We start from the raw sequence: 94024 nt of genomic DNA on the forward strand, positions 1-94024 counted from the left end.
GATGAGTACATACGCTGGTACAACCACGAGCGCATCAAACAGTCGCTTGGTTGGATGAGCCCGGTACAATACCGTCAAAGCCAAGGAATGGCTGCGTGATTATCTCCAAGAAAATGTCCGCAGCCCCAGGCCGCCAAGCTCGTCGCCTGGCTGACCGCCCCGGAGCAGCAGGTCGCCACCTTCAAGGCCGCCTCCAACTACCCGAGCTCCCCGACCGCCATGAAGGATCCGGCCGTGGCCGACAAGACCGATGAGTTCCTGAACAACGCCCCGATCGGCAAGATCTTCGCCGACCGTGCCGAGGCCGTCAAGGTCGTGCCCTACACCGGCGCCCAGTACTACGACATCGACTCCAAGCTCAGCGATGCCCTCGGTCGCGTGGACGTGACCCAGGAGCAGTCCGCCTCCCAGGCCTGGAAGCAGTACGTCGAGGACGTCAAGGCACTGTCCTGACATCGCATAAGTGATTGAAAGGGTGCCGGGTTGGCAGGTTTCCGGCCCGGCACCTTCTCTTTGGGGGATTTGTCAAAGGAGACAACATGGCAGCGAACAACGCACAGCCGAAGGCCTCGTGGCGGAGCAGGCTCGGCAATTTCGAATGGAAGGCTTCGCCGTACATCTACATCGCACCGTTCTTCATCCTGTTCCTGATCGTGGGTCTGTTCCCGCTGATCTACACCGTGGTCATCGCGACCCGCCAGTACAACACGCTGACCGGTGACGCCGGTCTGGCCGTGTGCGGCGCCACCTGCGACAGCACCACGCCGTCCTGGTACGGCAACTTCCAGTGGGTGCTTCACCAGCCCACCTTCTATGTGGCCCTGCGCAACTCGGTGAGCATCTTCCTGCTGAGCTCCGTGCCGCAGATCATCATCGCCCTGTGGCTCGCATGGATTCTTGACGCCAACCTCAAGGCCAAGACCTTCTGGCGTATGGGCGTGCTGCTGCCGTACGTGGTGGCCCCGTCCGCCGCAGGTATCATCTTCTCCCAGATCTTCTCCGACAAGATGGGCGCCATCAACGTGGTCCTGCAGGAGATCGGACTGCAGCCCATCATGTGGCACGGCAGCACGATCTGGTCGCATCTCGCCATCGCCACCATTGTCAACTGGCGTTGGATCGGTTACAACACGCTGATTCTGCTGGCCGCCATGCAGGCCATCCCGCGTGACGTGCTCGAAGCGGCCGTCGTGGACGGTGCCGGTAAGTGGCGTACCTTCCGTTCCATCACCCTGCCGATGCTGCGTCCCACCCTGCTGTTCGTCATCATCACCTCCACCATCGGCGGTCTGCAGATCTTCGATGAGCCTCAGCTCTTCCACAACGCGGCGAGCGCCGGCGGCGGTCCGAACAACCAGTACCTGACCGTGAGCCTCTACCTGTACAAGCTCGGCTTCGTGAACGTGACCCCCGGCCAGCCGAACCTGGGCCGCGCGGCCGCCGTGGCCTGGCTGCTGTTCCTCATCATCGTGGCGATCGCGCTGCTCAACTTCTACCTGACCCAGCGCATGGCCTCCGGCGGACGCGGCAAGGGCGACAAGAAGGCCCAGAAGCTGTCCGCGGAACGTAACGAAGCCGAACGTCAGCGCGCCATCCGTTCCGGTGTGAACGCACGCGCGGCTGCGGGAATCGAGTAAGAGGGAATCATCATGGGTAAAGAATCAACCAAGAACGAACTCGGCACCCCAGTTCTCGAGCAGGTCTACGGCAAGGGCGTGTCCCGGGCGGCGGCCCGTCAGCGCAAGGCCCGTCTGGGCATGACCTCCGAAGGCCGCAAACCCGGCTGGGGCAGCTATGCGGGACTGATCGTGACCCTGCTGCTCTTCGTGTTCCCGCTGTACTATGCGATCTCGATCGCCTCGCAGGACAGCCCGAGTAACCAGTACGGCGTGCAGGCCCTGATCCCCGGCGGATCCCTGTTCCGCAATCTCGGCCGTGCCTTCGGCGAACTCAAGTTCTGGCAGGCCCTGGGCGGCACGTTCACCGTGGCCACCGTGGTCTCCATCTCCACCGTGTTCTTCAGCACGCTGGCCGGCTACTCCTTCGCCAAGCTGCACTTCCGCGGCCGTAACGTGCTGCTGACCTGCGTGGTGGCCACCATGACCATCCCGCAGCAGCTGAGCGTGGTCCCGCTGTACATCATGGCCAACAAGGCCGGCCTGTACGGCAACCTGCTCGCCGTGATCATCCCCGGCCTGGTCAGCGCATTCGGCGTGTTCTGGATGACGCAGTACCTTTCCGACGCCCTGCCCTACGAACTCATCGAAGCGGCGCGCGTGGACGGCTGCTCCATGTTCCGTACGTTCCTTTCCGTCGGCCTGCCGGCCGCGCGTCCTGCGGCGGCCATGCTGTTCCTCTTCACCTTCATCGGCCAGTGGACCAACTACTTCTGGCCCATGCTGGTGCTGGGCGCCAACAAGAACAGCATGCTCACCACCGCCGCGGCTGCACTGAAGGGCGCGTACTTCACGGACTACACCATCGTGATGTCCGGCGTGCTGCTGACGACATTCCCGCTGGTCCTGCTCTTCTTCTTCGCAGGCAAGCAGCTGGTCTCCGGCATCATGGCCGGTGCCGTCAAGGGCTGATAGACTTCCCTGTCCCTCCTTTGACGGTTGCCGGTCTCCCGCGTTCACGGGAGACCGGCAACCGTTCCCTTTCTCCGTTCTATTCCTTACAGACGGGAATGCCGTCTTTCCACCAACCTCAAAGTCGAGGAGCATACCCACATGACCTTCACTTTCCCGCAAGATTTCACCTGGGGCACCGCCACCGCCTCCTACCAGGTCGAAGGCGCCATCCATGAGGACGGCCGCACCCCCTCCATCTGGGATACGTTCTGCGCCAAGCCCGGCACCATCGCCGACGGCACGTCCGGCGAGCGCGCGTGCGACCAGTACCACCGCTACATGGAGGACATCGACATCATGAAGCGGATGGGCGTGGGCGCCTACCGTTTCTCCGTGTCCTGGTCCCGCATCATTCCCGAGCCGAACGGCAAGGTGAACCAGGCCGGCGTCGATTACTACCTGCGTCTGCTGGACGCCCTGCGCGAGGCCGGCATCAAGCCCGCCTGCACCGTCTACCACTGGGACCTGCCCCAGTATCTCGAGGACCAGGGCGGCTGGCCGAACCGCGACACCGCGAAGCGTTACGCGGACTACGCGCAGGTGCTCGCCGAACGGTTCGGCGACCGCATCGACACCTGGATCACGCTCAACGAGCCGTGGTGTGCGGCGTACCTTGGCTACGGCAACGGCGTGCATGCGCCGGGCATCAAGGATTACGCGAAGTCCCTCGAGGCCGTGCACCACCTCAACCTCGCGCACGGCCTCGGCACCCAGGCCATCCGTTCCGTGCTCGGCGACAAGGCCCGCATCTCCGTGACGCTGAACCCGGCGGTCAACATCGCCGAGACGGACGCGCTGGAGGACATCGCGGCCAAGCACCGCGCCGACCTGATGAACAACGAGGTCTTCTACGGCCCGATGCTCGAAGGCCGCTACGATCCGGACATCCTGGCCGCCACCGCGGACATCACCGACTGGGCGTTCGTCAAGGACGGCGACCTGGAGACGATCCACCAGCCGCTGCAGGTGCTCGGCCTGAACTACTACTCCACCTCGCATGTGCGCGCCGCCGCTCCGGGCAACGTCAACGAGGGCGTGCCGGCCCCCGCGCAGGACATCGTAGAATTCCTGCCGCCGACCGGCGAGTTGACCGCGATGGGCTGGAACCAGGAGCCGCACGGCCTGACCACGCTGCTCACCGAGCTGAGCGCACGATTCCCCGACCTGCCGCTTATGGTCACCGAAAACGGTTCCGCCTGGGACGACGAGGTGACCGAGGACGCCGCGGCCCCCGGCGGCAAGATCGTCCATGACCCGCAGCGCGTCAACTACATGAACCACCACATCCGCGCGGTCGCCGACGCCATCGAGGCCGGCGCGAACGTCACCGGTTACTACGCATGGTCGCTACTGGACAACTTCGAATGGGCGCTCGGCCTGAGCAAGCGGTTCGGCATCATCCGCGTCGACTACGACACCGAGGAGCGCATCTGGAAGGATTCCGCCCTGCGCTACGGCGAGATTGTCAAGGCCAACGCCATCTGACGATTCCCCGACTTCCGGAACCATACGACGTGTGCCCACCGGGGAACAACCGGCGGGCACACGGCCCGTCAGCCGTCACCCACCAGCGGCCATACCCTCCAAAGGATCACGAATCAATGAGTCATGAGGAAGACGTCTCGTCCCGGATTGCCCTTCCCATGCCGACCATGATCCGTTTCCTCACGGGTTTCTTCCTCTGTGGCCTGCTGTGGATGACGGCTTTCAATTCCGCCAGCATGGTGCTGCTTCCGCAACGCCTCAAGGACGACGGGTTCGCCGACCCGAACGGCATGATCGCGCAGCTCAACGCGGCGGGCGCGATCGTGGCGCTATGCGCGAACATCGTGTTCGGCTCGCTCTCCGACCGGTCGCGCTCGCGGTTCGGACGTCGCACGCCGTTCATGATCGGCGGTGCCATCGCATCGGGAACCTGCCTGTTCCTGGTGGCGGTCGCGCAGCAGACGATCACCATCATCGCGGCCTGGTGCGGATTGCAGCTGTTCCTCAACGCATTGCTGTCGCCGACCCTCGCCACATTGTCGGACCGGATTCCCGGCAGCCTGCGCGTGCGCATGTCCGTGGCATACGGGCTCGGCACCACCACCGGCAATGCGCTCGGCACCATGCTCGGCGCGATGTTCCACGAACAGAAGACCGTCGGCTTCGCTGTCGCGGCCTGTCTGCTGGCGTTGGACGGCCTCATCGTCACGACCATATGGCCCAAGGAACCGTCCGCCGTGAACCTGCCAAAGGCCGGCGACGGCGTGGCCGCGATTCTGAAAAGCTTCAAACCACCCACCCGCGGGGCGTCGGACTTCTACAAGGCGCTGGTCGGCCGGTTCTGCCTGATGCTCGCCTACAACATGGTGTTCGCCTACCAGCTCTATATCCTCGAAAGCTATCTTGGGCAGAACGCCAAACAGGCCGCGGCCACCATCGCGGTGCTGTCGTCGTGCACCATGATTGCAAGCCTCACCGGCATGATCGTCAGCGGCGTCATCGCGGAGCGATGGGGGAGAAGGAAGCCGCTGCTCATCATCGCCGCGATACTGCTGGCTTGCGGATTCCTTACTCCCCGTCTGGTGCCTTCGGTGCCGGGATTCTATATATACGGCGTGCTGGCCGGGCTCGGATACGGCACCTACAACGCCAGCAATCAGGCGCTCAGCATCGATGTGCTACCGAACAAGGATGAGGCCGGCAAGGGGCTGGGCATCCTGAACCTCGCCAATACATCCGGCATGATCCTGGCCGCGGTCATCACCTCTTCGATGTATGCAGTGTGCGGAACCTACCGGCCGGTGTTCATCGGCGCGGCATTGATGGCGTTGATCAGTGTTCCGTGCATCGCGACCATCAAGTCCGCCCGGTAGTTCCCGTGACAACGAACAATGGGTGGAATCCCGGAAAGCCGAGGTTCCACCCATTGAAAACATGTCTGCGCAGTTACTGCCTGTTTTGGCCTTGATACCGGCAGTAACTGCGCGGGATACGAGAGATTGCTTACTTCACGACCTTGAAACCGCCGGTCCACGGGGTCTGCTCGGTCACGCCGAGGACGATCTGCAGGGCGCCGTAGCCCTCGAGGTACTGGGCGCGCTTGAGCGGGCCGGCGTCCACGGTCTTCAGGCCGGCTGCCTCGATGAAGGCGGCCACGGACTTCTTGGCGTCCTCGTCATCGGAGGCGAGCTGCACCACGGTCGGGGCGCCGTCGTTCTCACCGGTGGCGAGCGTGGCGGCGAAGGTGGTGTTGAAGCCCTTGACCACCTTGGATTCCGGCAGCTTGGCGGCCAGCCACTCGGCGGCGGACTTGGCGCCCTCCGGCAGGGCCAGGTCGAAGGTGGTGAAGTCGATGGGGTTGGCCACGTCCACCACGGTCTTGCCGGCCAGCTGATCGGCATACGCGGCGAGCACCTCGTCGTAGGCCGGGAACGGCAGGGCCAGGACCACGATGTCGCCGGTGACGGTGGCCTCGCCGAACTTCGCGCCGGTGACGCCGGTCGCGGCCGCTGCGGCCTTGTCCGGGTTGCGGTCGATGACTTGCACGTTCGCGCCGGCCTTGACGGCGATGCCCGCCACAGCGGAACCGATGTTGCCTGCGCCGAAGATGGTGATGTTGCTCATGATAAGTCCTTTCGATGGTTGCCGTTACCGGCACGTTTTCCACTGATTTGTTGCCTGCGACTGCTTGGTTGCCTCGGTCGGTATCCTTTGCGTTCGCGTTGATGCCAGTATGCACCTCAACAAGAGATATTTCAAACTGAGATATATCGAAAGGATTTATATCAAACTGAAAAACGTTGGAATTCCGGCCCTTGCGGCGTCGCGCCCGCCTTCGGCTTCCGGCGTGTCGTTCTGAGATATCTCGGCTTGAGATATCATGAACATATGATGAACACCGTAGAACTCATGACCTTGGGCTTCCTCTCGGAGGAGCCGTTGTGCGGCTATCGGCTGCGCAAGAAGATGGACCAGCTGCAGGGCTATATGCAGGCGGTCTCCGACGGCACCCTGCATTCCGTCACCAACAAATTCGTCAAGGCCGGCTACATCGGCGAGACCTTCAACGTGGTGAACGGCCGCCGGCTGCGCGAGTTCCATCTCGAACCGGCCGGGCGTGACGTACTCATCGAGGAGCTGAAGAACACAAGCGGCTATAACCTCACCAACATCACCAAATGGGCGGTCGTCATGTCGTTCCTCTCCGTCATCCCCGACGAAGCCGACCGCCGCGCGGTGCTGCGCAGGCGTCTCGAATCGCTGGGCTCCGACGTGCGCCGGCTGTACAGCGACGGCGAAGGCCCGATCGACAACGACAAGGTGGCCGACAAGTACCGCCGCGCCGTGCTCATGATTCATGACGCCGAGATCGACGCCGAACGCCAGTGGCTCAAACAGGAACTCGGCGTCGAGTGATTGCGGGAATCCCTTTGGTCTCATCAACGCACCGATGAGACCAAAACCGGATCATTCTCGAGCGGTCGCAAGATGCGAGCGCACCTTCACCACCACATACCAGACGAGCAACGCCACCACGATGGCGGCCACCGCGTACTGGAATTTGTCGAGGAATCCCAGGATCGAGCACCAGCCGGCACCGAGCACATAGCCGGCCATGATCAGAATCGTGTTCCATACCGCGGAACCCAGCGTGGTGAGTAGTGTGAACTTCATGAGATTCGTGCGGGCGATGCCGGCGGGAATCGAAATCAACGAACGCACGATCGGGATCACTCGGCCGATGAGCACGGAAGCCAGACCGTATTTCGCGAACCAGGCGTTGGCCTTGTCGATGTCGGAAGCGTCGGTGAGCGGCATGAGATCGAACAGTTTGCGCATGCGTGTGGCACCAATCGCATAGGCGATGGCATACAGCACCAGTGCTCCAATCACGGAGCCGATGGTCGCGCCGGCGATGGCCTCGATGAGGGTCATGCGGCCTTGCGCTGCGGTGAAGCCGGCCAATGGCAGGATGACCTCGCTGGGAATCGGCGGGAACAGGTTTTCAAGGAACACGGCGATGCCGGTGCCAAGCCAGCCCATCACGGACATGAGCCCAACGAGCCAGTTGGTAATAGCGCCGATGAATCCGCCCGTGGAAACCGGGCACTGCGTAATGGTTGCAATGTTCATGGCACTCACGCTATGGCATGGGCGCTTGCCTGGAACTAAGACACCGGGGCGTGCGGGCGTTCGCGGCAATCATGCATTTTGCGCATGGCGAATCATCACCCATACCTATTGGACGGATGCGGACGGCGGCGGTTCAATGGAGCTGAACATTGCGATGGAAGGAATCGACATGAGCAAGAAGATTCTGGTGACGTATTTCTCTGCGACCGGCACCACGAAGGCGGTGGCGGAACGTCTGGCGAAGGCGATCGGCGCGGACCTGACCGAGATCGAACCGGCCGAACCGTACACCGCGGCCGACGTGAACTGGCGCGACACCGCGAGCCGCTCGTCCGTGGAGCATACCCACCGCGACATGCGTCCGGCGTTGGCCAAGCCGATTGACGTGAAACCGTATGACGTGGTGTTCGTCGGCTACCCGCTGTGGTGGGAGACCGCGCCGCGCGTGGTCCGCACGTTCCTGGAAAGCGAGGATTGGGCGGGCAAAACCATCGTGACGTTCGCCACGTCCGGTTCCAGCACCCGTGGCGCCGATGGCGTGCAGCTGCACGATTCCGCGCCGGCCGCGCATTGGGTCGCCGGCCGTCGTCTGGCCGCCAACATCAAGGAATCCGAACTCGCCAAGTGGGTCGGCGGACTCGATCTGTAACGAAGGAAGGACATTCAGTCATGGAAAATCCGAGCGCATTCCCGATGGGCAAGCCGAACGACGCCTTCGCCCAGTATTTCGAAGGCCAAAGCTACCTGGCTCCGCTCGCCGGTGATGATCAGGTGAACGTGGCCAACGTGACCTTCGAGCCCGGTTGCACGAACCACTGGCATATTCACCACGGCATCTGCCAGATCCTGCTGGCCGTGGGCGGTCGCGGCTACTACCAGATCGAAGGGCAGGAGCCCGTGGAGCTGAAGCCGGGCGAGGTGGCCTACATCCCGCCGGACACCAAGCACTGGCATGGCGCCGCGCCGACCGAGGCGTTCGCCCATGTGGCCGTCATGCCCAAGAAGGAAGGCGCCTCCACCGAATGGCTGGAGCCGGTCGACGAGGAAGCCTACAGGAAGCTGGCGTGACGGCTCAATCACCCCTTGTTTACCCGTCGATGACGGGTAAACCTGTCTGAAGCCTCACTAAGTATGCGGCCGAACCAAGGCTCCGCATACATAGTGAGGCTTCGAGCCCTAAAACCCTCACTATGTATGCGGGTGCTTCGTTGAGCCGCATACATAGTGAGGGTTTCCGCGTATCTGGCCTCCGAAAGCGGCTCCTAACCGCCCGCTACCGCATTTCCGGCGGCTTGTACTGGTCGTCGGCGGTGAAACAGGTGCGGTAGACCATCGCCATGATGAGACTGTCGGCCACCAGGGTCAGTGCGGCGATGGCGGCGAACACCACGAACTGGTACTTGGCGGCCTCAAGCGGGTCGCCGCCGGCGATGACCTGACCGGCCATCATGCCGGGAATCGTCACGATGCCGCAGGATGCCAGCGTGGCCGTGGTGGGCAGCAGACCCAGCCGGATCGAGGAGACGATCGAAGGCCGGGCGGCCTCCCAAGCCGTGGAGCCCAGAGCCAGGAGCGTGTCGATTTCGTCGCGGCGTTCGTTCATGCTCTCGTAGAATCGGCTCAGTCCCACGGCCAATGCGGAGACCGTATTGCCGAGCAGCATGCCGGTCAGCGGCACCACGAGCTGCGGCGCATACCATGGGTGCGGGCGCACCACGAGCTCCGTGACCAGCGAGATCATGAGCAGCATCGTGATGGTCAGGCTCAGCAGCACCGGGCCGGCGAGGCCTTTCGGTATGCCCTTGGCACGCGAGAGCGTGATCTGCACGGCGGCCACCAGCATCACCGCGATCACCGCGAACACGAGGAACACGTTGTTCGCGCGGATCACATAGCCGATGATGAAGCCCATCGCGCACAATTGCAGCAACGCGCGGCATGCGGACCACAGCAGCGTCTTGCCGATGTTGATGCGCATGAGCTCGCTGATGCCGGCCGCGACGGCCACCATGGCCAAAGCGACCAACAGGCCCCAGATGTCAATGTCGTATGCGTTACCTGTCATGCCTGGTGTCTTCCTTCATATTCACGATTCGCTTCCCTCGGTCCGCTTTGCGGACGGTCCCCCTCAGAGAAGGGCGCCGGCAGCGGGGTCATACCTGCGCCCCGGTCTTCTCGGTCAGCGTTCCGTTGGCCAGGGTCACGATTCGGGAGGCGCGGCCATCCGGCGGGCGGTGACGGATGCGGATGATCGCCATGCCGCCGGCCGCCGCGGTGGCCATGATATCCGCCACCTTCTCGGCGTTCTCGTCATCCAGGCCGGCGTCCACCTCGTCCGCCAGCAGCACCTTCGGTTCGGTCAGGAGCGTGCGCGCCAGCGAGACACGCGCCGCCTGGCCGCCGGACAGGTCATGCGGCGGACGGGCGAGGTCGATATCCTCGCAACCCATCGCATCCAACGTCATGCGGATCTTCTGATCGGTGAGCAGTCTGCGCGCCTGCTGGTCGTTGTTGCGGAACAGCGCCACGAACCTACGGCCCAGACCGACGTTGCCGATGCGATGTGGCGAGGAGGTCGCGCCGGTGGTATTGACGGGCGCAGCATGAGGTGCGGTGCCGTCCGACGCAACGCCTGCCTCGACGGCGGCGCTTGCATTGCCGATCCCGCTGTCTCCCGCGCGAATCACCAGCGTGAACGGCAGACGAATCGCATCGGCCACCGTCTCGCCCGGCAGAATCGGTTTCTGCGGCAGATACGCCACCTCATGCCGCCACTGCTGCGGCGTGAACTCACCGGAATCATGCCCGTCCAGCGTAAACGAGCCGGTCGCATGCGGGTTCAGTCGCGCGAACGCTGTCAGCAGGCTGCTCTTGCCGGAGCCGGACGGCCCGACCAGATCCACGATCTTACCGGGGGCAATCGCAAATTCAAGATTCTCGAAAATCGTGCGGCGCTCGCCTTGCGCCGGCACGATGCATGTCACCCCATTCGCGGTGAATACGTTCTCCGTACTGCTCATATTGGGCACGTTACTTCGCCGGCGGCATTGCGCCAACGTCCGCGCGTTTCTTAGCGGACTCTTAGATGTTTGGCGGTCTGATATAACCGTAGGAAAAGGCTTATCGCCGAGCCGAATACGCGCTCCGGGCCGGTTCGCCTCGTGAAAGTTCCCTGCGGGGTCAGGGCTTTACGGAGGCTTCCACGGACGGGGTTGCGGTTGTTCGGGCTGGGCAATGCGAATGCGAAGGTATGCGGATGACGACGGCGAACGATTACGCGACCGATCCGGGACGACTGCTGCTGCCGGCCGTGCTGTTCATCGAGGATGATCCGAATCTGGGATCGATGACCTCGGAAATGCTCGGACTGGATTATCGCGTGGACTGGGTGCAAACGATCGCGGATGCGCGTGGCAGGCTTGCCGCGGACACATACGATGCGATGATCGTGGACCGTCGTCTGCCGGACGGTGACGGATTGGATCTGATCCGCGGCCTGCGCGCGGCCGGGGTCGCCACGCCCGCGCTGGTGCTGACCGCTCTCGCGGAAGTGGACGACATCGTGGACGGACTGGATGCCGGGGCCAACGACTACCTCACCAAACCGTTCCATGTGGTGGAGCTTGAGGCCCGGCTGCGCGCGCTGCTGCGCGGGTTCCACGCCCAGGCGGCGAGCATCATGATCGGCGACTGGCTGCTGAAACCCGGCTCCAACATCATCGAGGACCCGGATGGGCGGACGGTGCCGCTGACCGACGTGGAATCGAAGCTGCTCGCCACCCTTGCCGCGGCGCCGGACCATGTGTTCAGCCGCGAGGAACTGCTGAAGAATGCGTTCTCGACCGGCAGCGACATTGGTGCCGTGGACGTGTACGTGTCATACGTACGCGGCAAAACCACGCGCGGCATTATCTCCACCGTGCGTGGCAAGGGCTATCGAATCGGGCGGCCGCAGGATTAGACGGCGGCTTCGTTGGCGCTCCCCATCAGGGGGGGCGACGGTCCGGCCGCCTGCGGAACGGTTCGGCGGGGCCTGATTGGATGAGGAACGGCATGAGGAAGGACGAACAATGTCGAATGACTCGCATACGGACAAACATGCGGGCACACATACAGACAAGCATGCGGGCACACATCGGCCCGGCAGCGTTGCCGGCCTGATCAGCCTGCGCATGACCATCGCGATGACCATCATCACCGTGGTGGGCGGGCTCATATTCGTGGCGGGCGTGCTGCTCGGCTCGCGCCACGAGTTCACCGAGCGCGGGCTTGACCCGAATGCCATGTCCGTCACCGAACAGTTCGGCTCGGGCATGATGGTCATCGACACCAGAAAGGCCGTGGGATTCACCGTGCTGTTCGTGCTCGGCGTCATCGCGGCCGTGGCGTTGATCGGGCGATACTACTCGCGCAAGGAGGTCGCGCCGTTGGAGCACGCCTTCGAACTGCAGAAGGACTTCGTGGCGGATGCCAGCCACGAGCTCAAAACACCGTTGGCGGTCATCTCCACGCGCATCGACCTCATCGAATTCCGGCGGGCCCATGGCCAGCCGATCGACGGTGCCATCGACGACCTGCGCGGCGATGTGGACCGTATGAACGCCATCATCACCGATCTGCTGGTGGCCGCGCGCGGTGCCGTGGACGCCAGGCCGGTGGCGCTCGCCGAGGTGATGAGCCAGTCCATCGATTCGGTGAGGCCGCTGGCGGACAAGCGCGGCGTGGGCCTGCGTACCCATATCGATGGGGATCCAGCGCGGTTCGTGGTGCGTGGCAATGCCGTGGGTCTGTCGCGCTGTCTAGTGGCGGTGCTTGACAATGCCATCGCGCATTCCCCGGCGGATTCCGCGGTCACGATCTCGCTCGGCTACCATCATCACGGCGACGTGGCTATTCGCGTCGCCGATTGCGGCAGCGGCATCGGCTCGGATCCGGAGCGACTGTTCCGCAGGTTCGCGCGCGATGACGACGGCACCGAACATCAGGGCTACGGGCTGGGACTGGCGTTGGCCCGCGACGTGGCCAGCCGATACGACGGCACGCTGAGCGTGGAATCCACGTCGGATTCCGGCACCACGATGCTGATCACCCTGCCGTTGGCCGCATAGCACCGGTCAGACCGCCGTAAGCTCGCGGATGCGTTCGATGAACGCGGCGACGGCGGGGGAGGGGTCGCGCGGATACAGCAGGCCGTAGGACAGGCCCACCGGTTCGGGCCAATCCACCGGCACGTTCACCAGTTGCGGATGCACGTCCGCCCACATGGGCTTGGAGATGAGCGGGTCGCCGGCCTGCGCGCATTCGTTGAACGTGTCCAGTCCGTAGTGGTCGATGTCGACGAGCTCGATGCCGGCATGCCGGGAGAGCAGGTCGCGGGCGGTCTCGTCGCCGCCGTGATGCTGGGCGATGATGTGGACGCGCGTGCCCGCCAGGTCGTCCAGCGTGATGATCGGCAGACGGGCGAGCGGGTGCTCGCGCGGCACGGCAAGGCACAGCGGCTCGTAGTCGAGCACCAATGTGCCGCAATACCGGCTCCAATAGTCGGCATCGAACGCGGTGGACACCATGTCGATATCCTGACCCAGATGGGCGATGATGCTGTTGATGGTCGTGGTGTTGTCCGCGAGGGAGACCAGTTCCAGACGGATCTCGGGATGCTTGCCGGCGTCCTTTTGCCACAGGTCGAGGATGCGGCGGCCGGAGCGCAGCACGGAGACGCCGAGACGCACTGGTTCGACATCGGCGGCGGAGCGGCGCCGCGTGCGACTGATGAGCTCCTTGCATTGGTGCATGATGCCGCGCGCGTCGGCGACGAAATCGCGGCCCTGAGGGGTGAGCTCCACGCCGCTGCGGGAACGGACGAACAGGGTGAGGCCGTATTCCGTCTCGAACGTGTTGATCTGCTTGGCCAGGGCCGGAGTGGAGATGTGCAGTTCGCGCCCGGCCTTGGCGAAACTGCCGGTGTCCGCCGCCGCGATGATGGCGTCCAGTCGCTTGTCGTACATGATGAACCGGCCTGCCTTTCTTGGAATGTTCCCCCTGGTCGGCTATACCGACAGCTTCATCAGCGAGAAGCCCCAGTATGCTGATGTTTCGGCTTCCCTCGCTGAGGACATTGCCGTGGAGCAAACGGCAGAGCTGTTTGTAGGCAATGTGCGAGACGACAGTCGAGCCGGCACAACGCGAACGGAGTTCGTCATTAATTGCCGGACGTGCTGCCGGTCGGAGACCGACTGAGGGGAGTGGTTGTAAACCACTGGTTTACAACCCATAAACCATAATCATTCACAAACGCATATCTTCCAACACTTCCTAAGCGTACAGTATCTCACGCAATAACCAAAAGTATATGTATGAAGGATACCTGTGAGTTCCGTATCGAAGCATTCCGCAAACCTCACCACGGCCGCGGCGGCCATCGCCTCGTTCCTGGCCGGCATGGACGTGCTCATCGTCAACGTGGCGCTGCCCACCATCGCATCCGACCTCGGCGGCGATATGGCCGTACAACAGTGGGTGGTGGACGGCTACACGCTCCTGTTCGCGGCGCTGCTGCTCTTCGCCGGTAGTCTCGCGGACCAGTTCGGCGCCAAACGCATCTTCCTCATCGGCGCGGCGCTGTTCGGTGGCGCATCGCTGTTCTGCTCGTTCGCATGGTCGATGATGGCCCTGGTCGCCGGCCGCTGTGTGCTCGGCATCGCCTCGGCCCTGCTGCTGCCGGCGTCGATGTCGCTGATCAACGAGGCCAGCCCGAATCCGCGATATCGCGCGTGGGCATTGGCGCTCTGGGGTGCGGGCGGCGCTTCGGCCTCGGCGGTGGGGCCACTGCTCGGCGGATTGCTGACGCCGATCCACTGGAGCCTGGTGTTCGCCATCAACGTGCCGTTCTGCCTGGCCATTCTGGCGGTCGCCCCGCGCATCGCGCCCTCGCCGCAACGCCCCACCCGATTCGATTGGATCGGCCAGATCCTGGCGCTGACCGGATTGGGAGCGTTGGTCGCGGGCATCATCGAAGTCGGCTCCGCCGGTATCGCCGCTCCCGCGACGCTGCTGCCGCTCCTGGCCGGCGTGGCGGCGCTCGTGGCGTTCGCGTATTCGCAGACCAAGGTCGCCGCCCCGATGATGCCGCTCGGCCTCTTCCGCGTGCGCGGCATGCAGGTGGCGTTGCAGATCGGATTCATCATGATCTTCAACTGGTACGGCATGGTGTTCATCTGCACGATGTTTCTGCAGAACGAGTTGCACATGAACCCGTTCGCGGCCGGTCTGGTGTTCGTGCCGTCCGCGTTCGTGACCATTGTCGGCAACCTGACGGGCGGGCGCATCGTCACCGCACGCGGCTCGAAGTTCTCGATCACCCTGGGACTGGCCATCATGATCGCCGGGTTCATGTTCGAGTTTCTGACCCCTCGGCCGATTCCGGTGTGGGTGATCGCCACGGGGCTGAGCGTGGTCGGATTCGGTGCGGCCATCACCACGCCGGCGGCCGCGGGGGTGGTCCTGAAAAGCGTGAACGCCTCGCAGGCCGGCATCGCCTCCGCCATGTTCAACACCTTCCGCCAGGTCGGCGGTGCCATCGGTGTGGCGGTATTCGGCGTCATCGCCACATTCCTGCCTTCGCTGGACCTTGCCCTGCGCTGCGTGTTCCTGGCCTCCGCGCTGCTGCTCGCGTACGTGCTGGCATTCGAACTCCTGCGGTGGAAGGATGCCCCCGTGACTGCCGCGGCCGCCGAATCGGTGGCATAATCGGGAATTGCGAGGTCATCAACGTCGAGGATGAATGGAGATGGTGGCGGATGGCACAGGAGCGGGATGGCGCGGCGGCGTCGGACGTGAAAAACGTGAAGAATGCGAACGATATCAAGGTGATTGCCAACGTCGGCACGGGCACGATGGGCCATGCCATTGCGTTGCAGTTCGCGCTCGCCGGCTACCAAACGCGCCTGGTCGGCCGCAGCGAGGCCTCGCTCGACCGCGGCATGGCTCGCATTCGGGCGGACGCCGAGACGTTCGCCGATGCCGGGTTGCTGCATGAGGGCGAATCCGTGGACGATGTGCTCGCCCGCATCACGCCGGTCGTCGGCTATGAGGAAGGCGTGACGGATGCCGATTTCGTCATCGAATCGGTGGCGGAAAACCTGGAGGTCAAGCAGGATGTGTGGCGCGAGATCGAGCGGTTCGCGCCCGAGGACGCGATTTTCGCCACCAACACGTCGGGGCTCAGCCCGACCGCCATCCAGTCGGTGCTGAAGCATCCCGCGCGATTCGTGGTCGCCCACTTCTGGAACCCGGCGCAACTGATGCCGTTGGTGGAAGTGGTGCCTGGCGCCCACACCGACCCGCATGTGGTGGACGTGACCTTCGACCTCATGAATCTCATCGGCAAGAAGCCGGCGAAAATCAAGAAGGAATCGCTGGGATTCGTGGGCAACCGACTGCAGATGGCCGTGCTGCGCGAGGAATTCCACATCATCCAGGAGGGCATCGCCGACGCCGCCACCGTGGATGACGTGATGAAGTACAGCCTCGGCCGCCGATGGAACCTGGTCGGTCCGGTGGCCAGCATCGACCTTGGCGGCCTCGACGTGTTCTACAACATCAGCACCTACCTGTTCGACGACATGGACAACGGCACCGGCCCCTCGCCGCTGCTCGCCGAAAAGGTCAAGGAGGGCAACCTTGGCGCCAAAACCGGGCGTGGCTTCTTCTCCTGGCAGGGCGAGGACGGCAAGCGCGTCATCGAGCAACGCGACAAGGCCCTGCTGCGCGCACTCAAGGAGGATGCCGCCGCAGCCGGAAAGTAACCGGCCGAAAGCCGGGCTCCGCTACTCCCACACGTCGAGCTTGCGGTTCTTGCAGTAGTATTCCCGATCCTTCTCGCCAATCGGACGCACGGCCTTGCAGGGCACGCCGTAGGCCACGGTGTCCGCCGGGATGTCGTGGCTGACCACCGAGCCCGCGCCGATGACGCAGTTGTCGCCGATGGTGACGCCCGGCAGGATCGTTACGTTCGCGCCGACCCAGACGTTGCGGCCTATCGTGACCGGAATCGCGTACACGTAGTGATGTTCGCGCAGCACCGGCAGCACCGGGTGGCCGGCGGTAGCGATGACCACGTTCGGGCCGAACATGCACCAGTCGCCGATGGTGATGTCCGCGTCGTCCACGCAGGTGAAGTTCACGTTGCAGTAGACTCCTTTGCCCATATGGACGTGGTGGAAGCCCCAGTTGGCGTGCGCCGGCGTCTCCACATGGCATCCGTCGCCGATTTCGGCGAACATCTCCTTGAGGAGTCGTTGTTTGCCTTCCGCGTCGGTGGGGTGCGTCCGGTTGAACTCCCACAGCTTCTCCTGGTATTCGAGTTGGCCGCCCATGATGCTCGGATCGTCATAGTGATACGGCAGCTGCTCCTCGCGCCGCTTCGCGTTGTCCATTGATGGCCTCCTATAGTCGCGTGATTCCAACGATGTTTGCGTTATCATTATAGGTTGCCGCAGTGCGATGGGCTAGCGGGGCGTATAGCGGAGTCGCGATCCTCACTATGTATGCGGCTCAACGGAGCGCACGCATACTTAGTGAGGATTGGGACCCTTGAATCCTCACTATGTATGCGGTTCCTTGGTTCGGACGCATACTTAGTGAGTATTGCGGTGGCGTGAGATGTGCTGCCGTGGCGTGATGCGTGAGAAGGCCAATCTGCGGGGACGGGCCGGCGGCACCAGCGGCCTCTCGCATAACCGGTGTCGTGCACGTTGTGTTTCGTTGCCTACGTCGCCTGTCCATCGGCATCCGTTGCCCGCTCGAAGAACGGATTCATGGTGACCATAGGGACCCCGGCCTCGAACAACTTGCGGATCAGGGGCGTCCGCTGCACGGTCTCGTCGTAATTGGTCCGAATGATCGTCGACACGCCGGCTTTGCGCAAGCCTGCCTCCCGCTCCTGCTCGGCGTTCACCACCTGTTGGATGTTCCGGCGATTGGTCATCGTGGGATCCACATATTTGGCGGTGCCGTCAAACTCCAATACGATGATGCGCCCATCGGGCGTATGCCAGACGAAATCCACCCGATATTCCTTCCACGGGGCATCGGGATTGGTGAATGCATGCTGCAGATCGGGAACCACGAACCCGGCTTCGATGATGACGGCGCGACACAAGGATTCGCCGCCGTTCTCGCTGAGTGGATTCATGTAATGCGCAAGTCTTAACGCGCGACTGCAATCCGTTCGCGATTGATCGCAAACCTCGATGATTTGCTCGGTGGTAACGAGCTTTCTGCGTGCCGCGGAATCGAACATGGGCAAGGCATGCATGAATGAGAACTGCAATCCGCAGTCGACCAGGGTCTGCGCGGGGGAGGTTATCGGTACGATATTGGTGATCTCCGGTTTTCTTCCGCCAATCGTTATGTTGGCTATTCGCGGTGATTCAGGCGGTAACGCAAGGAACAACGTGCCGATTCCGCTGCCTGTGCGGTAATGCAGCATGGTCGTGACTGTCGTCGTTGAAGCGTGGATGCGCCGTATGCCTTGGTATGTGCGTGCGGACGTTCCCGTCTGTTGTGTGACGAATACGACGTTGTCGTGATGAAGGCTCCAGCTGTAGTCCAATTGCAGGATCGCCGCCGCGCTAAGGCCCGCAAACACCCGATTGGGGAATTGCCGGGAAAGCGTTCGAATGATATGGCGTGATTGCTCTGCTGGATTCAGCGACTTCCAGTAATCGGTGCGTGCGTATGCGTTGCGGAAGGTTCGTGTCACATAGCCATTGCGAATTCGTACGAGGACGGCTTGGCGCAAGGTGTTGGTCGGCGGATGGAAACAACGTAGGTTCTGCTCGGCGTCGTTGATGAGCCGGTCAAGGGCATGGTGCGTTCTCATGATGCCATGGTCAAATGCGAGGCGTTGGCTTGGCAAGCCGAAACGGGGTATGTGGTTTCAGCTTCGGTCGGCCGGTCTGGCGGCTGCGGATAATCCGATTGCGACTGTGCGATGGTGTGAAGCCGTGTTCGTTTGCTGGGGTATTGCGGGTCTGATGGAGCTGCGTGGGTGCTGAATGGTGTTGACTGTCCGTGATTCGACTTTGAGTCCTCACTATGTATGCGGCTGAACCAGGTACCCGCATACATAGTGAGGACTCGGAGGTCTCAACCCTCACTATGTATGCGGGCGCTTCGTTGGGGCGCATACATAGTGAGGGTTAAGTGCGCGCGAGGCGTACGGGTGGGTGGTTGGGTGGATGGGCGACTGGATAACGCCATCGGGTCAGCGACTCGTGGCCGTGGGCCCGCCAAGGCTGCCGCATGATGAGCATGCGCCTGACATGTGCGCGCCAGACCAATAGCGTCGGTATGCGCTCCGCGGCCTCAGCCGCCTTCTGCCGGGAACGGCGTCGACGTATCAGGCCGAAAGGAACGCCTGATACTGCTTGGCGGTTTCGGCCAACGCCTCGTCGGAAAGCTCCATCGCGCCGAAGACCACGAAGGGCTCGCGCCAGGCGGCGTGTACGTAACGGGCCATCATGCGGTAGGGCGACAGCACTTCGTGCATCGTGGCGCCGTTGTCTTCCGGCTGGTATTCGCTTTCCGGGCCGCCCGCGGTGGTGGCCACCGTGATTTCCTTGCTCTCGAGCGCCTTGCCGTCCGGCCCGTATGCCCAGCCGAACGCCAGCACCTGATCCTCCCATTCCTTGAGCAGGGCGGGGGAGGAGTACCAGTAGAGCGGGAACTGCAATACGATGCGGTCGTGCGATTCGATGAGCCGCTGTTCTGCGGCGACGTCGATCCTGCCGTCCGGGTACTGTGCGTATTCGTCGCGCACGGTGACCTTGTCTGCGGACAGTTCCTGCGCCGCGGCCATCAACGTCGCGTTGGCGCGGGACTTGCTCATGTCCGGGTGAAATACCAGTACCAAAGTCTTCATGGGGAACCTTTCTGCCTTGTGGGTCGCGAATGCCGATGATGAGGCGACATTGCCGCTCCTATCGTACTGCCATCGATATGCCGTTTCGCGCAGCCGTGCGCAACCGCGGCTGTTGACCATGCAGTCCGGCATGTGGTCAGCAATATGGACACCCCTGTGTCGCGGATTAGCGTAGGGCCCATGGTCGTATGGGATTCCGCGCAATACCTGCGCTTCAAGAACGAACGCACGCAACCCTCGCGTGATTTGGCGATGCAGCTGCCTCCCGATGACGGCAGTGTCAAGCGTGTGCTAGACATCGGCTGCGGGCCGGGCAACAGCACCGCGGTCCTGCGCGAACGCTACCCGCATGCGGAGATCCTCGGTATCGATAATTCTCCGGAGATGATCGATGCCGCACGCAAGGCCCATCCCGATATCGACTTCGCGCTATGCGACGTATCGCAGCCGGATGAGCTCGCCGCGCTGCCGAACGACTTCGATGTGGTGTTCTCCAACGCATGCATCCAATGGGTGCCCGACCATGAGCGACTGATCCCGGAACTGCTTGCGCGCCTGAAGCGTGGCGGCATGCTGGCCGTGCAGACGCCGATGAACTACGAGGAGCCGATCCACCGCATCATCGCCGAAATCGTGCACTCGCCGGACTATGCGGATCGACTGCCGCAGCAGCGGGAATTCTATAATCTGACACCTCCTGATTATTGGGAATTGCTGCGTGAACACGCGGCAAGTTTCCGCATGTGGAAGACCTCGTACATGCATACGTTGCCTTCGCATGAAGCGATTATGGATTGGTACCGCGGCACGGGGCTACGCCCATATCTGCAAGCGCTGCCGGATAATGAGTCGCGCGCGAACTTCGAGGCCAAGGTATTCGCCCAAGTGCGTGAAGCCTACCCAATACAGTCGGACGGCAGCATCATCTTCCCGTTCCCGCGATTCTTCTTCACCGCAGTGAAGTGATGCGGGTCGGGTTTCGGCAGCGGTTGCGGGTCGCGGGAAGGCTCGTGCAAGGAAAGGAAAGCTTGTGATTGCTTCGCATCACAATCGGGTGGTGATCGTCGGAACCGGCAGCGTGGGTTCGGCGGTGGCCAGCGCCATCGTGGAGCAAGGATTATGCAATGAGCTGGTGCTCATCAACCATAATCCGGATAAAGCAAAAGGCTTGGCTATGGATTTGGCCGACGGCTCCGAATTCCTCGGCCGATTCATCACCATTCGGGCAGGTGACTGGGATGATTGCGCCAGCGCCGATGTGGTGGTCATCACGGCCGGGCCGAAACCGAAGCCGGGCGAGACCCGTATGCAGGAGCTCGATGCGGCCATCGACATTGTGGATCCGATACTGAAGCACATCAGGGATTCGGGTTTCGATGGCATTTTGATCATGGTGTCGAATCCGGTTGACGTGTTGAGCTGGTTCGCGTGGCGGCGTACCGGTTTGCCGCGAGCGCAGGTGTTCGGTTCGGGTGCGGCGCTCGATACTTCCCGTATGAAAGCGATTATCGGCACAACCACGCATCTCGATCCGCGATTGGTATCGGGATATGTGATCGGCGAACATGGCGATTCGCAATTTGTGCCGTGGTCCACGGTTTCGTTCATCGGCAAATCGTTCGCGCAGTATTTGGAGGACAACCGCGACCGATATCCGGGAGTCACGCTTGCCGGCATCGAAGAGCAGACTCGCAGGCGAGGCCTCGACATCAAAGGATTGCGCGGCGGAACCAGCTACGGTATCGCCGCAACCGTTGCCGGGCTGATTCGGACAATCCTGTGGAACGAACGTGGCGTCGTATCCGTGTCCACATTGATAAGCGGCGAATACGAGTATAGGGAACGGGATGTATTCCTTTCGCTCCCGGTTGCGCTCGATGGCAGTGGCGTGGGCGACTTCGTCGACCTTCATCTCAACGAGGATGAACTAGCAAAATTCCATGCTTCCGCGGCCGTGGTACGGGAACATTGCACGCTGATTGCCGACCGTTTGTGATGTGAGGCTCTCTGGTCATGCCGCTTGGCAGCCGGTATGGTAGCGTTCGGCGGTGGCGACGCCATGAAGCATCAGATCGGTCATGATGCCGGCCAGCACCTCGTCAGGCGCATCCATGTCGTTGAGCACCCACTGGTCGATGACTTCGCACAGTGCACCCGCCCAATAGCAGGCGGCATAGCGTGGGCCGATCTGGCAGCGGACGGCGCTGCGATTCATGCTCGCGCGCATCCGCTCGCGAATGCGGTTTCCTTGGCCTGCCTCAAGAATAAGCCGATACTGCGGCGCGATGCTGCGCACGCCGGCAAGCATGGCCAGCCAGGCCTCGCGGGTCTGCGTCATCGGGTCGTATCGCATCAGACTGTGATTGATCTGTTCGAAGATGGTGGAGAGGAACCCGTCTAGAATCGCCTCTTTCGAGGCGTAATTACGGTAGTAGGCATTGCGTGAGACACCGGCTCGTGTGGCGATGTCGGTGACGGTGATTGATTCGAATGGCTTCGTTTCCATCAGTTGGATAAGCGCGCCTTCGATGCATGCGCGCACAAAAGCGTTCGATTCCTCGTTATTGCGATGCAGGGTGGCAATTCTGCGGGCTTTGGTGCTATCGCCGTCTGCGAACTGTTGAGTTGATGCCCCGGTCTGAGGTGCATGCGCCATGTCACAGTTCCTTTCGTTCTGTCATCGCCGTGCCGAGATGCCTTGCGGCTGCCAAAGCTCGATGGCTATCGTCAATGATGTCACACTTGTTACATCATAATCGGAAAGGCGCAATCGATGGCCATGAGCACTGTGCAATCCATCAATACATCATCATCCGCGGGCAAAGTCATTCTGGTGACTGGCGCATCCAGCGGCATCGGCAAACAGACGGCGCTCGCGCTCGCGACTCAAGGGCATGCGGTCATCATGCACGGTCGCAATCCAAAGAAGACGCGGGAAGCACGTGATTGGGTCGAACGGCGCACCGGCAACCGCAACGTATACGCCCATGTGGCCGATTTGTCGCTGATGAGCGAAGTCGTACGATTCGCAAATGAAATCACCGTTACTTATGGGCGGCTTGACGTGCTCGTCAATAATGCAGGAGGGCAGTTCGGCTCCGAGCGAGAAGTCACGGCGGAAGGTCATGAGAAGACGTTCGCCATCAATACGCTTGCACCGTTCCTGCTGACCAATCTGCTGCTGCCGATGTTGAAACGCGGTGAATCCGCTCGTATCGTCACCGTGGCCAGTGAATCCTATCGTCAAGGTGGCCGGCCGATGCTTGACGACATTGAACTGGAGCGTCATTATTCAATGGTTCGCGCCTATGGCCTCTCGAAGTTGTATGTCTGGTGGCTGATGCGGCAGTTCGATGCGCGGTTCAAAGCGGCTGGTGTGCGCAACGTTACGGTGAATACCGTGGAGCCCGGATCGGCCGCCACCTCGTTGCAGCGCGAATCGCTGCGCAAAACACCTTGGATGTTGCCGTTGCTGGTGTTCTGGCTCCCGTTCGTACGCACCGCGCGGCATGGCGCGCGAACCAGCGTGGCGTTGGCCTCTTCGCCGGCCGTCGAAGGAGTGAGCGGCGAATTCTGGGGCAATATGCGACGCAAGCGCATCAATGCGAAATGGGTATCCGAGGAAGGTGAGCGTCGCATTTGGCGGTATTGCGCCGAAGTTTGCCGTCCGTATCTTGAAGGTGTTGATTTGACGTTGTCGTTGCTTTGATTTCGATGCAATAGATGCTGTATACGGGTCGGTTCATGCTTGGTTCATGCGAGGTGAACCGAATATGAAAACGGCTCCCTCGTGATCGAAGGAGCCGTGGAGGATGCAAGGAAAACCGCAGACTACTTGGTCAGGTAATCCTTGTAGTTCTTGACGGCCTCGGCCAGCGCCTCATCGGAGATGCCGAAGGAGCCGAAGGTCACGAACGGCTTGATCCAGGTGGCGTTGATGTGGTTGGCGGTGCCCTGGAACGGGACGAGCACCTGCTCGATCTTGAACTTGTTGTCGCCCTCCGGCTGGTACTTGGACTCCGGGGAACCGGTGGAAACGGCGACGCCGAACTCCTTGCCCTCGAAGGCGTGGCCTTCGGAGCCGTATGCCCAGCCGTGCTCCAGCACGTCGTCCTCCCAGGTCTTCAGCAGGGCGGGGGAGGAGAACCAGTACAGCGGGAACTGGAACACCACGCGATCGGCAGCCTCGACGGCGGCCTGCTCGGCCTTGACGTCGATCTTGCCGTCCGGGTACAGCGCGTACTCGTCGCGCACGGTCACGTTCTCCAGGCCCTCGGCGGCCTCGACCAGCGCGGCGTTGACGTGGGACTGGCCCTTCAGGGACGGGTGGAATACGAGCACCAGGGTCTTCATGTTGCCTCTCCTTTACGAGTGGGTGTTCACATGGCTCGCTGAGTAATATTGCAAGCCGGTATATCTCAAAATGAACTATAGGCGTAACGGTGGAGCAACCGGCGTATGGCGTGTCATATTCATCTCACAGCCGACGAATCTGACGAATCGCGGTCGCCGTATTGCTTGCGGTATATACCGGGAGAGAGCGCGAAGTGCTCGCGGAATCGTTTGCCGAAATAGCTGGCGTTGGCGAAGCCGCAGATGCGGGCGACATGGGCGATGCTGTCGTCGTCGGAGACAAGCTTTGCGGCCGCCTGCCTCAGCCGGTACGACAGCAGATAGTCCACGGGGCTGCTGCCGGTATGGGTTTTGAAGAGACGGTAGCATTCCGTCCTGCTGACCGAAGCGCTCGCCGCGATATCGTTCAAATCGATCGGCTCGCCATAATGCTGCTGGATGAACACGAGCATGACTCGCATACGCTGTTCGCGGCGCTGCTCGACACTCGGCGCTTCCGGGATGTCCCTTGTGGACAGTGTCCGGAGCAATTCCTTCCACAACGTGGCCATGTGCGTCATGTAGTCCAATGCTCGCATGGGATCATGCCGGCCGACCGCGGTGAGCGCTCGAATCTCCCTCAGCATGACGGCATCCCGTTCGGCGGTGAGTCTCAGCCCCGCGAACGGCTTGCTGGACACTGGCAGCACATGGTCGAGATAGATGGTACCGGCCGGTTGTCCCGAGAAGAACAGCGGGGAGACGGTCAAGCAGCTCATCACGGCACCCGGTGTGGGATGATCCGCCGAATGCGGCATTTTCGAATTCACGAAGATGCCATCGCCCTGTTGCAGTCGAATTGTATTCGAGGTGCCATGCGGGTGATAATCGCATGCGCCTTTCAGCATGAAAGCGAATTCGAAATCCGTGTGCCAGTGGATGTTGATCTCATGGCCGATGAGTGTATCGAAGTAATCCATACAGAAATGAATCGGTATGGACGGGTCGTCATAGCGGATGTCCTCCGAATAATCATCGTTGACGGGAACGGCCTTGTTCAGGGTATTGGCAGCATCTTTCGCGGCGAGCGACAGGACATGTGGAGGGCGTGATGGGGCGGGTTCGGCTGGCATGGTTGACTCCTTGCCTATTGCAACAGTGGTGGAAATATAATTGCATCTTCTGATTCAATAATAGTGAAAAATGGCCGTTATTTTGGTGGTGGCATGTTAAATCTGGAATTAATCTCATAGTACACATGGTTCAGAAAAGCCATGTCCGTAAAACATATCCCCGTACTTATATAGCGCCTGCATCCCGACAGAGGGCTGCGGGTGAGACAACCAAAGGAGATAATCATGCTGCAAGGAAACTGCACCTTCGAAATCAAAGACAACGTGCTGATCATGGAAGCGGAGCCGGGCAAGGACTACTTCGCCAATCCGGTCAGCGGGGAGGTCAAGGCGGACGCCGCATTTGCGTATACGACGATCGAGGGTGATTTCACCTGTCGCGCCAAAGTGCGGTTGGAACACAAAAGCCAGTTCGACGGTGCCGGCCTGTTCGCCTTCCAGGATGATACCCATTGGGTGAAGGCCTGCTTCGAACAAGGCGACTACGGATTCAAGTCGGTGGTCACGGTGATGACCAACGATCATTCCGATGACGGGTATGGCGTGACCATCCCGGGCGACTCCATCTGGCTCCAGCTGGCCCGTACCGGCGACGTATTCTCCATTCACTACTCGTATGACGGCGACTTCTACTACATGTCTCGTCTGGCGCGCATGCCATTCGCCAAGACGCTCCAAGTGGGGTTCGAGGCGCAGTCGCCTACCGGTGAAGGCGGCAAGCGATACTTCACCGATTTCACCATCGTGCGTGAGGGGCTGAAGGATCCGCGTGCTGGACAGTGAAGCCTGTGGGAAGCGCTGATCTGGGTATGCGTCGGTAAACCTGAGACGGGTTGGTTGGATCGTGGTGGCATAATCGAGCCAACCCGTCTCAGATTCGGGAGACGGAGTATGGGGCACGGACGAGGGAGGGGTGCTCGCGAGTGCTCAGCGTGCAGCGTTGCGGGCGGCGATGCGCTCGCAGAAGCCGGTCTTGTCCGCCTCGGTGATCGGCCGGAGCACACGGGCCGGGTTGCCGACCGCGACCACACCGGCCGGAATGTCGTGCGTGACCACCGAACCCGCACCGATCACCGAACCTCGGCCGATGGTCACGCCGCCGAGCACCGTCACGTGGCCTCCGAGCCACACGCCGTCCTCGATGACGATCGGCTTGGCCTGGCAGGCGCCGTTCTTACGCTCCTCGAAATCGAGCGCATGGTTGGTGGCGAACAGGCCCACCATCGGCGCGATCCACACGTAATCACCCAAGGTGATGGGCGCGTTGTCGAGCATCACGCAGTCGAAGTTGATGTAGGCGTGCGAGCCGATGGTGATGTTGCGGCCCATCTCGCAACGGAAATTCGGCTCGATGAACACGTCCTCACCCACCGCGGCGAACAGCTGTTCCATGATGGCACGGCGTTCGTCCTCCTGATCGTAATCGAGCCGGTTGTAGGCGCGGAACAGTTTCTTGGCCTCCACGCGCTTGCGTTCGATTTCCGGGTGCGAGTCCTCATAGACCTCGCCAGCCACCATGCGCTGCCATTCGACAAGTCCCTCCGGGGTGAGGTCCGCGGTGACGTCGTACGTGTTTACGGTCATAATCGCTCCTTTGCTTGGAATCGGTCCACCGTTGAAGCGACGGCATGGCATTGCCTTGCCCCGCTTGGTTCACGGCCTACTGTCATCGTAGTTTCCCGAAGTGCGCGCAACGCTTGGGGTGGCGGGTGATTGCAGTGCGATGGTTCCCGTTGCTATGACGATTGTTCCATTGCGGTTATGTATCGTGCGCGAATCCGTGGGCAATGGACGTGACGCGATATCACGGTTTTACCGATTTGTTATAGAAAAAAGGTCGCCGTGTGATGTGCTGAAAACTCAGTGCATCACACAGCGACCTATGCAAGAACTATTGCTGTAATCCTCACAGGCGGCACAGGGCAGCTGCGGCAAGGGTGGTGATAGTTGCGATAGTAATGGCGGCCATAAGAACTTCCTTCCTCTCTTTTCTAATAGCCGGAACCGGATACTAGCGCCAGGGGTCGAAAAGCAAAGTGGGCGTGTTCGATTGCCGGACGGAAAGAACATGGCATCGGCATCCATCCGATGATTCGAATCATGCCGATGGAATGGAATGTAACTATTGACTACGGACTGTTCTACCCGAACAATCCGTCAGAAGCGGTGCGGCGGTTCGTGGAAGCCATTACCGCTGTACGCTTGGTGTAAGTGCAGTGTAATTGTTGCTTCGGGTGAGCATTCACTTTCGTTGTTGCCGGCGGCGAACGACTGCAGACGTATATCGCGTATAAGGAGAGCACACTATGTCTCAGGAATTCACGTTCACCGTATCCGACCCTGAGGGCATGCACGCCCGTCCCGCTGGTCTGTTGGTCGCTAAGGCGCTGGAATACGATTCGAGCGTCATCGTCGACTATAGGGGTAAGTCCGTAGATGCCAAACGCATCTTCGGCGTCATGGGACTTGATGCCCGGCAGGGTGATGAGATCACTGTCAGGGTTGAGGGTAGCGACGAAGTCAAGGCTGCGGCCGAGCTCGAGCAGTTCCTCAAGGAGAACCTGTGATGAGAACGATACAAGGCGTCGGTGTATCGGCGGGTATCGCCATTGGCGCAGTCCGTGTGCTGGATACCGCGGACCATGCCGTAGAACGTCGCGTAGTTGATGATCCACAGGCTGAGGTCGAGCGTTTCCGCGCGGCCCGTGACGAGGCTGTCACCCAGCTGAAGCAGCTGCGTGACAAGACCGCGGCGGAGTTCGGCGAAGGTAAGGCGGAATTGTTCGACACCCACCAGCTCATGCTCCAGGACCCGGACTACGTGGAGAGCATCGAGGACCTGATTTCGCAAAGCAAAGTGAACGCCGAGTTCGCGGTCAACAGCACTGCCGAACAGTTCGCCGCCATGTTTGCCGCGATGGACAACTCGTACATGCAGGCGCGCGCCGCCGACGTCAAGGATGTCTCCCGCCGTGTGATCAACGTGCTCGAAGGCAAGCGTGGCGGAGCTGCGGCGGACGAGGAAGGTGGCGAGAGCCGGATCATCCTCGCCGAGGACCTGGCCCCCAGCGAGACCGTGCAGCTCGACCGCGCCAAGGTGCTCGGCTTTGTGACCGCCAAGGGTTCCGCGAACTCGCACACCGCGATCCTGGCCCGCACGATGGGCCTGCCCGCCATCATCGGCATCGGCGACGCCTTCGACCCGGACGACGACGGCCACACCGCGGTGATCGACGGCACCAGCGGACTGGTGTTCGTCGACCCGGACGAGGAGACTCTCGCCGAATACCAGGGCAGGAAAGCCAAGTACGAGGAGCATCTGCGTCTGCTGCAGGAGCTCAAGGGCAAGCCCACCGAGACCAAGTCCGGCCAGAAAGTCCGCCTGTACGCCAACATCGGCCGTCCCTCGGACGTGACCGCCGTGCTGGCCAACGACGCCGAGGGCATCGGTCTGTTCCGCAGCGAATTCCTGTACCTGGAGAGCGAGGACTACCCGACCGAGGAGTTCCAGTTCGAGGCCTATAGGGAAGTCGCGCGGAAGATGGGCGACCGCCTCGTCGTCATCCGCACGCTCGACATCGGCGCGGACAAGCAGGTCGGCTACTTCAATCTGGAGCATGAGGCCAATCCCGCGCTCGGCTACCGTGCCATCCGTATCTGCCTGACCCGGCCGGAGATCTTCAAGGTGCAGCTGCGTGCCCTGCTGCGCGCCTCGGTGTATGGCAATATCGCCATCATGCTGCCCATGATCACCTCCGTGCAGGAGGTGTGTGATGCCAAGAAGATTCTCGAAGAGGTCAAGGATGAGCTGCGCGGCGAGCACATCGACTTCAACGAGCACATCCAGGTGGGCATCATGATCGAGACGCCCGCGTCGGTGATCATGGCCGACGAACTGGCCGCTGAGGTTGACTTCTTCTCCATCGGCACCAACGATCTGACCCAGTACACGCTGGCATGCGACCGGCAGAACCCGAACCTCGGGCGCTTCGCCGACCCGCACTCGCCCGCCGTATTGCGCATGATCCGCATGGCCACCGAGGCGGCCCATCGTCATGGCATCTGGTGTGGCATCTGCGGCGAGCTCGGCGCTGATTTGAGCTTGACCGATACGTTCCTCGAGATCGGACTCGACGAACTGTCCGTCTCGCCCACCAGCGTCCTGCCTTTGCGCAACGCCATTCGCAACCACTGACTAGATACTCAAATACACTCATGGCCCGCACACCGCAACATATGTTGTGGTGGTGCGGGCCATTGTCGTACCTGCGGCTGCCGCGATGCCGCCGCGCCGTGTTCCAAGAATCGGACATAGCGCACCGGATGCAGACGGCATGTCAACGTCGATGATTATGGTCAGCAACTATGTGTTCTATGCGTTGCATGATGACGATGGCGCGATTCGCGCTGAAGCCTGCGATCTAACGGGTAAGTGGGCCCATGGCTGGGCCTTGGCATACCTGCCGAGCTGGTAGGTACGCCGTTGCGTCATATGCAAATCAACGTTGCGCGATATCGAGACGTACGACAATCCGTATCGTCCGTCCATCGCGCGTGAACAAAAGAAAGTTCAGAACACTTATATGTCTCACCAATTGTCGGAAGAATCGTCGTTGCCCGAAACCGAGACGATGGCCGGTTCGGCCACTGGCTCGGCCTCGACGCCGACGCCCGTGCCGCCTGCCGGATCCATGTCTGATCCATCCGAAACCGGATGGATGCGTCGTGCCGCACTGCTGCTTACCGGTCAGGCGTTCTCGTTGCTCGGCTCCAGCGTGGTTCAATTCGCCATCTGGTGGTGGATCGTGATGCAGACCCGCACCGGTTCGGCCATGCTGCTGGCCACTTTGTTCGGCGTATTGCCGCAGTCGCTGGTCTCGATTTTCGGCGGGCCGATGGCCGACCGCTACAATCGCAAAGCGCTGATTATTCTGCCGGACCTCATTATCGCCGGAGTGACGGTGTTGCTGTCCGTGAGTTTCGCACTCGACTGGGCGAGCCTGTCGCTGATTTTCGTGGTGCTGCTCATCCGTTCGGCCGGCGGCGGTATTCAGCAGCCGGCCGTGCAATCGTTTATCCCCGACGTGGTGCCGGCCGGTAAATTGTTGCGTGTCAATGCGATATTCGGCGTGATTGATTCAGCGAATCGCATTGCTGCGCCCGCTCTTGCTGCAGTACTGGTCAACTTGGTGCCATTGTGGGCGATTCTGCTGGTGGATGTGACCACTGCGGTGATTGGCGTGGGTTTTGTGGCTATGATTCGCGTGCCTCGCGCGATTGCGCGGAATAGTGCCGTGCAGGATAGCGCCGTGCGGAACGGTACTGTGCCGGACGGTACTGTGCCGAGCGATGCGGCGGAAGCACAGGGAAACGGCGCCACCGCCGGTGCCACTGGCTCCGCGGTCGCCGATCCCATCGCGGTCCTGCGCCGAACCTTTGCCGATTTGAAGGTCGGTCTGGCATACGCGATGCATCACCCGCACCTGAAAGGCGTGATTCTGGGCGATGCGCTGACCTGCTTGATGTCGGTCGCGCCGATGAACCTGACCCTGCTGCTCATGACCCGCGAATTCGACGGCATCAATTTGAACCTCGGATTCATGAACCTCACCACGGCATCCGACAAACTCGCCGCCAACGAACTCGGCCTGAGCGTCGGCATGCTGCTCGGTGGCGCGCTGATGTCCGCCATCGGGCCCAAGTTGCTGCGCAGAAACGTCGCGCAAATGTATGCCGTCGCATTGGGCATTGCCATGGTCGGCGTCACGGTTATCGGCTTGGGCGTTTCCCGTAACCTGCTGCTGTACCTCATCATTGATGTGTTGAACGGCGTTGCCTCGGCAGTCTGCGTCGGCCCGATGCGCACCGTGATGCAGTCCGAATCCGACGAGTCCATGGTCGGTCGCGTATTCGGCCTCGACACCATGCTGTCCACGCTCGGCATGCCGTTGGGCATGCTCATCTTCGCGCCGCTCGCTGACGTGATTCCGATTGCATGGGTATTCGTGGCAGGCGGTTTGCTGACGCTGCCGGTGGCCTGGTATGTGCTGATGCTGTCGCGCAAGGATGTGCCGGTGCGTGCTTGATGGGTGTCGGTTGGCAGCGGAATCACGGAATCGGATGTGAACGGACTTTGCCGTGATTCCGCTGCAGCCACCGACCGGATTAAATCACAGCGCGCAGCTCATCCAGAAACGCGGCGGCGGCCGGAGTGAGCGGCTGGCTTTTCCTCCAGGCAATGGCTTGACGGCATTCCCGGTGACGCCGGTCACCACGGCAGCGGACGGCCGTCGCGGAAGAATCCGCCGGTCGGGCCGTCGTCCGGCAGGGTGGCGGCCCAAGTCACGCTTTTCGCGCTGATTTCGACCGGGCGGCCGAACATGCCGGAACCGAAGGTGTCGGTGATGTCCGGGCAGACCGCATTGACGAGGATGCGGTCCGCGGCGAGTTCCTTCGCGGTCTTGATGGTCAGGCCGTTGAGCGCGAGCTTGGAGATGCCGTAGCCGGATGCGGGGATGCCCATATTGCCATGCAGGAAGCCGTATTGCGGGTCGCCGTAGGAGCCGGCGCCGCTGGAGACGTTGACGATACGGCCGTGCTCCGACTTGCGCAGCAGCGGAATGAACTTCTGGGTGACGTTCCAGGTGCCGATAACGTTGGTGTCGAGCACCATGCGCATCTCGGTGAGATCCTGCTGCTCCACCGATTCCCCGGCGCGCATGGACGCCGCGTTGTTGATGAGCACGTCGAGCCGGCCGAAGTGACGCTCGACCTCCGCGGCGGCGGCCGTGACGCTGGCCTCGTCGGTGGTGTCCATCACCACGTAGCTGGCGGAGATGCCCTGGTCGATGAGTGCCTGGGTGAGCTGCGCCAGCTCGGGGCGGCGGGCGGCGAGAATGACGTGATAGCCGGCCTCGCCGAGCTGGCGGGCGGTTTCGTAACCGAGGCCGCCCTTGCGGCCCGAACCGGTGATGAGTGCGATTTGCATGATGCTGCTTCCTTGCTGCGCTATGGCTTGTTTGCGTCTTGCGTGCCTGCGTGCCGTGCCGTTCAGAACTCGCGGCCGAGCTCGCGGGCCTTGTCGAGATACGGGGTGGCGGCCACCTGACCGGGTGCGAACACTCCGGCCGCGATCACCGAGCCCTTGATCTTCCAGCCGAGGCTTTCACCGAAGCACATCTGGTAGTAGCCGAACACGTTCTTGGTGAGCACCTCCTCGGGGCTGGCGCCGGCGACCAGCAGCGCGGATTCCTTGCCGGCCAGATCATCGTGTGCGTCGAACGGCAAACGGTCCATCATCGCCTTGATCTGCGCCGAGAACTGCATCCAATAGGTCGGCGTGGCGATGACGATGCCGTCCGCCGCCTTCATCTGCTCCATCACCTGCGTCATGTCGTCGGCCGGCTGGTCGTAAGCGGTGAACGGGGCGATGTTCATGTCCGCGAGCGTGAGCTTGGTCGCGGTGTTGCCGGCGGCTTCGACCCCTTCGATGAAGGCGTCGGCGAGCATGTCGGCGTTGCCGCCCTTGGTGGGGCTGCCCTGGATGACGAGGATGTGCTTGGTCATGGTGATTCCTGTTCCTTTCGATGTCGCCGCGGTCGTACCGCGGTATTGCTGATAAGGACAGTATGCATCAGTACATATACTTTTCGTCCTTAGAATAAAAAACTGATTTTTGTGATATGGCAACGATGTTAGGATGGAAAACCATGAGCAAGCATGTTGAAAACACCGGAGCCGACGGCATCACCGCCCCCACCTGCGCGATGGGTTATGCGTTCAAGGCCATCGAAGGCAAGTGGAAGCTGCCGGTCATGTATGTGCTCAGCGAACGCGGCGCCGCGCGATACAACGAGATCAAGCGCGAGCTCGGCATCACCAACATGATGCTCACCAACACCCTGCGCGACCTCGAGGAATACGGCCTCGTCAACCGCACCCAATACAACGAGGTCCCGCCGCGCGTCGAATACTCGCTGACCGACAACGGCTATGCCATCATCCCCGCCTTGAAGGAATTCGAAAAGTGGGGCCAGCTCCTGCTTGACGCGAAGGAAGGCGGCGCTCAGGACTGAACGTCACCTTCTTGTGCGGCCCTTTACGCGGATTACGCCATCCGGTAATGCCGCCCGGGGGTCATGCGGCTATTCAGCCCGCCACATCATGCCGATGTGAGGGATGCCGTCCTCCAGGAATTCATCGGAGACCTGCGTGAAACCGAGCTGCTCGTACAGCCCGCGCGCGTAGGTCTGCGCCTCGATATGCACCACGTCGGCATGCATGCGTTCCCGTGCCACCGTAAGGCCCGCCTGCACGATGCGGGTACCGAGGCCCTGCCTGCGGCGGGTGGCCAGCACGCGGCCCATGGAGGCCTCGGGGAACGTGACGCCGGGGTCAATCACGCGGCAGTAGGCGGCGATGCCGTCCTCGTCATGCAGGAACACATGCCAGCAACGCCGGTCCGCCTCATCCACCTCCTGATAGGCGCACTGCTGCTCCACCACGAACACCGCCACGCGCACGCGGTAGATCTTATACAATTCCGCCGCGCTCAGTTCCTCGAACCGTTTCACCGTCAACTGCATGCGGCCAGTGTACAAGCCGCAGGTGAATTCCATGCCCGCGATGCATGGCTGGATATCAGTGCGGCCTATTGGACGGGACGAGGTATCCGCGCTGTAATACAACCAACGGGTTCCCACAATGGGCGCATAGGTGAAGGAGCATTATGGAATACACCAAGCTAGGCAACAGCGACGTGACCGTATCTCGCATCTGCATGGGATGCATGGGCTTCGGCGACGCGACCAAGGGCCACCACTCGTGGATCCTCGACGCCGACCAATCGCGCGAGATCATCAAGTACGGCTTCGAGCACGGCATCACGTTCTACGATACCGCCATCGGCTACGCGGACGGCACCAGCGAGGAGTACGTGGGCCGCGCGCTGTGCTCCATCGCGGGCAAACGCGAGGACTACCAGGTGGCCACCAAGTTCCTGCCGCGCACGGACGCCGAACGGGAGGCCGGCGTGACCGGCCAGCGGCACGTACTGAACAACCTCGACGCCAGCCTCAAGCACCTCGGACTCGACTACGTGGACCTCTACATCTGCCACATGTGGGACTACCACACCGACATGGCCGAGATCATGGAAGGCATGAACGAGGCCGTCAAGGCAGGCAAGGCGCGCGCCATCGGCATCTCCAACTGCTACGCCTACCAGCTCGCCAAGATGAACGCGCTCGCCGAAGCCAACGGCTGGGCCAAGTTCGTGTCCATCCAGAGCCACTACAACCTCATCGCCCGTGAGGACGAGCGCGAACTGACCAAGCTGTGCCGTGAGGACAACATCGCCATGACCCCGTACAGCGCGCTCGCCGCCGGCCGCCTGGCTCGCAAGCCCGGTTCGGCCGCAACCAAGCGCCTTACGGAGGATCAGGTGGCGCACTCCAAGTACGACGCCACCGAGGCGCAGGACGACGTGATCATCGAGCGTGTGGCCGAGGTCGCCGCCAGGCACGATACGTCGATGACCGCCGTGTCGCTCGCCTGGCTGCTCACCAAGGTGACCGCGCCCGTGGTCGGCATGACCAAGCCGCATCACGTCGATGGTGCGCTCGACGCCGTGGCCCTGAAGCTCACGGATGAGGAGATCGCCTACCTGGAGGAACCGTACGTGCCGCACAAACTCGTCGGCGTCATGGCCTTCAACCACTGATCGGTGTAACTGAGTTATAGGCCCTGGTCCACATGCGGACCAGGACTTTGTCATAACGCCGCTGCAAGTCCGGCAAGCAGCCGCCGGATTCCCTCCCCCATACGGGAGCGCGGACAAGCGACGTTGATGCGGATGAAATCACGCCCGTTGCCGCCGAACTGGGCGCCGGGGGAGAAGCGCACCGCGTGCTCGCGCCGCAGATACTCGCACAGCTCGTCGGTGTCGGCGAAACGGCCCGGTCTGCCGTCTCCGGCTGCATGGGTGAACGCCGAACAGTCGAGCCACATCAGATACGTGGCCAGGCCGGAGACCAGCCGCACATGCGCGTCGGACGAAGCGGCGGCGTTGTACTTGTCGATCATGCGCCGTGCCTCACGCTTGTTGTCCGCCAGATAGCCGCGCAACGCATCGACCCAATCGCCGCCGCGCGTGAATGCGGCGATGGTGGCGTCCATCGCGAAGGCGTTCGGCTCGGCCACCTCATCCGTGTTAAGGCCACGCCACACCTTATGGCGCAGTACGGGATCAGTCGCGCACGGTGAAGCCGGCGTCGGCAATGCGCTCCCGCATGTCCTTGACGATGGACAGGCGTGGCAACGGTCCGGTCGAATATGGGTCAATGCCATGGCGGCGCAGCATTCGGTCAGTGAGCAGGCGTCCCCAGCCGTCGGGCATACTGTCGTCGAACACGCCGAACATGCCGTTCAGTGGGTCTCGCTTCGCGATGAACACTCCTTCTCGCAGAGGCAGGCTCAATGGGCTGATGGAGAATCCGTGTGCCAGCCATGTCCGATCGTAGGCGAACGCCAGCGTGTGATTTGGAGACATGGTGAGTGTGCCGACCGTTTCTCCGGCGTATGCGACTCGAACCTGATCGAGATCTGGCAGCAGTCTGGTCATGTACGGCTCCCGTTCCGTCGTGTGGCGGCGGTGACGGCGTCGATGGTCGCGTAATACGGCTGCGCGAACAGTGCATCGAAATCCTGCTCGCAATGCAGTGCGAAGGCGATGTTCACCAATGAACCAAAGGAGATCTCATGCGATTGCTCAAATCGTCTGATCGATCCCAGGCTCACGCCGGATTTCTCCGCCAATGTGGCCTGTGTCATGCCATGTTCCTTGCGTCGCTTGACCATACGCTCGGCGACGTTGGTCATCACGTCACCCGGCATAGGGTCATTTAGCAAATCAAACATACTCATATATTAGCATTATTAAGGATAGTTGGACGTAATTACTATTATATAAATAGTTTTTGTGTGTGTGCTGACGCTGTCCGCCTGCCTGATGGAGTCCAGTGCAATCGTTTGTGTGACGGAACTCGTACGGGTTGCGCATACGGTAGCATGACGGCTATGTCGGATTCGCGGGCGTCCGCCAGCGACCGCACGTATTCGCTCATGCGGATGTTGTGCGCTATGTGCTCGGGGAAGAAGCGAGGGATGTGAATAGGCAATGTGTTCTGCAACTATGCGGCGCATATCACACTTTGTGCTGGAAAACCAGTCTGTTGCGCTTGAAATTGATTTCGTATGCTGAAGCCTGTGAATGAGCGTAATAATGTTATGGCAACAACCGCGGATATCGAATCATCGCATATGCCCCAGGCCGATCGCGGCGCGGAGCATATGCAGGGCCATTGGGTGCTTGCCCAGCTCGGTAAACGGGTACTCAGGCCGGGCGGTGAGAAGCTGACCAAACGCATGCTGGCGCATGTGACCATTACTGGCAAGCGTGTGGTGGAGTTCGCTCCGGGGCTGGGTCGCACTACCCGGCTGATTCTGAATGCCGGCCCATCAGGATACACCGGGGTTGACCGGGACGGGCAGGTGACGAAGATCATCGGCCCGCTGGCTGCATCGGTGGGCGGGACATGCATCAATGCCGACGCCTCACAAACTGGTTTGCCGGACGAATCGGCGGACGTGGTGATCGGCGAGGCGATGCTGACCATGCAGTCCGAGCGCGGCAAGCATGCAATCATCAGCGAAGCCCATCGCATCCTCAAACCGGGCGGACTATACGCGATTCATGAAATGGGACTTGCGCCAGACGATATTAACGAATCCGTCAAGGATTCGATTCGCAAGGATTTGGCCCGAGCCATCAAGGTCAACGCGCGTCCGCTGACCGCCTCCGAATGGCGGTCCGTACTCGAATCGGAAGGATTCGAGGTGCTGTGGAGTGGTGTGGAACCGATGGCTTTGCTCAAAGTGCGCCGCAATCTGGCGGACGAAGGCATCGGCGGCGTGCTGCGCATCATGCGCAATGTGCTGACGCATCCGGATTTGCGTGCGCGCGTACTGGAAATGCGCCGTGTGTTCAACACCTATGGCGATGCGCTCACCGGCATCGCATTCGTGGCGCGGCGCAAGGCATGATGTCTGCAATGCCGCGATTGCGAGACTAAGCTGGTGTTGAAGCGTTAATTGAAGAAGCATGTGGCGGTCGGCATTGAAGCCGATGCCGCACATGCCATTACATATAAGGGGTCTTGATATGGCTGATGAAACCGTAACTGCAGCAGAGAATACCGATTCGATGGTCATGGAATTCATCGATGACCTGAATCCGCTGGTCGAAATCCAGCCGGAGGCCACCGTCTCCCGCACGGTGATGCAGGTGGAGGGTGCGAACGTGGTGCTGTTCTCCTTCGACAAAGGTCAGGAGCTCAGCGAACACACCGCGGCCATGCCGGTGCTGGTGCAATGCCTCGAGGGCCATCTCAAGGTGACCGGTGGCGGCAAGACCGTGGATCTTGTGCCCGGCGGCATCCTGCACTTCCCGACTCGCCTGCCGCACGCGGTCTATGCCGAGGAAGCATCCAAGATGATGCTGATTATGATGCGCCACTGAGTGACAATGCGGGTGCGGAGCCGGTGCGGGCTTTGCGCCCGCGTAGAGCACGCACGATGACGGCTTCGCTGCCTGGCGTCAGATGTGACCGATGGCCTTGGCAGGATTGCCCGCCACGATAGCTCCGGCTGGTACATCGTGAGTGACAACCGCGCCCGCGCCCACGATGGCGCCGTCGCCTATGGTCACGTTCTGCAGCACGATGGCGCCCGCGCCGATCCACGCATGTTTGCCGATGATGATCGGAAGACTCGTGGTGGTGGCGCGGTCCATCGGGTTCTTGCTGTGGTTGATGGTGATGAGCTGCACGTTCGGGCCGATGAAGGTGCCGTCGCCGATGGTGATGCCGCCGCGGTCCATCAACGTGCAGCCCCAGTTGATGAACACGCCCCGGCCGATTTCGATATTGTGCCCGAAATCCGTATAGAACGGCGGATTGAAGCGGAAGGACGGGTCGACCGGATGCCCGACGATCCGCTCGAACAGGGTGTGCGCCTCGCGGGGCTCGTGATAGCCGGTGTTGAGCTCGATGCAGAGCCGCTTGGTCTCGTTGATGATGGTCGCGATGGCGCAATAGCCGGGGTCGCACGGATTGACCGGCTTTCCGGAACGGTCGCGTTCGAGGATGTCGGCTGCTGTGGTGGTCATGATGGCTCCTTCATTGAATCTGCCATCATTGAACCGCGGCGGACGGGTGGCGTCTAATACCTATGGTTTATGCACGTTCATGCTGTTGGGGCATGAACAGGCCTCCTCTCAGTCAGCCATGGGCTGACGGCTCCCCTCGGAGAGGGGAGCCGGATATTTCGACGCATCATGTATTCAGGCCGATTGATGGCAATCTCTGAGAGAGGAGAGCCGGCTCCGACACATCACATCGTTTGCAGGAACCTGGCGAACGCGGCCGCGGCCGGGGAGGCCGTGCCCTGCTTCTTCCACGCCAGCACCGAACTGCTTTCCAACGATGGCGAGAGCCGTACCCCGCGCACGCCCGGATAGGTGGTGCCGTGGTCGAGGCACAGGTACAGTCCGAGGCCGCTCGCGGCCATCGCCGCGCCGTTCGCGGGCAGGTTGCAGGTGCCGGCGATGTTGAGATGCGGGGCGTAGGGTCCGAACCAGTTCAGCACCACGCGGCGCACCGGCTCGCGCGAGGGCAGGAGCAGCGACTCGTTGGCCAGGTCGGCGGGGGAGAGGAAATCGTGGGACTGCAAGGCGTGACCGTCCGGCACCATCGCGCACCAGTGTTCGGTGATGTTGGTGCGCAGGAATTCGTACCGGCTGGTGTCCACCGGGTCGGCGAGCAGGCCGAAATCCATCAATCCCTGTTCGAGCTGGTCCTGGATCACGTCCGCCGTGGTGCTGATGACGTTGAATCGCACGCCGGGATGCAGGGTGCGGAACGCGGCCATGCGGTCGGCGAGGAATGTCATGGCGCGCACCTCGCCGCATCCGGCCGTGATGTCGCCGCCCAATTCGTAGCCGGATTGCTTGAGCTCGTATTCCGCCTTGTCCGTAAGGGAGACGATGGTCTGCGCGCGGTCGCGCAGCAGCCGGCCGGCCTCGGTCAGCGTGATCGCGTGGCTGCCGCGCTCGAACAACGTGACGCCCAGCTCCTCCTCCAGTTGCTTCAGCTGGCGGGACAACGTGGGCTGGGAGATACGCAATAGCTGCGCGGCCCACGTGATGTTGCCCTCCTCGGCCACTGCCAGAAAATACCTGAGCACGCGCAATTCCATGGTCTGCTCCCCGTCCCGGTCGGCCTGAGAACGGCCGTCGACGCATCCATTGTAAAGGCTAGACTTCACGGAAAGGGTCACGCCGACGCGCGGCATCGTCGGCGAGGCTCCCGTTGGCGTGCGGCAAGGGAGGATGCATGACGAGGATTCTGGTCGTGGAGGATGAGCAGGCGCTCAACGACATCACCTGCGACACGCTGCGCGACGCCGGCTACGAGGCGACCGGCTGCCTCGACGCCAACCGCGCGTTCGATGCGATGCGCGGCACGCTGTACGACCTCGTGGTCTCCGACATCATGATGCCCGGCGTCGACGGCTACGAGCTGGCCACACGCATCCGCGCGATCGACCCGAACATCCCCATCATCTTCATGACCGCACGCGACGACATCATGTCGAAACGCCGTGGCTTCCGTGCCGGCATCGACGACTACATGGTCAAGCCGGTCGATCTGGACGAACTCGTCCTGCGCATCGAGGCGTTGCTGCGACGCGCGCACATCTTGACATGCTCTCGCTGGTGCTCTCCGCGCTCGGCTTCCTGGGACTCCCCTCAGTCAGCTTCGCTGACAGCTCCCCTCAGCGAGGGGAGCCGAGATACGGGGTATGGCTCCCCTCTCCGAGGGGAGCTGTCGCTGGAAGCGACTGAGGGGAGCTCGTCGAAGCGGAGTTCCCATCTCGTAGCGAATTGATGAGCTGGGCGATGATATCCGGCAATACCGAATGGCTCAACCATTCGATGTTCTCCGGGGTGAACACCGCCGGAGCCTTGGCCAGCACGCCGAGCATGCCGCTGGATGCGAATTCCAGCAGGATGCGCTGGCCCGGATTGAGCGTGGCCGGATCACGGCCGAGCGTCGTCAGCCAGATTTCGATGACATGGGTTTTGAGCTGATCGGCCAATCCCGTGGAGCCATGCGGGCCGGCGATAAGGGACAGGCGTCGGATGCTGGCGATGCGCTGCGGCATGGTGATGCTGGCGATGGCGTAATCGCGGATCGCCTCGATGCCTTCATCCTGCCTGATGATGTGCGCGATGAATGAGGTGATGTCCGGGTCGTCGTAAATCGAGGCGATCGCATCGTCCGCCAGCTCCGGAATGTTGCCGTAATGGTAGTAGAACGCGCTGCGGTTCAGACCGCTCACGCGCGTGATGTCGCTGATGGTGATCTGCGCATACGGCCTCTGCTCCAGCAGTGTCCAGAAAGCGTCCTGCATGCGTTCGGGCGCGCTCTGTTCGCCGGTCTTCGGTCGTGCCATATGAGCCTTCCTGCTTCCTGCCTTCGATCAATAACTCAACATCGTATCGTGTTTTCCGCATAATGCCGCGGTTCTACAGTCGAAACCCAACACAATGTTGAATTGCGTGGATTTTATTACCCAACAGAGTGATGTATTTCTTGAGTCGCGATATAACGACGACAATCGCAAGAGAGGACCTGAAATACCATGGCTTTCCTGGAATTCCACGACGTGGTGCGCCAATACGGCAGCGGCGAATTCGCGGTGCTGGCGCTCGACCATGCCAGCTTCGATATCGAGCAGGGTGAGCTCGCCGTGATCCTCGGAGCATCCGGCGCCGGCAAATCCACCACCCTCAACATCCTCGGCGGTATGGATCGCGCCACCTCCGGTTCCGTGGTGATTGACGGCAAGGACATCATCAAGGCCAACGAGGCGCAGCTCACCGACTACCGCCGTTTCGACGTGGGCTTCGTCTTCCAGTTCTACAACCTCGTGCCCAACCTGACCGCGCTCGAAAACGTCGAACTCGCCTCGCAGATCTGCCCGAACGCACTCGATGCCCGCGAGACGCTCGACAAAGTCGGCCTGGGCAATCGTCTTGCCAACTTCCCCGCACAGCTCTCCGGCGGCGAACAGCAGCGCGTCTCCATCGCCCGCGCGCTTGCCAAGAACCCCAAGCTGCTGCTGTGCGACGAACCGACCGGCGCGCTCGACTACAACACCGGCAAGGAGGTGCTCCAGCTTCTGCAGGATTCCTGCCGCCAACGCGGCATCACCGTGGCGCTCGTGACGCATAACTCCGCACTCGCCCCGATGGGCGACCGTCTGATCCGCTTCCGCTCCGGCAAGGTCACCGAAATCACCCGGAACCCGAATCCCACGCCCATCGCGGACATCGAATGGTAGGGGAGAGGCGGGAACGATCATGAAGAAAACGGCACTCTGGAAGGACGCATGGCGCGCCATAGCCGGCAACGGCAAGCGTTTCACGGCCATGCTCGTCATCGTGGCGGTCGGCGTGATGATGCTCGGCGGCCTCAACACCATAGCCAAGGACGTCCGCGCCGGTCTGGACGAATTCTTCGACTCGACCTCCATGCATGACGTCGCCGTCATCTCCACCCTCGGGCTCGACGATGACGACATCGCCGCGCTCGGTGCGGTTGACGGCATCGCCAAGGTCGCCGGCGAGCACACGGCCAACGTGACCACCGCCATCGACGGCAGACAAGCCTCCGCCACCGTCACCACCCTGAATGATCAGGGCATCGAACGGCCGTATCTCGAGGACGGCCTCCTGCCCGAAACGGGCCACGAAATCGCCGTGACGCGGCAGTACCTGGACAACAGCGGCAAAATGCTGGGCGACACGCTGACGTTCGCGCCGGACGATTCGCTCACGTCCGAGGCCGTGACCTCGGCATCCGACGAGACGGCAGCGGCCGGCGATTCGTCCGACTCCTCGAAGGCCACGACCGGCACGTTCGCGGACGGCGAATACACCATCGTCGGCACCGTCATCGACCCGAACGACATCGTGAACCCGTCCGGCCCGCTCGCGCTCGTCTCCGGCGCGAAGACCGTCTACCCGATGTTCGTATCCGACGACGCGCTGGCCGACGCCGATGCGCCGTACACGTCCGCCGTCATCACCGTTGCCGGCGCGAACGCGATGAACACGTACGATGACGATTATCTCGACACGGTCGCCCGGGCCGTGGACAACATCGAAACCATCCGGACGGCCCGCGAACAGGCGCGAACCGACGCTGTGCATCAGGCGGCGCTGGACAAGGCCATGGAACAGATCGAAGCACGGAAGGCCAAGATCGCGGCCCTGCCGGACGGCCTGCCCGCCAAGGCCACCGCCGAACAGCAGATCGCCGCCGCGGAAGCCAAGATCAAGAGCACGGTGGACGCCATGCCCGAGGCCAAGTGGATCATCCGCGACCGTAGCGCCGTGACCAGTTACGAGGACGTGAAGACCCAGACCGAAATGATCGCGCGCTTGGGCACGATGTTCCCGGTGCTGTTCCTCGTCATCGCGCTCCTGGTGAGCCTGACCGCCGTCGCGCGCATGGTGGAGGAGGATCGCGGGCTCATCGGCACCTACAAGGCGCTTGGCTACACGCGCCATGAAACCATGCTCAAATACCTGGTCTACTCGGGCGCCGCCTGCCTGTTCGGCGGTCTGCTCGGCGATGTGCTGGGCCTGGTCGGGCTGCCGTTCATGTTCACGCGGAAGCTCATCACCGATATATACGTATTGCCGAACTATCCGCTGCTGGTCGATTGGCGGCTTGCCGTGGGCGGCGTGCTGCTGTTCGTGATCATCATCACCGGGGCCGCCATGGTGGCCTGCACCGGTTCGCTGAGGCTGGAACCCGCCGAGCTCATGCGTCCCAAGGCACCCAAGGCCGGCAAGACCATCGTCCTGCAACGCATCGGATTCGTCTGGAACCACCTGAGCTTCCTCGGCAAGGTGACCGCGCGCAATCTGTTCCGCTACAAGTCCCGCGCGCTCATGGTCATCATCGGCGTGCTCGGCTGCACGGCCCTGATGACCGCCGGATTCGGCATGGGCAGCTCCGCCCTGACCCTGATGCCTCGTCAGCACAGTGAGATCGCGCCCTACGACGTGATGGCCGTGACCTCCGCCGCCAACCATGACAAGGCGCAAGGCGATCTTGACGGGAACGCCGACGTGGAATCCACGCTCCCGCTGCAGCTCGGCAGCGTCACCCTCGCCCCCGCACGCGGTGATGACGATGGCAATGCCTCCGATTCGGCGGACGACGCGAAACTCACCGCGCAGCTCATGATCGTCCCCGACGGCGAGTCGATGGACGGCTACATCAACCTGCAGACCCCGGACGGAACACCGATTGAGCTGTCTGACGCGGACGACGGCGTCATCGTGACCGCCAACGCCGCACGCAAGCTCGCGCTCGCCTCCGGCTCCACGGTGAACCTCACCGATCAGATGGCCAACGCCGCGGACGCCACGGTCCACGGAGTCGCCCAATACTACACCGGTAACCTCGTGGTCATGACGCAATCGGCTTACGAGAAGACGTTCGATGCTGACTTCGCGCCGAACGCCGACCTCATCAACGTGAAGGGCGACTCGGACGCTCAGATCGCCTTCGCGGACGGCCTCGCCGGGCAGAGCGAATACCTCTCGGTGACGAGCTCGGCCAAACAGGAGCGCGACTTCTCCAAGAGCTTTCTCATGTTCTTCGTGATGATCGGCTTCATCGTGGTCATGGCCGCGATCCTGGCCGTCGTGGTGCTCTACACGCTGGCCAGCACCAACATCTCCGAGCGCGAACGCGAGCTGGCCACCATCAAGGTGCTCGGCTTCCGGCGCGGCGAGGTGCACGGCTACGTGAACAAGGAGATGCTGCTGCTGAGCGCGTTCGGCATCGCCCTCGGCATGCCGTGCGGCCGCGCGCTGCTGGGCTTCCTGGTGAGCAAGCTGGACCTGCCCGGCATGAACATCGTGCCGAACGTGCTCTGGTTCTGCTATGTGGCCGCCGCCGCGCTGGCGCTCGTCTTCACGCTGCTGGTGAGTCTGGCCACCAACCGCACGCTCGACCGCATCGACATGGTCGGCGCCCTGAAGAGCCCGGAGTGACGGCCTCATCGGCGGCGGGGACGGCGGCCATGGACATAATGCCGGCTGGCACGGTATCGGCGCATGGATATGGCGCTCATGGTCGTGTGGCCGCGTGACATGCGAGCGGACCGTCTGCTGATCGCCGCATCGACTGTATGTTCGCGTCCCAACGAGGCAGTCGCGAACATACAGTCTTTTGGGCGGTCCGAACAGACTGTAAGTTCGCGGCACCTCCGTCAGAGCGCGAACATACAGTCCAATTCGGGGAGGAAGCCGGATGTCGACGCATCAGAGACACCTCGGCGCAGGCGTGACCGCGCCGAAATGGCTGAGCTCCTGGGAATATGAATGAGAGCGAACGGGCGGCTGTTACAATTCACGACCGGTGATATCGGTCGCGCGTTCGTACCTCGTGTTCATACCGGTCATGGGCACCCTTGCATCGAGAAGTTTGCGCACCAATGGGGTCCGTAACGTCACTTCCTCGTAGTTCGTGCGGATGATCGTCGTCACGCCGGCTCTCCGTAGCGCATCCTCGCGATCGCGTTCCGCGCGCACCACGTTATGCACGTTGCTGTGTCTGGTCATTGAGGGGTCCGTGTATTTGGCGGTGCCGTCAAATTCCAGCACAATAATGCGCCCGTCTTCCGTATGCCATACGAAATCCACGCGATAGCGCGTCCAAGAGGCGTCGGCATCGGTGAATACATGCTGGAGCTGAGGTACGGCGAATCCCTCTTCGATGACCACGGCCCTGCACAACGATTCGCCGCCGTTCTCGCTGAGCGGGTCCGCATAATGAAGAAGCCTCATGATGCTCCCGCATTCCGTGCGCATGCCGTCGCAGATATCCATCACCTGCTGTGGTGTGGTCAGGTGATTGCGCAATGCCGAATCGAACATCGGCAAAGATTGGGCGAAGGTGTACCGGAGGCCGCAATCGACCAGAGTCCGGGCCGGTGAGGTTATACGTATGATATCGGTGATGTCGCTGCAGGCGATGCCGAACAGCGTCGCTTGCGATGATGGCGTTTGCCGCGGATTCATGGTCAAAGGGCCGGGAACCGCTTTGGCTCTGATGCCGTCTCCGCGGCGGAAATGAATGACTGAGGATACGGGTGGGTCGGTCATGCCGATTCGCCGGATTCCCCGGTATGCGCGTTTGGGGCTGCCGGTGGATGATGCAATGAATATTGAGCCGTCATCGTGCAGATGCCAGCTGTATTCCAATTGCAGTATTGCGGCGGCGCTGAGTCCGGAGAAGACATGAGTCGGGAATTGCCGCGACAAGGTGCGGATAATGTGGCGTGAACGTTCTGCAGGGTTCAATGTGGCCCAATACGAGGCACGGGAGTAGACATTTCGGTGCGGGCGGACCAGGTATCCGTTGCGAAGCCGTACGTATGTGGCTTGTTGCAGGGCGTTGGATGTGGGGTAGAAGCAGCGATGGTTCCGCTCGGCATCGTCGCAGAGGGCCTCAAGTTCGATGTGGTGTCTCATGCGGCCATGGTCCTTCGAACCATGTGGGTCGCGCAAGTCTGAACGGGGTATGTGGTTCCAGCTTCGCGTCCCGCTTGCGGATGTGAGTCCCGAATACGGCGGTTTTGCCGTCACTGTTATGGTATGGGGCTTCGTGGCGACTGTATGTTCGCGTCTCAACGAGGCAGTCGCGAACATACAGTCTTTTGGGCGGTCCGAACGGACTGTAAGTTCGCGGCACCTCCGTCGGAGCGCGAACATACAGTCCGGCTGGGGGCGGAACAACCGATTTCCGGAGGGATCCGAGCGTCGCGATGCGCCCTGCGCGAGGTGTGATACTTCGTGCAAGTGGACGCGGAACGCATGACGATGGGGTCTCATGGCCACGGCCGGCGATGTCCGCGAACCGGTGTGCCGATGCGCGGGCGCAGGAGATCCGACGGTTCGCGAACCACACCGTGCCGCCCCGCTGTATACCCGTTGTGGCATAATTGCCAAGGCAATTTTTGGGCATTGCCCCAGTGAGTCGAATTTGAAAATAGGTGAATAACGTGGCACAGACTACCAACGACATCAAGAACGGTTCCGTCCTGAACCTGGACGGCCAGCTGTGGACCGTCATGAAGTTCCAGCACGTCAAGCCGGGCAAGGGCCCCGCCTTCGTGCGCACCACCATCAAGAACGTGCTCTCCGGCAAGATCGTCGACAAGACCTTCAACGCGGGCATGAAGATGGAATTCGAGACCGTGGACAACCGCACCCTCCAGTACTCCTACGAGGACGGCGACAACTTCGTGTTCATGGACATGACCACCTACGACCAGATCATGGTCCCGAAGTCCCTGGTGGGCGACAAGGCCAAGTTCCTGCTCGAAGGCACCGACTGCCTCGTCTCCTTCCACGACGGCACCCCGCTGAACGTGGACCTGCCGGGCTCCGTGGTCCTGACCATCACCCACACCGAGCCGGGCCTGCAGGGCAACCGCTCCAACGCCGGCACCAAGCCGGCCACCGTCGAGACCGGTGCCGAGATCCAGGTGCCGCTGTTCATCAACGAGGGCGACCGCGTCAAGATCAACACCGAGGACGGTTCCTACACCGGCCGCGAGAACTGATTCTCCGCGATTCACGCATCTTCGAAAACACCGGTAACACTGGAGGACTAGCAGCATGGCACGTTCCACCGCGCGCAAGAGGGCATTGAACACCCTGTATGAGGCCGACGAAAAAAGCCAGGACATCCTCTCCCTGCTGGATGAGCGCATCGCCCATCCCGGTGCCCAGACCCCGCTTCCCGACTACGCCATCGAGATCGTCAGGGGAGTGGCGGAGCACCGCCGTCTGATCGACTCCACCTTGGACGAGCATTCCACGGGTTGGAAGGTCCGCCGCATGGGCGTGGTCGATCGCAACATCCTGCGTATCGCGGCATGGGAGATCCTGTTCAACAGCGAGGTGCCGGACAAGGTCGCCATCGACGAGGCCCTGGCCTTGGCCAAGACCCTGTGCGACGACGATTCGCCCGCGTTCATCCACGGCCTGCTGTCCGCGGTGTGCGCCGGCAAGGACTCCGTCCAGACCGGCGAGAACGCCGGGGACGATGCCGATGCTTCCGCCGGCGAGACCACGGAAGCCGAGCAGTCCGATGCCGCCGAGCCGTCCGCTGATGATCAGCCGACGGTCGCCTAGTGTTTTCCTTTTCAAGCCTCCCCTTACGGGAGGCTTTTTTATGAGCGGGCACGCCCGTTCCCATACCTTTCACACTCTTTTCGACCGGCCAACCGGCCGGAGGCCCCGCCAGCGGGCCCGAGAAAGGTTCGCACGCCGCGGCGTGTGAGTCTTCGCTGGCCGTTAACCTTGGTACGAATACCCGACGAAACATAAGGGGGTTTTGGTGAGCCAGAACGAGTCCGGAACCATCGCAATTCCGACGTATGACCAGGACGATGCAGTCCTCGTTTTGGAAGACGGACAGGTATATGTGGGAGAGCCGTACGGCGCTCTCGGCGAGACGACCGGTGAGATCGTCTTCGCCACCGGCATGACCGGATACCAGGAAACGCTCACCGATCCCAGCTACGACCGTCAGATCGTGGTGCAGACCTTCCCGCACATCGGCGATACCGGCGTCAACAGCGAGGATCCCGAGTCCTCCCGCATCTGGGTGGCCGGCTACGTGGTGCGCGACCCCTCCCCGAACGTGAGCAACTGGCGCGCCGAAGGCAGCCTGGACGACGACCTCAAGAAGAACGGCATCGTCTCCCTGAGCCACATCGACACCCGCAAGCTGGTGCGCCACCTGCGCTCCGCTGGCGTGATGCGCGCCGGCATCTACTCCGGCAGCGCCCTGACCAACCCGGACACCGGCAAGCTGCGCGACGTCGAGGAGCTGCTCGCCGCCGTCAAGGCCACCCCCAAGATGCAGGGCCTGAGCCTGTACGACGAGGTCTCCACCAAGGAGACGTACACCATCGAGCCGTGCGGCGAGTACGAGGGCAAGGAGCCGCTGTACACCGTGGCCGCCGTGGACCTCGGCATCAAGGGCATGACCCCGCACCGCATGGCCGAGCGAGGCTGCCGCGTGCACGTGGTGCCTTCCACCACCACCTTCGAGCAGATCGAGGCCCTGAACCCGGACGGCGTGTTCTTCTCCAACGGCCCGGGCGACCCGGAGCAGGCCGGCCCGGAGATCGAGCTGCTGCGCCAGGTGCTGGACGCCGGCTACCCGTTCTTCGGCATCTGCTTCGGCAACCAGCTGCTGGGCCGCGCGCTCGGTTTCGGCACCTACAAGCTCAAGTTCGGCCACCGCGGCATCAACCAGCCGGTCAAGGACGTGACCACCGGCAAGGTGGAGGTCACCGCCCACAACCACGGCTTCGCGGTCGACGCCCCCATCGGCAAGACCGTGGACGCCCCGTTCGAGGACGGCAAGTACGGCAAGGTGTTCGTCTCCCACATCGATCTGAACGACGACGTGGTCGAGGGCCTGCAGTGCGTGGACATCCCCGCCTTCTCCGTGCAGTACCACCCGGAGGCCGCAGCCGGCCCGCACGACGCGGCCTACCTGTTCGACCGTTTCTGCGAACTCATGAAGAACAACCCGCGCGACGCCCGCGCCAACAGCAACATCAAGGAAGGTAAGTGATATGCCGAAGCGCACCGACATCAAATCCGTGATGGTCATCGGCTCCGGCCCGATCGTGATCGGTCAGGCCGCGGAGTTCGATTACTCGGGCACCCAGGCATGCCGCGTCCTTCGCGAGGAGGGCATCCGCGTCATCCTCGTGAACTCGAACCCGGCAACCATCATGACCGACCCCGAGATGGCCGACGCCACCTACATCGAGCCGATCGCCACCCCGATCCTCGAGCAGATCATCGCCAAGGAACGCCCTGACGCGCTGCTGCCCACCCTCGGCGGCCAGACGGCCCTCAACGCCGCCATGGCACTCGGCGAGGCCGGCGTGCTCAAGAAGTACAACGTCGAGCTCATCGGCGCCTCCCTGGAGGCCATCGATCGCGGCGAGGACCGCGAGCTGTTCAAGAAGGTCGTGGACGAGGCCGGCGCCGAATCCGCCCGTTCCCGCATCGCCCACACGCTCGAGGAATGCGATCGCATCGCCGAGGAGCTTGGCTACCCGCTGGTCGTACGCCCGAGCTTCACCATGGGCGGCCTGGGCTCCGGCATTGCGCACGACGAGGAGGAGCTGCACCGCATCGCCGGCGCCGGCATCCACTACTCGCCGACCGACGAGGTGCTCATCGAGGAGGGCATCGAGGGCTGGAAGGAATTCGAGCTCGAGCTCATGCGCGACCGCAACGACAACGTAGTGGTCGTCTGCCCGATCGAGAACGTGGACCCCGTGGGCGTGCACACCGGCGACTCCATCACCGTGGCCCCCTGCTTCACGCTGACCGACCGTGAGTACCAGAAGCTGCGTGACATCGGCATCGCCATCATCCGCGGCGTGGGCGTGGACACCGGCGGCTGCAACATCCAGTTCGCCATCCACCCGGACACCGGCCGCATCATCGTCATCGAGATGAACCCGCGCGTCTCCCGCTCCTCCGCCCTGGCCTCCAAGGCCACCGGCTTCCCGATCGCCAAGATCGCCACCAAGCTGGCCCTCGGCTACACGCTGGACGAGATCCGCAACGACATCACCCAGTCCACGCCGGCCTCCTTCGAGCCGACCATCGACTACGTGGTCACCAAGGTGCCGCGCTTCGCCTTCGAGAAGTTCCCGGGCGCCGACCCCACCCTGACCACCTCCATGAAGTCCGTGGGCGAGGCCATGGCCCTGGCCGGCAACTTCCAGGAGTCCCTGGGCAAGGCCATGCGCTCTATCGACAAGCGTCACATGGGCTTCAACTGGGACGGAGAGAAGCCGTCCGCCGAGGAGGTCGCCGACCTGCTCGAGGCCGTCAAGGTGCCGACCGAGCATCGCTACCTGCAGCTCATGCGCGCCATCTGGGGCGGCGCCACCATCGAGCAGCTGTATGCGGCCACCAAGATCGACCCGTGGTTCCTCAAGCAGATCACGCTCATCAACGACATGGCCATGACCGTCCGTGACGCCGAGCACCTGACCCCGAAGCTGCTGAAGAAGGCCAAACTTGCCGGCCTGTCCGACGTGCAGGTGGCCCACCTGCGCGGCCTCGGCGACGAGGGCGAGAACACCATCCGCGAGCTGCGCTGGAACTATGGCATTCGCCCGGTCTACAAGACCGTGGATACCTGCGCCGCCGAGTTCGACGCCGTCACGCCGTACTACTACTCCTGCTACGCCGACGAGACCGAGCTGCGCCCGCGCGAACGTGAGGCCGTGATCATCCTCGGCTCCGGCCCGAACCGCATCGGCCAGGGCATCGAGTTCGACTACACCTGCGTGCACGCGGTGCAGGAGCTCGGCAAGGATTACGACACGATCATGGTCAACTGCAACCCGGAGACCGTGTCCACCGATTACGACATGTCCGACCGTCTGTACTTCGAGCCGCTCACCTTCGAGGACGTGCTCGAGATCTACGAGGCCGAGAAGAAGATGGGCCCGGTCAAGGGCGTCATCGTGCAGCTCGGCGGCCAGACCCCGCTCTCCCTCGCCGCGCGCCTCAAGGCCGCAGGCGTGCCGATCCTCGGCACCACGCCGGAATCCATCGACCTGGCCGAGAACCGCGAGCTGTTCGGCGAGGTGCTCAAGAAGGCGGAGATGAACGCCCCGCGCTACGGCACCGCACTGAGCCTCGAGGAGGCCATGGACGCCGCCCACCGCATCGGCTACCCGGTGCTGGTGCGCCCGAGCTACGTGCTCGGCGGCCGCGGCATGGAGATCGTCTACGATGACAAGCAGCTGACCAAGTACGTGGACCGCGCCTTGGCCGAGGCCAAGGCCGACACCGTGGTGTCCGGCCGTCTGCCCTCCCCGCTGCTCATCGACAAGTTCCTGCAGGACGCCATCGAGATCGACGTCGACGCGCTGTTCGACGGCGAGGAGCTGTACATCGGCGGCATCATGGAGCACGTCGAGGAAGCCGGCGTGCACTCCGGCGACGCCGCCTGCACCCTGCCGCCGTCCACCCTGTCCGACGACCAGATCCGCCGCCTGCGCGAGGGCACCTATGCCATCGCCAAGGGCTGCCACGTGCAGGGCCTGATCAACGTGCAGTACGCCTTCATGGCCAACACGCTGTACGTGATCGAGGCCAACCCGCGCGCCTCCCGCACCGTGCCGTTCGCCTCCAAGGCCACCGGCGTGGCGCTGGCCAAGGCCGCCGCACGCATCATGGCCGGCGAGTCCATCGCCGACCAGCGCGCCAACGGCCTGCTGCTGCCCAAGGGCGACGGCGGTGTGATGCACCGCGGCCAGCAGGTCGCCGTCAAGGAGTCCGTGCTGCCGTTCAAGCGCTTCCGCACCCCGGTCGGCAAGACCGTGGACATCCTGCTCGGACCGGAGATGCGCTCCACCGGCGAGGTCATGGGCTTCGACCGCGACTTCCCGCACGCCTTCGCCAAGAGCCAGCTCGCCGCATACGACGGCGGCCTGCCCACCCACGGCAACGTGTTCATCTCCGTGAACGACACCGACAAGCGCCAGCTGCCGCTCATCGCCGTGCGTCTCGAGGAGCTTGGATTCAAGATCTGGGCCACCGAGGGCACCGCCTCCGTGCTGCGTCGCTACGGCATCGACTCGAACATCGTGGACAAGATCAGCACCCGCGTGGACTCCGACCCGGAGGCCCCGGTGGTGGTCCACCACGCCGAGGGCTCCGTGGGCAAGAACGTGGTCCAGCTCATCGAGGACGGCAAGATCGACATGATCCTCAACACGCCGAACTCCCGTGGCTCCCGTTCCGATGGTTACTCCATCCGCGCCGCCGCCATTGCAGCGGATTTGCCGCAGTTCACCACCATCACCGAATTCCAGGCCGCACTGCTCGCAATCGAGGCCGTGAAGCATAATGATTACCAGATCATGAGCATTCAGGACCATTCGAAGCAGCTGTTCGAATTGGAGAGGCAGGAATTCTGATGGTATCCAGCGATGAGGAGTTGCAGGCGCAACGGTCTGATTTCGGTTTGCGGTTGAGCAATTCAATGGCCAAATACGGGCCGTTGTGCGTGGGCATCGACCCGCATCGCAAGCTCCTCACCGACTGGGGCTACAACGTCGACGCCGAAGGCGCCGAACTGTTCTCCATGCGTATGCTTCAGGCCGCCAGCGGTTGCGCCGCGGCCGTGAAGTTCCAGACGCCCATGTTCGAGCGCTACGGATCCAAGGGATTCGAAGCGCTCGAGCGCGTGCTCTACGCGGCACGCCAGATGGGCGTCATCACCATCGTGGACTGCCTGCACGGCGGTCTGCCCACCACCATCTCCGCCATCGCGGACGCTTACTTCAAGCCCGGTGCCCCGATGCTCGCGGACGCCATCACCCTGCTGCCGTACTACGGTGCCCGGTCCCTCAACGGACTGATCAACGAGGCGCTGGAGAACGGCCGCGGCGTGTTCATCGCATCCCTGACCTCCAATCCGGAGGGCATGAGCCTGCAGACCGCCATCCGCCAGAGCGGCGACTACAAGGGCCGCACCGTGGCGTACGGCATCGCCGCCACCGCGCAGAAGCACAACGTGGACATCGAGGGCATGGGCTCCGTGGGCCTGATCATCGGCGCCACCATTGGCCAGTGGATCCAGGATTCCGGCGTGAACCCGGCCAGCTTCACCGGCCCGATTCTGTCTCCCGGCTACGGCTGGCAGGGAGCCGAGGCCAAGGACCTGAAGACCGTGTTCAAGGGCACGCGCGGCAACGTGCTGGTGACCGTGTCCCGCTTCATCGCGTCCCACGGACCTTCCATCAGCGCGCTCAAACAGGCCACCGAGTCCATCGCGCTTGATGTGCGCCAGGCGCTGTACGAGGCCATGAACGAAGGCGAGAACGAGGAAAAGGACGGCAAAGGCACCGTGAAGACGGCACCGAGCGGGAAAACCGAGAAGACCACCGTGGCTGCGGAATCCGCCGCGGCACCCACCCAGAGCGAGTCCGAGACCAAGCCGAAGGGACGCCTGGTGGTGCTCACCGGCCCGGCCGGCGTGGGTAAGGGCACCGTGGAGAACGTGATGCGCAAAAAGCATCCGAGCATCTGGATGTCCGTCTCCGCCACCACCCGCAAGCCCCGCCCCGGCGAGGTGAACGGCGTGAACTACTGGTTCATGAGCGAGGACGAGTTCGCCGCCAAGGAGAAGGCCGGCGAATTCCTGGAGACCGCGCTGGTGCACGGGCTCGCCCACTACGGCACGCCGCTCAAGCCGGTGCAGGAGCATCTGGCCGAAGGCGTCCCCACCGTGCTGGAGATCGACCTGCAGGGTGCGCGCCGCATCAAGGAACGTGCGAAGGAACTCGGTGTGGACGTGGTGTACGTGTTCATCGCACCGCCGAGCTTCGACGAGCTGGTCCGCCGTCTTAAGGGCCGCGGCACCGAATCCGAGGCCGAGGTGGCTAAGAGGCTGGAGACCGCCAAGGTGGAGCTTGCCGCCGAGGGCGAATTCGACGTGACCATCGTCAACGACGATATCAACCGCGCCGCCGATGAACTGTGGTCCGTCATCGCCAAGGAATACGGCCTGTGATGGTTTTGCCATGACCGTGACTGTGCGGTGACGTCGGATGACGTTGGTTGAGGAAGGGCCGCCGGGATGCATGATTTCCCGGCGGCCCTTCCGTCGTATTGGTCCGATTGGCCGCACCTCGGGCTTGCTATACGAATCACGCCATTGTGTCTATATATCCTAGTGATTGTTCCTACGGTAAAAACAGCCTGCGACGCTTCACAATCGGGGTCGGCGCTCCTACCGTAAAAGGTATGAGCATTCCAACCAAGTATCCGATGAAGCAGTACCTGGGTGGCATCGTTGAGGCTCTGAAGTCCGCTCCAGGCAATGGTGCCAACCCCAATGACGTGGAAACCATTCGTTTCTACGCCGAACTCGGCAACGACGCGCCCGACTCGCAATGGCCGAACGTGTTGGTCGCCATCGCGCATGTGACCAAGGCCGTCTCCTATGATCCGCAGACCAAGCAGGCGTTCGCCGCCGCCAACGGATTCGAGTACGTCAAGGAATCGCAGCACGCCATCATGGCAGCCCTTACCGAGGACGCCGAGAAACTGGTCGCCAAACGCGGCTGACTCTCACGTCCGACATTGCCGTCCGACATCAGCGTCGGCATGATGCATGCGCCGGGTCATCGAACCAATCCGATGACCCGGCGCATTGTCGTATGTCTGCTCGGTTGCCGAAACCTACCGGATCACCAGCTGCTGATGCAGGATCGGCGTGCTGGACTTGGCCGCCACCGGACGCCAGTCAAGTCGGCTCGTCTCATGATGCGCGGCGATGTACCGACGCATCCATTCGAAGCATTCCTGGGTCTGGATGGCGTCGCTCAACGCCCGATGCTCCTCGTTGTCCGCGATACCGAACCGTACGATGAGATCGGCCAGACGATGATGACGCTGCTCGGGGAAGAGCGTGCGGCTGATCTGCATGGTGTCGTAATCCGTGCAGGCGAAACCCGAACCGGCGATTCGGCGGGTGTTGTAATCCAGGAACCGCAGGTCGAAGCTCACGTTATGACCCACGATCGGTTCGGGAACGGCGTTGGTCTTGGGTTTGCCGAGCCATGAGATGAAGCGGGGGAGCACTTCGTCGATGGGATCGAGGTCGGCGACCATCGCATCGCTGATGCCGGTCAACGCGGTGATCTGGCGCGGAATCGGGCGCAGTGGGTTGATGAGCTGCTGGAACTGGTCCACGATCCTGCCGTCCCGCACGCGGACGGCGCCGATTTCGGTGATGGCGCAACTGTTCGGATAGAAGCCGGTGGTCTCCAGATCGAGGGTCACGTAATCGGACGGGAATCCCGCGGCATCCAGCGTGGGTGACTCTCCGGCGTCTCGCATGGAATCGGAAGGCTGGCCGAAAACGGTGATGCCGGCAGTGGTCACGGTTACTCCTCGCATTGGCTCGACGGTCTCGATGTTCGGTGACTCATTCTACCGGCAGACCCGCCGGCCGGTAAAATTATTCCCTCGCGAAAAGGTGCGGATATATTGGGTATTCAGCATGGAAACGGCAGAAGACCGGCGGGGAGGAGTTCGTGATGAAACGGATTGTGGCGGGCATCGTGGCGCATGTGGACGCTGGCAAGACCACGTTGTCCGAGGCGCTGCTGTACCGGACCGGCGAAATCCGCAAGCTCGGCCGCGTGGATCACGGCGACGCCTTCCTGGACACGAACGCATTGGAGAAGGCCCGTGGCATCACCATCTTCGCGCATCAGGCGCTGGTGGAACACGGCTCGATGCAGCTGACCCTGCTTGATACGCCGGGACACGTGGACTTCGCCGCCGAAACCGAACGGGTTCTGCGCGTTTTGGATTACGCGATTCTGGTGGTTTCCGGCACGGACGGCGTGCAAGGGCACACGGAGACGCTTTGGCGGTTGCTGGCCCGGTACGACGTACCGACGTTCATCTTCGTCAACAAATGCGACGCCGCAGGATTCGACCGTGAAGCGGTACTGGCCCAGTTGCGCGCGCGATTGAGTGACGCGGTGTTCCCGCTGCCGGCCTGCGAGGCCGTCTCCGATGATGCGCGGGTGCCGCTGGGGGAGTCCGTCGAGGACATCGCCACCCTGGATGAGCGGGCGATGGACGAATATCTGGAATCCGGCACACTCAGCGTGGGACGCATCCGTGCGATGATCGCCGCACGTCGCCTGTTCCCGGTCTACTTCGGCTCGGCGCTGAAACTTGAGGGCGTCGAGGAATTCCTGGATGGCCTGGAAACGTTCGCATCCGAACCACAGTGGTCGGAATCCTTCGGAGCCCGTGTGTTCAAGATCGCGCACGACCAACAGCACAACCGCATGACCTGGCTGCGCGTGACCGGAGGCACGCTGAAGGCCAAGGAGATGGTGGACGTCGACGGCGAATCGGAGAAGATCGACCAGGTGCGCGTGTACAACGGCGCCAAATTCGAGACGGTCACCGAAGTGCCTGCCGGCGCGGTATGCGCGGTGACCGGTCTGACCCGCACCTTCCCCGGTGAGGGATTGGGTGCGGAGCCGGATGCCGAGTCGCCTGCCCTGCAGCCGGTGCTGACCTATACCGTCCTACCGGCGGATGCGGCGGAGGAAGCCGTGGCTGAAGGACGGAAGCCCAGTGATTCCGGTGGCACATCCAAAGGGAACGGAGCCTCCGACGTGGCTCGGGATGGGGATTCCGCTTCCCGTGACGACCGGGATGGCAAGAGCGTCGAAACCGATGCCGGGGAATCGTCTCCCGAATCTCCGCGTCCTCGATTCGACGACCTGACCCTGCACAAGGTGATGCGCGCGTTGCACGAGCTGGAGGATGAGGATCCGCTGCTCCATGTGGTGTGGGTGGAACGTCTGGCCGAAGTCCATGTGCAATTGATGGGTGCGGTGCAGCTGGAGATCATCCAGCAGACGCTGCATGACCGGTTCGGATTGGATGTGGCATTCGGCCAGGGCTCCATCCTGTACCGCGAGACCATCACCGCGCCCATCGAAGGCGTGGGACATTTCGAACCGCTGCGGCACTACGCCGAAGCGCATATCCTGCTTGAACCAGGCGAACCGGGCAGCGGCATCCGAGTCAAGTCCGCGTTGTCGGAGAACGAGTTGGATCGCAACTGGCAGCGGCTCATCCTCACCCATCTGACCGAGCGCGAGCATCTTGGCGTACTGACCGGCTCGCCGCTCGCCGACATCACGATGACGCTGGTGGCGGGCAAGGCTCATCTCAAGCACACCGAAGGCGGTGACTTCCGCCAGGCCACCTACCGGGCGATTCGTCAGGGACTCATGGAGCTGCGAGCCGGAGTCAGCGGGCATCCTGCAACGCCGGTGGAGGAGCGGCCGGACACGTCCGGCGCGGGCAACTGCCGTTTGCTGGAACCGTGGTACTGGTTCCGTCTCGAAGTGCCCGCGGACATGATCGGTCGCGCCATGAGCGACATACAACGGATGAGCGGCACCTTCGAATCTCCCGTCATGGACGGTGACTATGCGGTGATCGAAGGCTTGGCACCGGTTGCCGAGATGCGTGACTACGCCATGGACGTGAACCAGTACACGCACGGCCACGGCCGCTTCTCCGCCACCTTCGGCGGCTACCGACCCTGCCATAACGAGGACGAGGTCATCCGCGAAGCCCATTACGACCCCGAATCCGACCTGGACAACACCCCCGACTCGGTCTTCTGCGCCCACGGCGCCGGCTACCCCGTCAAATGGTACAAAGTCCCCGAATTCAAGCACCTCGACTACGCCACGGCATAGTTGACGATATTGGTTATGTGGCTGATAGCGGCTCCCCTCTTTGAGGGGAGCTGTCGGCGGAGCCGACTGAGGGGAGTGACGGAACCGGCCGCATCACGATGATGGCAAGATTTGTGACGGCTTGCCATCATCGTGATGCTACCGACTACCAGATCTGCGGACGAACAAAGCCGTTGGACTCCAGGAAGCGTTGGATATCGCGCATTTCGGGCATATTGATGGAATGCGCCATACCGGGATAGACCTGCTCGGTCAGCGTGCCATGCCCGCGCCAGAACTCGCCCATGGCCGCCACGTCCGCCTTCGGGAAAATGTCATCGATGGCACCATGGCCGTAGAACACCGGCGGCTTGAGTAAAGCCAGCTCGGTATCACCGGTGACCGGTCCGGGAGCCAGCCATCCCGAGCAGGACACGGCGGCCGCATAGCGCTTCGGATTCACGCGCAGCAGATGGCATGCCAGCAGACCGCCCTGCGAGAATCCCATAGTCACCGCCGGACGGTCCGAGGGGATGTTCTCCGCCACCCAGGCATCGATGGCCTGCGCCGCCTCAAGCGCCTGCCTGTCCAGCGAGTCGCCCTCCGGCACGCCCTCGTGCGCCCAGTCACCAAACCACGTGTATCCCATGCCATAGGCGATGGGTGCCTGCAGGCTGGCATAGTCGGACGAACCGGCACCGCAGTAATTCAATAGATCGGGCAGATCGTACTCGTTGGAACCCCAACCGTGCAGCAGCACGAACACCGGAGTGGTTTGCGGACCCCTCAACCGGGTCAAAGCCTTGGAAATCTTCATGTCTCCACAGTGTAGTCCGCCCATGTTCGCCGCTGACAGGCCCATGCCCGACCGGTCGCCCGTTGCGTACGCTTGTCGATGCGCATCGGCTGACACACGTTCGCCTCGGTCCAGGGCGTGCGGCGCAACCGGTTCCGCTGGTAGCGCATCCCAGCCGATGCCCTGTGAAACCGAGATGGCCCGAAAACCCTGAAACGCCGCCGCAAATAAGACCCTATAACCAACCTCTATAGCCAGACGGCACCGTTGCGCGTTGTGATACTCTACGATAACCAACGGGGGCTGGAACGGATTGTTCGGCCCCCGAATCGTACGCGAACGATATCCCTTCGAGACTTGCAGACCCCGCCCGGCGGCGTCGCAAACGGAGCATCGGCAGCGCATACGAACGCAACCGAGAGACATCAGAAGACATAAAGACGAAAGACATGAGAGAACCGAAGGGAAAGGAGTGCGTCCATGGCGTTTGACTGGTCGTTCGTGCAGCGCTACGCACCCTTCTTCGTCAACGGCACCGTGATGACCGTATTCATCTCCGTGTTCGGCATCCTGCTCGCCATCGCGGTGGGACTGGTATGCGCCGGCGTGGAGATCGCGCGAGTCCCGGTGGCCCGGCAGATCGTGCGTGCGTACATCGAGCTGAGCCGCAACACCCCACTGCTGGTGCAGCTGTATTTCCTGTACTTCGGCCTGCCCAAGCTGGGCGTGGTCTGGTCCGCCGAGACCTGCGCCATCGTGGGACTCGGCTTCCTGGGCGGCTCCTACATGGCCGAGGCCATGCGAGGGGGACTCGAATCGGTGCCCAAGGTGCAGCGCGAGACCGCCTACGTGCTGGGACTGACCCCGGTGCAGTCCATCACCCGCGTGGTGCTGCCGCAGGCCATCTCCACCGCGGTGCCCGGACTCGTGGCCAACGTGATCTTCCTGTTCAAGGAGTCGAGCGTGGTCTCCGCCATCGCCCTTGCGGACGTGATGTATATGGCCAAGGACCTTATCGGCATGTACTACAGCACCTACGAATCGCTGTTCATGCTGGTGGTGGCCTACCTGGTGATCCTGCTGCCGATCTCCATCCTCGGTACCTGGCTGGAGAGGAGGTTCGACTATGCACGGCGCTGAAATTCTCCTCCAGCCCGGCGTCTTCCCCCGTCTGCTGCAGGGCCTGTGGGTCACGGTCTGGATCGCCGGCGTGTCCGTGGGCGTGTCCATCCCGGTGGGCCTGCTGGTCGGCTGGCTGATGACGCTCAGGAACCCCGTGGTGCGTGCGATCATGCGCGTCTACCTCGACTTCATCCGCATCATGCCGCAGCTGGCGCTCCTGTTCCTGGCCTACTACGGCTTCGCCCGCTGGTTCGACTGGAACCTCGACGCCACCGGTGCCTGCGTGCTCGTATTCATCCTCTGGGGTGGCGCGGAGCTCGGCGATCTGGTGCGCGGCGCGCTGCAGTCGATCCCCAAGGTGCAGTACGAGTCCAGCTACGTGCTGGGCCTGAGCCCCTGGCAGACCTTCTCCCGCGTGATTCTGCCGCAGGCCATTCGCCGGCTTCTGCCCGCGAGCGTGAACCTGGCCACCCGTATCGTCAAGACCACGTCCCTGGCCGTGCTGCTCGGCGTGGTCGAGGTCATCAAGGTGGGCCAGCAGATCATCGACGCGAACCGGTTCCAGTATCCGACCGGAACCCTATGGATCTACGGAGCCATTTTCTTCATGTACTTCATCGTGTGCTGGCCGCTGTCCATCGTGGCCCGCCGTCTGGAAAAGAGGTGGTCGCATGACTGAGCGAACCGAACGAACCGTGCAGGCGGGGCAGAAGCCGCAGGCCCGATCCACCGAGGCGGTCGCCGCGTTCGAAACCGCGGGCCCGTCCGCCGTTTCCGACTGCAAGGGCTTCGAGGTCAAGCACCTGGTCAAGCAGTACGCCAACGCGGACAAGCCCGTGCTCAACGACATCTCCTTCAAGGTGGAGCACGGCACGGTGCTCGTGGTGCTCGGCCCCTCGGGCTCCGGCAAATCCACGTTGCTGCGCACCATCGCCGGCCTCGAACCGATTCAGGGCGGCACGATCTCCATCAACGAGAAGGTCATCGACGAAGGCCGCCCCGGCACCGAAAAGGCCGGCCGCTCCAACCGTTCCAGCGAGCTGCGCACGCGCATCGGCATGGTGTTCCAGAGCTATGACCTGTTCCCGAACAAGACCGTGCTCGGCAACATCACTATGGCCCCGCTGCTCGTGCAGAAGCGCGACAAGGCCGAAGTGGAGGCCGAGGCGCTGAAGCTCCTGGAGCGCGTGGGCCTCGCCGACCGCAAGGACGCCTGGCCGCATGAGCTCTCCGGCGGCCAGCGCCAGCGTGTGGCCATCTGCCGCGCACTCATCCTCCACCCGGAGGTGCTGCTGCTGGACGAGATCACCGCGGCCCTCGACCCCGAAATGGTGCGCGAGGTGCTCGACGTGGTCCTGGAACTGGCCAAAGCCGGACAGACCATGCTCATCGTGACCCACGAGATGCAGTTCGCCCGCGCCATCGCCGACCACGTGATCCTGCTGGACGGCGGCCATATCGTGGAGGAATCGCACGACGCGCACGCCTTCTTCGCCCACCCCGAAACCGAACGCGCCCGTCAGTTCCTGCGCACGTTCGAATTCGAGTGACGGGCCGCGGGCCTCGGTGATTCCGCTGCCCGCCTTCCGAAAACAGACCTACCATCCCAACAACCAACCACAAGAAGAGAAGGAAACCGCCAATGACCATCAAGATTGGCAGCGCACTGAAAACGATCGTCGCTACCGGCGCGGCCCTGATGATGGCCGTGTCCGTGGCCGCATGCGGCCCGTCCGCCGCCACCCCAAGCGATACCGCGTCCTCCGGTTCCGACACCTCCTCCAGCTCCGACGCCAACGCCAAGGCCCGCAGCCTGGACGAGATCAAGAAGAGCGGCAAGATCAAGATCGCCGTCTTCTCCGACAAGGCCCCGTTCGGCTACGTGGATCAGGACGGCAAGTACCAGGGCTACGACATCGTCTTCGCCGAGCGCCTGGCCAAGGATCTGGGCGTCGAGGTCGAATATACCTCCGTGGACCCGGCCGCCCGCGTGGACGTGCTCACCTCCAACAAGGTGGATCTGGTGCTCGCCAACTTCACCGTGACCGACGAACGCGCCGAGAAGGTCGACTTCGCCAAGCCGTACATGAAGGTGGCCCTCGGCGTGGTCTCCCCGGAGGATGCGCAGATCACCGACGTGAGCCAGCTGGACGGCAAGACCCTGATCATCGCCAAGGGCACCACCGCCGAGACTTGGTTCGAGAAGAACGCCCCGAACGTCAAGCTCCAGAAGTACGACCAGTACGCCGACGCCTACAACGCCTTGCTTGACGGCCGTGGCGACGCCTTCTCCACCGACAACACTGAGGTGCTCGCCTGGGCCAAGGCCAACAAGGGCTTCAAGGTCGGCATCACCCACCTGGGCGACGACGACACCATCGCCCCCGCCGTGCAGAAGGGCAACAAGGAGCTGCTCGACTTCGTGAACGAGGAAATCGTCAAGCTCGGCGACGAGAACTTCTTCCACAAGGACTACGAGCAGACCCTCGAACCCGTCTACGGCGACGAGGTCAACCCCGACGAGATCGTGGTGGAAGGCGGAGAGCTCTGATCGAGCGGCGCATAGCCTCCCATAACCAACACATATAACGACGCCGGCCTGCGGGCCGGCGTTTTGCATTACTGTCGTAATCGTGCCCCGTGGGGAGAGTCCCCGCAATCAGACATGGCGCCAAGGAAACACCGTAAGGGAGGTGCGCAATGACCAGGTTCAACACTCAGCTCGTCCACGGACTGCCGGTTGGGGACAACACCACCGGAGCCGTGAACCCGCCGATCTACAACCTCAACGACATATGCCTTCGAGAAGGTCGATGCGATGCCCCGCTACGACTACGCGCGCAGCGGCAACCCCACGCGCGACTTCCTCGAGCGCCAGATCGCCCAGCTCGAACACGGCGCACGCGGCTTCGCCTTCGCCTCGGGTCTGGCCGCCATTCACGCCGTCCTCTCCATCTTCAAGCCCGGCGACCGCATCATCGTGGGCAAGAACATCTACGGCGGCACCTACTCGCTGTTCCACGAATACTTCGCCGACCGCGGCCTCATCTTCGAGGCGGTGGACACGCACGACGCCAAGGCATTGGAAACCGCCGTCGCAGGCGATCCGCAGCAGGGCATCCCCGCGGCCAAGGCCGTCTATTTCGAAGTCCTCACCAATCCGCTGCTCGACGTCAACGACGTGCGGCTCATCGCCAACATCGCCCACAAGCACGGTGCCGTCGCCATCGTGGACAACACCTTCGTGACCCCGTACCTGCAGCGTCCGCTCGACCTGGGCGCGGACGTGGTCATCCACTCCGCCACCAAGTACCTCGCCGGACATTCCGACGTGAACGCCGGACTCGTGGTCACCCTGAGCGAGGAAATCGGCAAGGCCGTCTACTTCGCGCAGAACCGTTTCGGCGGCGTGCTCGCCCCCACCGAATGCGACGCGGTCCGTCGCGGCATCCAGACGCTCGCCCTGCGCATGGACCGCCAGCAGGAAAACGCCAAGGCCATCGCCCAGTACCTGCTCGCCCATCCGCTGGTCAAGACCGTGAACTATCCGGGCCTTCCCGGCCGCGACCGGGAACTGGCCGCCAAGGGACTGCGCGGAGCCGGCGGCGTGCTGAGCTTCGAGGTCGTGCCCGGCGTGGATCCGGCCGACGTGCTCAACAACCTTCAGGTCTTCCGTCTGGCCGTCTCCCTGGGCGCGGTCGAGTCGCTCGCCGAGCTGCCCTGTCGCATGACGCACTTCGAACTGCCGCGCGAGGAACGACTCAAGGTCGGCATCACCGACGAACTGGTCCGCCTCGCCATCGGCATCGAGGACGCCGCCGATCTCATCGAGGATCTGGGACAGGCCTTCGACATCGCCTATGAGCGCTACCTCGAACGCCACGGCGAGTCCGACATCTTCAGCCAGATCACCTCCGGCATCTTCGCCTGAGCCCGAACCGCCACCCAGCCGCACACACCGACGGCACGGCCGTGACCGACCGTACCGCATCACAAAAAGGAATTCCGCACGCCCATGGACAACGATTTCGCTACGAAAGCCATTCACGCGGGGTACGAACCGCTGGACCACGGGCATGCGGCAGTGCCGCCCATCTACGCCTCGGCCGCGTTCGGCCTCGAAAACGCCGTGCGCGGCGACGCGCTCGCCGGTGGGCTCATCGACGGGTTCGAATACTCGCGTGTGGCCAACCCGACCGTGGATGCCCTGGAGAAGCGTCTCGCCGCGCTCGAAGGCGGCGTCGGCGCGGTGGCCCTCGCCTCCGGCATGGCGGCCGTCAGCTATGCGCTCATGTGCGCGGGGGAGGGCGGCGGCCGCATCATCGCCCCCACCAACCTGTACGGCGCCAGCGTGGACGCGCTCGGCGACTTCCTGCCGCAGTTCGGCATCCACACCGACTTCGTGAGGAACATCAACGACCTGGACGAGGTCGCCTCCAAAATCGGTCCGGACACCCGCGCGATCTTCGCCGAGACCGTGGCCAACCCGTCCACCGAACTCCTCGACATCGAGCCGCTCGCCGAACTCGCCCACGCGCACGGTGTCGCCCTGATCGTGGACAACACCGTTCCCACGCCCTACCTGCTCAATCCCATCCGTTTCGGCGCGGACATCGTCGTGCACTCCACCACCAAAGGCATCACCGGACATGGCAACGCCATCGGCGGCGCCATCATCGACGGCGGCCGGTTCGACTGGGCCAACGGCCGGTTCCCGCAATTCACCGCACGCCAGCAGGTCATCAGCGACGACCGCGCCGGCGAATGGCACAGCTTCGCCGAAAAGTTCGGCGCGGCCGCGTTCATCAAACGCATCCGCATCAAGTACCTGCGCACGTTCGGCGCGGTGGCAAGCCCCTTCAACGCCTATCTGTCGCTCGTGGGCCTAGAGACGCTGCCCCAGCGCGTGAGCCAGCAGGTCGACTCCGCCCGTCGCATCGCCGAACACCTGACCCGCAGCCCGCATGTGATGAAGGTCAACTACTCCGGCCTCGGATACACGCCCCAATATGACCTGGTGGGCAAGTACTTCCCGCGCGGCGTGGGCCAGATCCTCTCGTTCCTGGTGGACGGCAGCGCCGACAACGTGCGTCGCATCATCGACGGCACCCGGCTCTTCTCCTACATCCCGAATATCGGCGACGCGCGTTCGCTGATCGTGGACCCCGCGCACATCACCCACCGCGAGGTGCCCATGGACGCCCGGATCGCGGCCGGGGTCAGCGACAATCTGATCCGCCTGTCCATCGGACTGGAGTCGGCGGACGATCTTATCGCCGATCTCGATCAGGCCATAGCCGGCGCATACTGAATCGCATCCGCCGATTCCTTCGCTGAACAGCCGGTAAACGCCTGCGTACCCACCTGTCCGGCCGGCCTTCGCGCTGGTAGCATGGAATATGTTGGGTCACGGCTCAAGGAAGGCCGTGCTTGGCCCTTGTTGAAAGGGGGCTTTCGATGTCGTCTATTGTGGCTGTTTTCGGAGGGACCATGCTATTGCTGCTTATCCTGCTCATTATCATCATCCTGTTGCTGTTTGCCGCCATCTTCGTGGTGCCGCAGCAACAGGCGTACATCATCGAACGATTCGGCAAGTTCCAGAAGGTGCAGTTCGCCGGCATCCACATGAGGATTCCGTTCGTGGATCGCATCGCCATGAAGACCAACATGCGCGTGAACCAGCTCAACGTGCAGCTGGAGACCAAGACGTTGGACAACGTGTTCGTCACCGTGGTGGCCTCCACCCAGTTCCGCGTGAACCCCGAGAACGTGGCCACCGCCTACTACGAACTGCGCGACCCGGCCGGGCAGCTGAGGAGCTACATGGAGGACGCGCTGCGTTCCGCCATCCCGGCGCTGACCTTGGACGACGCCTTCGCCCGCAAGGACGATGTCGCCTCCGACGTGCAGAAGACCGTGGGCAACGAGATGAGCCGATTCGGCTTCACCGTGGTCAAGACGCTGATCACCGCCATCGACCCCTCGCCGCAGGTCAAGAACGCGATGGACTCCATCAACGCCGCCCAGCGTGAGAAGGAGGCCACCCGCCAGCGTGCCGAGGCCCAGCGCATCCAGATCGAGACGCAGGCCGCCGCCGAGGCCGAGAAGACCCGTCTGCAGGGTGAAGGCCAGGCCAACTACCGTCGTGAGATCGCCAACGGCATCGTGGATCAGATCAAGAGCCTGCAGGCCGTGGGCATGAGCATCAACGACGTGAACAACGTGGTGCTGTTCAACCAGTACCTTGACGTGATGCGGTCCCTGTCCGAATCCGGCAACGCCAAGACCGTGGTGCTGCCGGCCTCCACGCCGGGCGGCTACCAGGATCTGTACGAGCAGGTCACCAAGGCCATGCTCACCGCCTCCGACGTGAATTCAGGCAAGTAGTAGTCCCCCCACTTGGCTCCCCTTGTCAGGGGAGCTGTCGGCGAAGCCGACTGAGGGGTAGTCTCGCCAAAGGAATGAGAAACTACCCCTCAGTCACCTATGGTGACAGCTCTCCTGCAATTGAGGACGAACTTCGTTCGCGTTCTGTTAGGCTCGACTGTCGTCTCGCACATTGCCTACAAACAGCTCTGGTGTTTGCTTCACGGCAATGTCCTGACAAGGGGAGCCAAGAATAAGGCATGCCAATCTTGGTTTGACAGGGCTAAGGAGACTATTCGGCCAGAAACTCGGGGATGGCCTCGGCGGCGGCGTACCCCTTGCGGTACATCATTTCGAGGCCCTCGAAGTTCTTCTTCAACGTATTGAGGCCGTACAGGTCCTCCGGTGCCAGGATGAGCACGCGGCCTTCCTCCTCATAGCGCTTGGCGAGCTCGATCTCGTCGTTGTAGGTCTTGTACCGCTCGCGCAGACGCTCGGCCGCCGCCGGGTACGTGCGCTCCAGAATGCGGGCGGGCGCGAGGTCCTTGCGTTGCTGGCGTACCTCGTCACGCAGACGGGAGAGAATCAGGATCACCTTCTCATAGCCGTCGTCCAGCGCCTTCTGCACCGGCACCGGATCGGCGATGCCGCCGTCGTAATACGGCACGCCGTCCACCACATACGGCTCACATGCAACCGGCACCGCTGAGGACGCCTTGACCACGTCGAAGTCGTCGAAATGGATGCGCGACTTGTCGAAGTACTTGGTCGAACCGTCCTCCGCGTTGCAGGCCACCACCGTGAATCCGGTGGGATTGGCCTCGAACGCCTCGAAATCCACCGGGTATTCGCCGTCATGGTTGCTTAGCGTGCCGTAGATGTAATCGAGATTGGCGAAGTTGTGGTTCTTGAAGTAGCTTTCCGCGCTCGCGTACTCCTTGCGGAAGGCGTACTTGGTGTAGAACGTGTGGTTGCGGCCGTGCTGGCGGGCGATGAACGAGGTCATGTTGGCCGCGCCTGCGGAGACGCCGTAGCACATGTCCACATCGATGCCGTCCTCGAGCATGCGATCCATCACACCGCATCCGAAAATCGCACGGAATCCGCCGCCCACATCGATCATCGCGGACTTGACTGCCATGACTACCCCCTCTGTAACGAAACCCCTACGTTGGCTAATGGATTCGAGCTTACGCGCGCCGACTGGACAAGCCCGGACCGCGAGGCCTACCGGTTGAGCAAGTCGTGTGAAAGTGCGGTAATACGCTCGGACGGGTCGGAATTGGCGAGTTCCACGCCGCCGTCCGCGCCCTCCGGGGCCAGCTGGCCCAGCGACTCCAGCACCACGCCGAGGTGGCGGACCGTGCCCTCGTTGCCGTCGATGATCGCGGCGCGTTCCGGCAGCAGCTCACGGAAGTAATCACGGTAGAACACGAAATGCGTGCATCCGAGCACCACCGAGTCGATACGATTCAGGTCGTACTGGTCGAAGTACCCGTGCAGCGTGCGCATCACCAGGTCATGGTCGGCAAGCCGGCCGGACTCCACGATCTCCACCAGATCGGGGCAGGGCTCCTTGTAGATTTCGTTGTCGGAATCGAACCGCTCCATGAGCCTGGCGAACTTGCGTTCGCGCAGCGTCAGGGGAGTGGCGGCCACGATGACGCGCTGCGGGATGTGATGAGGATCGGACGGCACGTCGCCGCGGTCGCAGGCCACCTTCAGCGCCGGCTCCATGCCGATGATCGGAATGTCGTAATGCTCGCGCAGCTCATTGACCGCAGCGGAGGTGGCGGTGTTGCAGGCGATGACCACGGCCTTGACTCCCCGCTCCACGAAGCGCTCCACAATGGAGAAGCTCAACGCGCGCACCTGCTCCGGCGTCTTGGTACCGTAGGGTGCGTTCGCCGAATCGCCGAAATACAGCACATGCTCGGCCGGCATGTCCCGGACGATCTGACGTACCACTGAAATGCCGCCGAGGCCCGAATCGAACACGCCAATCGGAGCCAAAGAACTCATGCCTGATTCCTCCCTGTGTTGTGTCACTACCAGAGTACTCTGTAAGCCATGAGTCTTCCGCAACAAGTGACCAAGGCACACGCCACCGGCAACGATTTCGTGGTCTATCTCGACCGCTCCGGCAAATTCGAACCCACGCCCGAGGAGGTCCGCTTCCTGTGCGACCGCCACTTCGGCATCGGGGGCGACGGCCTCATCCGTCTGACCCGCCCCGACTTCGTCTCCGACCTGAGCGACGACCAGATCTCGGACGCGCTCGCGGGCGGCGCCAAGTGGTTCATGGACTACCGCAACGCCGACGGCTCGCTGGCGGAGATGTGCGGCAACGGCACGCGCGCCATCACGCTGTTCGCCCAGCGCATGGGCGTGGCCGACTCCACCGAACCGTTCCGCCTGGGCACGCGCGCCGGCGTGAAGATCCTCACGCCCCGCGGCAACATGAAGCCGTACGGAGCCAACGTGTTCCAGGTCGAGATGGGTCAGTGGCATATCGGCGAACAGGACGCCTACGAGGTCACCATTCCCGGCACCGCCGGCTCGGCCCACGGCACGTTCGTGGACATGGGCAACCCGCATGTGGTGGCGGTGATCGAGGACGCCTTCGCCACGCTGCCCCGCGTCGAGGACCTGGATCTCGTGACCAAGCCCGAGGTCCGTCCGATCATCGAATCCGATCAGAACGTGGAGTTCGTGCGTATCGACGACATCGACGAGAACACCGGCGTGGGCGAGGCCACGATGCGCGTCAACGAGCGCGGCTGCGGCGAGACGCTCTCCTGCGGCACCGGCCTGTGCGCCACGGGCATCGTGCTGCGGTCCAAGACCGGCATCGACCACTGGGACATCACCGTGCGCGGCGGCACCCTGCGCGTGGACGTGACCGACCATGACGTGCGTCTGACCGGTTCGGCCACGCTCGTCGCCGACGTGACGTTGCTGTAAACGAAAGGGCGGCCCCAAAAGGCCGCCCGATGTTTATTACCTTGGCTCTGTTGCACCAAGATCGGCATGAATCCCATTGGACTACCCCTCAGTCGGCTTCGCCGACAGCTCCCCTGACAAGGGGGGCCAAGATAAGGGCCATGTCAATCTTGGTGCAACAGAGCCATTACCTTTGTGCTGCCGGTGCCGCGAGGCAATCCGGAGCAATCGACTACGCGAACAGCGCCGCGCCCTCGGTCACGAGGATGAGCACCACGATCGCCACGATCCACAGCACATCAATCATCAGGTCGATGTTGAGCCGGTAGTACTTCGCCAATCCGGCGGGAACCTCGCCGTCCTTGCCGGCCGGCAGTCCCTGTACGGCCACGGTCGCATGGCTCAGCGCCATGAACTGGATGGTGGTGGAGAACATGAGCGTCAGGCACCACGGGCACAGCGCGTGGATCACGAACAGCGACTGCGTGCTCAGCCAATACGAGTACGCGAGCGCCGCAAGCCCGCCCAGCCAGGTGCAGGCGGCGAACCAGCGCGGCACGCGCACGCGCGCCAGACCGATCACCGCGATGGTCACGAACACGCTTTCCGCCGCGATGCCGAAGAAGGCGTTCGGATAGGACAGTCCGCCGAACTTCACGATCTCCGCCTGCCAGGACTGGGCCACCGTGGAGCAGGAGATCACCGCGTTCACATCGCAACCGAGCGAGGCGGAGGGGTTGCGGGCCAGCTGCAGCGTCTCCGCGGACAGGATGAACGAGGTACCCAGTGCCACGGCGGAGGCGATCAGCATAATGAGGTACGTCCATGTTGCGCCGTGACGCCATCCCGAAAGTCCCGTCGTGTTCCCGGAGCCTGCCGCGGTCTGCGGCTCCCCGGTACCGGAAACGTCGGCGTGCTTCTGTCCAACGGTCGCGTTGCTGCTCATACCTACCCCCTGAATATGGATGCTGCGCTCCAGCGTAGCGTCTGCGGTTGTCATGCGGCCTGTCCGAACGGGAAACGCCGGCGAAACGGGTTACGATAAAAGGTATGACTGGATACGTGATGCCTGTGGCGCCGCCCGCAACCGGATGGGACATCCATTGCCATACCGTCTTCTCCGACGGCACGGAGACACCTGCCACGCTCGCCGAGCAATCGAAGGCGCTCGGCCTGAAGGGCGTATCCATCTCCGACCATGACACCACCGCCGGTTGGCAGGACGCCGAAGCCGCGGCCCGTCGGGTGGGATTGCCGCTGCTGCGCGGCACCGAGATCACCGCCACGGACGAGGACGTGTCCGTGCACATGCTGGGCTACCAGTACGATCCCGCCAGCCCGCATATCGTGAACCTATTCGCCGCCACCCGCGAGGCTCGTCTGCGCCGCACGCAGCGCATGGTCGAACTGCTTGCGCGCGATTACCCCATCTCCTGGGAATCCGTGCTCGCGCAGGTGCGCGAGGGCAGCAAGACGACGATAGGCCGACCACACATCGCCGACGCGCTGGTCAGCGCCGGCGTGTACGAGAACCGTTCGCAGGCCTTCGCCGATGCCGTCAACTCGTCCTCCAAGTACTACATCCCCACGCCGTCACCGACCTCGCACGAGGTGGTGGCCGCGGTCAAGGAGGCCGGGGGTGTGGTGCTCGTCGCCCACGCCGGCGATCTGAGCCGCAACCGGCGGCTGCTCTCCGATGAGCAGATCGAGACGCTGGCGCGGGAGGGTTTGGACGGTCTGGAAGTGTGGCATCGCGGCAATCCGCCCGAACAACGCGAACGGCTGCTGACGCTGTGCCGCCGCTTCGGTCTGCTGGTCACCGGCGGATCCGACTGGCACGGCAAGGGCAAGCCGAACGGACTGGGGGAGAACCTCACCGATGAGGACACCGTCGCCGAAATCGTGCGTCGCGGCGCGCTGCCGCTGTATCGGTAGTCCCGAAAATAAAAAAGGCTCTGTTAAACCAAGATTGACATGGCCCTTATTCTCGGCTCCCCTTGTCAGGGGAGCTGTCGGCGAAGCCGACTGAGGGGTAGTCAGACATGGATTCATGTCAATCTTGGTTTAACAGAGCCTAAAAAAATCCGTTAAACCAAGTTCCACCGAACTACCCCTCAGTCCGCTTCGCGGCCAGCTCATCCTGCAATTAGGGACGAACTTCGTTCGCAGTCCACTGGCTCGACTGTCGTCTCGCACATCGCCTACAAACAGCTCTGCTGTTTGCATCACGGCGATGTCCTGACAAGGGGAGCCAAGAATGAGCGGTGGCACGTCAGTTTTGGTTTAACGGAGCCAAATACGGGAAGCCGCGCGTCACAGCGCGCCGAAACCGACGGCGTGCTGTGTTTCGGAGCCGATGATGGCGTATCCCAGCGCCTTGGCCGGCACGATGATGCGGCGGCCCTTGTCATCGGTCAGGTCGATGGTCGTACCAGTCTCGACGGCCTGCGCGATGACCTGGCTGACCTTGTCGGCGGAGTCGTCGGTGCTGAAGTTCACCGGTCGAGCCACGTTCTGAATGCCCAGTTCGATGTCCATGAATGCTCCTCGCTTTCGGCCTTGCGGCCGCGGGTTGTTCGGTTGTGTGTCAATGGTTCCATTGTGCCGCGTGCGCGCGGCGGTGCCGGACGGTTACGCGCTCGGCGTGGCCTCTTCCGCGGTGCCCGAGACGGGGGTCGAGTCTCCCGTCTCGTCCGGATCGATATCGGCGTCGGCGGGCGTGACGGTGGGATCGGGGGTGACATTGGCGGAAACCGCGGAATCCTGGGATTCGGTGGTTCCGTCACCGGCCGGCGTGCTCGCGTCATGCGTCCCGTCCGTGTGCTCCGGCGTTGCCGGGCTGCTCGGCGAACTCAGCGGGTTGCCGTCCTCGTCGTAGCCTTCCAGTCCGGCGTGCGCGTCGCGCAGGGCGCGCTCCTCGCGTTCCAGCAGCGGAATGACCGTGGTCTTCGCGGTGGAGGAGTGCGAGAACCGTTCGCCGGTGTCGTCGGAGTCCATCAGGACATTGTTGGCCACCGGGCCGTGCAGGCTGACCGGTCCCGGGAACAATGGCCTCGGATGGGACATCGGGCGGCCGTTGGATTGCGTGGTGCCCCCGCCGCCGAAATGGCCGTGCGCGCTGGCATTGCCGGTCGTGCCGGTGCCATTGACGCCGGTCGAAGCACCCGCGGCGGACTGGTTGCGGGACTCCTGGGGATCCTGCGATTCCTGCGACTGGCCGGCCTTCTCCTGACGGTCCATCTCCAGCAGTTCCTTGAGGGTGATGGTCACCGAGGAATGCGGGGACGACGCGGCATGGGACGGCTGCGGCCTGGTCGAACCGGTGCCGCCGAATCCGGGGCGGGAGCCGCCGGCAAGCGGGGTGCTGGCCAGCGGATGGTCGGCCGTGCGGTCGGCTGCCGGTGACGAGCCGACCACCGGCGTCATCCCCACCTGACCCGCCGCCGAGATCTCGGCGGAACCGGTGCGATCCGGATCGGGGGTGTCGTCGGAAACATCGGCGGACTCGGCCACGGTCACGGACGAACCGGAGGCGCCGGAACCGCGACGCTCATCGTCCTGCAGCAGCGTGCCCACGGTGATGGTCGACGGCGAACCGGGCTTCGTTTCGCGCGCGCTGGCCTCTTTGGCGTCCGGCGCCGGCGTGGTGTCCCGGCTGATGATGCCGAGCTGATGCGCAAGACGTTCCACCTGCGCCTTGAACTGCATGATGCGGTCGTTGTCGCCGCGGTTGATGGCCTGGATGAACTCGCCCACCTGTTCCATCTGCAGCCACAGGTTGGCGCGCAGCATGATGAGGTCGTCCAGTCGGGAGCCCATCATGCGCCCGTAGGCGGCGAGCACGGCGTTGCGGTGCGATTCGTCCAGCTTGCCGAAGATCCACGCCAGATCGCGGGCCGGGTCGTTGACCTGCATATCCTGCCAGTTGGTCACGGCGGTGATGGTGGAGCCGGAGAACAGGAAGTCGCCGTCCGAGAACCCGCCATGCACGGTGCAGGTGGCGAACGACCACAGTCCCTCGGTCTCGATGACGCGCGCCCAGCTGTTGGTGATTTCGGTGGGCACGTGACCGGCCGAGCGCAGACGCCTGATCCAGGCGGTCAGTTGCGAGCGGATCTGGCCGGTGGTGAATACCGGATACTTGGCGGCGTTCAGGAACGCGGGGGAGAGGCGGTGGATGGCACCGAGCGCGGTGCCCACCGCAGCGCAGTCGTCCAACGTCAGCAGATCCAGCGGACGCGACTGGCCGTCACGGTGGGCGGCGATCAGCACGGTGGTCGAACCGGTGGGGCTCGGCTTGCTGGTGTCCACGGTGGCCGTGGCCTTGACGGTCTCCTCGTCCTTGTTGAACGCCTGGGCGGTGGCCGTCTGACCGGGCTTGGACACGTCGCCGGGAGCGAACGCGATCACGCGGTCCAGATCGAAGCCGAGGCCTCCGGGCTCGCGCGCGGCGGCCAGCGTCTGCGCGGCCTTCACGCGACGGACCAGACGGGTGCGACCCGCCGCGGTGTCGGTGGCATATACGTCATACAGGCGGCCCGAGGCATCCTGCACCACGGCCTGATCGATGCCCTTGGCCTCGTCGGTCGAGCTGGCCTGCGCGCTCTCCCTCACGCCGGCGACCGCCAGGTTCGGCAGGACGGCCGAAGTCAGCGCCGCCAACACATAGTTGCTACGTTTCATCACCCTTTAACACTAATACATGCCTTGCGCGGAAAGGCCGGTCGACACCATCGAATGAGCCATTTGCGCGGCATGCGGCGTCTCAGGCCGTCCCGGTCCGGGCTGGAGCGTGCCACAATGGAGGGCATGGAACAGGCGCAGACGATTCTCGAAGGCCTTGACGAACAGCAGCGGCGGGCGGCCACCACGCTGAACGGGCCGGTGCGCATCATCGCGGGCGCGGGTGCGGGCAAGACGCGCACGGTCACGCGGCGCATCGCCTACGCCTGCGCCACGGGCGCGTGGAAGCCGGAGCGGGTGCTCGCCGTCACGTTCTCGGTCAAGGCGGCCACCGAGATGCGCGTGCGCCTCGAACGGCTGGGCGTCGGCGGCAGCGCGCGGCAGGGGGCTGGCAACGGGGTCACGGCCGCGACCTTCCATTCGGCCGCGCTGAACCAGCTCAACAGCGTCTGGGCGGATGTGTGCGAGGCGCCTTTCCCTCATCTCATCGAGGACCAGCGGGACACCGTCGCCCGCGCCATCATGCACGTCACCGCGCAGTCGGACGTCGATCCGCTCACCGTGCGCGACGTGCTCGCCGAGATCAACTGGGCCAAGATCTCCCTGGTGGCCGTCGAGGATTACGTGCGCGTGTGCGCGGCCGCGAATCATCTGCCGCCCGCTGGTCTCGACGCCGAACGATTCAAGTCCATCTACGACGAGTATGAGCGGGAGAAGACCTCCCGCGGCGAAATCGACTTCGACGACATCCTGCTGCTCGTATGCCACATCATGGACGACTTCCCCGAGGCGGCGGCGCAGATCCGCTCCACCATCGGCTGGCTCACCGTGGACGAGTACCAGGACGTCTCCCCGCTGCAGCACCGGCTGATGACCCTGTGGCTGGGCGGCGGCGGGCCGGACGGCAAGGCCGCCATGAACCGCAACGTGTGCGTGGTGGGGGACCCGGCGCAGACCATCTACTCGTTCGCCGGCGCGTCCAGTTGGGATCTGCTGCGGTTCGCGGACGAATTCGGGCCGCTCGCCGCGGACATCGATCTCGGCACCGACTACCGTTCCACGCCCGAGGTGGTGAACCTCGCCAACCGGGTGCTCGCGGCCGCGCCGAATCGCGACGACTACCTGAAACTCGTTTCGGCGCGTGAGCCGGGACGCCGCGTGAGCCGGACCGTGTACGAGACCGACGTGGAGGAGGCCCAGGGCGTGGCGGCACGCATCCGCAAGCTTATGGCCGCCGGCGTCAAGCCCTCCGACTGCGCGATCCTGACGCGCATCAACGCGCAGCAGCCGGTGTTCGGCGCGGCGCTGCGTGCCGCCGGCATCAAGTTCCGCGTGCGCAAGGACGCGGGTTGGCAGTCGTCCGCGCTCGCCGGCGAGGCCGCGGCCAAGCGTGCGCTGCTGGAGGCCATGGGGCTGGACGCCACCGGATTGAAGCTCGAGGACGATCCGGGCGTCACGATTTCCACCATCCACGCGGCCAAGGGTCTGGAATTCAAGCATGTGTTTCTGGCGGGCTGTTCCGAGGGCCTGCTGCCGTACGGCGCGCCCGAACCGGGGGAGACGCTGGAGGAGGAACGGCGGCTCATGTACGTGGGCATCACCCGAGCCGAGGATTCGCTGCACCTGTCCTACGCCCGCACCAAGGACGGCTATGGCGCCCAGCAGCGTCGTCCCTCGCGGTTTTTGTAGCGCATGTAGGGTGGGTGGCATTGCCCACATTGTGCCCACATTTTTCTGCAAAAGGTGTCAAAATGTGGGCAAAAAGAAGTTGGCGGTCGTCGGAATGGCTTGATTTCGTTGGCGTTCCAACGGTCTGGAAGGGTGGGCAATGAGGGACTCGAACCCCCGACATCCACCGTGTAAAGGTGGCGCTCTAACCAACTGAGCTAATTGCCCGCGGATGTCAAGAATAGCGCATGGGCGGACCCGACGCGACACTTGACGTCTAATAATGCGAAATGGTCGCGAAAACCAGTCAGCGGCCCTTGCCGAAGGCGCGCAGACGGATGCCGTTCCAGTCCGGGCCCACGGTCAGCGGAGTGGCCGCGTTCATGCCGGCGGTCTTCGCGGCGGACTGCACGGTGGAGGAGCTGGCCGCACCCGGACGACCGGGCTTCGGGGTCAGCACCCACAGCGGGCCGTCGTCGCCGAGCACCGCGTACGCATCGACGATGGTGTCGGACAATTCGTCCTCGTCGTCGCCGTCGCGCCACCACAGAATGACGCCATCCACCGCGGAGTCATAGTCCTCGTCCACGAGCTCCTCGCCGGTGAGCTTCTCGATCTCGGCGCGGATGGAATCGTCCACGTCGTCGTCCCAGAGCCATTCCTGGATGATGTCTCCAGGCTTGAAACCGAATTCTTCCGCGTTCTGTGATGCCGTTTGATTCACAGTGGATACATTAGCAAGCCACTGCGAACAATCGCGTTAACGGCACCGAAAAATCCTTCGGATTGTGGACACCGGACGTTCGGGGAAGGGGCGAAAGACCGACGGCCGTGCGTCGGGCCGATCGGGCGATAGGTTCGACGCACGGCCGGCCCGCGGCGATCCTCGCCACGAATATTGGTGGCGATCCGTGCGGCTCACGCGGTGCAGTGCGGCAGGTTGTCCGCCTGCCCCCTGCCGATGGCGACGAGCGCCTGATACGCCTCGTCCAGCGTGGAGACCTTCACGTCCCGCAGCCCGTCCGGCACATGCCCCACCACATCCGCGCAGTTCGACTCCGGTGCCAGGAACCATGTGGCCCCGTCGCGCTTGGCGCCGAGCATCTTCAACCGGATGCCGCCGATCTTGCCCACCTTGCCCTTCGCTTCGATGGTGCCGGTGCCGGCGATGGTCTCGCCGCCGGTCTCCTCGGCGGGGGTGAGCTTGTCGATGAGACCCAGCGTGTACATCATGCCGGCGGACGGGCCGCCGATGCTGTCCACATGCATCGTCACCTTGAGGTTCTTCAGCGTGGCCTTGCTGATGCCGAGCTCGTCCGCATGCGCCTTCATATACGCGAGCCCGGCCTTGGCCGCCGAATCCTGGGAGCCGGTCATGTCCGAATCGACCTTCTTCTGGTACTCGTCGGCGGTCTGGCCCACCGGCACCACGGCCTCGCGCGGCATGACCTCCACATGCGGGTTGGCCCACCCCCATACGGCCTGCGCGTTGATGATCGGGTAGCCGGGCACGCCCGACGCGCTCACCGTCACCAGCAGCAGCTTGCCGGAATCACGGTGCGTCTCGACGCCGCTGCCGGACACGGCGATCACCTGCCCCTCCCTGACCTTGCCGAGCACGTCCTGGGTGGGGCCGGGCATCTCGATGACGTACGGGCTCGGCAGCAGCAGGATCGCCGCGCCCAGGACCACGGCCAGCGCGCCGACGAAATACCGGGGCGAACGGCTCGTGACGTACCGGCGCACATCCCGCCAGTACCCGGCAAGGAAACGCGCCACCCGCGCACCGGGGCCATCGGCCGCGGCTTCTCCGGCCCGTCCGCTCCGGGAAGGCTGTTCGGACTGTTTATTCCTGTGACGTGCAAACATATCCAACAGTGTATGCAACGGTCCTGCACGAGCCGCGCGCGGAACCCGTCAGGACGCGCGGCGCGAAAAAATCCTCGGCCGCAGGCGAACGGGCGCGGGAAGACCCTACACTTGGGGTAACAGACCTTGGGGTAACACACCGCGGCAAAGAAGGATACGCATGGACGACAACGCGATTCACGAATGGCTCATCAAGTGCTTCGGCCCCGTGCAGGGGGAGATGGCCTGGCAGCAGATCAACCAGCTGCCCGCCGAGATCCGCGAGCAGCTCATGAGCCAGGATCCCGGCAGACTACCCGATCCCTCCGAAGTCCAGCAGATGATGGCCGCGTTCACGGCCGGCGGCCTCAACACCATGGGCGACATGCAGCGCACGGTGGAGGAGGGGCCCATCAACGTCAAACTCGCCAAATCCATCGCCCTGCAGCAGGCCAACGCGGCCGGCTCGGCCTCCAGCGTGACCGCCATCGAGGGCGAGGCCGCGCGCCGCGCGATGAGCGAGGCCAACCTCTGGCTGGACACCGCCTGCGAGTTCAACCCCGCACCCGGCGAGCCGGACGTGCTCACCCGCGCCGGATGGGTGGAAGGCACCATCGACCAGTGGGCCAAGTTCGCCGCGCCCGTGGCCGAATCGATGAACGACGCGCTCGCCTCCGTGATCTCCGAACGACTCGGCGGCATGCTGGGCGACGGTGAGATCGCCGGCATGTTCGCCGGCCCGGTGCCGATTCCGATCCCGGATGGCATGAAGGATCCGGCCCAGCTCATCAAACTGCTCGGCAACACGTCCTTCGCCATGCAGCTGGGACACGCGGCCGGCAACCTGAGCCACGAGGTGCACGGCAGCTTCGACCAGGGCATCGCGCTCACCAAGAACCCCGCCGGCGCGCTGATCGCACAGAACGCAACCGAATACGCCAAGGCGCTCAACGGCGAGACGACGACCGACGGCACGCAGGGGAGCGGTGCCTCCGGTGCGGCCGACGGCGATGCTTCCGGCAACCCGATCGGCTTCACGTCCGCCCGCAAGGCCGACGCCGGCGCCGATCCGGCCGGGGCCGGCCAAGCCGATTCGTCCGAGTCCGCCGCCGATCAGGCCGCGTTCGAGGCCGCCTTCGCCGGGTTCAACGCCACCGAGAAGATCCCCGAATCCGAGGTCCTGTCCTATCTGGCATTGCAGGAGATGGCCCATGCCCGCCTGTACGCCTCCGTGCCGTGGCTGATGCCCCGCTTCGAGGCGCTCATCGGCAAGTACGCGCGTGGCATCTCCATCGACCTGGACGCGATGGAGGAGCAACTGCGCGACGCCACGTCCATGGACCCCGAGTCCATCTCCGATGCGGTCAACCTCACCAAGGTCGGCATTCCGGACACGCCCGAACAGCGTGAGGCGCTCGCCTCGCTCGAATCGCTGCTGGCCATGGTCGAAGGCTGGGTCGATTGCGTGGTGTGGCGTGCGGGCATGGCCCACCTGCCGCACATCGAGCAGCTGCGCGAGATGACCCGCCGCGAACGCGCGATGGGAGGCCCCGCCGAACGCACCTTCGAAAGCCTGCTCGGCCTGCAGCTGCGCCCCAAGCGCATGCGCGAGGCGGCCGGACTGTGGGAGATGATCACCGCCGCGGAAGGCTCCGAAGGCCGCGACGCGAAGTGGTCCCATCCCGATCTGCTGCCCATCCTGCCCGGCGACCGGTCCGGATCGGACGATTCCGGCGCATCCGGTACGACCGGTGCCGGTTCCGCTTCCGGCTCCGGTACCTCCGGCATCGGCGCCACGCATCCGGCGGCGGACGGCAAGTCAAGCGACATCGACTGGGACGCCGAACTGTCCAAGCTCCTCGGCGAGGACGGCGATGAGGACGGTTCCCACGACCCGGCCGATCCGGGCGATTCCGACGGCCCGGCTGCCGGTGACGAGTGACCTTCCCGGCCTTCCCGGCGCAGTGAGAACGGGAAGGAAACCGGGAAGGCGTTGACGACGGGCGTCGCAACAGTCACGTAAAGTTGTGTTCGGAGTGTTTCATTCAGCAGGAGGTCGGACAGCCGATGGCGCAGAAACTTCGTGAAGGGGAAAGCAAGTCGGGCATCGCCCGTGCAGGCAAGCGCAAGTGGGGGTACGATCCGGCTCAGGTCGATGGCTTCCTGGAACGAGCCCACGCGCTGTATGACAGCGAGGGCGCCAAACTCACCCAGCGCGACATCCAGGACGTCTCCTTCGACGTGGCCAAGAACGGCTATGTCATCAGCCAGGTGGACGCCGCGCTGAGCCGTCTCGAACGCGCCGTGGTGGACAAGCAGACCACCTGGGAGATCTCCCAGCATGGCCGCGTGGCATGGAAGGCGCAGACCGAGAAGCTCTACCAGGAGATCGCCAAGCACGCCGAACGCGCCGAACGCGAACGTTTCCGCTCCGGCAACGCCAAGCAACCCTCCTATGACAAGAAGCAGGTGGATCGCCTCGTCGACCAGATCGTGGACAAGGCCGCCGCCTCCCTGGGCGTGGACGGCGTCAACCCGGAGGACGTGCGCAAGCTCGCGGACCTCAACGCCAATGCGGTCAACAACGTGGTCTTCACCCAGCGCAAGGGCAAGAAGGGCTATGACGAACGTCAGGTGGACTATTTCCTCAACACTTGCGTCCAGCTGCTGAGCCGCCTCGAATCCTACGCCCGCGTGGCTGATTTCGTAGGCGATTCCTCGGCCTCCGCCGCGGCCGAGGCCGCATCCCCGGCACCCGCCGCGGACGTCTCCTCCCTGTTCTCCTCCGCCTCCCCGCAGGCTCCGGCCCCCGAACCCGCCGTGCAGGCGCAGCCCCAGATGGCGGCCTCCCCGGTCTACCACGAGTCGTTCGACGCGCTTCATCAGGCCGAGCGTGATCTGTTCGCCGCTCCCGCCGCGCAGGAGAAGCCGGTCTCGTACGCGCCCGCGTTCTCCGCATCCGCGCCTTCGGGCCCGTCCGCGCCGCAGCCCGTCTCATACGCCCCGTCCGTCATGCCGGAACACCGGCACGCCGAACCGGTGACGCCCACGCCTGCCACCGCCGCTCACGCCGTGGCCCAGTCCGAAACCGTGGTGCTTTCCCCGATTCCGGACGATTCGTTCGGCACCAAGGCCGGCCAGGGCGCTTCCGCCGAACCCGCCGCGCAGTCGCCGGCCGATTCCCATGCCGCCGCATCCGCCGTGTCCGACTATGCCGCCCCGGTGCAGACCGCGGCGCAGCCGGCTCCGGAACCGCCCGCCGCGCCATCGTTCGCACCCCTGCACACCCGCGATGCCGCCACCCGGCATGCGCCGGAGAGCACCGAGCCGGTCATCGACACCTCGCGCGACGACTCCTCCCTGGCCGCCCTGGCCCACATGGTGGAGATTTCCCAGGAGATGCCGGCCATCCGCACGCAGGCCTTCGAGCCCAAGATGCCGAGCCTCGACACGCCAAGCGTCCTCAAGCTCAACGACCTGCCCGAGCCCGTCATGCCGTCGTCCGTCGGACATGCCGGCACCAGCGGGACGCCATCCGACGACTCCGGCGCGCAGTCTGGCACGCCGTCGGACGAGCATCATTCGACGCAGCCGCCCGCGGCACCGGCATCGCCGTCCCCGGCGCAGCATCACACCGACGATCTTTTCCCGTCGTTCTTCCCGCTGGAGAACGGATTCGATACGGACATCCCGGATCTGTCCTTCCCGACCCTGAACGACCATGAACCGAAGAAGGAACAGTGAGCATAGTCTCCAACTCCAGCGTCGTCATCCTCGGATCCACCGGATCCATCGGCACCCAGGGACTTGACGTCATCGCACGTCATCCCGAGCGCTTCACCGTCACCGGATTGGCCGCGGGCGGCGGACATGTGGAATTGCTCGCCCAGCAGGCGATCCGGTTCCGCGTGCCGGAAATCGCCGTGTACGACCAATCCAAGGTCCCGGCCCTGCGTGAGGCGCTCGAACAGGCCGGTGCCCGTTCCTCGGTGCGCGTCAGCGGAGGCCCGGAAGCGGTCCTCGCCATGGCGGGCTCCGGCGCGAACGTGGTACTCAACGGCATCACCGGATCCATCGGCCTCGAACCGTCGATCGCGGCGCTTCAGGCGGGTTCGCAGCTCGCGCTGGCGAACAAGGAATCGGTGGTGGCCGGCGGCCATCTGCTCTTCGGCGCCCAGGTGCGCGAACAGCAGATCAACCCCGTGGACTCCGAGCATTCCGCCATCTGGCAGTCGTTGAGAAGCGGCACCCACGCCGAGGTGGCCAAGCTCGTGGTCACCGCCTCTGGTGGCCCGTTCCGCGGCTGGAAGCGTGCGGACATGGCGAACATCACGCCCGAGCAGGCGTTGCACCACCCCACCTGGAACATGGGCCCGGTGGTCACCATCAACTCCTCGACCCTGATGAACAAGGGCCTTGAGGTCATCGAGGCGTCCCGGTTGTTCGACGTGCCGCCCGAACGCATCGACGTGACCGTGCACCCGCAGTCCATCGTCCATTCCATGGTCGAATTCGTGGACGGCGCCACCATCTGCCAGGCCTCGCCGCCGGACATGCGCCTGCCCATCGCGCTGGGCCTGTCCGCGCCCGACCGCATGGGCGACGTGGCCGCGGCCTGCGACTGGACCAAGGCCGCCACGTGGACCTTCGAGCCGTTGGACGACGAGGCGTTCCCCGCCGTCTCGCTGGCGCGCCACTGCCTGTCCGCGTCCGAGAAGCATACGGCCGTGCTGAACGCGGCCAACGAACAGGCCGTGCATGCCTTCCTCGACCACCGACTGCCCTACCTCGGTATCGTCGACACGGTCAAGGAGGTACTTGACGAGATGGACGCCGAATTGCGCGGCAACCCGCTGTTCGCCGACGTGGAGGAAATGAGTCAGGTTGAGCACGAGGCCCGCCGCCGCGCCGACGACCTGATAAACAAGCAGTGATGAATACGTTGAGCACCGAACTACCTGTCAACAAGCCGTTCCGCAAGACCGGGGACCCGGCGGAGCTGACCAGCGAATCGCCGTTGCATCCGCGCCGCAAATCCCGCCGCATCATGGTCGGACCGGTGCCGGTGGGTGGGGGAGCCCCCATCTCCGTGCAGTCCATGACCAACACGCTTACGGCGAACGTGCCGGCCACGCTCCAGCAGATCGCTGAGCTGACCGCCGCCGGCTGCGACATCGTGCGCGTGGCCGTGCCCAGCCAGGACGACGCCGACGCCCTGCCCGAGATCTGCCGCAAGTCGCCGATCCCGGTCATCGCGGACATCCACTTCCAGTCCAAGTACGTGTTCCAGGCCATCGACGCCGGCTGCGCGGCCGTGCGCGTGAACCCCGGCAACATCCGCAAGTTCGACCAGGTCGGCCCGGACATCTGCAAGGCCGCCACGGACGCGGGCATATCCCTGCGCATCGGCGTGAACGCCGGTTCGCTGGACAAGGAGCTCTACGCCAAGTACGGCGGCCCCACCCCCGAGGCGCTCGTGGCCTCCGCTCTCAAGGAAGCGCACATGTTCGAGGACGTGGGCTTCCATGACTTCAAGATCTCCGTCAAGCACCACGACGTGATCACCATGGTCGAAACGTACCGACTGCTCGCCTCCAAGGGCGACTGGCCGCTGCACCTCGGCGTCACTGAGGCCGGCCCCGCATGGCAGGGCACCATCAAATCCTGCCTCGCGTTCGGCGCCCTGCTGGCCGAGGGCATCGGCGACACGATCCGCGTGTCCCTCTCCGCCCCACCGGTCGAAGAGGTCAAGGTGGGCTGCAAACTCCTGGAATACATGGGACTGCGCCCCCGCAAGTTCGACATCATCTCCTGCCCGAGCTGCGGCCGCGCCCAAGTGGACGTGATCCAGCTCGCCTCCGCCGTGACCGAAGGCCTCAAGGACGTGACCGCGCCGATCCGCGTGGCCGTGATGGGCTGCATCGTCAACGGCCCCGGCGAAGCGCGCGAGGCCGACCTCGGCGTGGCCTCCGGCAACGGCAAGGGCCAGATCTTCATCAAGGGCAAGGTCATCGAAACCGTGCCCGAGGACCAGATCGTGGAGACGCTGCTCACCAAGGCGCAGGAGATCGCCGCCCAGATGGAGGCGGACGGCCAGGTGCCCGCCGGGTCCACCGGCCCGGTCGTCGTGCCGATCCAGCATCCGAACCGCTGATATATTCCGTGGCTCTGTTAACCAAGATTGACATGAATACCACCGGACTACCCCTCAGCCGGCTTCGCCGACAGCTCGTCCTGCAATTAATGACGAACTCCGTTCGCGGCCTACTGGCTCGGCTGTCGCCTCGTACATTGCCTACAAACGGCTCTGCCGTTTGCTTCACGGCAATGTCCTGACAAGGGGAGCCGAGAATAAGGGCCATGTCAATCTTGATTTAACAGCCGTATTCCGCCATCGGCCCTTACCGGGCCGGTGGCGTTTTCGTTGTTCGCCGCCGACGGAACAGGGCAGGCCCGGTGCCACAATGGTCTGCGTGTCGAATCAGGAACAGCAGAGCGAAACCCGGCCATGGACCCGCGGCCATCGGCTGATGGTCAGCCTGCCCATCTTCATCATGCTGTTCGGCATCCTCGCGGCCGTCTCCAACATCACTATCGTGCCGTGGAACATCGAACCCACCGGCCAATCGATGGCCACCCTCAGCGACGACACGGCGGTCACCTTCGACACCGCCACCGCCTCCGGTCTGCCGGACAAAGGTTCGTACACCGTCATCGAGCGGTACGTCACCCTCAACATCGCGCGCGACGGATCCCTGACCACGCAGGCGGGCTTACGGAACAAGGCCAACGAACAGGGAGTGCAGTCCATCAAGGTACTCATCCGCGAGCCCGAAGGCGCCTCCGGCAAGCGCCCGGCCGTCGTCTTCATGCACGGCGCAGGCTACGGCACCTGCGACAACTCCTTCGGCGACGTGGCCGCGGACATGGCCTCCGCCGGCTTCGTGACCGCCGTGCTGGACAAGCCCGTCTGGAACACCACCGACATCAACCGCGACTACCCGGCCTCCGCCAAGGCCTACGACCAGGTCATCGCCTACCTGCGTGACCAGAACAACGTGGACGCCTCGAAGGTCGGCATCTACGCCACCTCCGAATCCACATGGATCTCCTCATACCTGCTCGAGGACGACCCGGACATCGCCTTCCAGATTCTCCTGAGCCCGATGGTCTTCAGTCCCCGTCAATCCCTCGGCTTCTTCGTGACCCAAGACTTCACGCTGGCCGGCGCGAACGACGGCTACCAATCCATCGTGCAGCGCCTGTTCAGCGCGGACGGCACCGTGGTGGGGCTGACGAACTTCGACATCCGCACCCTCGGTCCCGGTGCATACGACATCCCCACCTACGTGGCGTACGGGTCCAAGGACGTGATGACCGCGCAGGTGGACGGCGTGCGCGCGATCCTGTACGAGGCGCACCGGGCCGGCAACTGGGATGTGACGGTCCGCAGCTATCCGGTGGCCAACCATGTGCTGCGCCTGGGCGACGAATCCGAAGCCGGAACGCCGTTCGCCGACGCCTACGTGGACGACCTCATCGACTGGGCCGTCGGCACCACCGCGGGCCTCAAACAGACCAGCGAACGAGTGGCCGGCACCGACCTGTACCAGTCCATCGGACTGCCGGGCGCGCTGAAGGCACGTCGCGCCGGCACCATCTACGGCCTGATTCTGCACGCCACGCTGATCCTGCTGCTGATCGCCTCCGCGGTGCTCGCGCTCGTGGCGCTGGTCCGCGTCATCGTAGTTCGCTCACGCTGGCGGCGCGCACGCAGGCAGACGCTGAAAGGCCGCGGGCAGGACAGGCCGGGCGACGGGTCGGGCGGAACGGCGACAGCCGTGCCGCTGCCCGCCAAACCGGTCGTGCTCGGCTTCTCGCACGGCTTCGGCGGCGCCCTCCTGACCCTGACCTTCACCACGCTGGCCACGCTGCTCATCTTCGCCGCGGGCCTCGGCCAGGTGGTCATGGGCGTGGTCCGACTGGCGTGGGGCGGCGCCCCCACCGAAACGCCGGGCGTAATGTACTGGAGCTGGCCGGTGATCCAGGTGGTCTCCGTGCTGGTGGTCTGGGCATGGTCGCGCGTGTTCATGCGGCTCATCGAAGTCGCCTCCGCACGCGGGCTCATCCAATGGCCGCCGCGCAAGGGGGCCGTCCGCGGCATCGTCACTGGAACCGAACCGGTGCTCGCCTCCACCAGACTCGGCCGCGTGCTGTTCTGGCTCGTCACCTTCACCATGCTCAACGTGCTGCTGTTCTTCGCCTTCTGGGGGCTGTTCATCTACTGACTGCGTTCCGAACCACCACCGGAAACGGGAAACGAGGAGAGAAAACCAATGTCGCTCTACCGTGACGAGGCCGTGGTCCTGAGGACCGCCAAACTCGGCGAGGCGGACCGCATCATCACCCTGCTGACCCGCGGGCACGGCAAGATACGCGCGGTGGCCAAAGGCGTGCGACGCACCAAATCGCGGTTCGGCGCCCGACTCGAACCGTTCATGCGCGTGGATGTGCTCATCGCCGAAGGCCGTTCGCTGGACGTGGTCTCCCAAGCCGAATCCGTGGCCGCGTACGGAGCCGCCATCGCCACCGACTACGCGGCGTACGAGGCCGCCAACGTCATCGTGGAGACCGCGGACAAACTGGTGAACACCGAACACGAGCAGACCGTGCGGCAGTACAGGCTCGTCATCGGCGCCTTGAACGCGCTCGCCAAACACGCCCACGCGCCGCGGGCCATCGGCGACTCCTACGTGATGCGCGCGCTCGCCCTGGCCGGCTGGACGCCGCGACTCACCACCTGCGTGGTGTGCGGCCAACGCGAAGGCGCCTACCTGTCCATCGCGGCCGGAGGCGTGATGTGCGAGGCCGACCACACCACGGACGCCCGCCGCATCCCACCGCTCGCCCTGCGCCAGTTCGCGGCGCTCGTGGACGGCGACTGGGCGGTGCTCGACGCCGAGCCGCTCGACACCGTCGCCGAACAGTTGGTTGAAGATTGGGGGGAGTATTACCTGGAGCGGCCGATTCGTTCGCTGCGCTTGATAGATTCGTGAGTATGGCTTTTGAGAACGTCGACTACACTTCGTTGAGCATTCCGGCGGCACCGTTTTCCGACCCCGCCCGCATCCCCGATTTCCCCAAGGACAAGGTGCCCCGCCATGTGGGCGTCATCATGGACGGCAACGGCCGCTGGGCCAAGCAGCGCGGCATGATCCGCACCAACGGCCATCAGGCCGCCGAACCGGTGGTATTCGACACCATCGCCGGCGCAATCGAGGCGGGCGTGCGTTACCTGTCGCTGTACACGTTCTCCACCGAAAACTGGAAGCGCTCGCCGCAGGAGGTGCGCTTCCTCATGGGGTTCTCGCGTGAGATCATCCACCGTCGTGTGGCGCAGATGGATGAGTGGGGCGTGCGCGTGCGCTGGTCCGGCCGCCGTCCGAAGCTGTGGAAGTCGGTGATCGACGAGCTGGAGATCGCGCAGGAGCGTACGAAGAACAATAAGGTCATCGACGTGGTGTTCTGCATCAACTACGGCGGGCGCGCCGAAATCGCCGACGCCTGCGCCGCCATCGCCCGCGAGGTGCGTGACGGCAGGATTTCCGGCGACCGCGTGACCGAGAAGATGATCGCCGACCATCTGTACAACCCGGATATTCCCGACTGCGATCTGGTGATCCGTACGTCCGGCGAACAGCGCACGTCGAACTTCCTGCCGTGGGAGGCCGCCTACGCCGAACTCGACTTCGTGCCCGAGCTCTTCCCCGACTGCGGCCGTGAGGTCCTCTGGCGCTCCATCGACCACTACATCCACCGTGATCGTCGATTCGGCAACGCCAAGTAACAGTTCTTGGCTCCCCTCTCTGAGGGGAGCTGTCGAACGAAGTGAGACTGAGGGGAGTACGACGGATAAACGTGGTGCTCCCCTCAGTCAGCTTCGCTGACAGCTCCCCTCAGCGAGGGGAGCCAAAAAAGCAACTATTGATCCAGGTCCTCGTCCTTGCCATTGCCGAGTGCGAGCCACTCCACCAGCGAAATCACGCCCAGCAATATCGCCGTCTGGGCGATCACCACCACGGTGGCGGAGAAGATCAGCGGCGTGCGGAACGAGTTGAACGCGGCCTGCAGCCAGATGCCCAAACCGTTCATCGCGCCCAGATATTCGGCGGTGGCCGCCGTGCCGAAGACGTACGCGGCGGCGATGCGCAGACCACCGAAGATCTGACGGGCCGCCACCCTGAGCTTGACATGCGTGAGCGTCCAGAATCGCGTGGCGCCGCAGGTCAGCGCCACATCCTCATAGAACTGCGGCACGGCGTTGAGTCCGCGTGCGGTCTGCACGGCGATGGGGAACACGCCGAACACGGCCACGATCACGATCTTGCCCAACGGTTCGAAACCGAACCAGATCATGAACAACGGTGCCACCGTGATGAGCGGGATGGTCTGCGCAGCCGCCAGCAACGGATAGAACGCCCGGTACATGGTCTTGGACACATACAGTCCGATGCCGATGGCGATGCCCGTCACGATCGCGATGGCGAAGCCCGTGATGCCTTCATACGCGGTGATGGAGGCAGCCGTCATGAGATCGGGCCACGTATCGACCATCGAGGCCACGATCTGGGTGGGCGCGGCGAGCACGCGCTCCGAAATGTGCCCGGCCCGGACCGCCGCCTCCCAGACCACCAGCAGGCCGCCGATGGTCAGCGCGGGCGGGGCGATGCGCGCGAGCCAAGATTGCAATTGCTTCATAACAGTCTTTACCCGATGAATTGGCCCCCTCGCGAGGAGGAGGCCATGGTTATCGGTTATCGGCGTCAGGCCACGTAATCGTTCGTGGCGAGTTCCTTGGCCTGTGGGGCTTCGGCCGGGTTCTTGCCGTCCTTGTCCTTGTACGTGCCGGCCTTGTACTGGAAGTCCAGATACGGCTGGGCGTCGTCGAAGTTCACGGTGCCGGGCAGGGACTTCGCGTCATCCGTGGTCCAGTAGCCGTTCTTGGCGATCTCCTCCATGGAGGTGCGGGTCAGCTTGGAATCGAGCTGGGCCTCCTTGGCCTGCTCGACCAGCAGGTCGGCGGCCTTGTCCGGGTTGGCCAGCGCGTAGTCGTAGCCCTTCTTGGTGGCCTCGATGAACTTCTTGAGCGCGTCGGCGTTCGCGGAATCCTTGAGCCAGGAGGACTTCACGGCGAAGCCGAGCTGGTCCGGGTTGCCGGGCACGCCCCAGTCGGAGGCCACGAAGCAGTTGAGGGCCGGGCCGTTGAGCTCGCTCTCCACGCCCTCCCAGGTCACGTAGAAGCCGCCGAAGTCGCCCTTGCCGCTGGTCAGCGTCTCGAAGGTGTTGGTGCCGGCGGTGGCGGTCTTGATCTCGCCGGTGCCGCCCGCGTACTTGATCATCTGCTGCACCACGGCGGTCTGCTCGGCCGAGCCGAAGCTCACGAAGGTCTTGCCGGACAGGTCCTTCGGGGTCTTGATGTCCGTGCGGGAGGCCAGCGCGCACCAGCGGGCCACCGGCTTCTGGGTCAGGTCGAACACGAACTTCAGATCGGCGCCCTGCGAGTTGAAGGCGGCCACGTTGCTCAGCGTGGTGAAGCCCACGTTGGCCACGCCGTTCTCCACGCTGGTCTCCGCGCCGGCCTGCGCGGTGGGCAGGATCTTCACGTTGACGCCGGCGTCCTTGTAATAGCCGAGCTTCTGGGCCACGTACAGGCCGATGTGGTTGGTATTCGGCGTCCAGTCCAGCATGAACGAAACGGTGGGGGTGCTTGAATCCTTGGTCGAATCGCCGGAATCGGCGGTGTTGGTGGATCCGCAGGCCGCCACGGACAGGCCGAGTGCGGCGGCTCCGAACACGGCCGCCAGCTTGGTCAGACCCTTCTTGACTTCAATCTTCATCTCAATGTCACCTTGCCTTCCGCGCATAGTGCGCTACAGTCCGACTCTCGGCAGACGGGAAGGTGAGGAGCCCGCGCGAGACATCGGACCAACGCCCCTTGTCGCGTATGCGGGGGCGTGATTCCTTATGATGTGGGCACGGCTGCTGCCACCAACCGCGCGAACGGCTCCCAGTATAACCGCGATGATGCCAACCGTTCGGATAGGACTTCGCCGGTGCACCGTGCTAGGAATAGCGCTGCCGTGACGCGATGGGTGGGGCTCAGTGGGGAGCTGGCATCCATATTGCCTCTGCGGGCCGGGTCATGGCGTGGAGTATCTGCCATCTGGTATCCATTCCGCCTCGATGACATGCGCTTACCGGGGCGGAACGGGGAATACCACCCTGTTGGACCCCGCTGAGGATACGCCAGCGCGGTAAAACGGGTATGCGGATACGGAAAAGCCTCGCTCAGTATGGGCTCAGCGAGGCTTTTTGGGGATTGGCTGACCGAACGTCCGCGCCCGGCCGACCGGGCGGTCGGCTTATTACTCCAGTCCGATGGACTTCAGGTGGTGCAGCTTCAGCGAGCTGACGGTCAGCGAGCCGGATTCGGCCGCAAGCCTGATGGCGCGCGGGCCTTCGGAGGCGTAGGAGTAGGAACTCAGCACCTGGTGGCCGCCGTTGACGTACACCTCCACGGAGCCTCGGTCCACGAACACGCGCAAATCCAACGTGCCGGCGGCGAGCTCGGCCTCGGTCAGGGGAGCGGTGCGGTAGCCGCGGTCGCCGTGCTTCATGGTCTGACGGTCCAGCACCACGCGGCCGAGCTGGTCGTCGTACGCCACGTACGTGTACGCGCCGTCCTCGGTGGCGTGGATCTTGAGACCCGCGCGCTCGGCGGTGGACTGCTTGAGATCGATGGTCATCTCGATCTCCACGGCCTCGGCGTCGTCGGAGACGATCTTCTCGCCGTCGCCATCGAGCACGATCGCGCCATGATCGTACGTGTCCTCGCGCAGGCCCTCCATCTCGGCGACCGGCGCGGTCACCACATCGCCGTCCGCGCCAAGCGTGATCTCACGCGGCAGGGTGAGCTGGCCGCACCAGCCGTCCTCCATGGAAGGTGCGGGGTCCATGAACGGGGCCATCCAACCGTAGATGATCTGACGGCCATCCGTGCCACCGGCGTTGAACGACTGCGGTGCGTAGTAGTTGTGGCCGCAATCCCACGGGCGGAATTCGGTCTCCGGCTGGAATGCGCCGCCCGGTTCCCACGTGCCGATCATGTATCCGGCGTTGACCTCGTTGCGGTTGGCGAAGCCGTTCGGCTTGGAGCCCATCGCGGAGAAGCCGATGACCCACTTCTCATTGCCGTCCTTGTCCTTCAGCGGGAAGAAGTCGGGGCATTCGAGCATGAACACGTTCGGATCCGGGTGCTCGAACAGCACGCGCTCGTACTTCCAGGACACCATGTCCTCGGAGGTGAACAGCCACATCTGGCCACGCTTTTCGGCGGAGGAGACGCCGAAGGTCATGTACCAGGTGTCGCCGGTCTTCCACACCTTCGGATCGCGGAAGTTATGGAAGACGCGATCGGTCGGGCAGTCGATGATCATGCCCTGCTTGGTGGCGGAGGTGAGCTCGTCGTTGTCCGGGGTGGCGAGCAGCTGCACCTGCCAGTCGTCGGTGCGGTCCTCCGGGCTGCGCCAGCGGTGGCCGGTGTAGTAGAAGCGCAACTTGCCGTCGTCGCCGATGACGGCGGAACCGGAGAACACGCCGTGCTTGTCCTCCTCCAGGGAGGGGGCGAACATGATCGGCTCGCGCTTCCAGTGGATCATGTCGGCCGAGGAGACGTGGCCCCAGTGCATCGGGCCCCAGTGGGAGCTGTACGGGTGCAGCTGGTAGAAGACGTGCCAGCGGCCATGGTAGTAGCACAGGCCGTTCGGGTCGTTGATCCAGCCGCCGTTTGAGGCGATGTGGTACTTCGGGTACCAGCGGTCGACGCGCTTGGCGGCGAGTGCGGCCACTCCTTCCTCCGCCTTGGCCAGCTCGGCCTGATGATCGAGGATGGGGTTGAACACGGGGGTTGCCGGGGTGAAATCGGTCATGGCTGTCCTTTGCCTTGATGTGGTGACTGATATGTTGCGTTCCACGGTGATGGCGCCGTTGCGATGGTGTGGTTGTTTCACTTGTCATTATGCGACGTCAATCGATTGACGTCAATCGATTGACGTGCGTGGCGTGTCGTAGCGAAGGGCGTGGAAATGACATGCGGATGGCGTGGGAATGATGCGCGGGGCGCGGCCGAGACATGCCCCACGGAACTCGTCCGGGGCGGAGCTGGGACAAGCCTGCCTTACCGCCGCACCGACTCCTTTTCGATCAGCGTGCAGCGGATCTTCGCCGGTACGGGCCCGTCGAGCGGTGGCAGGGGAGCGGTGGTCTCCGGCCAGTCCGCGTCGTCCAGCGGACGGTCCTCGATCATCGAGACCAGCTTGGCCACGGACCAGTAGCCCATTTCGAAATGCGGCAGTTCCACGGTGGTCAGCTGCGGACTCAGCGTCTCCGCGAAGACGCGGTGGTTGTCCACGCCCACCACGGAGATGTCGCGTCCCACCGTCAGTCCCCGGCGCGCGGCGCATTCGTAGACGTACCAGGCGCGTGCGTCGTTGAAGCAGAAGAAACCGTCCGGTCGTTCGCCGTCGAACAGTTCCGAGACCGCGTTCAACGCCGGCTTGTTGTTCGGCACGTGGATTACCAGTCGCTCGTCGAAGTCACGCCCGGCCTCCTCCAGTGCGGCACGGTAGCCGTCCAGACGCCCCTGTTCGGCGATGATCGGGTCTGCGGCCCCGACATAGGCGATGCGCCGGCAGCCCGCGTCGATGAGCCGCTTGGCGGCGTCATAGCCGATGTAGAACTCATCCGGCTCCACGCTGGGCACGGCGCCCGCCTCGTCGGTGGCGTCCACCAGCACCAGCGGCGTGTCCTTGAGCGATGCGGGAACGTCGGTCAGCCGGTTCGACATCTTGGCATACAGGAACCCGTCCGTACCGTACCGCTGCAACGCGGCGATCTCCTTGGCCTCGCTGTCCCTGCCGTCCGTGCTGACCACGATGAGCATGTAACCGAGCTGCTGGGCCGCGCGTTGCGCGCCGAGGATGATGCCGCCCGCATACGGGGTGGTGGCCACATCCTCGCTGATGAAACCAAGGATATGCGTGCGCCCGGTGCGCAGCGAACTGGCCAACGGGTTCGATTGGTATCCGAGCTCAGCGGCGATATCCCGCACGTTGGCGGCGATTTCGGTCTTCACGCGCCCCTCGTCGCGGTTGTTGAGCACCAGCGACACCGTCGAGACCGACACTCCCGCCTGCTTGGCGATTTCCTTCATCGTAACCATAGCGTCAAACGATACACCCATATGTTTCGGTGTCTTTGACGATCAGGGCCGGGATGTAAAGAAAGGCATGGATCGGGCGCGTACGAGACCGAATCCCGGGGTTACAGGTTCCGCACCGCCCCGACGAACAACGGCACGTCGTCCGGCGTGGTCAAGGCGTAGATGAACGGGCGGTCCACGGTGAACTCCACGTACTGCGGTTGCTCCGGTGCCGACCCGGATTTCGCGTCCACCTTGGTGAACGCCGCCGCCTTGGCGCCGTTCTCGTTCACCTCGATGCGCGTGCCCTGGATGATCGAGCCGATGAACAACTCATCGGAGGACGAGGTCGTCATTTTGCTCAGGTCGGCGGTTCCGGGTGTGAAGGCGTCGGTGACACCCAACTTTTTCAACGCCTCGATGGTTTCGCCGGAAGCGAACGTGCTGTCGATGGTGAATTTCGGCAGCCGGACGTTGACCGAAGTGGGATTGGAGGACACGCCCCATCCGGCGGAGGCATCGACCGCACAGCCGTACTCATCGCCGAGACACGTGCCCAGCGCCCAGCGCAGCTTCTGCGTGTCCGAAGCGATCTCGTCGAAATGTCCGGCCGCCGGCAGCAGGATGGTCAGCGAGCCGCCGTTGTCGAACGGGATCGAAACCCGCTGCCAGGTGTCGTTGTCGTTGTCGCGCGCCCAGGCCATGCCCTCGAAGAGCCGTTGCATCATCGGCACCTCGGCATCGCCGTCCTCGCCGTGGAACGTCTCGGTGGTGGTCGCCTCGGGTTCGAACGGGTCCTTCCAACGTCCGTCCGCATACACGGTGTTGATGATGGAGATGACCTCCCCGTCGCGCAGGGTGATGTCCGGTTTCAGCACATCCTCGGTATGGCCGGCGATCCAGCGGCTCATACGCTTCGCCGCGGCGTCGTTGAACGTCAGCGACTCCACGTCCGCATCGAAGGCGTCCTTGACGGTCGCCTTGAAATCGCCGTCCAACGTGTACCGGCTGTCAATCCACAGCGAGTTGGCCGCATTCATCTCGGATTGCGAGCCGTCGTACCGACCGTTGATGGAACGCAGCAACGACCGGTAATCGTCCGCATCCAATGACCCCGTGCCCAGCAGACCGTTCAGTTGGGAGCGGGTCGTGCCGTCGGCGCCCTGCGCGGCGAGCGCCAACGCCAGCCACATCGAGGCGGGGGAGTAGTTCACGTTGCCGTTCGGATCCTGGGCGGACTCCATCGTGAGGAACTCCGGCGAGGATTGGTACGTGAATTCGGAGACTCCCTCGATGGTGGCTGTCGTCGCGGGGCGCGCGGCCGGCTTGAACAGGTTCATGCCGATGAGCCGTCCATCGCCGGCCGTCCACCACACGCCGCCCGCGATGATGAGCAGGGACGCCGCGATGATGCCCGCGGTGATGCGGACGAGACGCTTCCGCCTATGCTGGCGTGCGCGGTAATACTCGAAAGTCGTCGTGCTCATGATGGGCTCCTTCCGCCGCATCGGTTCCGTGCCACATCGCGCGGGAACCTATCTCCATTGTACGGAAAGCGCCTCTTACACAAGCGGGACCGACGTGCCTCACGTTTTTTGAGCGCGAAATGGGTAGTGGTGCCTCACCTGGAGTGAGCGCGAAACCGGGTTGGTCTGTTTGGCTTGTCGTATGGAAGACAGGATCAGCATGGCGACGAAGCGGCAG

Annotated in this window: 85 protein-coding genes, 1 tRNA gene and 3 pseudogenes; 52 read left to right on the forward strand and 37 right to left on the reverse strand. The window is 63.4% G+C overall.

From position 1 onward, the window contains the following. The 6 genes from JS536_RS07890 to JS536_RS07915 form a co-directional block, all read left to right on the forward strand. Positions 1–99, forward strand: a 99-nt coding sequence (locus tag JS536_RS07890) for an IS3 family transposase (protein WP_140514420.1), incomplete at its 5' end; no start/stop codon positions are given. A gap of 135 nt (positions 100–234) precedes the next feature. Continuing rightward, complete coding sequence (locus JS536_RS07895; protein ID WP_240544319.1) at positions 235–453, forward strand: hypothetical protein; 219 nt, start codon at positions 235–237, stop codon at positions 451–453. A gap of 86 nt (positions 454–539) precedes the next feature. Further along, the gene (locus JS536_RS07900; RefSeq protein WP_109057253.1) at positions 540–1637 is read left to right on the forward strand and encodes a sugar ABC transporter permease; all 1098 of its coding nucleotides are present in this window, start codon (positions 540–542) and stop codon (positions 1635–1637) included. A 12-nt stretch (positions 1638–1649) separates the two neighbouring features. Continuing rightward, positions 1650–2588 (forward strand): carbohydrate ABC transporter permease, encoded by a 939-nt coding sequence (locus tag JS536_RS07905; RefSeq protein ID WP_109057254.1) that lies wholly within the window; start codon positions 1650–1652, stop codon positions 2586–2588. Between the two features lie 141 nt (positions 2589–2729). Next, on the forward strand, positions 2730–4115 hold the full coding sequence (locus JS536_RS07910; RefSeq protein ID WP_214356486.1) for a GH1 family beta-glucosidase: 1386 nt from the start codon (positions 2730–2732) through the stop codon (positions 4113–4115). A gap of 116 nt (positions 4116–4231) precedes the next feature. Continuing rightward, positions 4232–5488 (forward strand): MFS transporter, encoded by a 1257-nt coding sequence (locus JS536_RS07915; RefSeq protein ID WP_214356487.1) that lies wholly within the window; start codon positions 4232–4234, stop codon positions 5486–5488. Positions 5489–5618: 130 nt separating this feature from the next. Here JS536_RS07915 and JS536_RS11860 read toward each other — a convergent pair whose 3' ends face one another. After that, positions 5619–6239 (reverse strand): NADPH-dependent F420 reductase, encoded by a 621-nt coding sequence (locus tag JS536_RS11860; protein WP_240544320.1) that lies wholly within the window; start codon positions 6237–6239, stop codon positions 5619–5621. Between the two features lie 264 nt (positions 6240–6503). Between JS536_RS11860 and JS536_RS07925 the strand changes: the two genes are divergently transcribed. Continuing rightward, positions 6504–7031: a helix-turn-helix transcriptional regulator gene (locus JS536_RS07925; protein ID WP_240544321.1), complete on the forward strand. Its 528-nt coding sequence runs from the start codon at positions 6504–6506 to the stop codon at positions 7029–7031. A 51-nt stretch (positions 7032–7082) separates the two neighbouring features. Here the strand turns inward: JS536_RS07925 and JS536_RS07930 are convergent, their stop codons facing one another. Next, complete coding sequence (locus JS536_RS07930; protein ID WP_214356488.1) at positions 7083–7748, reverse strand: DedA family protein; 666 nt, start codon at positions 7746–7748, stop codon at positions 7083–7085. Between the two features lie 169 nt (positions 7749–7917). Here JS536_RS07930 and JS536_RS07935 point away from each other — a divergent pair, with 169 nt between their 5' ends. Both JS536_RS07935 and JS536_RS07940 read left to right on the forward strand, forming a co-directional pair. Continuing rightward, positions 7918–8397, forward strand: a complete 480-nt coding sequence (locus JS536_RS07935; protein WP_214356489.1) for a flavodoxin — start codon at positions 7918–7920, stop codon at positions 8395–8397. Between the two features lie 20 nt (positions 8398–8417). Then, complete coding sequence (locus JS536_RS07940) at positions 8418–8816, forward strand: cupin domain-containing protein (RefSeq protein WP_214305190.1); 399 nt, start codon at positions 8418–8420, stop codon at positions 8814–8816. A gap of 205 nt (positions 8817–9021) precedes the next feature. Here the strand turns inward: JS536_RS07940 and JS536_RS07945 are convergent, their stop codons facing one another. Continuing rightward, positions 9022–9813, reverse strand: a complete 792-nt coding sequence (locus JS536_RS07945; RefSeq protein WP_214356490.1) for an ABC transporter permease — start codon at positions 9811–9813, stop codon at positions 9022–9024. An 88-nt stretch (positions 9814–9901) separates the two neighbouring features. Then, on the reverse strand, positions 9902–10768 hold the full coding sequence (locus JS536_RS07950; protein ID WP_214356491.1) for an ATP-binding cassette domain-containing protein: 867 nt from the start codon (positions 10766–10768) through the stop codon (positions 9902–9904). 236 nt (positions 10769–11004) lie between these two features. Between JS536_RS07950 and JS536_RS07955 the strand changes: the two genes are divergently transcribed. Next, complete coding sequence (locus tag JS536_RS07955) at positions 11005–11709, forward strand: response regulator transcription factor (protein WP_214356492.1); 705 nt, start codon at positions 11005–11007, stop codon at positions 11707–11709. Positions 11710–11818: 109 nt separating this feature from the next. Next, on the forward strand, positions 11819–12856 hold the full coding sequence (locus tag JS536_RS07960; RefSeq protein ID WP_214356493.1) for a HAMP domain-containing sensor histidine kinase: 1038 nt from the start codon (positions 11819–11821) through the stop codon (positions 12854–12856). Positions 12857–12862: 6 nt separating this feature from the next. Here the strand turns inward: JS536_RS07960 and JS536_RS07965 are convergent, their stop codons facing one another. After that, the gene (locus tag JS536_RS07965; RefSeq protein ID WP_214356494.1) at positions 12863–13753 is read right to left on the reverse strand and encodes a LysR family transcriptional regulator; all 891 of its coding nucleotides are present in this window, start codon (positions 13751–13753) and stop codon (positions 12863–12865) included. A 361-nt stretch (positions 13754–14114) separates the two neighbouring features. Here JS536_RS07965 and JS536_RS07970 point away from each other — a divergent pair, with 361 nt between their 5' ends. Further along, positions 14115–15494 carry an MFS transporter gene (locus JS536_RS07970; protein WP_346427472.1) on the forward strand — a complete coding sequence of 460 codons (1380 nt, stop codon included), beginning with the start codon at positions 14115–14117 and terminating at the stop codon, positions 15492–15494. Positions 15495–15544: 50 nt separating this feature from the next. Beyond that, positions 15545–16552 (forward strand): 3-hydroxyacyl-CoA dehydrogenase family protein, encoded by a 1008-nt coding sequence (locus tag JS536_RS07975; RefSeq protein ID WP_214356495.1) that lies wholly within the window; start codon positions 15545–15547, stop codon positions 16550–16552. 21 nt (positions 16553–16573) lie between these two features. On the opposite strand, the gene JS536_RS11980 is transcribed toward JS536_RS07975, so the two are convergent. The 3 genes from JS536_RS11980 to JS536_RS07990 all read right to left on the reverse strand — a co-directional run bounded on the left by JS536_RS11980 (position 16574) and on the right by JS536_RS07990 (position 19671). Next, positions 16574–17182, reverse strand: coding sequence for a sugar O-acetyltransferase (locus tag JS536_RS11980; protein WP_276310843.1), 609 nt, complete (start codon positions 17180–17182; stop codon positions 16574–16576). A 332-nt stretch (positions 17183–17514) separates the two neighbouring features. Further along, positions 17515–18630, reverse strand: a complete 1116-nt coding sequence (locus JS536_RS07985; protein WP_240544322.1) for a CTP synthase — start codon at positions 18628–18630, stop codon at positions 17515–17517. A gap of 519 nt (positions 18631–19149) precedes the next feature. Next, positions 19150–19671 (reverse strand): NAD(P)H-dependent oxidoreductase, encoded by a 522-nt coding sequence (locus JS536_RS07990; RefSeq protein ID WP_214356497.1) that lies wholly within the window; start codon positions 19669–19671, stop codon positions 19150–19152. Positions 19672–19851: 180 nt separating this feature from the next. On the opposite strand from JS536_RS07990, the gene JS536_RS07995 reads away from it, so the two are divergent. Next, complete coding sequence (locus JS536_RS07995) at positions 19852–20637, forward strand: methyltransferase domain-containing protein (RefSeq protein ID WP_214356498.1); 786 nt, start codon at positions 19852–19854, stop codon at positions 20635–20637. A gap of 64 nt (positions 20638–20701) precedes the next feature. Next, entirely contained in the window at positions 20702–21667 is a 966-nt protein-coding gene (locus tag JS536_RS08000; protein ID WP_214356499.1) for an L-lactate dehydrogenase, read from the forward strand. A 15-nt stretch (positions 21668–21682) separates the two neighbouring features. Here the strand turns inward: JS536_RS08000 and JS536_RS08005 are convergent, their stop codons facing one another. Continuing rightward, positions 21683–22327, reverse strand: a complete 645-nt coding sequence (locus JS536_RS08005; protein WP_214356500.1) for a TetR/AcrR family transcriptional regulator — start codon at positions 22325–22327, stop codon at positions 21683–21685. Positions 22328–22444: 117 nt separating this feature from the next. Between JS536_RS08005 and JS536_RS08010 the strand changes: the two genes are divergently transcribed. Next, complete coding sequence (locus JS536_RS08010) at positions 22445–23380, forward strand: SDR family NAD(P)-dependent oxidoreductase (RefSeq protein ID WP_214356501.1); 936 nt, start codon at positions 22445–22447, stop codon at positions 23378–23380. Between the two features lie 122 nt (positions 23381–23502). Here the strand turns inward: JS536_RS08010 and JS536_RS08015 are convergent, their stop codons facing one another. Both JS536_RS08015 and JS536_RS08020 read right to left on the reverse strand, forming a co-directional pair. Then, positions 23503–24024, reverse strand: coding sequence for an NAD(P)H-dependent oxidoreductase (locus tag JS536_RS08015; RefSeq protein ID WP_214356502.1), 522 nt, complete (start codon positions 24022–24024; stop codon positions 23503–23505). Between the two features lie 119 nt (positions 24025–24143). Further along, entirely contained in the window at positions 24144–25136 is a 993-nt protein-coding gene (locus tag JS536_RS08020; protein ID WP_214356503.1) for an AraC family transcriptional regulator, read from the reverse strand. A 225-nt stretch (positions 25137–25361) separates the two neighbouring features. On the opposite strand from JS536_RS08020, the gene JS536_RS08025 reads away from it, so the two are divergent. Further along, on the forward strand, positions 25362–25919 hold the full coding sequence (locus tag JS536_RS08025; protein WP_214356504.1) for a DUF1349 domain-containing protein: 558 nt from the start codon (positions 25362–25364) through the stop codon (positions 25917–25919). Positions 25920–26063: 144 nt separating this feature from the next. Here JS536_RS08025 and JS536_RS08030 read toward each other — a convergent pair whose 3' ends face one another. Next, complete coding sequence (locus JS536_RS08030) at positions 26064–26720, reverse strand: sugar O-acetyltransferase (protein ID WP_214356505.1); 657 nt, start codon at positions 26718–26720, stop codon at positions 26064–26066. A 722-nt stretch (positions 26721–27442) separates the two neighbouring features. Between JS536_RS08030 and JS536_RS08035 the strand changes: the two genes are divergently transcribed. From JS536_RS08035 to JS536_RS08045, 3 genes are all read left to right on the forward strand, one after another. After that, on the forward strand, positions 27443–27703 hold the full coding sequence (locus JS536_RS08035) for an HPr family phosphocarrier protein (protein WP_214356506.1): 261 nt from the start codon (positions 27443–27445) through the stop codon (positions 27701–27703). Then, entirely contained in the window at positions 27703–29331 is a 1629-nt protein-coding gene (gene ptsP / locus JS536_RS08040; protein WP_214356507.1) for a phosphoenolpyruvate--protein phosphotransferase, read from the forward strand. Before JS536_RS08035 ends, ptsP begins: the two co-directional genes overlap by 1 nt. 496 nt (positions 29332–29827) lie before the next feature. Beyond that, positions 29828–31222: an MFS transporter gene (locus tag JS536_RS08045; RefSeq protein ID WP_240544327.1), complete on the forward strand. Its 1395-nt coding sequence runs from the start codon at positions 29828–29830 to the stop codon at positions 31220–31222. Positions 31223–31404: 182 nt separating this feature from the next. On the opposite strand, the gene JS536_RS08050 is transcribed toward JS536_RS08045, so the two are convergent. Next, positions 31405–32124: an SDR family NAD(P)-dependent oxidoreductase gene (locus JS536_RS08050; protein WP_214356508.1), complete on the reverse strand. Its 720-nt coding sequence runs from the start codon at positions 32122–32124 to the stop codon at positions 31405–31407. A gap of 62 nt (positions 32125–32186) precedes the next feature. Beyond that, positions 32187–32702, reverse strand: coding sequence for a flavodoxin family protein (locus tag JS536_RS08055; RefSeq protein ID WP_214356509.1), 516 nt, complete (start codon positions 32700–32702; stop codon positions 32187–32189). A 143-nt stretch (positions 32703–32845) separates the two neighbouring features. Between JS536_RS08055 and JS536_RS08060 the strand changes: the two genes are divergently transcribed. Further along, the gene (locus JS536_RS08060) at positions 32846–33211 is read left to right on the forward strand and encodes a helix-turn-helix domain-containing protein (protein WP_240544323.1); all 366 of its coding nucleotides are present in this window, start codon (positions 32846–32848) and stop codon (positions 33209–33211) included. A 69-nt stretch (positions 33212–33280) separates the two neighbouring features. Here the strand turns inward: JS536_RS08060 and JS536_RS08065 are convergent, their stop codons facing one another. Next, positions 33281–33754, reverse strand: coding sequence for a GNAT family N-acetyltransferase (locus tag JS536_RS08065; protein WP_214356510.1), 474 nt, complete (start codon positions 33752–33754; stop codon positions 33281–33283). 110 nt (positions 33755–33864) lie between these two features. Here JS536_RS08065 and JS536_RS08070 point away from each other — a divergent pair, with 110 nt between their 5' ends. Continuing rightward, positions 33865–34857, forward strand: a complete 993-nt coding sequence (locus JS536_RS08070; RefSeq protein ID WP_214356511.1) for an aldo/keto reductase — start codon at positions 33865–33867, stop codon at positions 34855–34857. Between the two features lie 50 nt (positions 34858–34907). Here the strand turns inward: JS536_RS08070 and JS536_RS08075 are convergent, their stop codons facing one another. From JS536_RS08075 to JS536_RS08085, 3 genes are read right to left on the reverse strand one after another with little or no spacing between them, the layout of a single operon-like run. Beyond that, positions 34908–35336: a hypothetical protein gene (locus JS536_RS08075; protein ID WP_217625131.1), complete on the reverse strand. Its 429-nt coding sequence runs from the start codon at positions 35334–35336 to the stop codon at positions 34908–34910. 46 nt (positions 35337–35382) lie between these two features. Beyond that, entirely contained in the window at positions 35383–35757 is a 375-nt protein-coding gene (locus tag JS536_RS08080; RefSeq protein ID WP_240544324.1) for a HipA N-terminal domain-containing protein, read from the reverse strand. After that, positions 35754–36029 carry a helix-turn-helix transcriptional regulator gene (locus tag JS536_RS08085; RefSeq protein ID WP_214356512.1) on the reverse strand — a complete coding sequence of 92 codons (276 nt, stop codon included), beginning with the start codon at positions 36027–36029 and terminating at the stop codon, positions 35754–35756. The genes JS536_RS08080 and JS536_RS08085 overlap by 4 nt, the downstream gene beginning before the upstream one ends. A 360-nt stretch (positions 36030–36389) precedes the next feature. On the opposite strand from JS536_RS08085, the gene JS536_RS08090 reads away from it, so the two are divergent. Both JS536_RS08090 and JS536_RS08095 read left to right on the forward strand, forming a co-directional pair. Continuing rightward, positions 36390–37238 carry a class I SAM-dependent methyltransferase gene (locus JS536_RS08090; RefSeq protein ID WP_240544325.1) on the forward strand — a complete coding sequence of 283 codons (849 nt, stop codon included), beginning with the start codon at positions 36390–36392 and terminating at the stop codon, positions 37236–37238. A 118-nt stretch (positions 37239–37356) separates the two neighbouring features. Beyond that, positions 37357–37713: a cupin domain-containing protein gene (locus JS536_RS08095; RefSeq protein ID WP_346427473.1), complete on the forward strand. Its 357-nt coding sequence runs from the start codon at positions 37357–37359 to the stop codon at positions 37711–37713. Between the two features lie 78 nt (positions 37714–37791). Here the strand turns inward: JS536_RS08095 and JS536_RS08100 are convergent, their stop codons facing one another. Both JS536_RS08100 and JS536_RS08105 read right to left on the reverse strand, forming a co-directional pair. Further along, positions 37792–38361, reverse strand: a complete 570-nt coding sequence (locus JS536_RS08100; protein ID WP_214356513.1) for a sugar O-acetyltransferase — start codon at positions 38359–38361, stop codon at positions 37792–37794. 224 nt (positions 38362–38585) lie between these two features. Next, positions 38586–39449 carry a LysR family transcriptional regulator gene (locus tag JS536_RS08105; protein WP_214356514.1) on the reverse strand — a complete coding sequence of 288 codons (864 nt, stop codon included), beginning with the start codon at positions 39447–39449 and terminating at the stop codon, positions 38586–38588. 137 nt (positions 39450–39586) lie between these two features. Between JS536_RS08105 and JS536_RS08110 the strand changes: the two genes are divergently transcribed. After that, positions 39587–40141, forward strand: a complete 555-nt coding sequence (locus tag JS536_RS08110; RefSeq protein WP_214356515.1) for a response regulator — start codon at positions 39587–39589, stop codon at positions 40139–40141. Here JS536_RS08110 and JS536_RS08115 read toward each other — a convergent pair. Next, positions 40029–40709 carry a TetR/AcrR family transcriptional regulator gene (locus JS536_RS08115; protein ID WP_214356516.1) on the reverse strand — a complete coding sequence of 227 codons (681 nt, stop codon included), beginning with the start codon at positions 40707–40709 and terminating at the stop codon, positions 40029–40031. The two genes, JS536_RS08110 and JS536_RS08115, sit on opposite strands and share 113 nt — an antisense overlap. Positions 40710–40898: 189 nt before the next feature. Here JS536_RS08115 and JS536_RS08120 point away from each other — a divergent pair, with 189 nt between their 5' ends. Then, positions 40899–41600, forward strand: a complete 702-nt coding sequence (locus tag JS536_RS08120) for an ABC transporter ATP-binding protein (protein ID WP_214356517.1) — start codon at positions 40899–40901, stop codon at positions 41598–41600. Positions 41601–41619: 19 nt separating this feature from the next. Next, complete coding sequence (locus JS536_RS08125; RefSeq protein WP_214356518.1) at positions 41620–44331, forward strand: ABC transporter permease; 2712 nt, start codon at positions 41620–41622, stop codon at positions 44329–44331. A 351-nt stretch (positions 44332–44682) separates the two neighbouring features. Here the strand turns inward: JS536_RS08125 and JS536_RS08130 are convergent, their stop codons facing one another. Next, the gene (locus JS536_RS08130) at positions 44683–45813 is read right to left on the reverse strand and encodes a CTP synthase (RefSeq protein ID WP_240544326.1); all 1131 of its coding nucleotides are present in this window, start codon (positions 45811–45813) and stop codon (positions 44683–44685) included. Positions 45814–46343: 530 nt separating this feature from the next. On the opposite strand from JS536_RS08130, the gene efp reads away from it, so the two are divergent. The 7 genes and pseudogenes from efp to JS536_RS08160 all read left to right on the forward strand — a co-directional run bounded on the left by efp (position 46344) and on the right by JS536_RS08160 (position 54477). Then, positions 46344–46907 carry an elongation factor P gene (gene efp / locus JS536_RS08135; protein WP_109057339.1) on the forward strand — a complete coding sequence of 188 codons (564 nt, stop codon included), beginning with the start codon at positions 46344–46346 and terminating at the stop codon, positions 46905–46907. 55 nt (positions 46908–46962) lie between these two features. Further along, positions 46963–47481: a transcription antitermination factor NusB gene (gene nusB, locus JS536_RS08140; protein ID WP_214356519.1), complete on the forward strand. Its 519-nt coding sequence runs from the start codon at positions 46963–46965 to the stop codon at positions 47479–47481. Positions 47482–47686: 205 nt separating this feature from the next. Then, on the forward strand, positions 47687–48937 hold the full coding sequence (gene carA / locus JS536_RS08145) for a glutamine-hydrolyzing carbamoyl-phosphate synthase small subunit (protein ID WP_214304740.1): 1251 nt from the start codon (positions 47687–47689) through the stop codon (positions 48935–48937). A 1-nt stretch (position 48938) separates the two neighbouring features. Beyond that, positions 48939–52322 carry a carbamoyl-phosphate synthase large subunit gene (gene carB, locus JS536_RS08150; protein ID WP_214304739.1) on the forward strand — a complete coding sequence of 1128 codons (3384 nt, stop codon included), beginning with the start codon at positions 48939–48941 and terminating at the stop codon, positions 52320–52322. Next, positions 52322–53212 (forward strand): annotated as a pseudogene (gene pyrF / locus JS536_RS11875) (orotidine-5'-phosphate decarboxylase); the annotation flags it as partial. The gene carB and the pseudogene pyrF, both read left to right, overlap by 1 nt. An 81-nt stretch (positions 53213–53293) precedes the next feature. Further along, entirely contained in the window at positions 53294–53920 is a 627-nt protein-coding gene (gene gmk, locus JS536_RS11880) for a guanylate kinase (RefSeq protein ID WP_346427475.1), read from the forward strand. Between the two features lie 233 nt (positions 53921–54153). Continuing rightward, positions 54154–54477 carry a hypothetical protein gene (locus tag JS536_RS08160; protein ID WP_214304738.1) on the forward strand — a complete coding sequence of 108 codons (324 nt, stop codon included), beginning with the start codon at positions 54154–54156 and terminating at the stop codon, positions 54475–54477. Between the two features lie 114 nt (positions 54478–54591). Here the strand turns inward: JS536_RS08160 and JS536_RS08165 are convergent, their stop codons facing one another. Beyond that, positions 54592–55296, reverse strand: coding sequence for a 3'-5' exonuclease (locus JS536_RS08165; RefSeq protein ID WP_214304737.1), 705 nt, complete (start codon positions 55294–55296; stop codon positions 54592–54594). A 155-nt stretch (positions 55297–55451) separates the two neighbouring features. On the opposite strand from JS536_RS08165, the gene JS536_RS08170 reads away from it, so the two are divergent. Then, the gene (locus JS536_RS08170; RefSeq protein WP_214356520.1) at positions 55452–57656 is read left to right on the forward strand and encodes a TetM/TetW/TetO/TetS family tetracycline resistance ribosomal protection protein; all 2205 of its coding nucleotides are present in this window, start codon (positions 55452–55454) and stop codon (positions 57654–57656) included. A 145-nt stretch (positions 57657–57801) separates the two neighbouring features. Here the strand turns inward: JS536_RS08170 and JS536_RS08175 are convergent, their stop codons facing one another. Continuing rightward, the gene (locus JS536_RS08175; RefSeq protein ID WP_214356521.1) at positions 57802–58452 is read right to left on the reverse strand and encodes an alpha/beta fold hydrolase; all 651 of its coding nucleotides are present in this window, start codon (positions 58450–58452) and stop codon (positions 57802–57804) included. A gap of 459 nt (positions 58453–58911) precedes the next feature. Between JS536_RS08175 and JS536_RS08180 the strand changes: the two genes are divergently transcribed. The 7 genes and pseudogenes from JS536_RS08180 to JS536_RS08210 all read left to right on the forward strand — a co-directional run bounded on the left by JS536_RS08180 (position 58912) and on the right by JS536_RS08210 (position 65940). Further along, on the forward strand, positions 58912–59571 hold the full coding sequence (locus tag JS536_RS08180) for an amino acid ABC transporter permease (protein WP_214356522.1): 660 nt from the start codon (positions 58912–58914) through the stop codon (positions 59569–59571). Further along, entirely contained in the window at positions 59558–60232 is a 675-nt protein-coding gene (locus JS536_RS08185; RefSeq protein WP_214304733.1) for an amino acid ABC transporter permease, read from the forward strand. Before JS536_RS08180 ends, JS536_RS08185 begins: the two co-directional genes overlap by 14 nt. Then, positions 60225–61103 carry an amino acid ABC transporter ATP-binding protein gene (locus JS536_RS08190; RefSeq protein ID WP_236029398.1) on the forward strand — a complete coding sequence of 293 codons (879 nt, stop codon included), beginning with the start codon at positions 60225–60227 and terminating at the stop codon, positions 61101–61103. Before JS536_RS08185 ends, JS536_RS08190 begins: the two co-directional genes overlap by 8 nt. A 92-nt stretch (positions 61104–61195) precedes the next feature. After that, positions 61196–62104, forward strand: coding sequence for a cysteine ABC transporter substrate-binding protein (locus JS536_RS08195; RefSeq protein WP_214356523.1), 909 nt, complete (start codon positions 61196–61198; stop codon positions 62102–62104). A 149-nt stretch (positions 62105–62253) separates the two neighbouring features. Beyond that, positions 62254–63484: pseudogene (locus JS536_RS08200) on the forward strand (aminotransferase class I/II-fold pyridoxal phosphate-dependent enzyme). 84 nt (positions 63485–63568) lie between these two features. Then, entirely contained in the window at positions 63569–64864 is a 1296-nt protein-coding gene (locus JS536_RS08205; protein ID WP_214356525.1) for a PLP-dependent transferase, read from the forward strand. Positions 64865–65010: 146 nt separating this feature from the next. Further along, positions 65011–65940, forward strand: a complete 930-nt coding sequence (locus tag JS536_RS08210) for an SPFH domain-containing protein (RefSeq protein WP_214356526.1) — start codon at positions 65011–65013, stop codon at positions 65938–65940. Between the two features lie 271 nt (positions 65941–66211). Here JS536_RS08210 and JS536_RS08215 read toward each other — a convergent pair whose 3' ends face one another. After that, positions 66212–67060, reverse strand: coding sequence for a patatin family protein (locus JS536_RS08215; RefSeq protein ID WP_214356527.1), 849 nt, complete (start codon positions 67058–67060; stop codon positions 66212–66214). Positions 67061–67146: 86 nt separating this feature from the next. Beyond that, positions 67147–67941, reverse strand: coding sequence for a glutamate racemase (gene murI, locus JS536_RS08220; protein WP_214356528.1), 795 nt, complete (start codon positions 67939–67941; stop codon positions 67147–67149). A 48-nt stretch (positions 67942–67989) separates the two neighbouring features. On the opposite strand from murI, the gene dapF reads away from it, so the two are divergent. After that, entirely contained in the window at positions 67990–68883 is an 894-nt protein-coding gene (dapF, locus tag JS536_RS08225; RefSeq protein ID WP_214356529.1) for a diaminopimelate epimerase, read from the forward strand. A gap of 211 nt (positions 68884–69094) precedes the next feature. On the opposite strand, the gene JS536_RS08230 is transcribed toward dapF, so the two are convergent. Continuing rightward, positions 69095–69673, reverse strand: a complete 579-nt coding sequence (locus JS536_RS08230; RefSeq protein ID WP_214356550.1) for a vitamin K epoxide reductase family protein — start codon at positions 69671–69673, stop codon at positions 69095–69097. A 230-nt stretch (positions 69674–69903) separates the two neighbouring features. Between JS536_RS08230 and JS536_RS08235 the strand changes: the two genes are divergently transcribed. Then, positions 69904–70797: a PHP domain-containing protein gene (locus JS536_RS08235; RefSeq protein WP_214356551.1), complete on the forward strand. Its 894-nt coding sequence runs from the start codon at positions 69904–69906 to the stop codon at positions 70795–70797. Positions 70798–71175: 378 nt separating this feature from the next. Here the strand turns inward: JS536_RS08235 and JS536_RS08240 are convergent, their stop codons facing one another. Beyond that, positions 71176–71400: a DUF3107 domain-containing protein gene (locus JS536_RS08240; protein ID WP_214356530.1), complete on the reverse strand. Its 225-nt coding sequence runs from the start codon at positions 71398–71400 to the stop codon at positions 71176–71178. 696 nt (positions 71401–72096) lie between these two features. After that, positions 72097–73545, reverse strand: a pseudogene (locus JS536_RS08245) (phosphotransferase); the annotation flags it as partial. A gap of 126 nt (positions 73546–73671) precedes the next feature. Here JS536_RS08245 and JS536_RS08250 point away from each other — a divergent pair. Further along, positions 73672–75234, forward strand: coding sequence for an ATP-dependent helicase (locus tag JS536_RS08250; protein WP_214356532.1), 1563 nt, complete (start codon positions 73672–73674; stop codon positions 75232–75234). Between the two features lie 133 nt (positions 75235–75367). On the opposite strand, the gene JS536_RS08255 is transcribed toward JS536_RS08250, so the two are convergent. The 3 genes from JS536_RS08255 to JS536_RS08265 all read right to left on the reverse strand — a co-directional run bounded on the left by JS536_RS08255 (position 75368) and on the right by JS536_RS08265 (position 76992). Then, a tRNA-Val gene (locus JS536_RS08255) sits at positions 75368–75441 on the reverse strand. Positions 75442–75520: 79 nt separating this feature from the next. Then, complete coding sequence (locus JS536_RS08260; protein ID WP_109057571.1) at positions 75521–75937, reverse strand: DUF3052 domain-containing protein; 417 nt, start codon at positions 75935–75937, stop codon at positions 75521–75523. Positions 75938–76131: 194 nt separating this feature from the next. Then, a complete protein-coding gene (locus JS536_RS08265; protein WP_346427474.1) occupies positions 76132–76992 on the reverse strand; it encodes a S16 family serine protease in 861 nt (286 codons plus the stop codon). A 250-nt stretch (positions 76993–77242) separates the two neighbouring features. Here JS536_RS08265 and JS536_RS08270 point away from each other — a divergent pair, with 250 nt between their 5' ends. The 7 genes from JS536_RS08270 to JS536_RS08300 all read left to right on the forward strand — a co-directional run bounded on the left by JS536_RS08270 (position 77243) and on the right by JS536_RS08300 (position 86908). Next, positions 77243–79003: a zinc-dependent metalloprotease gene (locus tag JS536_RS08270; RefSeq protein ID WP_214356533.1), complete on the forward strand. Its 1761-nt coding sequence runs from the start codon at positions 77243–77245 to the stop codon at positions 79001–79003. Between the two features lie 125 nt (positions 79004–79128). Then, positions 79129–80805, forward strand: coding sequence for a DivIVA domain-containing protein (locus JS536_RS08275; protein ID WP_214356534.1), 1677 nt, complete (start codon positions 79129–79131; stop codon positions 80803–80805). Beyond that, on the forward strand, positions 80802–81995 hold the full coding sequence (gene dxr, locus JS536_RS08280; RefSeq protein ID WP_214304669.1) for a 1-deoxy-D-xylulose-5-phosphate reductoisomerase: 1194 nt from the start codon (positions 80802–80804) through the stop codon (positions 81993–81995). Before JS536_RS08275 ends, dxr begins: the two co-directional genes overlap by 4 nt. Beyond that, positions 81995–83215, forward strand: a complete 1221-nt coding sequence (gene ispG, locus JS536_RS08285; RefSeq protein WP_214304668.1) for a flavodoxin-dependent (E)-4-hydroxy-3-methylbut-2-enyl-diphosphate synthase — start codon at positions 81995–81997, stop codon at positions 83213–83215. The genes dxr and ispG overlap by 1 nt, the downstream gene beginning before the upstream one ends. Before the next feature lie 376 nt (positions 83216–83591). Continuing rightward, positions 83592–85349 carry an alpha/beta hydrolase gene (locus JS536_RS08290; RefSeq protein ID WP_214356553.1) on the forward strand — a complete coding sequence of 586 codons (1758 nt, stop codon included), beginning with the start codon at positions 83592–83594 and terminating at the stop codon, positions 85347–85349. A 48-nt stretch (positions 85350–85397) separates the two neighbouring features. Further along, positions 85398–86117 (forward strand): DNA repair protein RecO, encoded by a 720-nt coding sequence (gene recO, locus JS536_RS08295; RefSeq protein ID WP_214356535.1) that lies wholly within the window; start codon positions 85398–85400, stop codon positions 86115–86117. Between the two features lie 2 nt (positions 86118–86119). Continuing rightward, the gene (locus JS536_RS08300) at positions 86120–86908 is read left to right on the forward strand and encodes an isoprenyl transferase (RefSeq protein ID WP_214304666.1); all 789 of its coding nucleotides are present in this window, start codon (positions 86120–86122) and stop codon (positions 86906–86908) included. Positions 86909–87042: 134 nt separating this feature from the next. Here the strand turns inward: JS536_RS08300 and JS536_RS08305 are convergent, their stop codons facing one another. From JS536_RS08305 to JS536_RS08325, 5 genes are all read right to left on the reverse strand, one after another. After that, entirely contained in the window at positions 87043–87819 is a 777-nt protein-coding gene (locus tag JS536_RS08305) for an ABC transporter permease (RefSeq protein ID WP_214356536.1), read from the reverse strand. Positions 87820–87884: 65 nt separating this feature from the next. Then, complete coding sequence (locus JS536_RS08310) at positions 87885–88952, reverse strand: ABC transporter substrate-binding protein (RefSeq protein WP_214356554.1); 1068 nt, start codon at positions 88950–88952, stop codon at positions 87885–87887. 534 nt (positions 88953–89486) lie between these two features. Further along, positions 89487–91049, reverse strand: a complete 1563-nt coding sequence (locus JS536_RS08315) for a GH32 C-terminal domain-containing protein (RefSeq protein WP_214356537.1) — start codon at positions 91047–91049, stop codon at positions 89487–89489. A gap of 248 nt (positions 91050–91297) precedes the next feature. After that, entirely contained in the window at positions 91298–92341 is a 1044-nt protein-coding gene (locus tag JS536_RS08320; protein ID WP_214356538.1) for a LacI family DNA-binding transcriptional regulator, read from the reverse strand. 101 nt (positions 92342–92442) lie between these two features. Continuing rightward, positions 92443–93807 carry a serpin family protein gene (locus JS536_RS08325; protein WP_214356539.1) on the reverse strand — a complete coding sequence of 455 codons (1365 nt, stop codon included), beginning with the start codon at positions 93805–93807 and terminating at the stop codon, positions 92443–92445. Positions 93808–94024 lie beyond the last annotated feature (217 nt).

Origin of the sequence: Bifidobacterium sp. SO4 (genome assembly GCF_018555355.1) — a bacterium.
GTDB lineage: Bacteria > Actinomycetota > Actinomycetes > Actinomycetales > Bifidobacteriaceae > Bifidobacterium > Bifidobacterium miconisargentati.

Bases quoted from the DNA above. Each gene is read 5' to 3' on its own strand.
- JS536_RS07900 (WP_109057253.1), top strand. From the start codon at position 540: ATGGCAGCGAACAACGCACAGCCGAAGGCCTCGTGGCGGAGCAGGCTC.
- JS536_RS07905 (WP_109057254.1), top strand. From the start codon at position 1,650: ATGGGTAAAGAATCAACCAAGAACGAACTCGGCACCCCAGTTCTCGAG.
- JS536_RS07910 (WP_214356486.1), top strand. From the start codon at position 2,730: ATGACCTTCACTTTCCCGCAAGATTTCACCTGGGGCACCGCCACCGCC.
- JS536_RS07915 (WP_214356487.1), top strand. From the start codon at position 4,232: ATGAGTCATGAGGAAGACGTCTCGTCCCGGATTGCCCTTCCCATGCCG.
- JS536_RS11860 (WP_240544320.1), bottom strand. From the start codon at position 6,239: ATGAGCAACATCACCATCTTCGGCGCAGGCAACATCGGTTCCGCTGTG.
- JS536_RS07925 (WP_240544321.1), top strand. From the start codon at position 6,504: ATGATGAACACCGTAGAACTCATGACCTTGGGCTTCCTCTCGGAGGAG.
- JS536_RS07930 (WP_214356488.1), bottom strand. From the start codon at position 7,748: ATGAACATTGCAACCATTACGCAGTGCCCGGTTTCCACGGGCGGATTC.
- JS536_RS07935 (WP_214356489.1), top strand. From the start codon at position 7,918: ATGAGCAAGAAGATTCTGGTGACGTATTTCTCTGCGACCGGCACCACG.
- JS536_RS07940 (WP_214305190.1), top strand. From the start codon at position 8,418: ATGGAAAATCCGAGCGCATTCCCGATGGGCAAGCCGAACGACGCCTTC.
- JS536_RS07945 (WP_214356490.1), bottom strand. From the start codon at position 9,813: ATGACAGGTAACGCATACGACATTGACATCTGGGGCCTGTTGGTCGCT.
- JS536_RS07950 (WP_214356491.1), bottom strand. From the start codon at position 10,768: ATGAGCAGTACGGAGAACGTATTCACCGCGAATGGGGTGACATGCATC.
- JS536_RS07955 (WP_214356492.1), top strand. From the start codon at position 11,005: ATGACGACGGCGAACGATTACGCGACCGATCCGGGACGACTGCTGCTG.
- JS536_RS07960 (WP_214356493.1), top strand. From the start codon at position 11,819: ATGTCGAATGACTCGCATACGGACAAACATGCGGGCACACATACAGAC.
- JS536_RS07965 (WP_214356494.1), bottom strand. From the start codon at position 13,753: ATGTACGACAAGCGACTGGACGCCATCATCGCGGCGGCGGACACCGGC.
- JS536_RS07975 (WP_214356495.1), top strand. From the start codon at position 15,545: ATGGCACAGGAGCGGGATGGCGCGGCGGCGTCGGACGTGAAAAACGTG.
- JS536_RS11980 (WP_276310843.1), bottom strand. From the start codon at position 17,182: ATGGACAACGCGAAGCGGCGCGAGGAGCAGCTGCCGTATCACTATGAC.
- JS536_RS07985 (WP_240544322.1), bottom strand. From the start codon at position 18,630: ATGAGAACGCACCATGCCCTTGACCGGCTCATCAACGACGCCGAGCAG.
- JS536_RS07990 (WP_214356497.1), bottom strand. From the start codon at position 19,671: ATGAAGACTTTGGTACTGGTATTTCACCCGGACATGAGCAAGTCCCGC.
- JS536_RS07995 (WP_214356498.1), top strand. From the start codon at position 19,852: ATGGTCGTATGGGATTCCGCGCAATACCTGCGCTTCAAGAACGAACGC.
- JS536_RS08005 (WP_214356500.1), bottom strand. From the start codon at position 22,327: ATGGCGCATGCACCTCAGACCGGGGCATCAACTCAACAGTTCGCAGAC.
- JS536_RS08010 (WP_214356501.1), top strand. From the start codon at position 22,445: ATGGCCATGAGCACTGTGCAATCCATCAATACATCATCATCCGCGGGC.
- JS536_RS08015 (WP_214356502.1), bottom strand. From the start codon at position 24,024: ATGAAGACCCTGGTGCTCGTATTCCACCCGTCCCTGAAGGGCCAGTCC.
- JS536_RS08020 (WP_214356503.1), bottom strand. From the start codon at position 25,136: ATGCCAGCCGAACCCGCCCCATCACGCCCTCCACATGTCCTGTCGCTC.
- JS536_RS08025 (WP_214356504.1), top strand. From the start codon at position 25,362: ATGCTGCAAGGAAACTGCACCTTCGAAATCAAAGACAACGTGCTGATC.
- JS536_RS08030 (WP_214356505.1), bottom strand. From the start codon at position 26,720: ATGACCGTAAACACGTACGACGTCACCGCGGACCTCACCCCGGAGGGA.
- JS536_RS08035 (WP_214356506.1), top strand. From the start codon at position 27,443: ATGTCTCAGGAATTCACGTTCACCGTATCCGACCCTGAGGGCATGCAC.
- ptsP (WP_214356507.1), top strand. From the start codon at position 27,703: ATGAGAACGATACAAGGCGTCGGTGTATCGGCGGGTATCGCCATTGGC.
- JS536_RS08045 (WP_240544327.1), top strand. From the start codon at position 29,828: ATGTCTGATCCATCCGAAACCGGATGGATGCGTCGTGCCGCACTGCTG.
- JS536_RS08050 (WP_214356508.1), bottom strand. From the start codon at position 32,124: ATGCAAATCGCACTCATCACCGGTTCGGGCCGCAAGGGCGGCCTCGGT.
- JS536_RS08055 (WP_214356509.1), bottom strand. From the start codon at position 32,702: ATGACCAAGCACATCCTCGTCATCCAGGGCAGCCCCACCAAGGGCGGC.
- JS536_RS08060 (WP_240544323.1), top strand. From the start codon at position 32,846: ATGAGCAAGCATGTTGAAAACACCGGAGCCGACGGCATCACCGCCCCC.
- JS536_RS08065 (WP_214356510.1), bottom strand. From the start codon at position 33,754: ATGGAATTCACCTGCGGCTTGTACACTGGCCGCATGCAGTTGACGGTG.
- JS536_RS08070 (WP_214356511.1), top strand. From the start codon at position 33,865: ATGGAATACACCAAGCTAGGCAACAGCGACGTGACCGTATCTCGCATC.
- JS536_RS08080 (WP_240544324.1), bottom strand. From the start codon at position 35,757: ATGACCAGACTGCTGCCAGATCTCGATCAGGTTCGAGTCGCATACGCC.
- JS536_RS08085 (WP_214356512.1), bottom strand. From the start codon at position 36,029: ATGCCGGGTGACGTGATGACCAACGTCGCCGAGCGTATGGTCAAGCGA.
- JS536_RS08090 (WP_240544325.1), top strand. From the start codon at position 36,390: ATGCTGAAGCCTGTGAATGAGCGTAATAATGTTATGGCAACAACCGCG.
- JS536_RS08095 (WP_346427473.1), top strand. From the start codon at position 37,357: ATGGCTGATGAAACCGTAACTGCAGCAGAGAATACCGATTCGATGGTC.
- JS536_RS08100 (WP_214356513.1), bottom strand. From the start codon at position 38,361: ATGACCACCACAGCAGCCGACATCCTCGAACGCGACCGTTCCGGAAAG.
- JS536_RS08105 (WP_214356514.1), bottom strand. From the start codon at position 39,449: ATGGAATTGCGCGTGCTCAGGTATTTTCTGGCAGTGGCCGAGGAGGGC.
- JS536_RS08110 (WP_214356515.1), top strand. From the start codon at position 39,587: ATGACGAGGATTCTGGTCGTGGAGGATGAGCAGGCGCTCAACGACATC.
- JS536_RS08115 (WP_214356516.1), bottom strand. From the start codon at position 40,709: ATGGCACGACCGAAGACCGGCGAACAGAGCGCGCCCGAACGCATGCAG.
- JS536_RS08120 (WP_214356517.1), top strand. From the start codon at position 40,899: ATGGCTTTCCTGGAATTCCACGACGTGGTGCGCCAATACGGCAGCGGC.
- JS536_RS08125 (WP_214356518.1), top strand. From the start codon at position 41,620: ATGAAGAAAACGGCACTCTGGAAGGACGCATGGCGCGCCATAGCCGGC.
- JS536_RS08130 (WP_240544326.1), bottom strand. From the start codon at position 45,813: ATGAGACACCACATCGAACTTGAGGCCCTCTGCGACGATGCCGAGCGG.
- nusB (WP_214356519.1), top strand. From the start codon at position 46,963: ATGGCACGTTCCACCGCGCGCAAGAGGGCATTGAACACCCTGTATGAG.
- carB (WP_214304739.1), top strand. From the start codon at position 48,939: ATGCCGAAGCGCACCGACATCAAATCCGTGATGGTCATCGGCTCCGGC.
- JS536_RS08160 (WP_214304738.1), top strand. From the start codon at position 54,154: ATGAGCATTCCAACCAAGTATCCGATGAAGCAGTACCTGGGTGGCATC.
- JS536_RS08170 (WP_214356520.1), top strand. From the start codon at position 55,452: ATGAAACGGATTGTGGCGGGCATCGTGGCGCATGTGGACGCTGGCAAG.
- JS536_RS08175 (WP_214356521.1), bottom strand. From the start codon at position 58,452: ATGAAGATTTCCAAGGCTTTGACCCGGTTGAGGGGTCCGCAAACCACT.
- JS536_RS08180 (WP_214356522.1), top strand. From the start codon at position 58,912: ATGGCGTTTGACTGGTCGTTCGTGCAGCGCTACGCACCCTTCTTCGTC.
- JS536_RS08185 (WP_214304733.1), top strand. From the start codon at position 59,558: ATGCACGGCGCTGAAATTCTCCTCCAGCCCGGCGTCTTCCCCCGTCTG.
- JS536_RS08190 (WP_236029398.1), top strand. From the start codon at position 60,225: ATGACTGAGCGAACCGAACGAACCGTGCAGGCGGGGCAGAAGCCGCAG.
- JS536_RS08195 (WP_214356523.1), top strand. From the start codon at position 61,196: ATGACCATCAAGATTGGCAGCGCACTGAAAACGATCGTCGCTACCGGC.
- JS536_RS08205 (WP_214356525.1), top strand. From the start codon at position 63,569: ATGGACAACGATTTCGCTACGAAAGCCATTCACGCGGGGTACGAACCG.
- JS536_RS08210 (WP_214356526.1), top strand. From the start codon at position 65,011: ATGTCGTCTATTGTGGCTGTTTTCGGAGGGACCATGCTATTGCTGCTT.
- JS536_RS08215 (WP_214356527.1), bottom strand. From the start codon at position 67,060: ATGGCAGTCAAGTCCGCGATGATCGATGTGGGCGGCGGATTCCGTGCG.
- murI (WP_214356528.1), bottom strand. From the start codon at position 67,941: ATGAGTTCTTTGGCTCCGATTGGCGTGTTCGATTCGGGCCTCGGCGGC.
- dapF (WP_214356529.1), top strand. From the start codon at position 67,990: ATGAGTCTTCCGCAACAAGTGACCAAGGCACACGCCACCGGCAACGAT.
- JS536_RS08230 (WP_214356550.1), bottom strand. From the start codon at position 69,673: ATGCTGATCGCCTCCGCCGTGGCACTGGGTACCTCGTTCATCCTGTCC.
- JS536_RS08240 (WP_214356530.1), bottom strand. From the start codon at position 71,400: ATGGACATCGAACTGGGCATTCAGAACGTGGCTCGACCGGTGAACTTC.
- JS536_RS08250 (WP_214356532.1), top strand. From the start codon at position 73,672: ATGGAACAGGCGCAGACGATTCTCGAAGGCCTTGACGAACAGCAGCGG.
- JS536_RS08270 (WP_214356533.1), top strand. From the start codon at position 77,243: ATGGACGACAACGCGATTCACGAATGGCTCATCAAGTGCTTCGGCCCC.
- JS536_RS08275 (WP_214356534.1), top strand. From the start codon at position 79,129: ATGGCGCAGAAACTTCGTGAAGGGGAAAGCAAGTCGGGCATCGCCCGT.
- ispG (WP_214304668.1), top strand. From the start codon at position 81,995: ATGAATACGTTGAGCACCGAACTACCTGTCAACAAGCCGTTCCGCAAG.
- JS536_RS08290 (WP_214356553.1), top strand. From the start codon at position 83,592: ATGGTCAGCCTGCCCATCTTCATCATGCTGTTCGGCATCCTCGCGGCC.
- recO (WP_214356535.1), top strand. From the start codon at position 85,398: ATGTCGCTCTACCGTGACGAGGCCGTGGTCCTGAGGACCGCCAAACTC.
- JS536_RS08300 (WP_214304666.1), top strand. From the start codon at position 86,120: ATGGCTTTTGAGAACGTCGACTACACTTCGTTGAGCATTCCGGCGGCA.
- JS536_RS08305 (WP_214356536.1), bottom strand. From the start codon at position 87,819: ATGAAGCAATTGCAATCTTGGCTCGCGCGCATCGCCCCGCCCGCGCTG.
- JS536_RS08315 (WP_214356537.1), bottom strand. From the start codon at position 91,049: ATGACCGATTTCACCCCGGCAACCCCCGTGTTCAACCCCATCCTCGAT.
- JS536_RS08320 (WP_214356538.1), bottom strand. From the start codon at position 92,341: ATGGTTACGATGAAGGAAATCGCCAAGCAGGCGGGAGTGTCGGTCTCG.
- JS536_RS08325 (WP_214356539.1), bottom strand. From the start codon at position 93,807: ATGAGCACGACGACTTTCGAGTATTACCGCGCACGCCAGCATAGGCGG.